This window comes from Streptomyces sp. NPDC013455, assembly GCF_040632975.1.
In the GTDB taxonomy this organism is placed as follows: Bacteria; Actinomycetota; Actinomycetes; order Streptomycetales; family Streptomycetaceae; genus Streptomyces.
This window is the reverse complement of record NZ_JBEYCX010000005.1, coordinates 56,097-168,369: the sequence shown is the minus strand read 5'-3', so window position 1 is coordinate 168,369 and position 112,273 is coordinate 56,097. Positions and strand designations below refer to the sequence as shown.

Here is a 112,273-nt window from a genome sequence, read left to right as displayed (position 1 = left end):
AAAGTGGCAGCCTCTTGCCCGCCTGTTCACACTGAAATCGGCGGTTCGTGATCAGAAACATGGCGGACCGTGTCGGCGATCCGCACGTCGTCAGGAGATCCCATGGTGGAGCAGTCCTCCGAGGTTCCCATATCCGGGCCGGACGAACCTGCCGTCACCATGCGCGGAACCGGACCGGCCGGGACGGAGACCGAGCGGAAACTCGCACAAGCGCTGGCCGAGGTCACGGGTGCCGACCGCGTTCCGGTCGACAGTCACTTCTTCACCGATCTCGGTGCCAATTCCCTGGTGATGGCCCAGTTCTGCGCACGGCTGCGGAAAGCACCGGACCTGCCGTCGCCCTCCATCCGGGACATCTACCGGTACCCCACGATCCGCAGCCTGACGGCCGCGCTCGCGCAGGCCGCAGCCGCTGCCGCCCCCGCCGTCACTCCGTCTACGGCATCTACGGCATCTCCCGCCTCGTCCGCCGCCCCCGGCTCCTCAGCCTCCACGGACGCGGCCGGCTCCGCGACGCTTCGGGAGGCCGCCGGCCCGTCGGCTGCGGTGGCGCCCGTGAGCCGGCGGAACCAGCTCCTGTGCGGAGCGTTCCAGCTGCTGATCTTCCTGGGATATTCCCTCGCCTCCGGATTCCTCACGGCCGAAGGCTACGAGTGGGTCGCCGCCGCCTCCGGCCTGGTCGGCATCTATCTGCGGTCACTGTTGTTCGGGGGCGTCGGATTCGTCGCTCTGTGCGCGTTCCCGGTGCTCGCGAAGTGGCTGCTCATCGGCCGGTGGAAACCCGGTGAATTCCCCGTATGGGGACTGAGGTACCTGCGCTTCTGGCTCGTGAAGGTGCTCCTCCACGCCAATCCCATGGTCTTCCTCGCCGGAACTCCGCTCTACGTGCTCTACCTGCGGGCCCTCGGCGCGCGGATCGGCAAGGGGGTCACGATCCTGACCCGCACCGTCCCGGTCTGCACCGACCTGCTGACCATCGGCGCCGGCACGGTGATCCGCAAGGACGCGTACCTGCTGGGCTACCGGGCCTGGGCGGGCCGCATCCAGACGGGCCGGGTCACGCTCGGCCGGGACGTGTTCATCGGCGAGAAGACCGTCCTGGACATCGACACCTCGATGGGCGACGGCACGCAGCTGGGCCACTCCTCGGCCCTGCACCGCGGCCAGGCCATTCCGGACGGGGAGCACTGGCACGGTTCACCGGCGGAACCCACACCCGTCGACTACCTCCGGGTCGAACCGGCCCGGTGCGGCACCGTGCGCCGGGCCTGGTTCGGGCTCGCCACCATCATCCAGCTGGTCTTCCTCTACCTCCCGCTCGCCGTCGGCGGGGTGTACATGCTGTTCACCGAGGTGCCGGCGATCGGCAAGCGACTCGACCCGCAGACGGCCGTGCTGACCCGGCCGGAACTGATACCCGACGCGCTGGCCGTCTCGCTCGCCCTGTTCTTCGGTTTCGTCGCCGCGGGCGGCGCCGCCCTGTACGCCGTGCCGCGTCTGCTGCGTCTGATCGTCCGGGCCGACCGGGTCTATCCGCTGTACGGAGTGCACTACACGCTGCACCGGCTGACGGCCCGCATGACGAACGTCAAGTTTTTCGCCTGGCTGTTCGGCGACAGCTCGTACATCGTGCACTACCTGCAGGCTCTCGGCTACGACCTGTCGAAGGTGGAGCAGACCGGCTCCAACTTCGGCACCGAAGTGCAGCACGAGACGCCTTTCCTGGTCACGGTCGGCAGCGGAACGATGGTCGCGGACGGACTCTCGCTGATGAACGCCGACTATTCCAGTACGTCCTTCCGGCTGTCCCGCGTGTCGATCGGGCCGCGCAACTTCCTGGGCAACAACATCGCCTACCCGGTCGGCGGCCGGACAGGGAACAACTGTCTGCTCGCGACCAAGGTGATGGTGCCCCTCGACGGCGAGATCCGTGAGGGGGTGGGGCTGCTCGGGTCGCCGTGCTTCGAGATCCCGCGCTCGGTGGACCGGGACGCGCGCTTCGACCACCTCCGCGAGGGCGCGGAACTGCGCAGTCATCTCGCCGCGAAGAACCGCTACAACCTGCTCTCGATGGCGTGGATGCTGTTCGTGCGCTGGCTGCACGTCTTCGTGCTGACGCTGCTCGCCCTCGTCTCCGTGGACCTGTACGGCCTGGTCGGCCACGTGGTCATCGGCGTCTTCCTGGCACTGATGCTCCTGTTCTCCACCGCGTACTACATCCTGGTGGAACGCTTCATGACGTCGTTCCGCGGGCTGCGCCCCCAGCTGTGCTCCATCTACGACCGGAACTTCTGGTTGCACGAACGGCTGTGGAAGGTCCCGATCCACTACCTGAACGTGTACAACGGCACCCCCTTCAAGAGCCTCGCCTGGCGGATGCTGGGCGTGCGCATGGGCAAGCGGGTGTTCGACGACGGCTGTGTCGTGACCGAACGGACCCTCGCCGCCATCGGCGACGAGTGCACCCTCAACGCCGGCTGCAAGATCCAGTGCCACTCGCAGGAGGACGGCACCTTCAAGTCCGACCGGATCACGCTCGGCGCCCGCTGCACGCTGGGCGTCGGCGCCCACGTGCACTACGGCGTGACCATGGGCGACGGCTCGGTGCTGGCAGCCGACTCCTTCCTGATGAAGGGCGAGGAGATCCCCCCGGACGCGCACTGGGGCGGCAATCCGGCCATGGACATGCCCGAGACCTGGAGCCGGTCCGACGGCACCGGGCGGGCCGGGGAAACGACCGGCGTCACCGCGGCAGCCACGAGTTGAGGAAGGCCATCCGATGGGAACGCACGTGGAAGCGGACCGGCAGTTCTGGAGCCGTGTGCTGGGCGCCGGCGGCGGCACCGCCGTGCCGCGGTGGGCCCGGGAGCCCGTCGCGGGCGCGCGCGAGCAGGAGGCGGTGGTCCCGGACGACGTGGCGGCCGCGGTGCGCGCCCTGGTGCGCCGCTCCGGTGTGCCGGTCAGCGCGGTGCTGCTGGCGGCGCACGCCAAGGTGCTGGCCGCGCTGTCCGGTGAGCCGGAGGTGGTGACGGGTTACACCGCCGGGGTGCGCGGCGAGCCGCTGCCGTGCCGCCTGACCGTCGCGCCGGGCTCCTGGCGGGCGCTGGTGTCGGCCGCCGAGCGCGCCGAGGCGGAGGTGCTGGCCCACCGGGAGTTCCCGGTGGCGGAGCTGGCGCGGGAGCTGGGCACGGCCGAGCCGGCGTACGAGGTCGTGTTCGGGCCCACGGGCGCCGCGGAGGCCCGCACCGACGACGGCGTCCTGCACGTGCGCTGGAGCGAGCGGGGCGGACGGCTGGTGCTGCGCCTGCGATACCGCACGGACGTGCTGGACGCCGACAGCGCGGCCCGGATCGGCGGCTACCACCTGAGGGCGCTCGCTCTGCTGGCGGCCGGTCCGGACGACGACCACACCCAGCGGAGCCTGCTGTCGGCCGAGGAGACGCGCGAGCAGCTCGAGGGACTGGCGGGACCGCACCGGCCGCTGCCGGACGCACGCGCGCACGAGCTCTTCGAGCGGCGGGTACGGGCGCATCCGCAGGCGGTGGCCGCGGTGCACGGCCCGCGCGAGTGGACGTACGGAGAGCTCAACGCGCGCGCCAACCGGTTGGCGAGGGCCCTGCTGGCCCGCGGGGTGGGCCGGGAGGACGTGGTCGCCGTCGTCACCGAACGCGACCTCGACTGGCTGGCGGCGACGCTGGCCGTGTTCAAGGCGGGCGGCGCCTACCTGCCGATCGAGCCGCACTTCCCGGCGGGACGTATCGCGGCGACGCTGACCCGGGCCGGGTGCCGGCTGGTCCTCACCGAGTCCGGCAGCACCGGGAACCTGGACGAGGCGCTGGCCACCGTGGAGGGTGCCGAGAAGCTGCTGGTGGAGACGGCGTACGCGGAACCGCACGACGACGGTGACCTCGGCGTGCGGGTCGACCCCGGTCAGCTGGCCTACATCTACTTCACCTCCGGCTCCACCGGTGAGCCGAAGGGCGCGATGTGCGAGCACGCGGGCCTGCTCAACCACCTGTACGCCAAGATCGACGACCTGGGGATCGGCGAGGGGTCGGTGGTGGCGCAGACGGCGCCGCAGTGCTTCGACATCTCGCTGTGGCAGCTGGTGTCCGCGCTGCTGGTCGGCGGGCGCACCCTGCTGGTCGGCCAGGACGTGGTCGTGGACGTGGAGCGGTTCCTCGACACGCTGGTGGAGGGCCGGGTCGCCGTGGCCCAGGTGGTGCCCTCCTATCTGGAGGTCGTGGTCTCCTGCCTGGAACGGCGTCCCCGCCGGCTGCCGGACCTGCGGTGTGTGTCGGTGACGGGCGAGGCGCTGAAGCGGGAGCTGGTGCAGCGCTGGTTCGCGGTGCAGCCGGGGATCAAGCTGCTCAACGCCTACGGACTGACGGAGACCTCGGACGACACCAACCACGAACTCCTGGACGGCGTGCCCGACCGCGTCCTGCTGGGGCGTGCGGTCAACAACGTGCGCGTCCACGTCGTGGACGAGCGTCTGTCGCTGGTGCCGCTCGGAGCTCCGGGGCTGATCGCGTTCTCCGGGATCTGTGTGGGCCGGGGGTACGTCAACGATCCCGAGCGGACCCGCGAGGCGTACCGGACGAATCCGTTCCGGCCCGGTGAGCGGCTCTACCTGGGCGGTGACTGGGGGCGCTGGCACCCCGGCGGCAAGCTGGAGTTCCTCGGCCGCCGGGACAGCCAGGTCAAGATCCGCGGCTTCCGCATCGAGATCGGTGAGATCGAGAACACGCTGCTGCGGGTGGACGGCGTGCGCGACGGTGCGGTGGTCGTCGTGGACCGGGGCGGCGGGAACACGCATCTCATCGCCTTCCACACCGGCAGGCGCCATGAGCCGGACGTGCTGCGCGAGGCGCTCGCGGCGGCGCTGCCCGCCTACATGGTCCCGTCCGCCTTCCACTGGCGGGACAGGCTCCCGCTCACCGCCAACGGCAAGATCGACCGGAAGGCCCTGACCGCACAGGCCGAGCAGGCCGCACAGGCCGAGCAGGCCGCACAGGCCGAGCAGGCCGCACAGGCCGAACAGGCGGGGCGGGCCGAGGAGACGGCACGGGCCGGACAGACGGCGCGGGCCGCCGCGCCGGGCGGAGCGGGAGCGGCGGACGCGCTCAGCCCGGCCGAACGGCGGCTGGCGGCCGTCTGGGCCGAGCTGCTGGGCGTGCCCGAGCACCGGATCGGCCGGAAGGACCACTTCTTCGACTCCGGCGGCACCTCGCTGTCGGCCGTCAAGCTCAGCATCGCGCTCGACCGCGCGGTGTCCCTGAAGGACATCACCCGGCACCCCGTCCTCGCCGACCTGGCCGCCCTCCTCGACGGTCCCACCCGGCAGCGGCCGGAACTGCTCCAGCCCCTGTCGGCCACGGACGACACCCCGGACTCCGCCCTGATCTGCTTCCCCTACGCGGGCGGCAACGCGGTCAACTTCCGCCCGCTGGCCAACGCGCTGGCGGGCAGCGGCCCGGCGGTCCTCGCGGTGGACCTGCCCGGTCACGACCTGGCCGCCCACCGTGAGCCGTTCGCGTCGATCGCGGAGGTGGCCGCGCAGGTCGCCGACGAGATCGCCGCGCGCGGTCTCACGCGGGTCATGCTGTGGGGCCACTCGTCGGGCGCCGCACCGGCGCTGGAGACGGCCCGGACTCTGCTGGAGCGGGGCGTGCGGGTGGCACGGGTGTTCCTCGGCGCGCAGCTGCCGGGCACCGCCGCCGGCCGCGGCAGGGCCATCGAGGAACTGACGAGCCTGAGCGACGCGGAGATCGCCGCACAGCTCACCTCGGACGGCGGCTACACGGAGCTCGCCGAACTCGACGAACAGCACGCCGAGCACATCGGTGCGGCCTACCGCCACGACTGTGTGTCCGCCCACCGCCATCTGCGGGCGGCCCTGCTGGCCCCGCCGCCGGTGAAGCTGGCCGCGCCGGTCACGGTGGTCGTCGCCGCGGACGACCCGCACACGGCCGGCTACGCCGAGCACCACCGCGACTGGCTGCTGCTGGCCGAGCACGTGGATCTGCACGAGCTGGCCGACGGGGGCCACTACTTCCTCCGCACCCGCCCGGCCGAGACGGCGCGGGCCGTCCTGACCGCGGCCGTCCCCCTGGCCTCCACCTGAGCCCCGTACCCCACCGACGGGCGACCGAAAGGAACCGAGATGCCGTCCTCATCCCTGGCAGCACCGCTCGATGTCGAGCTGCGGCCGGACAGACCCGCGATGCTGCGCGTCGAGCCGCCGGATGACGCCGCGCGCTGGGCGGCGGAGTACCGGCAGGCGCTGCGCGCACAGGTCACCGAACACGGGGCGCTGCTCGTCCGCGGTCTCGGCCTGGGCGACGGGGACCAGGCCGGTGCCGTCTTCGCGTCGCTGGCCGGCGCGCTGGTGCCGGAGCGGGAGGCCTTCGCCCCTCGTGAGGCCCTCGGCCGGGGGCTGTACTCGTCCACGCCCTGGCCGGACAACCAGCCGATGTGCATGCACCACGAGCTGAGCTACCTGCTGGAGGTGCCCGGCCTGCTGCTGTTCGCGTGTCTGACCGAGCCCGAGCAGGGCGGGGCGACGGCGGTGGCCGACGCCGAGCAGGTCCTCAAGGCCCTGCCCGCCGAGGTGACGGAACGGTTCGAGCGCGACGGCTGGCTGCTGGCCCGCACCTACAACGACGAGATCGGGGCGTCGCTGGCGGAGTCCTTCGGCACCGACGACCGCGCCGCGATCGAGGACTACTGCCGTGCCCACGCCATCGAGTACACCTGGCACCCCGACGGTTCCCTGCACACGGAGCAGCGCCGCGGAGCCGTGGTACGGCACCCGGTCACCGGGCGGCGCTGCTGGTTCAACCAGATCGCCTTCCTCAACGAGTGGACGCTGGCCCCGGAGGTCCGCGAGTACCTGGTGGACGAGTACGGCGAGGACGGCCTGCCGTTCAACACGCGCTACGGCGACGGCAGCCCGATCGGCGAGGACGTCGTCCAGGTCATCAACGCCACCTACGAGGAGCACACCCGGCGCGAGCCCTGGCGGGCCGGTGACCTGCTGCTCGTGGACAACATCCGCACCGCGCACAGCAGGGAGCCCTTCACCGGGGAGCGGCGGGTGCTGGTGGGCATGGCGGAGCCGCTGCGGCCGGCCGACGGCGGTCCGGCCCGGGAGGCGAGCCGGCGATGACCCACATGGTGTCCACCGCCCCGCAGCCGTCCCCGCCCCGCCCGGCGCCGGCGCCCACCTTCGCGGTGATCTCCGGCAAGCAGGTGCAGGAGGCGCTCGGCGGGCGGGAGAAGGAACTCGTGGAGCTGGTCGAGGCCACCTACCGTCTGCACGGTGCCGGGGACTCGGTCAACCCGCCGTCGTACTTCCTGAGGTTCCCCGACCGCCCGACGGCGCGGATCATCGCCCTGCCCGCCTCGCTCGGCGGCTCGGTCCGGGTGGACGGCATGAAGTGGGTCTCCAGCTTCCCCGGCAACGTGCGGACCGGGCTTCCCCGGGCCTCCGCGGTGCTGATCCTCAACGACCACGACACGGGTTACCCCTTCGCCTGTCTGGAGAGCTCGGTCATCAGCGCGACCAGGACGGCGGCGTCCGCGGCTCTGGCGGCCGACTGGCTCAGCCGCGGCCGGACCCGCCCGAGCCGGGTCGGGTTCTTCGGCACGGGCCTGATCGCCCGTTACGTCCACGCCTTCCTGGCCGGCACCGGCTGGACCTTCGACGCCATCGGTGTGCACGACGTGTCCGCCGACAGCGCCGCCGGTTTCCGCGGCTACCTGCGGCGCTCCGGCGCCACCGGGCGGATCACCGTCCACGACGGCGCCGAGGAGCTGATCGGCTCCAGCGACCTCGTGGTGTTCGCCACCGTCGCGGGCCGGCCGCACGTCACGGCACCCGGCTGGTTCGCCCACAACCCGCTGGTCCTGCACGTGTCGCTGCGCGACCTCGGTCCCGAGGTCCTGCTCGCCTCGGCCAACTTCGTCGACGACGTCGAGCACTGCCTCCAGGCGGACACCTCACCCCACCTGGTCGAGCAGTACACCGGCAACCGTGACTTCCTCAACGGCACCCTCCACGACGTGATGCTCGGACGGGCCGCCGCACCCCACGACCGCCCGGTGATCTTCTCGCCCTTCGGCCTCGGCGTCCTCGACCTGGCCGTCGGCTCGTACGTCTACGACCAAGTGGCCCGGGCGGGCGAGCTCCGCCTCATAGACGACTTCTTCCACGACCTGCGCCGGTACGGCTGAGGCCGTCGCCCTCGGCCCTGGCACCAGGAGGCCTGCCGTGCCCGTCATCTCCGCTCCTCACGCCTTCAACGAAGGAAGTCTCTTCATCGACCTGGAGGCGATCTTCGGATGCCGTCTCTTCCTCAAGTGCGAGGGCTTCAACTTCGCCGGTTCCATCAAGCTGAAGGCCGCGAACGAGATGGTGGAGAGCGCCGAGCGGGACGGAACCCTGAAGCCGGATTCCATCCTCGTCGAGTCCTCGTCCGGCAACCTGGGCGTCGCGCTCAGCATGATCGCCGCGAGCAAGGGCTACCGGTTCCTGTGCGTGACCGACTCCCGGTGCAACCTGTCGACCAGACTGCTGATGGAGGCCCTCGGCAGCCAGGTGCACATCGTGGCCGACCTCGACTCCAACGGCGGTTTCCTGGGCACGCGCATCGAGTACGTCCGTGAGCTGTGCGCCTCGGACGACCGGTACGTGTGGCTCAGCCAGTACACCAACGCGGGCAACTGGCGGGCGCACTACCGTACGACCGCGCCGGAGATCGCCGCCCACTTCCCGCGGCTGGACGTGCTGTTCATCGGGACGGGCACCGCCGGCACCCTGATGGGCTGCGCGCGCTACTTCCGCGAGTGGAAGCGGCCGGTGCGGATCGTCGCCGTGGACAGTGTGGGATCGGTGGCCTTCGGCGGCGAGCCGGGCCGCCGGATGATCCCGGGCCTGGGCATGAGCATGCGTCCGCCGCTGCTCGACGAGTCGCTCGTGGACGAGGTGATCCGGGTGGAGGAGGCGGACACCATCCGCACCTGTCACCGCATGGCCCGGCGGGGCTTCCTGTTCGGCGGGTCCACGGGGACGGTGGTCAGCGCCGCGACCGACTGGCTGGCGCGGCACGGCTCACGGGACGTCACCGCGGTCGCCATCGCACCCGATCTCGGGGAGCGCTACCTCGACACCATCTACCAGACCAACTGGTTGCAGGACCTGTACGGCGACCAGCTGCTCGACTCGGGCGAGCTGAACACGGGCTGCTGGGACGAGAACTCCACGTCCCGGGCGCCGGGCCGCCGCCGCAGGTCGTAGCGAACGTATCCGCGCCCCCCGGCGTCACAGTGGTGACCTGGTCGAAGGAGGCCACCATGATCGCTGGACCCGCCCGTGCCCGTATCCTGCCCGCCGCCGTGCTGACGGGCGCGGTGCTGTGCCTCACCACCGCGTGCGGCAACGGCGGCACACCGTCCGCCGAGACCGCCGAGGGCATGGCACCCAAGAACGGAGCTGTGCGTTCCGCGCCGGCCTGGCAGGAACCCCCCGCCTACGCCTACACCCTGACCTCGACCTCCGGAATACTGGCGGGCACCTTCCGGATCGAGGTCCGCGAGGGCAAGGTGACGAAGGTGGCCGGGCTGGACGAGGACAGCCGCCGGCAGGCACGGGACGTGGGCGACCGGGTACCCACGATGGGCGGCCTGCTGGAGAAGCTGGAACAGGCGCGCGGTGACCACGCGGAGATCGCGGAGGCGACGTACGCGGCCGACGGGCATCCGGTGCGGATCTCGCTGGACTGGAGCAGGAACGCGGTCGACGACGAGGCTCTCTACGTCGTCAGCGCCTACGAACCGGCCGGCGCCGGCCGGGCCGACTCGCCGGCGCCCGGCCCGCGGCAGTGAAGGGGCGCTGAAATGGGATCGGTCACTCCGGGTGGGTGACCGCGTCCTTCTGCAGCTGGACCGCCGCCAGCAGGCTCAGTCTCGGCTCCGCCCGGCGCAGTGCCTTCAGTGCCTCGATCGAGGAGACGTCCCCGGCGAAACCGACGGTGGCCAGGCGGGCACGGACCCAGTCGGCACGCACCTGGGACTCCGTGGCGGCGGCCGTGGACTCCACGAGCGCGGCGGCGCGTTCCAGGCCCGGGCGCTCCTCGGGCGCGGCCTCGGCCAGCGCCTGCCGCAGTGCCGCTGTGACCAGGTCCGCGTCCCGGATGAGCAGTATGGAGTCGGTTTTCCTGGTCAGTCCCGTGATCGCTTTCATGATGATCACTATGGCCGCCGCGTTCCGTGCCGCCAAGCGACTTGAGCAGGCTCAGAGCCTCCGCCCGGCGCCGGGCCCGATGCTCGCCCGGGGACGGGCGGGGGTGAGGTGGTACACCGCCGTCCGCTCGGCGCGCGGGAGGAGCAGGCCGCGCAGTTCGTCCGCCGCGCGCTCGACGAGGTGGCCGTCGCGGGCCGCCCGGACGGTCTCCAGGATGAAGGCGACCCGGGTGGAGTCCTCGGTGACGCGGGTGCGGTGGGCGTCGCGGTGGTTCCAGTGGCGGGTCAGGATGCCGGTGGAGTCCGCGTAGACGATCTCCCCCGGCTTGGGGTGCTCGGTGCTGCCGGGTTCGCCGAGCGGGGTGAACTCCTCGCTGCCGTCGGCGCGGCGGATCTCGACGTCGCCGGTGACCTGGTCGAGGTCGAAGGCGCCGGCGGGCAGGCCGTGCCGGACGGAGACGGCGTTGTAGGAGTCGACGGCCGGGTTGATGCGCGGCAGCGTGCCCTTCTTCGCGAGGCGGCGGCCGAGGGCGTCGACGCTGGGGCGGATGCGGCGGGGGTTGGTGCCGAAGGAGCGGTAGGCAGTGTGCCAGGCCTCGATGCGCGGGTCGGTCTCGTCGGCGGGCTGCCAGGTGCCGTCGGCGAGCCGCCGTTCGAGGTGCTCCAGCGCGGCGCTGGTGTCCGGCCAGGGCTCGCGGCCGCGCAGGCCGGTGGCGGTCACCAGGGCGATGAGGGTGTCGGGAAAGGCGTCGGCGACGTCGGGGGCGAGGCGGAAGGCAGTCATGGGCTCGGGTCCGTTTTCTGCGTCGGCGGGAGGGGGGTCCGGCTGCCGGGGGGCGGAGCGGTGGACGGGGCACGGCTGCCGGGGGGCGGAGCGGTGGGCGGGGCACGGCTGCCGGGGGGGCGTAGCGGTGGGCGGGGTCAGGGCTGCCAGGGGCCCATGCGGTCCAGTCGGCGCAGCTGCTGGCGTGCGGTCGGCACGTCCAGGTCCCGGCCGCGTGCGGTGAGCCGGCCGGCGACCGCGGCACGGTGCTCCTCGGGCTTGTGGTCGTCGTACTTGAACTTGGCCCGCACGTCGGTGACCTCCAGCCGCAGGCCGCGGATACCGGGCAGCATGCGGCCGTAGGGCGGCTGGTCGACGGCGACGGGGGCGTGGTCGCCGTCGGGCTGGAAGTGCGCGAGCTGGCGGCGCAGCAGTTCGGCCTTGGCCCCGGGGTCGTCGATGATGTGGGCGCGGCAGGTGAACTGGACGGCCGTGTAATAGCTGGTGGGGACGCCGTCGGCGGGCGGGGTGCCGGGCTTGGACCGCCAGGGGCCGGGGACGAAGGCGTAGTCGCCGAAGACGGTGAACAGGACGTGGGGGTCGTTCTCGATCGCGTGCCAGACCGGGTTGGGGCGGGCGAGGTGGACGAGCAGGTGGCCCGCGTCGGTGGTGAAGTGGGTGGGGACGGCGACCGGCGGGTGGCCGGGCGCGCCGTTGACGCAGAGCTGGCCGAAGTCGTGTCCGTCGGCGATCCAGGACTGCCATTCGGCTTCGTCCAGGCAGGCGTCCCAGGGCTGGATGAACATGCGCTGCTCCTCGGATGAGTGGCGGAGGCGGTGCGGAGGGGTTGCGATGACGGCGGGAGGCGGGCTCAGGTGAGGGCGAGCAGGCTGACGGCGACGGCGGCGGCGCCCAGCCCGAGGAGCTGGCCGCGGTGGACCCGCTCGGCGAGGACACCGCGGGCGAGCAGGACGGTGCCGGCCGGGTAGAGGGCGGTGATCACGGCGACGACGGCGAGGTCGCCACCGCGGGCGGCGAGCAGGAAGAGCAGGTTCGCCACCGAGTCCAGCACACCGGCGGTGGCCGACAGCGCGTAGGCGGGCTTCTCGGGCCCGAGCCGGCGGTACATCAGCCCGGCCGCGGCCAGGGTCACGGCCGAGGAGACCGCCCTGCCGATGATCAGCGGGGCGACGCCACTGTCGTCGGGCGCCTGGTGCAGGCAGACCAGCTGGAGGGCGATGGCGGCGCCCGCGCCGAAGGCCAGCAGCAGCGCGGTGCGCGACGGTCGCGCCTCCCCCGCACCGTGTCCGGCGCTGACCAGCACCACCGCCGCCAGCGCGAGCGGGAGCCCCACGAGTCCGGCCGGGCCGAGGCGCTCGCCCTGGAGCAGGCCCACGCCCACCGGCAGGACGGCGGACACCAGCGCGGTGACCGGTGAGAGCACGTTCATCGGGCCGATCGCCAGGGTGCGGTAGAGCATGGCGAACGCGGCGGCGGAGGCGACGCCGGACGCGGCACCCCAGGCCGCCGCACCGGCGTCGAAGGAAGCGCCGAGGAAGGGCCACAGCAGCAGTTCGACCGCGAGCGAGGCGGGCGCCGCGATCAACACGGTGCGCAGCACGTGGGCCTTGCGGGCACCGAGGCCGCCGAGGAAGTCGGCACAGCCGTAGGCCAGAGAGCTGCCCAGAGCCAGCAGCAGAGCGATCACTGTTTCATCCCTTGACTACCAATGGAACGACCACACCGTACAACGAAACGACCAGGTTGGGTCAACCGAATGACCGTGCGGTACATTCCAGTGGTCCGCGCACGAGGATGGTGATCGAATGGCCGAGACCGAGGCAGCCCTGCGCACGCTCGCCCACAACGTCCGGGCGGCCCGCACCCGGGCCGGCCTGTCGCTGGACGAGCTGAGCCGGCGCGCCCAGGTCAGCAAGGGAGCCCTGGTGGGACTGGAGCGGGCACAGGGGAACCCGAACTTCGCCACCCTGGTACGGCTGGCCGACACCCTCGGCCTCTCGGTCTCCGCGCTCATGGAGGGCGGGTCCGAGGGCCGCGTCCGCGTCGTGTCGGCCGACGCCCTGGACCCGCTGTGGACCGGCCCGCGGGGCAGCGAGGCCCGGCTCATGCTGACGACCTCGGGACCGGCTCCGGTCGAGGTCTGGCGCTGGACGCTCCAGCCCGGCGAGGAGTACCCCAGCCATCCCCACCAGGCCGGCGTCGTGGAGACCGTCAGTGTCACCTCGGGCCGGATGACCCTGGTGGTCGACGGCACGGAGCACACCGTCGAGGCCGGGCAGACCGCCGCGTTCGACGGGGACGCGCCCCACACCTACCGCGGCGCCGGCACCGAGGCCTGCCACCTGGTCATGACCGTCCACCTCCCGCCGGGCCCCGGCACCACGGCCTGACCCACCACCTCCCGGCACGCGGCCGCCGCGCGACGAGCGGGCAGGGCCGGGGCCGGGGCCGGGCCGCCCATGAACGTCCCGGCGGATGCACTGGCGAAGTCCGGGGTTGAGAGACTCCAGCCATGGGATCTTGGGGAACCTTGGGGCCGGCGCTGTTGTCTCTCGCAGGCGTCGCGCTCGGCGCGGGGGGATCGCTGTTCGGCCAGTACCTCGTGTCACGAACGAGCGCCCGACAGCTCGACGTGCAGGAAGCGGCCGCGCACCGCGCCGAACTGAAAGCAGCGGTCCTCAAGTTCCTGAGCATCGCTGCGCAGGTGGAGAAGGCCGCGCTCGCACCCCCGGGCGGTGACGGCACCCCGGACCGGGACGAGCTCGGCCGGCTGGTCGACGGCCTCTGGCTCGCGCAGGCGGAGATCGACCTCGCTGCCAGGCGCGAGCCCTTGCGGGGCGCTGCCTACCGATATGCGTTCGGCCTGGCCGAGGCGGCCCGAGGCGCGACGGCCGACTCCTCGGCACTGCGTGGGCCGCAGGCCGCTTTCATGGACGCCGCGTACGACGACATGTGGCCCGGTCAGCGACGGACCGACGGGGAGCCCCGAGCGCCTCGGTGAGACGATCCCGTGGGGGCCGCCGGGGCTAATCCACACCCGGCGGTACCCGCGTGGCCTGGTGGTAGTACATCCGCCAGCCTGCGGCGCCCTCGCCCTTGCGCCAGATCGAGCTGTGCCGGGTCCTGCGGTCACCGAGCATGGTCTCGAAGGTCAGATGCACCAGGCCCGGCGCGAGCAGCACGCCCGACATCTCCGACGGCTCGTAGACGGGAGCGTCCACCGAACTGCCCGCGACGTCGGGGAGTCTTTCCAGCATGGTCGCGTACGTCCACCGCCGGCCCGACCCGCCGACCTCCACGAACTCGGGGTCGAGGAGCCGGGCGGCGTGTTCCCGCGAGGCACGGACGCGCGGGTCCATGAGCATCAGCTCCCCCGCGATCGCCTCGTCCACGTCGTCTGTCTCGTGATCCATGGGGGAATGGTCGCCGACTCCACCGGTGGCAGCGCAACCGAATTCGGGTGCCGGGCCGCCGACCCGCCCGCCGAGACGCGTCCGGGCCGAGGGCACCCGCGCCCTCACGGACGCAGGATCAGCCGGATCGGGTTGCCCTCCTTCCTCTCCAGTCGCGCGACCGCCTCGGCGGCCTGGCTGAGCGGCAGGACTCCGCTGATGGAGCCCGAGAAGTCGAGGCGGCCCGCCTGGACGAGCCGCAGCAGCTGCGCCAGCGCCACCGGCATGTCCGAGCCGTAGTGGCCGAGGACCCGCTGCTGGAGGTAGCTGAAGCGGGTGCCGTCGGGGATGGTGAGCGGCTGGTCGGTCAGGCCGACCAGGACCAGTCGCCCCTTGGGGGCGAGGACGGACACCGCCTGTCCGCGGACGGCCGGCACGCCCGCGAAGTCGAAGGCCGCGGCGAGACCCGCGCCGCCGGTCGCCGCCGCCACGGCCTCGCGCAGACCCGGATCGGCGGAGTCGAGCGCGAAGTCGGCTCCGGCGGCCAGGGCGCGCTCGCGGGCGACGGGGTTCGGGTCGACGGCGACGACCGGGCACGCGCCGATGGCCCGCAGCATCTGCACGGCGTGCACGCCGAGCCCGCCCACGCCCCACACGCCGACCGCCTCCGCGGCCCGTACGGCACCGGTCTCGGTGATGGCGCCCCACGGCGTGGACACCGCGTCGGGAATGATCGCGCCCTGCTCGAAGGGGATGGAGTCGGGCAGCGGGATCAGGGCGTCCGCCGCGGACAGCGCGTACTCGGCCCAGCCGCCGTCGTAGTCGACGCCCCGCGTGTACGTCCGCCCGTCGCGGGTCTCACCGGCGTACAGCACCACCCGCTGTCCGGGGGTCCACGTGGTCACGCCCGCGCCGGTCTCGGCGATCGTGCCGGAGACCTCGTGGCCGAGCGTGACGGTGTCGTCCCGCAGGAGCAGCGGGGTGAGCGTGCCGTCGATGAGGTGCACGTCGGACAGGCAGACCCCCGCCGCCTCCACCTTGACCAGCACCTCGCCCGGGCCCGGCTGGGGCCTCGGCACCTGCTCCAGACGCAGCGTACGGCTCGGCACGTGCAGGCGGGCGGCAAGCATCCGCTCCATGACATGGCCTCCTTCGGGCGACGACCCTGCCCCTATCGCAGGTCGACTTGCATTGACCGTACACCTATCGCATGTCCGGTTGCTTTAGTCTGGGTCGATGTCCGGTCCGCAGTCCGCCGAGCCCGCCGTACCGCCCCTGCGCCGCCGTGGGGAGCGGATGCGGCGCGCGGTGCTCGGCACCGTGGTCGACCTGCTGTCGAAGGAGGGTCTGGCCGGTACGACGGTCGCCGCGGTCGCCCGCGCGGCCGGGGTGCACGAGACGTCGGTCTACCGGCGGTGGCGGACCCGGGAGAACCTGATCCTGGACGCGCTGACCATGGAACTGGACGCCGCGCTGCCGATTCCCGACACCGGTCTCGTCCGGGAGGACCTGCTGGCCTTCTTCGGCTCCCTGGTCCGGCTGCTCGGCTCGGCGCAGGGGCGGGCGCTGCTGCGGCTGAGTGTGGAGCGGGACGTGAGCCTGGAGGACCGGCGCGGGCCCTACTGGAGCGACCGCCTGGAACGCGCCAAGGTCATGGTCCGGCGGGGCGTGGAGCGCGGTGAGCTGGCCGCGGACACCGACCCCGGCCTGGTGATCGAGGCCCTCACCGGCCCCCTCTTCGTCCGCGTGCTGCTCAGCGGGGCTCCGCTCGACGAGACACTCGTGACGGGTCTGGTCGACCTGGCGCTGGAGGGATCCCGGCCGCGGCCGGATTGACGGGAGCCGCGGCCGACGAGGCCGAGGGGCCGGCAAGGCCGGGAGGATTCGACAGAGGCCGGGTGACCGGCGAGGCCGGGGCCGGCGAGGCCGGGGATGCCTGATGGTCGGCAAGGCCGGGGCGGCGACGGCGCGTCCGGCGGCGCGGACTTGGGAGGGGTCGGGCCGGTCTCCGCCCGTAGGCTCCGGCACTCGCCAGAACGGGCCGCGAGAACGCGTCTCGGGCCCGTTCTTGAGGGTCCGTCAGAAACGGCCCCCGGTCAGGCGGGTGAGCGGCCCCCTGGTCCGGCGCTCGGCCCGGCGGCCCAGGACGTACGACGCCGCCGTCAGGGCGGTGAGGCCCGCCCCCGCGCCGGCGGCGGCCAGCTTGCGGTGGGCGAGCGCCACCCAGGCCGTCTTGGCCGTGGTGGCCACATGGCCCGAGGCCGTGATCAGCGCCCGGCGGCCGGACTCGACGCCCCGGGCCGCCGTGCGGGTGGCCGTGCCCGTCACCTCGGCCATCCGCTCGGTGCCCGTCTTGGCCGCCGACACCGCGTCGTCGGAGGCCGCCACGGCCTTCTTGGCCGCACGGCCGGCCGGTGCCGTCGCCTTCTCCGCCGTACGCCGGGCCTTGGATGAGGTGTCCTGGTCCGCTGCGGTCTTGCGACTCGTCTCGCTGTTCGGTTCGGTCATGGGGTTCGCGTTGCCCGTCACCGTCCGGACAAACGTGCCGCCGTCCCGTGCCCCGCCGGGACGCGTTCCAGGACCCCGCCCGCGAAGACGTCGTACAACGGCAGTGTCTCCAGGTGGACACAGCCGATGTGGCAGTCGCACACGGCCGGGTCCAGCTCCGTCCAGGCGGCGGCGTCCGCGTCGTCGTAGGTGTGGCCCTCGGCGGCGTTCACCCACAGGCAGACGTGGTCGGGCAGGTCGGCGCGGAGCCGGCGGGCGTGGTCGAGGTGGCCGGGCAGGCAGACGGAGCGGTGCGGCGTGCACCGCTGCGAGGAGGGAACGCCGAACTGCGTTGGTTGAAGCCGGAGTTCCACGGCCACGACCGCTGTCCGGCCGACTCGGGGGCGCGCCCGGCGCGACCACGACGAGGGCAAAAACAAAGGCAAGGAGGTCGACCCACTCCTTGCCACTCTCAACTTATAGCGCACCGGGGGGCTTGCGGCAAGGCCCCCGTCGTCCCGCAGAATCGTCGGCCTCAAGCCGGAAGCTGTGGAAACAGGTGATTGACGAAGTGCGTGTGCTGTTGTTGTCGTATGGGTCGCGCGGCGACGTCGAACCGATGGCCGGCCTCGCGTGGGCGCTGCGGGAACGCGGCGCGGAGGTAAGGGTGTGCGCGCCGCCGGACCAGGAGTTCGCGGAGCTGCTGGCGGGTGTCGGGGTGCCGCACGTGCCGTTCGGCCGGTCGGTGCGGGCGCTGGTGACCGGGGCCGCGCCGCCGGCCAGGAGCGCGCCCGCGGTCGCGGCCGAGCTGGTGGCCGAGCACTTCGGGACGGCCGCCGCGGCGGCCGAGGGGTGCGACGCGGTGGTGGCGAGCGGTCTGCTGCCGGCCGGTGTGCGCTCGGTGGCCGAGAAGCTGGGCATCCACTACGTCTGCGCGCTCTTCCAGCCGTGGGTGCTGCCGTCGCCGAACTACCCTCCGGGGCCGCGGCCGGGCCCGCCGTTCCCGCCGGGTGTGACCGACAACCGGGTGCTGTGGGACCTGGACGCCGAGAAGGTCGACGCGCTGTACGGCGCGGCGCTCAACACCCACCGGGCGTCGATCGGTCTGCCGCCGGTGAGCAACGTACGCGACCACACCCTGACCGACGCGCCGTGGCTGGCGGCGGACCCGGTCCTGGCGCCGGGGAAGGAACTGACGGGGCACGACGTGGTGCAGACCGGCGCGTGGGTCCTGCCGGACGAACGCCCGCTGCCGGACGACCTGGTGGCGTTCCTCGACGCCGGCGAACCGCCGGTGTACGTGGGCTTCGGCAGCATGCCCCTGCGGACCTCGCCGGACGCGGCCCGGGTGGCCGTCGAGGCGGTGCGCGGGCGGGGACGGCGCGTGCTGGTCTCCCGCGGCTGGGCCGGGCTGCACCCGGCCGACGACCGGGACGACTGCTTCGCCGTCGGCGAGGTCAACCACCAGGCGCTGTTCCGCCGGGTGGCCGCCGTGGTGCACCACGGCGGCGCGGGCACCACGACGACGGCCGCGCGGGCCGGCGCGCCGCAGGTGGTGGTCCCGCAGATCGTGGACCAGCCGTACTGGGCCGGCCGGGTGGCCGGGCTGGGCATCGGCGTGGCGCACGACGGGCCCGTCCCGACGGTCGCGTCCCTGTCGGCCGCGCTCGCGACGGCGCTGGCTCCCGAGACCCGCCGGCGGGCCCGGGCCGTGGCCGGCGCGATGCGCTCCGACGGGGCGTCGGTGGCCGCGCAGCGCCTGATCGACACGGTCGGCCACGACAGGCCGCGCCCCTCCGCCTGACGCCGGCGACCACCGAGCCGCCCGGCCGCACCCACCACACCCGCATGGAGCTGATCACCCTGAACCCCCTGACCACCAGCGTCTTCGACCTTCCCGACCGGCTTTCCGCCAAGGCCGACCCGGCGCTGATCGGCGAGGACGAGCGGCACTTCGCGGCGATCGCCGTGTGCCTGGAGCAGTCGATCGCCGAGGTGTCCGGCCGCCTCGACGCCGAGCGCAGGGCGCCCGGCGGCCTGGGGAGGCAGGCGATGGACCGGGACGCGGAGATCCACCGGCTGACCGCCCGGCTGCGCGCGCTGCGGCGCCACGGCCTGGACCTGTGCCTGGGCCGCATGGTCGGCGCGGACGGCTCCCCTCCCGTGTACGTCGGGCGGCTCGGCCTGACGGACAGCACGGGCCGCCGGCTGCTGGTCGACTGGCGCTCCCCCGCCGCCGAACCGTTCTTCGGCGCCACGCACGCCAACCCGATGGGTCTGGCGAGCCGCCGCAGGTACCGCTGGTCCGGTGGCCGGATCGGCGACTACTGGGACGAGGTGTTCACCGCGGAGGGGCTCGCCGGGCATGCCGCGCTCGACGACCAGTCCGCCTTCATCGCCGGCCTGGGCGGCCACCGGTCGCCGCGGATGCGTGACGTCCTCGCCACCATCCAGGCCGACCAGGACGCCGTCATCCGGGCGGGGTCCCGCGGTGCTCTGGTCGTGGACGGCGGTCCGGGCACGGGCAAGACCGTGGTCGCCCTGCACCGCGCCGCCTACCTGCTGTACTCCGACCCCCGGCTCGGACACCGCCGGGGCGGCGTGCTGTTCGTCGGTCCGCACCGGCCGTACCTGGACTACGTCTCCGATGTGCTGCCCGGCCTCGGGGAGGAGGGCGTGCGGACCTGCACCCTGCGGGACCTCGTCGCCGAGGGTGCCGCAGCGCCGGCCGAGGCCGATCCGGACGTGGCCCGCCTGAAGTCGTCCGTGGAGATGGTGAAGGCGGTCGAGAGGGCGGTCGCGTTCTACGAGGAGCCGCCCGCGGAGGGCATGACGGTCACCACCCACTGGTCCGACATACGGCTGGAGGCCGACGACTGGGCGGTGGCGTTCGAGGCGGCGGAGCCCGGCACTCCGCACAACGAGGCGCGGGAACAGGTCTGGGAGGAGCTGCTCACGATCCTGGAGGACAAGCACGACGGCGACGCCCCGCCGGAGCTGCTGCGCAGGTCGCTGACGCGTGACAGGGAGCTGCGCGCGGCCTTCGACCGGGCGTGGCCGCTGCTGGAGGCGGCCGACCTCGTCGCAGACCTGTGGTCGGTGCCGGCCTATCTGCGGTTGTGCGCCCCGTGGCTCAGCCGGGAGGAGGTGCGGCTGCTCCAGCGCGCGGACGCCCGGTCGTGGACGGTGTCCGACCTGCCGGTCCTGGACGCGGCACGGCAGCGGCTCGGCGACCCGGAGGCGGCACGGCGCGAGCGGCGGCGCGCGGCCGTCCTCTCCGCCCAGCGCGAGCGCATGACGCAGGTGGTCGACAACCTGATCGACGCCGTGGCGGACTCCGGCGCCGACGGTGACGACGGCGAGGGTTTGGTGCGGATGCTCCGCGGCGCGGACGCCCAGGTCAGCCTGGTGGACGAGGCGGAGGTGCCCACCCGCGATCCGGACCTGCTCGCCGGCCCGTTCGCGCACGTCATCGTGGACGAGGCACAGGAACTGACCGACGCCGAGTGGCAGATGCTGCTGCTCAGATGCCCGTCGCGGAGTTTCACCATCGTCGGGGACCGGGCCCAGGCCCGGCGCGGGTTCCCGGAGTCGTGGCGGGAGCGGCTGGAGCGGGTGGGGTTCGACCGGATCGGGTCGGCCTCGCTGACCGTCAACTACCGTACGCCGCAGGAGATCATGACGGAGGCCGAGCCGGTCATCCGGGCCGTGCTCCCGGACGCCAACGTGCCGGTCTCCATCCGCCGCGACGGCGTCCCCGTCGTCCACGGGTCCGCCGGGGATCTGGAGCCGGTCCTCGACGGCTGGCTCGCCGCGCACGACGAGGGGACCGCCTGCGTGATCGGCGCCCCCGCGTTCCGGGAGCGGCCGCGCGTGCGGTCGCTGACCCCGGAGCTGTCGAAGGGGCTCGAGTTCGACCTGGTCGTCCTCGTCGACCCGGAGCAGTTCGGCGAGGGCGTCGCGGGAGCGGTGGACCGCTACGTCGCGATGACGCGGGCGACCCGCCGGCTGGTGGTGCTGACGAGTCCACCCGCGGTTCAGCGGCGCGCCTGAATCTCCGCCCCGGGGCGCCCGGGGCGGAGCGCTCAGGATGCGCAGGCCGGTACGCCGTCGAGCCAGGCCGGGCCCTGGATGTAGATGTTGGTGACCCAGGCGTGGTAGTCGGGCAGGTAGGACCAGGCGTCGTTGGTGTAGCCCTCGGCCGTGACGACCTCGGCGTGCTTCTGGCAGGCGACGCGGATGGTCGTCGGGCCGGGGAAGGCGTAGACGCGGGCCGCCCGGGTGGAGGGCTGCGCCTTGGTCCAGACGCCGGTGCCCCAGGTGCGGAAGAGGGGGCCCTCGACGGTTCCGGTGTTGACGCGGACGGCTCCGAAGTAGTCGCCGCCGAGGCGGACGTCACTGACCATCAGCCTGGTGCCGGACTGCCGGGCCTCCACCATCTTGCCGGCGCCGAGGTAGATGGCGATGTGGTGCAGGTCCCAGGAGGTGCCGTAGGCGAGCAGGTCGCCGGGGCGCAGCGGGGCGAGCCCGTCCGCCGCGGTGAACCGGCCGGCGGCGCGGTGGGTGTAGTACTGGGCGCTCGCGTCGCCGTTGAGGATGTCGGCGCCGGCGGCCTGCGCGTAGGCGTGGCGGACCAGGCCGGAGCAGTCGAAGCCGAGGCGTTCGGGGTCGTGTTCGCTGGCCGGGTCGGTCGGGTCCACCTGGCCGTAGGTGGGGCCGGGCCGGGGGCCGTGGCCGCCACCCCAGGTGTACCAGGTCCCGGCCGCGACCTGGGCGCAGGCGGCGTCGACGGCCCGTTCGGCCGCCGCGGACGCGCCCGGGGCGAGGACGGCGCAACCGCCGTCGGCCGCCGTGGCGGGCCGGGAGAGCGGGTCGGCGGCGATCGCCGACGTCGTGAGGAAGAGTGCTGTCAGCACGGCGATGAGCGTGCCGATGGCGCCGGTTCGCCGGAACATACCGGGACCCCCGTTTCCTGGTCTGGTCGTTCGATGGGCGTTGGGTGGTTGTTGGGTGGTTGTTGGGTGGCCGCCGGGCGGTCGTGCGGTGGCCGTCGGGCCGTGGTCCGGTGGCCCTCGGGTCGTGGACCGGTGGCCGTCGGGCAGTCGTCCGGCGGGCAGCGAGGTGGTGCGCCCACAGCCTGCCCGGCCGGGGCGGTGCCCGTCCCGGGTGCCGCGCGGACCTTTCCGACGGGCAACGGGAAACACCCGGGAAACCCCGGCCGGCCTGGGCAGCCGCTCAGCGTCCCGGGCAGCCGGAGGCGGCGGGGACGGCCTCGCCGGGCAGCAGGGCGCTGCGGGCCGCCGGGCCCAGGTGCCGGTACAGGCGGCAGATCTCCGCCAGCCGGGTCCGGGCGTCCAGGTTCCACAGGCGGACCGTGCCGTCGTTGCCGCTGCTCGCCACCGTCCGCCCGCCGGGTGCGAAGGCCACGCCCCAGACCGCGTTGGTGTGCCCGCCGAGGGCGGCCCACAGTCTCCGCCGGGGTACGTCCCACAGCCGTACCGTCCGGTCGTTGCCGCTGCTGGCGAGCAGCCCTCCGTCCGGTGAGAAGGCCAGGCCGCGCACCGAGCCGGTGTGTCCGGTCAGCGAGTCGAGCAGCCTGCGCCGCGCCACGTCCCACAGGCGTACGGTGCCGTCGTTGCCGCAACTGGCCAGTGTGCGGCCGTCGGGGCTGAAGGCGACGGCCCGGACCGCTCCGGTGTGTCCGGTCAGCGTGGCCAGCAGGCGGTGCGTGCGCGCGTCCCACAGGCGCACCGTCAGGTCGTCGCCGGCGCTGGCGAGCGTGCGCCCGTCGGGGCTGAAGGCGACGTCGTTGACGTAGTCGGTGTGGCCGGTGAGGACGGCCCGCGTGCGGCGGCGGGGGACGTCCCACAGGCGCAGGGTGCCGTCGGAGCCGGCGGAGGCGAGGGCGCGGCCGTCCGGCGCGAACGCCACCGCGAAGACGGCTCCGCGGTGACCGGTCAGCACGCTGCGCGGGCGGCGGGCCGCGGGGTCCCACAGCACGACGGTGCCGTCGGAGCCGGCGGAGGCGAGGGCGCGGCCGTCCGGTGCGAACGCCACGGTGGTGACGCTTCCGCCCTGTCCGCGCAGCGTCGTGGGCGTGCCGCGCCGGGCCGGGTCCCACAGGCGCACGGTGTGGTCCGCGTCGGCGGTGGCCAGCAGCCGGCCGTCCGGGCGGTAGGTGACGGCGGAGACCTCCGTGAACGGGCGTGCGGCCAGTGTCCGGGCGCTGAGGTCCCACAGGACGACGGACTGGTCGAATCCGCCGGTGGCGAGCAGGGTGCCGGTGGTGTCGACCGCCACGGCCATCACGTAGTCGGTGTGTCCGGTGAGGGTCGTGACGAGCCGCCCGCCGCGGACGTCCCAGAGCCTGGTCGTGCCGTCGCCGCTCGCGGTGACCACGGTGGTGCCGTCGGGGGTGTAGGCCACGGCGTTGACGTCGTCGCCGTGCCCGGTGAGCGCGGCCGTGACCCGGCGGCCGGCGACGTCCCACAGCCGGACCGTCCGGTCCACTCCCCCGCTGGCGAGGCCACGGCCGTCGGGGGCGAACGCCAGGGCGAGCACCTCGTCGGTGTGGCCGCGCAGGACGGCCACCTGCCGGGCCCGGCCCGGGTCCCACAGCCGCACGGTCCGGTCCGCGCCGGCCGAGGCGAGCGTCGCGCCGTCCGGAGCGAACGCGAGGGCGTCGAGCTGGCCGGAGTGGCCGGTGAGGCGGGCCGTCCGGCGGGGGGCTCCGGCCGTGTCCCAGAGCTGGACGGTGCCGTCGGCGGCGGCGACGGCGAGGGTGCGGCCGTGGGGTGCGAAGGCGACGGCGCGGGCCCCGCGGGTGTCCGTCCCCGGCAGGAGGGTGGCGGGGGCGGCACCGCCCGGGCGCCACAGCCGTACCGGCCCCGCGGTCGACGTGACGGCGAGGGTGCGGCCGTCCGGGCTGAAGGCGAGGGCGCGGATCCGCCCGGGGACGGTGAGGGTCGCCGCCGTCCGGTGGTCGGCCGGCCGCCGCAGCCGGACCGTGCCGTCCGAGCCGGCGGTCGCCAGCAGGCGGCCGCGGGGGGCGAAGGCGACCGCGTTGACCGGTCCGCGGTGTCCGCCGAGCCGGGCCGCGAAGGGTCCGGCCTGGGTGCTCAGCAGCGCCCCGCGGGCCGTGGCGGTCGGTTCCGTGCGGTACGCCTCCGCGGCGAGCAGCATGGACGCCTCGGGGTGGCCACCGGCCAGCAGGGTGGACCGCACGGCGAGGGCCTCGGAACGGGCGTGGCGTTCCTCGGCGAGCGCGTCGGTGCGCTGCCGGTAGGCGAGGCCGCCGGCGGCCAGCGCGCAGCCGAGCAGGACGACGAGGGTGGTCACCATCGCCTTGCGCAGCCGTACCTGACGCCGTGCCTGGCGCTGCCCGGCCTCCTCCTCCGCCTGGCTGGCCCGCAGGAACGCCTCCTCGGCGGGGCCGAGCGGGCCGAGGCCGTCCGTTTCCTCGGCCCAGGAGCGTACGGCGTCCAGACGCGTGCCGCGGTAGAGCGCCGACGGGTCGCGGCCCTCGCGTTCCCACGCGGCCGCGGCGTGGGCGAGCCGCTGGCGGAGCAGCAGGCCGGCCCGGTCGGCGTCGATCCAGGCCCGCAGCCGGGGCCAGCTGTGCAGCAGGGCCTCGTGGGTGATCTCGACGCCGTCGCTGTCGACGGTGACGAGCCGGGCCCGGACGAAGACGTCGAGCGCGGTGTCGGCGCCCTCGGCGTCGGCCTGCTGCGCCATGAGCTCGGTACGGCCGACCCGGCGCCGGGTGGCTCCGGCGCCGTCGGAGACCTGGACGAGCCGGGCCAGGATGCGCCGGATGGTCTGCTGCTCGGCGGGGTACAGCCGGGCGAAGGCGTCCTCGGCGGTGCGTGCCACCGCGCCCTGGATGCCGCCGGTGCGCTCGTAGCCGGCGACGGTCAGCGTGCCCGCCTCCCGGTGGCGCCAGGTGGCCAGCAGCGCGTGGGAGACGAGGGGCAGCGCGCCGGAGGGCACGCCCTGCGCGCCGGGCTCGCCGGTCAGGCCGGCGTCCCGCAACAGCAGTGGGACCAGGCCGGGTTCGAGGGTGACCCCGGCGAGTTCGGCCGGGCGGGTGATGGATGCGGACAGCTCCGCCGTGGTCATCGGCGGCAGGACGTACAGGCCGTCGGTGAAGACGGGGGCGAGTTCGGGCAGGTCGAGACATCGGCCGGAGAAGTCGGCGCGCAGACCGAGGACGACCACGGCGGCGTCGTGGGAGGACGCGGGTGGCGGTGCGGCCAGCGCGCACAGCACGCGGGCGAACCGGCGTCGTTCGGTCTCGTCGGAGCAGAGGGTGAACAGTTCCTCGAACTGGTCGACCAGCAGGACGAGCCGGGGCGGCGGTGGCGGCCGGTGCCCGGCCGGGGTCGTGTCCGTGCGGGTCCGGACGGCGGCCAGCAGGGCTTCGGGGTGCTCGACGAGCCGGGCGACGGTCAGGTCCAGGTCGCCGCCGGGGGTCTTGGCCACGCGTTCCAGCAGCTCGTCCAGCGGACGGGCGGTCGGGGTGAGCGTGACGATCGGCCAGCGGTCGGCGCCGGCCGCCGGGAAGCCGCCGGGCCGCCGGAGGGCGGGTACCAGACCGGCGCTGAGCAGTGAGGACTTGCCCGCGCCCGAGGGGGCGACGAGCAGCAGCGGCCCCGCGCCGATGCGGCCGAAGACACGCTCCACGAGTGCGGCGGTGGCCCGTTCCCGGCCGAAGAAACGGTCGGCGTCCTGCGTGGTGAAGGCCGACAGGCCCGGGTAGGGGCAGCCGGGGCCGGTGGCATCGCCGCCGTCGCCGGGTTCGGCCGGGCGCGGTGCCGTGACCAGGCGCAGCAGGGCGCCCTCCGCGCGCAGGATCTGGTCGCAGCGGCGGGCCACGTCGACGGTGGCCCGTTTCGCACCGGTCTCGATCTTGCTGAGATACCCCTTGCTGTAGTGGGTCTGTCTGGCCAGGTCGGCCAGTGACAGTCCGCGTTGTTGCCTCAGTCGTCGTAGCTGGGTGGGGAAGGACGGTGTGGTCGGCACCGGCCGTTCCCCGTCGGTCTCATTCCGGTTGCCGGTGTCGGCACCCTGTCGCGGCTCCCCCAAGGCGGTCCCCCATGGCGAGTGTGCCCAGGCCGTGAGACGGCGGGAGCTCAGGTTACTGCCGGGGTGTGACAGGTGGCCCAGCCATGCGTGCGGAGTGACCGAAAACCAGCTTCCGGAACCGCGGTTGCGGTTCCGGAAGCTGCCCCCGTGTGGTCCCTCGCCCGGCCCGGGTGGGGTCACGGCCGGGCGAGGGGTGCGGACCAGCCGCCCGTGGCGGAGCCGCGTCGGGGCCGGCGGGTCGTGTTCACACCCTGAGCGTTGCGGCCACGGCCCGCCGCGGTCGACGGGTTTCCCGTCGCCTCCCGCCCGCCGCCGGGGGAAACCGTGCCTGACCGGCGCGGACGCGGCACGGCGGGCAACCCGGGCCGAACGCCGTCCGAGGGTGGTGCGGGGCCGCCGAGTGGCACACCCCCGCCGGGGGACGGAGAATTTTTGTGGTCCTGGCCGGCCCGGTGCACCCGTGTGCGGGAGGATGGCATGACCGATCCGCGAGCGATCGTCCGCCAGGCACGCGAAGGTCCCGTGCCGGCGAACTGGCGGGTCTTCACCAAGAGGCGCGGGAAGGTGTCCGGCTTCCTGCACCGGACCTCGCACGATCCGGACCCGCTGCTGGTCATCACCCCCGACGCCGTCATCGAGTACGTCGACGAGCACAAGCCGGTGACGGTCGTCGAGTTCGGCGAGCTGAGCGAGATCGACCTGAGGATGACCGGGCAGAGTTTCTCCGACAGTTCCCGGGTGAGTCTGAGCGTGTGGCTCGACCTCCGGTTCCGCGACGGCGGCTCACGAGGGTGGCGGTCCGTGTCCTTCGCGGACGACCTGCACGTGATCCAGGGCTTCATCGAGGCGTACGGCGCCCACAAGGCGGCCCGGGGGCGGTGACGCCCCGTGCCGGGGGCGTCGGGCGGCCCCGGGGCAGGTCCCGGAGGTTCAGTCCCGGGCCCCCAGCCGCTCCCGCAACTCCCGGTTCTCCTGCTCCAGTCGCGCGATGTGCTGGTACACGTTCTCCAGCGCGCCCTCGATCTCGTCCTGCGTGAACCGGGGAGTGATGTGCTGGGGGCAGTTCCAGGCCAGGCCCTCGACCCGTACGACCAGCAGCCACTCCTCGTGCCCCTCGGTGCGCACGCCGTCCGACCGGTCCCGCACCCCCTTGAATTCGCCAGGGTCCTTGATTTCGGCCCGACCGAACACTTTCAGCCGCGTCCGGCGTGCGTAATCCATGAAGAACAGGGACACCCGGTCATTGCCACGAATGTTTCCGGCCGTAATGTACTGTCGATTGCCGCGCACATCGAGGAAGGCGAGCGTCTCCCCGTCGAGGACGTGCACGAAGCCCGGCGGTCCACCCCGGAACTGGATGTACGGCCAGCCGGTCTCACTCACCGTGCCGAGGTAGAACCCGTCGCGGGCGCCGATGAACGCGGCTTCCTCGGGCCCCAGGCGATCGGCATGCCCGGTGTGTCCGGCGAGCATCCGCTGCATGTACAGCGCGCTGCCTCGTTCCTCCTGGACGCGTCGGACGTTTTCGGTGAAGGCCACGTGGGCGAATCGGCTCATGCGGCGCCGCCTCCATTCCAAGAAATACAAGCTCGGCGAGCGGAAAGAGCAGTAAGCGACAGCTTAGTTCAGAGATCTCGGCGCCATGAGCCCGTTCCGGCCCGCCGGGGGCTTCCGCACCGGCGAAATTCCGTCAGGCTGTCGACAATTGGCCGAGATACCCCCTGCTCCCCCGCTCCGCCGCCCCCCTGAAGCGGGGAGCCCGGCGCCGCGGTGACCGCGGGGCCGGGCCCGGACCTGCGCGCCGGGGAGGCGTCACCCGTGCTGCGACAGGTCGATCGCCCGGTCGACGTCGGCGGGCCGCAGGACGCGCAGGATGCCTTCGAGCAGGTAGTAGTCGGCGTAGGGCAGCGAGATCTCGATCCCGTCCTCGGCCGGGCGGTTGCGGGTGCAGCGGGCCACGACGGCCTCGGCGCGGGCCGAGTTCCGGGTCAGGCAGGTCTCCGCGAGCGCGGTGAGCACCCGCAGTGCCGTGTCCCGGTAGGTGGACCTGCCGGTCGCCGCGTGCAGGTCGAGCAGACCGCAGGCCATGACCGCGCCGGCGGAGGCGTCCTTGATGTCGTAGGGCTGTTGGGGCGCCCGGTAGTCCCAGACCGGGACGTGGTCGGGGCCGAGCGCCCCGATGGCGTAGTCGGCGAGTTTCCGCGCGGTGTCCCGGAACCGCTCGTCGCCGGTCCTGCGGTACATCGTGGTGAAGCCGTAGATGCCCCACGCCTGGCCGCGCGACCAGCAGGAGGCCGCGCTGTAGCCCTGCACCGTGGCCGGGCCGACCGGCGCGCCGGTCTCCGGGTCGAAGTCGTAGACGTGCGGGGTGGATCCGTCGGGGCGGGGGAAGACGCGCTGCGCGGTCTTCGCGTGCTCGACGGCGATGTCCAGGTACCGGTCGTCCCCGGTCTGCCGGCTCGCGAACGCCAGCAGGTCGAGGTTCATCATCGTGTCGATGATGACCCGGCCCGCGTTCGCGGGGTCGCTCAGCGCGCCCCACGCCCGGATGAACCTGCCGCGCGGGTTGTACCGCTGGATCAGGGAGTCCGCCGCGCGTATCGCGCCCGCCCGCCAGACGTCGTCGCCGGTCAGGCGCCAGGCGGTGACCCAGGAGGGGTAGAAGAGGAAACCGAGGTCGTGGGTGCTCGTGTCGTACTGGCGCGGGGCCAGGTTCCGGGCCGACTCGACCGCCCGGTCGCGGAAGGTGTCGTCCCCGCTGTGGAGCCAGGCCATCCACAGGGTGCCGGGCCAGAAGCCGCCCACCCAGTCCCCGGTGCGGGAGTAGGTCCACTTCTCGAATCTCGTGCCGACCGGGAAGCCCGTCACGCCCGGCGCGGTGTCACGGACCTTCTCCACCGCGTAGTCCGCCGCCGCGCGCAGTGTCCGCAGGGCCTTCTGCCGGTCCGTCACACCCGCCGCCGGAACGGCGGAGGCACCTACGGCCGCCGCACCGGCCGCCGTGGCCAGCAGCGTACGCCGGGAAACGCTCATGCTCGCCCTCCAACTCCACTGCCTGGAACAGAAGTCGGCCGAGCTTTGCACAGGGTCCGGACCCATGTACACCCATGTGAGCTTTGTTCATGACCATGAACACCAAGGCCGGTGTCGAGCCTCGCGGTCTTCGTCCGGATGCCCGGTGAGGGGCCGTCCGGGGGCCGGGTTATTCGGTCGAACGACCGGCCGCGCGCTGCTACTTTGCGGCCGTGCATCTCTTCTCACGTGCGTGGAGCGCGTTGCGCGGGGCCGTCGCCGGACTCTCCGACGAGGACTTCGCGCGGCCGTCCGGGTGCAGCGGCTGGCTCGTCCGGGACCTGGTGTGCCACCTGGTCATCGACGCCCAGGACGTGCTGATCACGCTCGTGACGCCCGCCGAGGCGGAGCCCACCCGGGACGCGGTGACCTACTGGAACGTCACCCGCACCCCGCCGACCGGCGAGGACCCGCTGGACGCGCTGACCGTCCGGCTCGCCGCCGCGTACGAGGAGCCGCGGCTGCTGAAGTTCCACCTCGACGACGTCGGTTCGGCCGCCGGGCGCGCTGCGGAGCTGGCCGATCCGGCCCTGCGGGTGAGTACACAGGACCAGGTACTCACCGTGGCCGACTACCTCTCGGCGTACGTGTGGGAGTGGACCCTGCACCACCTGGACCTGATCGCGCACCTTCCGGGCGCGGAACCGCCCCCCGCCGACGGCCTCGCCCGGTCGCGCGCGATGCTGGAGGAGATGGCCGGGGCGGCCTTCCCCGCCGCATGGTCCGACCAGGACGTGCTGCGGGTGGGTACGGGACGACGCGCCCCGACCGACGCCGAGAAGGCCGAACTCGGCCCGCTGGCCGCAGAGATCCCCTTCGTCATCGGGTGATCGGGCGGCGGGACCGGCCGGCGGCGCGGCCGAGGCGGGCGCGGGCGGCACGTGGCGGAGGCGGGAGGGGGCGGCAGCGCGGCCGAGGCGCGCAGGGGCGGTGCGCGGGTGCGGCGCGCACGGGCCGTGAGCGGGTGCGGCGCGCACGGGCGGTGAGCGGGTGCGGCGCGCGCGGGCCGGCGGGGCCGGGTCACCTGGGGGCGTCGCCCTTCATCCGGCCGGCCCCCGTGGGTGGCAGGCCGGGTAGAACGGCGACAGGCCGGAGTGCGGCAGGCGGTCCGTCGGCCGGTACCCGGTGCCGTCCTGGTCCGTGCCGTAGGCGCCGCCGTCGGAGCGGAGACCGGTGTCCTCGTCGCCGAGGCGCGCCACGAACGCGTAGGTGCCGTCGCCGGAGTAGGTGTACGCCGTCACGTCGGGGTGACTGTCGTGGTCGTGGTCGGCGACGACGATGTCCTTCGTCGCCCCCAGATGGAGGGGCACGACCCGCCGGCCACGGCCGGTGTTGGAGAAGGGACCCAGCCGCAGTTCGGCGACGCGCGGCGGGACCGGATCGTCGCCGCGCTGCTCCTGCCCGGCGACGACGAGCAGGTCGCTCCAGCCGTCCCGGTCGAAGTCCGCCACGGCGGCGCGCACATAGGGCTGCCGGCCCGCCGTGCGGTCGGCCAGCTCCCTGGTCGTGACCGTCTCCTGACGAGCCGTCCCGACGCCGAACGTGATGGTCAGCAGGGCACCGCGGTGGGACGGATCGGCGACGCGGTCGGGGTGGCCGTCGTTGTTCACGTCGGCGATCAGGTCCCCCTGCCCCGTCAGGCAGGCGGTGACCGCGGGGGGCCCGGTCGGGCGCAGCGGGGGCCGGCCCAGGGAGTCCTCGCAGCCGGCGAGGAGGAGGAACCCGGCCGGTATCCAGGCCGCGCGGGCGAGCCGTCTCGCTCTGGAACGTCCGCCGGGCACCGCCATGGCCGGAGATCGTAGTCGGCGGGCGGAACCGACCGGACACCGGGCCGCGAACCCTCTCCCGCCCGCGCCGTCGGCACCGGCCACGTGGGGCCCGGCCTCGTCGGCACCGACCACGTCGGGATGCCCGCACCGGTGGTTCGTCGGGGCGGACGGCGGCCGGACGGCCCCCGTGGAAACCCGGCAGAGCGGTGATAACAGGTTGACTCACCCGTATCATCCAGGTGTCGCCCGTCAGGAGCGGAGGAGAAATGCCGGAAAGCGCCGGACCCGTCACCGAGTTGGCTTCCCAGTACGTGAGCCAGGTGACCCACGACCTCGAGCACAACCTCAAGGAGCAGGAACGCGTCACGGCGGAGATCGCCGCTCTGCAGGAGCAGTTGGCCACGCTGCAGCACGACCACGCCATCCTGCTGAACATGCAGCAGGCGCTCGGTGTGTCCGCACCGGGGGCGGGCACGGTCGTACCGTCCCCCCGGAAGAAGAGCGGGGACGCGCGGCGCAAGGCGGCGAAGAAGCCGGCGGCCCGGCAGGCGACTTCCCGGCCGGCCCAGCCCACGCTGGTGGAACTCGTCCGCGGGTACCTGGCCGAGCAGAGCGAGCCGCGGTCCGCCGCCGAGGTCACCGAGGCGCTGGGCCGGGCGCATCCCGGGCGCGGGATCCAGACCAAGGTCGTCCGCACCACGCTGGAGAACCTCGTGGCCCGGAACGGCGCCCGGCGCACCAAGCAGGGCCCGTCCGTCTTCTACACCGTGCGGGACGAGCCGACGCGGACCCCGGCGGACACCCCGGCGGCGGACACCCCTGCGGCGGAGGCCGGCACCGCCGGCTGACGTCCGGCAGCGGGTCCGGTACGGGCGTCCTCAGACGGGCGGCCGGCCGGTGGCGTCGAAGCTGGCGAAGTAGGCGGCGGCCATGTCCTCGTCGGCGTGGCCCTGCGCGGCGGCGCGCTCCAGGCGCCGGGCGCTGGCGGCCGCCACGTCCAGACGCACGCCGTGCTCTTCGCCGGCCCGGACGATGAGCCCGGCGTCCTTCACGGCCGTTGCCACGGCGAACTGGGGCGGGGTCAGCCGGCCGTCGAGGACGAGTCCGGACTTGGCCCGCAGGTACCCCATGTCCAGCGGGCCGCCCGCGATCACGTCGAAGAAGCTCTCCGGGTCCACGCCGAGCGCCTGTGCCAGGGCCAGGACCTCCCCGGTCGCGGCGGTGGCCGCGATGACCCAGCTGTTGGCTACCAGCTTCAGGCGGGTCGCGGTGCCGGCCGCGCCGTCGTCGCCGGTCCACACGGTGCGGGCGCCGATCGCGTCGAACACCGGGGTCACGGCGCCCCGGTGCGCGTCCGACCCCGCGGCGAGGACGACGAGCCGGCCGGTCTCGGCGGGCTCCCGGGTGCCGAGCACGGGAGCGTCGAAGAAGACGAGGCCGTGGTCGCGGGCGAAGGCGGCCAGGTCGCCGACGGCCTCGGTCCCGGCGGTGGTCGACTGCGCCCAGGCGGTACCGGGGCGCAGTCCGGGAGCGGCCTCGCGCATGACGTCCAGGACGGCCGGGCCGTCGTAGAGCATGGTCAGGACGACATCGGCGCCCTCGACGGCCTCGGCGGGCGTGCCCGCGATGCGCGCGCCGTCGGCGGCGAGCGGTTCGGCCTTGGCGCGGGTGCGGTTCCAGGCACGGACGTCGTGTCCGGCCCGCAGGAGACTGCGGGCCATCGCGGCGCCCATGATGCCGGTGCCCAGGACGCTCACGGTGAGTTCGTCGGTCATGACGTCATTCCTTCCTGTCCCTGTGGAGCGCTACGCACCATGATCGGGGTACGCCCCGAACCGTCAGGGGCGGGGACGCACTCTTCACGCGCGGTCCACACCGTCCGCCCCGGCGTCCGGAGCCACGGGTGCGCCCGGTACGGGATGCTGCCCGGGCCACTGCGGAGGCACCGGGGCGCCCGGTACGGGGTGCTGCCCCGGCCACTGCGGAGGCAAGGGAGCGCCCGCGGCCGGATGTTGTCCCGGCCACTGCGGCGGCAGCGGCGCGCCCGGGGCCGGGTGTCCCGGCCACTGCGCCGGGACGGGGGCGCCGTAGGCGTACGGAAAGGGCAGGGGGACGGCCGGCGGGTGCACCGGTGCCGGGGCCGGGGCCGTGCGGTCCAGCCGGCGGCGGCGCAGCCACCACGCCACGGCCGCCGTGTACAGCACGATGCTCGCGACGTCGAGCGCGACGAGCTGCCAGTCGGCGTCCGCCGCGGTCTCCTCGCTGTCGAGCCCGCCGACGACGGCGGCGGACACCCCGAAGGCGAAGAGGTTGTTGACGGTGTGCAGGGCGATGGACGCCTCCAGTCCGCCCGTGCGCCAGGTCAGCCAGCCCGCGGCCGCCCCGAACACCACCAGGTCGGCGAATCCCCAGGGCGTGCCCCAGCCGTGGGCGGCCGCGAACAGGACGGCCTGGGGCAGGAGCGCGGCCCAGGGCGAACGCAGGAACGCCCCGGCGGTCTGCGTGAGCCAGCCCCGGAAGACGTACTCCTCGGCGGCCGCCTGCAACGGCACCAGCACGAGGAGCATGGCCAGGGCCCGCCCGAAGGCCGCCCCTCCCACCCACTGGCCCTCCGGCTCGCCGTCCGCGGGCAGTAGCAGCATGCCGCCCATCGCCAGGGCCAGGATCGGCAGGGCGGTCAGCAGGCACAGCAGCAGCCAGCGCCATCTCAGCCGGCCGGTGACGGAGGAGAGCGAGCCGGCCGGACGGCCGCCGATCCAGCGCGCGGCCAGCAGCACGACCGGTATACCGGCCGCGAGGGTGAGCAGGTCCAGGGCCGTGCCCGTGACGGGGCCGAACTCGGGCCAGCCGTCGTCGTCCTCCGGGTATCCCAGGGCCACGCCCAGAGCCGTGGAGAGGATCATGAGGACGATCAGGGTGATCATGTACGCCACGGCCACGACGAGGGTGCCGAGCAGGGGGCGCCACCACCGGTAGAGCGGTGCGAGGCGGGCCAGGCGGTGGTACGGGAGCGGCTCGGCGAGCTGTGGCTGTGGCTGTGGCTGTGGCTGTGTCATACCGTCAGCCTGTCAAAGAGATCCGCGCGCGCCATCGGCCTGCGGCAGGACCGGTGTCTCTATCTCTGGTTGGGGATCGGCCTCCCCCTCGGGTGCGGTGCCTGCCGCGCGGGCCGGCCTCTACGCTCGTCGCCGACATGGAGACGACACGAAACTGGCTGCTGCCCCTGCTGCTGGCGGGCGGGCAAGGCGCCCTGCTGTGGCCCGGCGTGGGCCCGGACCCCTCCCCCGGGCCGCTCGCCCTCCTCTGCGTGCTGTGCGCGCTCGCCGTGGACGCGGCCGCGCTGGGGCAGCGCCGGACGGCACCGCTGCGCGCGCTCGCCGGCACCCTGGGTGCCGACGTCGTCGGCGGACTCGCCTGGTCGGACGGCTATCTCGGCTTCGGTTCGCTGATCGCGCTGTACTCCGTCGCGGTCCGCTGCCCCGTGCCGGTGACGGTGCGGGCGCTGGTTCCCGCCGTGGGCGTGCAGTGGCTGGTGGCCGCCGTGGAGGAGGACCTGCGGGCCGGGCTGCCGGCCGAGATGGCGATCTCGCTCACGGCCTGTGTGCTGTGCGCGGGACTCGGAGAGGCGCGGCGCCAGTGGCTGGCCGGGCGGCTGAGCGCGGCCCGGCGGCTGGCCGGGGCGGAGGACGCCCGCCGGCTCGCGGGGGACCACGAGCGGCGGCGACTGGCCCGGGAACTGCACGACGTGAGTGCCCATCACCTCACCTCGGTCGTGGTGACCGTCGACGCCGCGCGCAGGCTGCAAAGCAGCCGGCCCGACCTGGCCGCGGAGGCGCTGGCGTTCGCCGAGCGCACCGGCACCGAGACCCTGACGGCGCTGCAACGGCTCGTGGGTGTGCTGCGGGCCGCCGACCACCCGGACCAGCGGCCGATGAGCGGGCGGATCGAGGAACTGGTCGCGGGGTTCGGCCGGCTGGGCCGTCCGGTCACCGCGCGGATCCCGGACGATCTGGCCGGACCGGCGGCCGAGGCGATCCACGGCATCGTCCGCGAGGCCCTCACCAACGCGTTGCGGTACGCGCCCGGTGCCGCCGCCCGGGTGCTGGTCCGGCGGGCCGGCGGCCTGCTCGAACTGACCGTGGAGAACGCGCCGCCGCGCGCCGGTGCGGCACCCGGCGCCGGGAGTCTCGGCGCGGGGCGCGGCATCGCCGGGATGCGGGAACGGGCGGCCTCGGCCGGTGGCCGGCTGACCGCCGGGCCCACCCGGGAGGGCGGCTGGCGGGTCCGTGCGACGCTGCCGGACGGCGAGCCGCGGCAGCGGGACGAGGACGGCCGGCGGCGTGACGTCCTGCGCGAGCAGCGGCTCGCCGACCCCGCCCTGACACTGGCCGCGACGGTCCTGCCCGTCTCCTTCGCGCTGGCGCTCTCGGAGGACTGGCCGGCCGACGGCCGGCGGGCGGCGCTGCCGGCGCTGCTGGTCGTCTGCGGGGTGCTGGTGCTGCACGCGCTGCCGCTGCTGTGGCGCCGGCGCGCCCCGCGGACCGTCCTCCTCGCCGCTTCGGCGACGGCGTGGCTGGGGCCGGTGGCCACCGCGGCGGTGCCGCTGCCGTCGCAGGTGGCGGAACTCCTCGTCGGCGGGACGCTGGTGGAGACGATGGCCGTGTACGCGGTCGCCGCCTTCGGGCAGGGGCCCGCGCGCACCTGGCCGGGGCCGGTGGCGGCGACGCTCGGGGCCGCCGCCGTGGTGACGGCCACGTCGTGCGCGGACGGTTCGGTGGCGGGCGAGCCGACGAGCGTGGGCGAGTGCGTCCTGCTGGCGTTCTTCCTGTCCGTCCTGCTGGCCCCGGTGTTCGCCGCCGTGTGGGGCGCCGGTCTCCTCGTACGGCGCCGCCGGCTGCGGGCCGTGGCGTACGACGACTTCGCGCTGGCCAGCTCGGTGTGGCAGGCGGGGCAGGCCGCGGAGGCCGAACGGCGGCGGCTGGCGCTGACGTTGCGCGATGCCGTACTGGCGCACACGAGTGCCCTGGTCGGTGCCGCCCGGCGGGGCGAACTGGCCCAGGTGGCCGACGCGGCGCGGGCGGCGCTGGCCGCGATGCGGGAGATGCTGCACAGCCTCGGCGGCGCCGACGGGGACGGTGCGGGGCCCGGGGGGCGGCTCGCTCCGTCGCCGACCGCCGCCGACCTCGACGCGCTGTGCCGCGCGCTGCGGTCCCGGGGCCGCGAGGTGCGGTTGCGGGGCCTGCCGCGGGCCGCCCGGGGTCTGCCGCCGTCCGTGCAGGTCTCGGTGTACCGGATCGTGGAGGCGGCGCTCGGCGCGGGCGATCAGGGGCGGGCGCGGGTCACGCTGCGGCGGCGCCGCGGCCGGGTGCGCATCACGGTGACGGGTGTGCGGCTCGCCGTCGTGGGTCCGGTCGCCGAGCGGCTGCGGGTGCAGGTGACCGCCGGTGAGGGGCGGATCGCGTGTGAACCAGCCGGTACGCTACGGGTGTCGTTGCCGGCCGGATCCGCACCGGCCCCCGTCCAGGAGGTGTCCCCGTCGCCGTTCGCGTGATCGTCGTCGACGACCAGGCCGTGGTCCGGGCCGGATTCGCCGCCATCGTGGGCGCCGAGCCCGATCTGACGGTGGTGGCGGAGGCCGCCGACGGGGCGTCGGCGGTGTCGCTCGCCGCCGACGGGAGCGCCGATGTGGTCCTGATGGACATCCGGATGCCGGGCATGGACGGGCTCACCGCGACCCGGCTGATCACCGCTGCGGCGGGCGGTCCGCGGGTCCTGGTGCTCACCACGTTCGACCTCGACGAGTACGTGTACGAGGCGCTGCGTGCCGGGGCGTCCGGGTTCCTGCTGAAGGACGCCCGGCCCGAGGAAATGCTGTCCGCGATCCGGGTCGTCGCGGCCGGCGACGGCATCCTGGCGCCCGCCGTGACCCGCCGGCTCATCGACACCTTCGCCCGCAGCGCCCCGCCCCCGCCCGCGGCCGCCGGGATCCTCGACCGGATCACCCTGCGGGAGCGGGAGGTGTTGCTGAAGATCGCCTCCGGGCTGAGCAACGCCGAGATCGGCGCCGAACTCGGCGTCACCACCGGCACGGTCAAGAGCCATGTGAACGCCCTGCTGTCCAAACTGGGCCTGCGCGACCGGGTCCAGGCCACGATCCTCGCCTACGAGAGCGGCCTGATCAGCCCGCGCGGGGCCGGGCGGACCTGACGCCCCCCGCCCGGCCGCGCCCGGCCGCGCTCCAAGCGCCGAAGTCGATGTCCGTTGCCCGCCGGTGTCGGCGACGGCCGTCGGCTGGGATGGGGTCATGACTTCACGAGGAAACCTGAACGGCAGGACGGCACTGGTCACCGGCGGCAGCCGGGGCATCGGAGCGGCGACGGCACGGCGCCTGGCCCGCGAGGGCGCGGACGTGGCCGTGACCTATGTGCGGGGCAAGGAGGCGGCCGAGGACGTCGTACGGGACATCGAGGCGCTGGGACGGCGGGCGGTGGCCCTGCGCGCCGACTCCGCGGACCCGCAGGAGGCGGCGGACGCGGTGCGGCGCGCGGCGGAGGCGCTGGGCGGGCTGGACGTCCTGGTGGGCAACGCGGCGGTCGGGGTCGTGCAGCCGCTGGAGAGCCTGTCCCTCGCGGACGTGGACCGGGTCCTCGCCGTGAACGTGCGCGGTGTGTTCCTGGCCGCGCAGTCCGCGGCCGCGCTCATGGCGCCCGGCGGGCGGATCATCACCATCGGCAGTTGTGTCACCGCGCGGGTGCCGGGGCCCGGGGCCACCCTGTACGCGATGACCAAGTCGGCCGTCGTCGGGCTGACGAAGGCGCTGGCCCGCGAGCTGGCCGGGCGCGGCATCACGGCGAACGTCGTGCACCCGGGCCCGACCGACACGGACATGAATCCGGCGGACGGACCCCACGCGTCCGGGCAGGCGGCCATGACCGCCTTCGGGCGCTTCGGTACGGCCGAGGAGGTCGCGTCCGCGGTGGCGTTCCTGGCCGGACCGGAGGCGGCGTACGTGACGGGCGCGGAGTTCTCGGTCGACGGCGGCTACGGGGCCTGACGGGGCCGGGGCGGAGCGTGCGCGTCAGGGCTCTTCGAGCCGGCGCACGTCCTCCTCGTCCCACGTCCGGGTGTCGCGCGGCTGGGTGTACGGCTCGGACCGCGGCGGATGGCCGCCGGCGATGGCCCGCTGCCGTACGGTCTCCGCGTCGAACTCCAGGCCCAGCAGGATCGCCAGGTTGGTGATCCACAGCCAGACCAGGAAGACGATGACGCCGGCCATCGTGCCGTACGTCTTGTTGTAGGAGGCGAAGTTGGCGACGTAGAACGCGAAGCCGGCGGAGGCGGCCATCCAGATCAGCAGGGCGAGGAGACTGCCGGGGGTGATCCAGGTGAAGCCCTTCACCTTGGCGTTGGGGGTCGCCCAGTACAGGATCGCGATCATGACGGTGACGAGCAGGACCAGCACCGGCCATTTCGCGATCGACCACACGGTGAGCGCCGTGTCGCCGAGCCCGACCGCCTCTCCGGCGCGGCGGGCCAGACCGCCGGTGAAGACCACGATGAGCGAGCTGGCCACGGCGAGGATCATCAGGACCAGTGTGACGCCGACGCGCACCGGGAGGATCTTCCACACCGGGCGGCCCTCGGGCATGTCGTAGACGGCGTTGGCGGCGCGGATGAAGGCCGCCACGTAGCCGGACGCCGACCACACGGCCAGCACGATGCCGGCCAGCGCCACGATCGAGCCGACACCGGCACCGTTCTGGAGCTGCTGAACCGACCGGGTGATGATGTCCCGGGCCGGGCCGGGTGCCAGGTCGCGCAGGTTGGCCAGCACCTTGTCGGTGACCGACCGTCCGGCGACGGCCAGCAGGGAGACCAGCACCAGCAGGGCCGGGAACAGGGACAGGACGGCGTAGTAGGTGAGGGCCGCGGCGCGGTCGCTCAGCTCGTCGTCCTTGAACTCGCGCAGCGAGCCCTTCAGCACCGCGCGCCAAGCCTGCCTGGGCAGCTTCGAGGGCGTGTCGGGCGCCCGCCGCTCGACGTCCTCGGCCGGCCCCGCCTCGTCCGGCGCCGGGATCCGCGGCTCCGGGGTCTCATCGTGGACTTGCCGGTGGTGCCGCCGTGGTAGGTGCAGTTTCGCCATACCGGCCGGGTATCCCGCCGCGCCGCGCTCAAGCCCCGGCCCGCCGGTTCCGGATTCAGCCCGCGCTCCGCAGCCGCTCGCGTTCCCTCCCGCCCGCGGGTCCGTACGCCGCTCGCGGTCCCTCCCACCCGCGGCCCACACCCCTTCGCGGCCCCTCCCGTCCTCGACCCGTACGCCGCTCGCGGCCCGCGGTCAGCCGCGGCCTCCGCTGAAGTTGCCCCACCGGGGTCCGATCTGCTTCCACTCCTCGTCCCACTCGGCCATGCGCCGCCGGATGAGCCGCTTGCGGACCCCCCAGCCCGCGCCCCAGACCGCGGCGCCGGCCAGCGGCCCGACGAGCGCGCCGGTCAGGGCCGACTGGACGTCGGCCGACGCTCCGCTGACGGGGGCGGGTACGACCCGGTCGTCCTGGTTCGCCCACACCGTCACCCGGGTACCGGCGGGGGCGCCGGGGAGGACCTTGGCCCGGTCGGCGTGCACCGAGCCGTCGCCGTCCGTCCAGCGCACGGCGGCCCACACCCGCCCGTCGTCGTAACCGGTGCCGGCCGGCGGGGTCCGCGCCGAGTCCTCGGTGAGTACGGCGGAGACGGTGTGCACCTGGGCCAGCCGCGCCTCGAAGGCCGCCGCCGAGGCGCGGGCCGCCAGAACACCCGCCAGGACGCCGGCGACCAGGGCCAGTACCCAGGCGGCCAGGACGGTCCATGCCTCGACGACGTCGCTGTGCCGCCTGAGCGGGTTGGGCCGCCACCGCCACAGCCGTACCCGGTTGACCGTCGTGGGAGGTGTCCGGGTCATCGTCACCGCCTCCTCTCGCACACCCGCGGCCGGAGTCGGGACGGTCCCCCCTGCGGACGGCCGCCCCCGGTCACCGAACGGCGTCACCACTCCATCGTGCACCTGTCGGGGCCGGTCGTCCGGTCGGACCAGGGTCTTCCGTTCGGATCCCGGGTGGGTCCGAACGGCAGGCCCTCGCTAGTCGGGGGTCAGCGGGAGGTCGTCGGTGTAGGCGTTGACGGGCTGCGCGACGGGTCTGGCGTCCCTGGCGTCGAGCCCCGCCTCGGCGGTCCGCGTGCCGAGGGCGCCCCGCGGGTGCCAGGTGCCGGTCACCGCCAGCCAGGTGTTCGGCGGCGGCGCCCCGGTGCCGTGGACGCGTACCTTGACCGTCTGCGAGTCCGCCGCGCAGCAGGAGAAGACGATGCGGGTGAGGTACCAGCCGTCGCCGTCGCCGGCCGGGGTGACGAAGCCGGTCAGCCGGACGGTGCGGTTCCTGATGGCGCGTCTGCGGTCCTGCTGGACGCGCCTGGTGAAGTCGGTGAGGGTCAGCGGCAGCGGTGTGGTGGCGGGCAGCGGGGCGAACCCGTGCTGCGCGGTGACCGGCTTGTCGTTCGCGCGGGCCGCGGTGTAGGCGCCGAGCGCCGGCGGGGCGAAGAAGAGCAGGCTGAGCGCCGGCAGGAACAGCAGCCAGGCGATGGCCGGGGTGCCGGAGTGGTCGTGACCGTGGGTGTCCTGCGCGTGGCCGGGTGCCCAAGCGTGTTCCCGGCCGGCACCGGCGGTGTGGTCGGGCCCCCGCTCAGGTGTGTGGCCGGCGCCGTGCGCGTGGGGCCGGCGCCCGTCGCGGGTGACCGCTGACGCCAGGCCGAGCAGCAGCAGGACGATCCCGGACGCGATCAGCGGCGGGCGCAGTCCGGCCTTGACGTAGCGCAGATAGGTGTCGGTGAGCAGTGTCGCGTGCAGCAGGCCCGCGCCGGTCACCGTCAGCAGGAGGGTCTGGACCGGTCGTTTCACAGCAGCGCGCCTCCGGTCAGGACGCTCGCGGCGACCGCCACGACGGTGGTCGCCGCCGAGAACCGCCAGGCGAAGGCACGCCCGAAGGTGCCCGCCTGCAGGGCGATCAGCTTCACGTCGACCATCGGGCCGACCACCAGGAAGGTGAGCCGGGCGGTCGGCGAGAAGCCGGTGAGGGAGGCCGCCACGAACGCGTCGGCCTCCGAGCAGACGGCCAGCAGCACCGCGAGGCCCGCCAGGAAGAGCACCGACAGCCAGGGCGAGCCGGAGAAGGCGTCGAGCACGGAGCCCGGCACGGCGACGTTGAAGGTGGCGGCGGCCATCGCGCCGAGGACGAGGAAGCCGCCGGCGTGCAGGAAGTCGTGCTGGAAGCCGAGCCGGAACTCGCTCCAGCGGCTGTGGCCGTGCTGGTGGCCGGTGTGCCGGTGGCGCAGGAGGGGGCGCAGCCACTCCTCCTTGCCGAGCCAGAGCCACAGCCAGCCCATCACGGCCGCCGTGGCGAGGGAGGCGAGCAGCCGGGCGGCGACCATCGCGGGGCTGCCCGGGAAGGCGACGGCGGTGGCCGTGAGCACGACGGGGTTGATCGCCGGCGCGGAGAGCAGGAAGGCGAACGCGGCGGCCGGGGTCACGCCCCGGCGGATCAGGCTGCTCGCCACCGGGACGGAGGCGCACTCGCAGCCGGGCAGGACCGCACCGGCGACACCGGCGACCGGTACCGCGAGAGCCGGCCGCCCGGGCAGCACCCGGGTGAACAGGTCGGCCGGCACGAAGGCGTTGATCGCGCCGGACAGGGCGGTCCCGAGGAGCAGGAAGGGCAGCGCCTGGACGGTGATGGCCAGGCAGACGGTGCGCCAGGCCTGGACGGCCGGCTGGTGCGGCCACTGGGTGCCGGTCAGCAGGAGCAGGGCCGTGACGCCGGCGGTCAGGGCGAGAGCGGTGCCGAGGGTCCGGGGCCGGACGCGGCGCAACGGTGGGGCGGCGGGTAGGACCGCGGTGCTCTCCGCTACACCAACCAGTTCATCCGTTTTTTTCATAATCACTCCGGATGTCGGTGTCTGGGCGACGATAAGCGAGGGGGGCGGTCCGGTGGCGCGTACACGCCGCCATGCCGGCGACCGGAGGGAACAATGCGCCCCATCGGTGGCTCTTCTCACAATCCGGGCCGAATCGGGGCCCGAGGTGACGGCTGCCACGTCACCGGACGCGTTTTGTGTCTACGTTCGTGACCCATGTCGTCCCACGTCTCGCGTACCGCACGAAGCAAGGCCGGGGCCCTGGTGGTCTCGGCGGCAGCCCTCCTCGGCACCGGCCTCCTGCACCCGGCCCCGGCGGCGGCCGCCGGCCCGGCGCCGTCCGGGACCCCGGCGCGCGCCACGGCGGCGGTGCTCGACCTCGACGGCACGAGCCGCACGCCGGCGATCCACGGCGAGGACGAGGCGTACGACACCGCCAGCATCGTCAAGGTCGACATCCTGGCGGCCCTGCTGCTCCGGGCGCAGGACGAGGGGCGGCAGCTCACCGAACGGGAACGCGAGCGCGCGGAGCCGATGATCCGGCGCAGCGACAACGCGGCGGCCAACGCCCTGTGGCGGCAGATCGGCCGGGCCCCGGGGCTGGCGGCGGCCAACAAGCGCCTGGGACTCACGTCGACGAAGGGTGGTCCCGGCGCGAAGTGGGGGCTGACCCGGACGACCGCGAGCGACCAGATACGGCTGCTGCGGGCCGTGTTCGACACCGGCGGCACGGCACGCGAGGGGTCGGGCGGACTGTCCGCGACGTCGCGCGCCTACATCCGCACCCTGATGCGCCAGGTCGTACCCGAGCAGACCTGGGGCGTCTCCGCGATCGGCGGGGCCGGCTCCGGGCCGGCGCTGAAGAACGGCTGGCTCCAGCGCAACACCACGGGCCGGTGGGACGTGAACAGCGTCGGCCAGGTCACGGTCGAGGGGCACCGGTATCTCGTCGCGGTGCTCTCGGACGGCAGCGCGTCGATGGGCGACGGCGTGTCCCTGGTGGAGCGGACGGCGCGCGCGGCCGTACGGTGAGGGCTCCGTCCGGCGGGTGAGCCGGACCGGGCCAGTGGTTCAAACCAATCCCCCGGCCCCTGTGACACGCCTGTGACAGTCGGCGGACGGGCCCGTGAAGTCCGGCAAGCAATCTGGTGGAACAAGGGCAAACCGCCCTAAACGGACAACTCCCCCAGCCGTTTCGCCGGAGGAACACCATGAGCGCCACTCTCGCCCCGTCGCCCACCGAAGCCCCCGCCCCCGCGCTGGCTCCGCGCGAGCGGGAGACGCTCCGGCACATCGCCGCCGGCCGGACCTACCTGCAGACCGCCCGCCACATGGGACTGTCGACGCACACCGTCGACGCCTACCTGCGCCGCATCCGGGCCAAGCTCAACATCAGCAACACGGCGGAGCTCACCCGGATGGCGATCGCCCTGGGCCTGTGACCCCGGGGCCCGCCGGCACCCGGGCCACCGCCGGCCGTGCCCGGCGGGCATCGCGGCGGGGCGCCGGGACGAACCGGGCTCGCGCGACCGCGACCACGGAAGGCGAGACGGACACGAACCATTGGCATGCGACCGCGGCCACGGAACGCGAGACGGACACGAAACCATTGGCGGGCACCCGCCCGCACCCGTCCCACGCCGCCGCCGGTCCCGGTCCCGGGGCGGCCGCGGGGTGGTGGGAGGATGCCCGGGTGGAGCCGATCTTGCATGGGGCGGGCCGCCTGCTCGGGACCCGACTGTCCGACCCGGCCGACCTGGGCGGCAGCAGCCGCAGCACGGTCCTGCGCTGCCGGACCACGGCCGGCGGCACGGTGATCGTGAAGGCGTACGGCCGCGATCCGGTGGCGCTGCGCTGCTTCGCCTCCGAGGCCGCCGCGCTCTCCCTCGGTCTGGCGGGCCCGGAGCTGCTGGGCGTGGACCCAAAGGCGCCGCTGCTGGTGATGGAGGACCTGGGCGAGGCGCCGACCCTGGCCGACGTGCTGCTCGGCGACGATCCCAAGGCGGCGCGGGAGGGCCTGACGGCCTGGGCCCGGACGCTCGGCCGCCTGGCCGCCGAGGCGGCCGGCAGGCGTGCCGACTTCGCGCGGCTGACCGCCCGGTTCGGCCGGGGCACGCCGTCCTGGTCGGACGACCCGTGGACCGGGCGGAACGCCTCCGCGCTGCCGCCGCTGCTCGAACAGGCCGGCATCGCCGTCCCGCCGGGGCTGACGGAGGAGCTGGCCCGGATCGGCACGGCGGGCGGTGACCGGTACCCGGCGTTCACCCCCGGGGACACCTGCCCCGACAACACCCTGCTGACCACCGGCGGGCTGCGCCTGATCGACTTCGAGGCGGCCACCTACCAGTCGGTCTTCCTGACGGCCGCCTACTGCCGGATGCCCTTCTCCACCTGCTGGTGCGTCTTCCGGCTGCCGTCCGAGCCGGCGGAGGAGGCCGAGCGGGCCTATCGCACCGAGGTCGTGCACGCCTGCCCGGAACTGGCCGAGGACGCGGTGTGGGAGGCCGGGATGTCCCGGGCCATCGCGGTCTGGACGGTCGACGCGACCGTGCGCCTGCTGGGCCGCGCCGGTGAGGACCGGCCGATGCACCCTACCCGGCGCCCGGTTCCCACGGTGCGCGGGCTGCTGCGGCACCGCTGGGAGACGGCGAGCGCGCTGACCGGGTTCCCCGCGTTCACCCGGACCATGGAGCTCCTGCTGCGCGGGCCGGCCCGCACCTGGCAGTCGGCGCCGCTGCCGCGGTACCCGGCCTTCCGAGGCTGAGCGGGTCCGGCCGGAAACCCCGGCCGGGGCTTTTCGCCCGGCGTGGAAGGGGCACGCGGTCGGAGTACGACTTCCGACCGGAGGGGTGGTACCACGATGGCCGAGTACGAACGTTCCCGCACGATGCCCGCACAGCCCGAGCACGTCTTCGACCAGGCGGCCAACGTCTCCCAGCTCGACGCATGGCTCCCGCAGGCCCTGCACGTGGACGTCGAGGACCCGCCCGCCGTGACCGTGCACGAGGACAGCTCCGGGCAGGACATGCCCGCCCTGCTGCGCTCCGAGCCGGACCAGATGCGTCTGGAGTGGGGCACCCGCGAACAGGGCAGCTACGCGGGCTGGCTCCAGGTGGCGGGCATCGGCAGCGGCGCCAGCGAGGTGACCGTGCACCTGTCCTTCTTCGACGAGGGGCACGACCCGGGCGAGCAGGCGGTCTGCTACGCCCTGGACGACAGCCTGATGCGGCTGGAGGAGCAGGTGCGCATGAGGACCGAGAACGCGGCGGGCTGACCTGCCGCCGCCGCGCCGGCTGCCGGCCCCCGGCGCGGCGGCGGCAGCGACGCCAGGGGGCGCCGGCGCCATGCCCCGGCGGCCCCCGGCATGTGATCTCCGACCGCTGCGATGGCCTCCCCGGCGCTCATACGTCGCTCAGACGGTGGTCAGCACATGGTCAGCACCTGGGGTGACAGCTGCTTGATCATGGTGTTGGTCCAGCGGATCTGGCGCAGGGTCCGCGGGTGGCAGTCGCTCGCCAGCGCGAGCAGCCGGGGATCGTGGCCGGCCTGCCCGGCCTGGGCGAGCATCTCCCAGTGCACGGAGTTGCGGGTGGCGGCCAGGTGCAGGTCCAGCAGGTCGTGCAGGAGCAGCGCCCCCGGTTCCGGACGGCGGCCTACCGCTTCCGCGGCCTTGGCCCGCAGGGTGGCGAGGAGGCCCGGCGTGGGGTCGTCGGGCGGGCCGGACAGGTCGAGTCCGTAGTGGTGGCCGGTGTCGGCGAGCCGCGCGCTGTGCTCGTGCGACCAGCGGGCCAGGTCGGTGGCCACATGGTGGATCTCGTGCTCGGCGCGGTGGCGCTCGGCGGTGGCCATGAGGGCCTTCTCCAGCTCCCGTTCGTCGTGGTGCAGGGTGCGCAGGGTGAGGGCGAGGGCGTTCATCGGGCGCCTCCCACGGGGGTGCCGGTGCGGTGCCGCGCGGCCGGTGTGCCGCGTTCGACGAGCGTGACGCGGGCCGCGCAGGTCTTGAACAGGGGCTGCTTGGACACGGGGTCCCAGTCGGTGACGGTGCCCTCGTTGGCGGCCCGGCCGGGGCCGTCGCCGGCCGGCCGGTGTCCGGCGGGGGTGTCCCAGTAGCCGTAGTGGAAGGGCAGGAACACCACTCCGTCCCGCATCGGCGTGATCCGCAGCCGGGCCCGTACCGAGCCGCGCGGGGTGCCGACCTCGACCAGGTCGCCGGGGTGCAGGTCCAGGGCGGCGGCCTCGAGACCGGAGAGCTCGGCCCACACCTCGGGAGCGGCGGCGTTCAGTTCGGGGGCGCGGCCGGTCTTGGTGCGGGTGTGGAAGTGGTGGACGGTACGGCCGGTGATCATCTGGAGCGGGAAGCCGGCGGAGGCGTCCTCCTGCGGGGGCCGGTACTCGGCCGCCTTGAGGACCGCCTTGCCGTCCGGGTTGAGCGACCGGTACTCGGCGGGTTCGTCGACCGCCCCGGTGACGAGGTCTTTGCCGTAGCTCTCGCACGTGTCGGGGTGGGCGAAGGAGATGCCCTCGGTGTACAGCCGGGCGGTGCCGTCGGGGGCGTCGGCCGTGCAGGGCCACTGGATGCCGGTGCCGGCGCGCAGCCGGTCGTAGCTCAGCCCGGTGTAGTCGCAGGGCCGGCCGGCGCTGCACCGCTGCCAGGCCGCGAAGGCCGACTCGGGGTCGTGCCAGGTGATCAGCGGGCCTCCGGACCGGTCGCGGAAGTCCATGCGGCGCGCGAAGTCCAGGAAGATGTCCAGGTCGGCGCGGGCCTCGCCGGGCGGTTCGACGGCCTTGTCGGACAGGTGCACGGTGCGGTCGGCGTTGGTGAGGGTGCCGGTCTTCTCGCCCCAGGTGGCCGCGGGCAGCACCACGTCGGCGAGCTGGGCGGTCTCCGTCGCGAAGAGGTCCTGAACGACGACGAAGAGCCGTTCCTGGCCGAGGATGGAGCGGATCCGGTCGAGCTCGGGCAGGGACACGGCCGGGTTGGTCCCGGTGATCCACAGCATCCGGACCGCGCCCTGCTCGGCGTACCGGAAGATCTGCATCGCGTGCGTCGGCGGCGCGTAGTGCGGGATGCGCTCCGGCGGGACGTTCCACAGCTCGGCCAGCTCGGCGACGTGCCGGTCGTTCTGCCAGTTGCGGAAGCCGGGCAGGTCGCCGTCGGCGCCGCACTCGCGGGTGTTCTCCGCACTGGGCTGGCCGTTCATCTGGAGCAGGCCGCGGCCGGGGCTGCCGAGCATGCCCCGGATCAGGTGGAGGTTGTTGACCTGGACGGCGGCCGCGGTCGCCTGGTGGGACTGGTAGAAGCCCTGGAGGACGGTGGAGGTGAGCCGCTCGGCACCGCCGATGATCTCCGCGGCCCGCTCGATGCCGGGGGCCGGGACGTCGCAGATCCGGGAGGCCCAGCGGGCCGTGCACGGTTCCACCCTGGCCGCCAGCTCCTCGAAGCCGACCGTGTGCGCGTCGACGTAGGCACGGTCCACCCGACCGGTGCGGATGATCTCGTGGAGGAGGGCGTTGAGGAGGGCAACGTTGGTGCCGGGACGCGGGGCGAGGTGGACGGTGGCCTTGCGCGCCACGGGTGTGGTGCGCGGGTCGACGCAGACGAGCGCGGGCGGGTCGCCGCCGGCGAGCCGGTCGAGGACGCGCGCCCACAGCACCGTCTGGGTCTCCGCCATGTTGTGTCCGAACAGGGCGAGCGCGTCGCAGTGGTCGATGTCCTCGTACGAGCCGGGCTGCCCGTCGCAGCCGAAGCTCTCCTTCAGCGCCTCGGCGGCGGTCGCCGTGCACAGCCGGGTGTTGCCGTCGAGGTGGTTGGTGCCGATGCCGGCCCGGGCCAGCACGGCGAGCGTGTAGTACTCCTCCAGGAAGAGCTGGCCGGTGGTGTAGAAGCCGATGGAGCCGGGGCCGCGCTCGTCCAGCAGGTGGCGGGTGCGGGACGTGATCCGGTCCATGGCCGTGTCCCAGTCGCAGGACACCAGCCGGCCGTTCTCCCGGACGAGCGGCCTGGTCAGCCGGTCCGGGGAGTTGTTCGCCTGCCAGCCGTAGAGGTCCTTGGGGCCGAGCCGGCCGTGGTTGACCCGGTCGGTGGCGCGCCCGCGGACGCCGACGATGCGTCCGCCCCGCACGGCGATGTCCATGGCGTCGCCGTTGGAGTGCAGCAGCGAGGCGGACTGCACCCAGCGCTCCACGTCCGCCTCGGTGAGGCCGGGGGCGAGGTGCAGGTCGGTGCGGACCGGCCAGGGGGTCCCGCGGTCATAGGGGGTGCGGGTGCCCCAGGGATCGCCGATGCGGTCGTCGTCGCTCACGATCACACCTCCGGGTGTCGCCTCGGTCGCCGCGCGAGTACCCCGGCGGGGGCCGCCTCTCCCCCGCGTGTGCCCGCTGCGGACGTGGGGGCCGGGCGCGGGAGGTGATCGTCGGGGGCCGGGGACGGAGCGCGGCCGTGGCCCGAAGGGTGAGCGGCGGGAGAACGACCGGTCGGACGGCGAGGGCTTCCCCGGGGGGACGGGGGATCCCTCGCGTGCGGAACGGGAGCCCACGCGTACAACCCTTCCGTCCCGGTGGGAGTCTTCACGTGCGGAACGCACGTTCCCGAAGCGTTCGTTCGTCCGTCACAGCCACGACTTCCAGAGGATTCCATGCCGTTCACCACCCCAGGCCCCCGCGCACTCCGGCAGACCGCCGGTGCGATCGGCGCCGTCGCCCTGATCGCGCTGGGCGCGGCCCCCGCTTCCGCCGACGAAGCCGGAACCGGTCTCGTGCTGGGCACCGTCGCGCCGGTCGACGGCGTCAAGCCGGGCGGCGAGTTCACGGTGCCGGCCACCTTCACCAACACGGGCTCCTCGGCGCTCGACAAGGTCTGGATGTCGTACTCGGTCACCCGCGGGCTCAGCCACAGCGATATGCCGTCCAACTGCCGTCGCTACGACGTCTCCTCGTTCGACGAGGCGCCGAGCACCTCCGACCTGGTCTGCGAGTTCGACCAGCAGGTCGAGCCCGGCGTGGTGTACGCCCCCGAGCGGCCGGCGAAGCTGAAGGCCCTCGACCACGCGCTCCGCGACGAGCTGCGGGTGGTCGTCGACGCCCACGACCCGGCCCCGACGGAGGGCGCCTCGGACCCGGTGCAGGGCACGGGCCCCGCGGTGAAGCTGGCCGAGCGGCCCGACGCGACGCCGGCCGCCCCGGGTTCGGCGAAGCACGACGGCTGGGACGCGGCCGACACCACGGTCACGGCCGACAACACCGCCGACTTCCAGGTGACCGGCGCCCGGTTGCGGGGCCGTGTGGGCGAGACGGTCGACGTCGAGGTGAAGTTCACCAACGCCGGGCCCGGCTGGGTGCTCCGGAAGCTGGACACGCCCGCGACCCGCGTACTGATCGACTTCCCGGCCGGCACGTCGGTGACCAAGGCCGCCGGCTTCTGCAAGAAGGCCGGCGAGGGCAGCTACGACTGCGGGACCGCGCAGCGCTGGGTGGACGAGGGCCGTGGCGGGAGCTACGCGTTCAAGGTGCGGATCGACAAGGAGGTGTCCGGGGCCGAGGGTTCCGTGACGCTCGCGGGTGAGCCCCGTCCGTTCGACCCCGACAAGGCGAACGACACCGCCGCTCTCACCCTGGAGGTGACGGACGGCGGTTCGGCCGGCGGCGGTGACGCGGACGGGGGCGGCTCGACGGCCTCCACCGGCGGCACGTCGAGCACCGGCGGTTCCGGTTCCACGGCGGGCGGCTCGTCGACGGGCGGCACGTCCGGCTCGGCGTCGGCGGCCGGCACGACCGGCGGTGCCGCGTCGTCCTCGGCGTCGGGGTCGACGGGATCCACGGGCGGCGAGATGGCGAGCACCGGCTCGGACGCGGTGCTGCCCGTCACGGCCGCCGCGGCCGGAGCCGTACTCGTCGGCGCGGGCGCGATCGTGGCGGTACGGCGCCGGTCCGCCCGGCAGCGCTGACCGGACGCGGGGACACCGGCCGGCCCGCCCGGCAGCGCCGAGCAGGCACGGGGGCACCGGCCGGGAACCGGGGCGCCTCCGGCCCGCCCGGCCGCCGGCCGGAGTCCGGACCGGCCGGAACCGGCCGGAACCGGTCGGCACCGGTCAGTACCCGGACCCCAGGCTGCGGGTCGAGTAGGCGCACTCCGTGTAGATGTAGCCGGACCTGAGCCTGGCGGTGTCCGACGCCGGGGTGGCGCTGCCGGTGCCGTTCGACTTGTGCACGAAGTACGTGGTGCCGACCGGGAGGCTGATGGTGCGCTGCGGGTAGTGCCTGCCGCTGTCGCTGCACGGCTTGAAGCCGGAGTACAGCGTGTCGGAGAGCGAGTACGCCTTGCAGCCGCCGCAGCCCTTGAGGGTGAGCCTGCCGGTCACGGGACCGGTGTACAGGACGGTGACGTCGTGCGGGCTGTCGTTCTTGACGGTGACGGAGATGTTCCCGCCGGAGGCCGTGGTGGGCAGTTTCCGGCCGGCCGCGGGCAGGGTCTGGGCGACCTCGGCGGCTATGGCGATCTTCTCGGCGCGGGCCCGGTTCCGGTGGCGCTTGTGATCGGCGGCGAACCGCTCCATGGTCTTCTGCGCCGCCTCGAAGTCGCCGTCCTCGTACTGGTCGACGCCGCAGGCGTACTGCCCCGTGTCACCGCTCCGGCCGGCCCGGCTCGCGGCCTTGCCGAGCCGGCCGCCGGGGTCACCGGCCGACCTGGACAGGTCGCCGATCCGGGTGCCGAGGCCGCGCAGCCGCTCGACGGCCGCGCAGGGTTCGTCCCCGTCGACGGCCTTCTCCGCCTTCTTCACCGCCGCGTCGACGGCGGGCGCCACCCTGGCCGCCGCCCCCGATCGCGGGAAGGTGTCCAGCAGATCGCCGAAGCGGCTCACCCAGTCCACGTCGCCGGTGCCGAGGTGCTGTGCGCCGCACTCGTACAGGGCGGTCGCGAGCCGGTCGTCGGGCCAGCGGGCCAGTGAGCCCAGCGGCTCCTCCGGCATGGTGTCGGGCACGGTGCGCAGGTACGTCAGCGGTTCCACGGCGTCGCAGTACTCCCGGTGGCCGAAGGCGGCGCCGACCGTCGTGTAGTACGTCCGCAGGCTGGCCGGGACCTTGCCGGCCGCGCGGGAACCGGCGTGGTGCAGGGCGATGTCGCGGTAGACCTCCAGCGCCTCCCGATAGTCCGACTTCGCGGTCGCGAACGACTGTCGGCCACTGTCGGCCACCAGGTCGTCGGCCTCCTCCAGGCGCCCGAGGAGGGCCTCCTCCACGGCCTCGTCGTGGGCGTCCTCGTACCAGAGGGCACCGCCGGCCGGCACGGCGAGCAGCAGGAGGCCCAGCAGCAGGGCGAGGGGCGTGCCGCCCGGCCGGGCCGACCGGGTGCGCCGCCCGGCGAGCCCGCCGTGCAGGGCCGCCGCGAGCAGCAGGACGGCGTAGCCGGCGACCGCGACGCCGGGGACGCCGTCGGCGTCCGCGGGCAGCGCGAAGAGCAGGAACAGACCGGTCGCGACCCAGCAGGCGGCCGTCGGGAACCAGCGCCGCAGCAGCGCGTAGCCGAGTCCGAGACCGCTCAGGTTCAGCAGGGCGACCGCGACGGCCCGCCAGGCGTCCGGCGGGCCGGGCGGAGTGGACGGCACGGGGGGCGGCCCCGGCGGCATGGGCGGGACGGGCGGCCCCGCGAATCTGTGATCCGGACCGTACGGACCTTCGGACATGACGGCTCCCCCCGGTCAACTGCGCCCGCATGTCTGCGGGTTCGCAGTGTACGGGCGCGGGCGCGGACCCGATAGACACCCGAACGTCCATCCATACCTACACAATCCTTATTTGCCTCATGCCCCATTTGTCCGATTATCCTGGGCGATCGTGCCGGGCCCCGCCGAGCGGCCCGTGGAACACGACGAGGGACAACGAGGGACAACGAGAGACGACGAGAGACGACGAGAGACGAGGAACGGGAGGCGACGGACGGCATGCGCGACGCACGGTGGTGGCGGGTCCTGGTGTCCGCCGGACGCGCCAACGGCGCGGAGGCCGCGCGGGCCACCGCGGCCGCCGGGCTGACCTGGCAGACCTGCACGTTGCTCCTGCACACACCTGATCCGTACGCGGGGGCCGTCGCGGCGCTGCTCATCGTCGAGACCACGGTGGTGCGCACGGTCTCCGCCGCCCTGCGGTACGGAGCGGGATGCCTGCTCGGTGTCCTGGTCGCCGTACCCGGCGCCCTGTACGCCCGCCCCGGCATGGCGGGTCTGGTCCTCGTCGTCTTCGCCTCGGTGCTGCTCGTGCGGCGCGGGTTCCTCGGCCATCACGGTGTGCACGTGCCGACCACCGCGCTGATCACGTTCGCCCTGGTGCGCGGCCGTCACTCCGGTGAACTGGCCTCCCACCTGGCGGAGATCGTGCTGGGCATCGCGTTCGGGCTCGCGTGCAGCGCCCTGCTGTTCCCCGCCGTACGCGTCCGGTCCGCCGAGCGGGCGCTGGAGGAGCTGCGTATGCGGGTCGCCCGGGACCTGGACGGCCTGGCCGACGCGGTCGAGCGGCACGTCCGGCCCCGGGACGTGCTCGGACCCGCCTGGCAGCAGGACCTCGACGCGGCGCTGGAGCGGGCCGGCGCGGCCGTGGACGAGGCACACGAGAGCGTGCGCTGGAACCCCCGGCCGACGGCCCGGCGGCGGCGCTGGCACCTGGACCGGCGGGTGCTGCGCACCCTGACCGACGTCGCGCAGGACCTGGCCGCCACCGGCCGGCTGCTCGACACGCATCCCGAGGCCGCCGGCGCGTCCCGGCCCCGCGCCGCCTTCGCCCAGCCCTACGCGCGGCTGCTGCGGACGACCGCGCTGTGCGCCTACTCCTGCCGGGGCGGCCGGCCGCACCCGGCCCTGCCCGCCGCCCGCCGGGCCCTGTCCCGCCTGGACACCCCCCGCTGCGGCCCGCCGGCCGACAGCCCCGGCACGGACGTCACGGCCGCCGCCCCCGAAGGCGGTCGCCTGGTCCGGCATCTGGACTCGGCGCTGTCGCGCCTGTCCGCGCCGGCGCCCGCCCCGGCCCGCCGGACCCGGCGGGCACCCACTCCGATACGGCCCTCCCTGCGACGATGACCTCCCACCGCACCCGCACCCGCACCGACACACACACCGGCACCGGGCACACCCCCGGCACGGCCGCCGACGCCCCCGCCACCCGTACGGCCGCCGACGCGCGCCGCCCCGCCCCTGCCCCGCGCGACCGGCTCGCCTGCTCCCGCGTGCTGCCGGCGGCGGCGCCCGTGGCGCTGATGGCGGTCGTCGCGGTCACGGATCTGCTCACCCCGGACTGGCTGCACGTCTCTCCGGTGATGGCCGCCGTGCCCGTCCTGGCCTCGGTACTGCTCCCGCTGTGGGCCACGGCCTCCCTCGCCTGTGCCGCACTCGTCCTGACCGCCCTGCTCCAGGCGGACGCGGGGCAGTACGGACAACCCGACTCCGACGTCGTGCTGTTCAGCCTGTTCGTGGTCGGCCTGACCTCGCTGGCCGCCTGCTCCCTGCGCGGCCGCCGGGAGCGCCAGCTGCGCCAGGTCCGCACCGTCGCCGAGACGGCCCAGCGGGCCCTGATGCACCCGCTGCCGCCCCGGATCGGCTCACTGGCCCTGCGCGGCGTGTACCTGCCGGCCGAGTCCGAGGCGCGGATCGGCGGCGACTTCTACGAGGCGCTCCGGACCCCGTACGGCACCCGCGTCCTCGTCGGCGACGTCCGGGGCAAGGGCCTGCCGGCCGTCGGCGCCTCCGCCGCCCTGCTCGGCGCGTTCCGCGAACTGGCCCACCAGGAGCCGTCGTTGACGCAGGTCGCCGAGCGGCTGGACGAACGCGCCCGGCGGCAGATCGCCGCCGTGGACGGCATCCTGGAGGGCGAGCCGGCGGACGGCGGGGCGTCCGGGACGCTGTTCGCGGAGCGGTTCGCGACCGCGCTCCTCATGGAGTTCCCGCCCCACGCACCCGTGGCCCGCGTCGTGCACTGCGGACACCCCGAGCCGTTCCTGGTCCACGCGGGCCGGGTGCACGGCCTGTTCCCCCGCCGGCCCGGCGCCCCGCTCGGTCTCGGCGACCTGCTCGACGTGGCCCCGGCCGCACAGACCGTGCCGTTCGGGCCGGGTGACCGCCTGCTGCTGTACACGGACGGGTTCATCGAGGCCCGCGACCGCCGCGGCCGGTTCCTCGACCTGACCGCCCACGTCGAGGCCCACGCCGGCCGGCCGCTGGAGGCGATGGTGACCTGCCTGCGCCGGGACCTCGTCCGCCATGTGCACGGCGACCTCGGCGACGACGCCGCGCTGGTGGCCCTGGAACGGCTGCCCGGACCGCCCGACGAGCCGTGACGCCGGGGACACCGGCGCGTCCGCCCGGGAGCCGGCCCCGCCCCCGGACGCTCGCCCCTCCCCTGTCCGGGCCAACGACGGTGCGCCGGAGAGGCGGGCGGGCGCGCCGGGTGTGACCGTGGGAGAGCGAACCGCGACGGACGGTGACCGACGGTGACGAGGAGACGGCATGGCAGACGGAGTCGGGGCGGGCTGTGCGCAGCTGAGCGCCGTGGCGGACGCCGTGCTGTACGAGGGGTATCTGCTCTACCCCTACCGCCGGTCGTCGGCGAAGAACCGGGTGCGCTGGCAGTTCGGGGTGCTGCTGCCCCGCGACTGGGTGGAGCGCGACGGGCCGGTCGTGCCGGGGATCTCCGGCTCCGCCGACTCCTGGTACCAGCAGACCGAGTGCCTGCTGCGGGTCCGGCACGCCGACGCCGCCGTACGAGTGCGCGTGCGCTGGCTCCAGCTCCAGTACAAGCAGGTGGAGGCGGCCGACGAGGACGGGCACCACCCCGTCGAGTCGCTGCGGACTCCCGACGGGGTCGCCCACCTGTCCTTCGAGGAGGCGGTGCCGCGCGAGACCGAGCTGGTACTGCCGCTCGCGGAGCTGCTGCGGGGCGGCCGGACGGCCACCGTGGGGGCACCGGCCGGAGCGGAGTACGAGCCGCTGCCCGCGGAGGCCGGGCGGACGGTGCGGCGGCGCCGCGAGGTGCGCGCCGTGACGACGGTCGTCGCCGAGCCGGTGGCCCCCCGGCTGTACCGGCTGCGGGTGCGTACCGAGAACGCCGGTGAGGCACCGGATCCCCGGGCGCCGCGCGCCGCGGTGCTGGGACAGGCGCTGCTGGCCACCCACACCCTCCTGACCGCGGAGGCGGCCGAGTTCGTCTCGCTCGTCGATCCGCCCGCCGCCCTCGCGGAGCACGCGCGCGCCTGCCGCAACGCGTTCACCTTCCCCGTGCTCGGCGGTCCGCCGCCGGAGTCCGGGAGCACCGACGGGCTGACCGGCCCGCTGCTGCTCTCCGCGCCGATCATCCTGCCGGATCACCCGCAGGTGGCGCCGGAGAGCCCGGGCGACCTGCACGACGCGGCGGAGATCGACGAGATCCTCACGCTGCGCACCATGCTGCTGACCGACGAGGAGAAGGCCGAGGCCCGGGCCACCGATCCGCGGGCCGCGCGGATCCTGGACCGGGTGGAGACCATGCCACGGGAGGTGTTCGCCCGGCTGCACGGCGCCATCCGCTCCCTGAACCCCGTGCCCGCGCCAGTCCCCGCCCCCGCTCCGGGCCCCGCGCCGGCCTCGGCACCCACCCTGACTCCGGCCCCTGCCCCGGCTCCGGCCCACGCCCCGGCTCCCCCCGCCGGGCGGCCCGCCTGGTGGCAGGAGGGCGGCGACGACGGCCTGTCCCCGGCGACGGACACCGTGCTCGTGGGCGGGGTGCCCGTCGGCGGCGGCTCCCGGGTGCGGCTGTGTCCGCGCGGCCGGGGCGCCGACGCCCAGGACATGTTCCTGGACGGCCGGACGGCGCAGGTGGCCGGGGTCTTCCACGACGTGGACGGCAGCGTCCACCTGGCCGTCACCGTCGACGACGACCCCGCCGCCGACCTGCACGGCTGGTACGGCCGGTTCCACTACTTCCGGCCCGACGAGGTCGCACCGCTCGGCCCGCCCGAACCGCCGGGTCCGGCCCAACCACCCCGGCCGCAGTCCCCGCGGCCCGCGCGTCCGGCCGACCGGCCGGAGGAGGGACGGTTCGATGGATGCCCTTGAGGTGCTGGCACACGACCACCGCATGGTCGAGCAGTTGTTCCGCGACTACGGCGCGGCGGCCTCCCACCGGCAGCGGCGCGGCGTGGCCGAGCTGCTGGTCCGCGAGCTGTCCAGGCACGCGGCTCTGGAGGAGATGCTCGTCTACCCGCTGGCCAGGAAGGCGCTCCCGGACGGCGACCGGGAGGTGGACGAACACCTGAGCGACCACATGGCGGTGAAGAAGACCCTCCTCGAACTCGACCGGCTCGGTGAGGGCGACCCGCGCGCCGACGACCTGGTGGACCGGCTGCGCCGGGAGGTGGAGGAGCACATCCGCGAGGAGGAGGCCGTCATGATGCCCCGGCTGCGCGAGGCCCTCTCCCAGCAGGACCTGGACGAGCTGGGCCGGGCGATCGGCCGGGCGAAGCAGGGAGCGCCGACCCGTCCGCACCCCAACGCCCCCGCGAAACCCCCCGCCCTGGCCCTGGCGGCCCCGCTGGCCGCGGCCTACGACCGACTCCGAGACCGACTCCAGCGGAGGCCGACGACATGACCACACAGAGCGGCACCACCGAAGTGAGCCGTGAACCCGACCGGTCGGAAGCCCGCGGCAAGGGCTTCGACGAGATCTACATCCTCTGGATCTCGGAAGGCATGAGCTGCGACGGGGACACCGTCTCGCTGACCGCCGCCGGGCAGCCGTCCATCGAGGACGTGGTGCTCGGCCTCATCCCGGGTCTGCCGAAGGTGAACCTGGTCAACAAGGTGCTCTCCCCGAGCCTGGGCGGCGAGGACTTCCTGGCGCCCTACCGGGCGGCGCTGCGCGGCGAGCTGTCCCCGTTCATCCTCGTCATCGAGGGCTCCATCCCGAACCAGAACATCATCGAGGGCGACGGCTACTGGACCTCGTTCGGCAACGACCCGGCAACCGGGCAGCCGCAGACGCTGAACTGGTGGATCGACCAGCTCGCGCCGAAGGCCTGGGCGGTGGTGGCGGCCGGGACGTGCGCGGCGTACGGCGGCATCCACGCGATGGCCGGCAACCCGACCGGCTGCATGGGCCTCGCCGACTACCTCGGCTGGGACTTCAGGTCGCAGGGCGCCCTGCCGGTGGTGAACGTGCCCGGCTGCCCCATCCAGCCGGAGAACTTCATGGAGACCCTGGTCTGGGTGCTCTACCACGCCGCCGGGGCCGCGCCACCGCCTCCGCTGGACCACATGCTGCGTCCGCAGTGGCTGTTCGGCAAGACCGTGCACGAGGGCTGCGACCGGGCCGCGTACTACGAGCAGGCCGACTTCGCGAGGGACTACAGCTCACCCAAGTGCCTGGTGAAGACCGGGTGCTGGGGGCCGGTGGTGAACTGCAACGTGCCCAAGCGGGGCTGGATGGCAGGGATCGGCGGCTGCCCGAACGTCGGCGGCATCTGCATCGGCTGCACCATGCCCGGGTTCCCGGACGCGTTCATGCCGTTCATGGACGAGCCGACCGGCGGCACCCTGTCGTCGATGCTGATCAAGCCGTACGGCGCCGTCATCCGCCGGCTGCGCGGGCTGACCAGCGTCGCGGTCAACCGCGAACCCAAGTGGCACCACAACGGCCCGGAACTGACCACCGGCTACGACCCGTACTGGCGTGCCTGAGCGGCACTCCCGGCGACCCGTGCGTACGACGAACGAGGGGCAGGAAACGACATGACGACCACCGAGGACCCACGCCGGGTCTCGGCGCGCAAGCCCGCGCAGATCGTGGACATGTCCTGGGACCCGATCACCCGCATCATCGGCAACCTCGGCATCTACACGAAGATCGACTTCGCCAACCAGGAAGTGGTGGAGTGCCACAGCACCTCCTCGCTCTTCCGTGGCTACTCGGTCTTCATGAAGGGCAAGGACCCGCGCGACGCCGGGTTCATCACCTCGCGGATCTGCGGCATCTGCGGCGACAACCACACCACGTGCTCGAACTACGCCCAGCAGATGGCGTACGGCGTCAAGCCGCCGAAGCTGGCCGAGCACATCACCAACCTCGGCGAGGCCGCCGAGTACATGTTCGACCACACGATCTTCCAGGACAACCTGGTGTTCGTGGACTTCTGCGAGGCGATGGTCAAGGCCACCAACCCCTCGGTCCTCGCACGCGCCCAGCGCACGGACGCGCCGCGCGGCGACATCCACGGCTACCGGACCATCGCCGACATCATGCAGGCCTTCAACCCCTTCGAGGGCGAGGTCTACAAGGAGGCGCTGAAGGTCAGCCGGGTCACCCGGGAGATGTTCTGCCTGATGGAGGGGCGGCACGTGCACCCCTCCACGCTCTACCCGGGCGGCGTCGGCACGATGCCGCAGCCGAACACCTTCACCGACTACCTCAGCCGCCTGATGCGGGTCATCGACTTCATCAAGAAGGCGGTGGCCATGAACGACGACGTCTTCGACTTCTTCTACGAGGCCCTGCCCGGCTACGAGGAGGTCGGCAGGCGCCGCATCATGCTGGGCTGCTGGGGCGCCTGGCAGAACCCGGACGTCGTCGACTACCGGTACGCGACGATGAACGAGTGGGGCCGGGCGATGTACGTGACCCCCGGCATCATCGTCGACGGCAAGCTGGTCACCAACGACCTGATCGACATCAACCTCGGTCTGCGCGTCATGCTGGGCAGCTCCTACTACGAGGACTGGGTGAACGAGGAGCCGTTCGTCACCCACGACCCGCTCGGCAACCCCGTCGACATGCGCCACCCGTGGAACCAGACGACCGTCCCGGTGCCGCAGAAGCGGGACTTCGACGGCAACTACAGCTGGGTGATGAGCCCGCGCTGGTACCACCCCGAGACCGGGCAGCACCTCGCTCTGGACACCGGCGGCGGGCCGCTCGCCCGGCTCTGGTCGACCGCGCTGAGCGGCCTGGTCGACACCCCGTACGTCAAGGCCACCGGCAGCAGCGTGCGCATCTCCCTGCCCCGGGGCGAGGCGTTGCCGGAGACGACGCTGGAGTGGCACATCCCGAAGTGGAGCAACACCATCGAACGGGACCGCGCCCGGCCGTACTTCGTCGCCTACGCCGCCGCCATGGCCCTGCAGTTCCTGGAGGAGGCGATGGAGATGCTGCGGGCCGGTGAGACGAAGGTCTTCCAGGACTTCGAGGTGCCGGACGAGGCGATCGGCTGCGGCTTCCACGAGGCGGTGCGCGGCGTGCTCTCCCACCACCTGGTGATCCGGGACAAGAAGATCGCCAACTACCACCCGTACCCGCCCACCCCGTGGAACGCCAGCCCCCGCGACATCTACGGCACCCCGGGGCCGTACGAGGACGCCGTCCAGGGGCAGCCGATCTTCGAGGAGAACGGCCCCGACGACTTCAAGGGGGTCGACATCATGCGTACCGTGCGCAGTTTCGACCCCTGTCTGCCGTGCGGGGTGCACATGTACATGGGCAAGGGGAAGACGCTGACGACGGTGCACTCGCCGACGTACGGGGCGAACCATGGCTGAGGCCGGGCGGCTGGCCGACCCGGACGTGGAGGGGCGGCTGGCGCGGCTCGACGAGCTGCTGGCCCGTCTGGAGACCGCTCCCGGACCGATGGGTGCCACGGCCGTGGAGGCGGTACGGGTGCTCACCGAGGTCTACGGCGAGGCACTGGCCCGGGTGCTGGACCTGGCCGGGCAGCCGCTGGTCGCCGGGCTGGCCGAGGACGAGCTGCTGGGGCACCTGCTGGTGCTGCACCAGCTGCACCCGGAGCCGGCGCAGCGGCGGGCCGAGCGCGCGGTGGACCGGCTCCGCCCGGCGGTGCGCGACCGGGGCGGCGACATCGAGCTGGTCGGTGTGGAGGGGCAGGTGGCCCGGGTCCGGGTGAGCGAGGCGCGCGGCTGCGGGAGCGGCTGCGGTGGCGGTCCGACGGTCGCGGACGCGGTACGGGAGGCGGTGCTGGCCGCCGCACCGGAGCTGACGGCGGTCGAACCGCTGCCGGCGCCGACGGCCCCGGCCTTCGTGCCGCTGGACTCCCTGCTGGTGCGGGAGGAGCGGTGAGCGCGGGCGGCGCACTGGCCCGGGTCATCCGCTCCACCGCCGGCCGGGACGGCCCCGAGCGGTGCGACCTGTGCGCGGAACCCGTCCCGGCCGAACACCGCCATCTGTACGCCACCGAGCGCGAGGAGCTGCTGTGCGCCTGCGGCGCGTGCGCGGTGCTGTTCACCGGGGACGGCGCGGGCGGTGGGCGGTACCTGCCGGTGCCGCGCCGGCGGGTACGCCTGGAGCCGGTGGACACCGGGCCGCTCGGGGTGCCGGTGGGGCTGGTCTTCTTCGTGCCGCGTGCCGACGGCACGGTCACGGCGCAGGGGCCCAGTCCGGCCGGTGCGATGCGCTGGGAGGTCGACGCCGAGCGCTGGGCCGGGATGTGCGCCGCCTGTCCACCGCTGGCGACCATGGCGCCCGAGGTGGAGGCTCTGTTGGTGAACACCGTGCGCGGCCTCGACCACCACTGGATCGTGCCGGTGGACGACTGTTTCCGGATGGTCGCGCTGGTCCGCCGGGAGTGGCGCGGCCTGGCCGGTGGCGGCCGGGTGTGGCCGGCCGTCGAGCGGTTCTTCGCGGAGCTGACCGAACGCTCGTGAGGACCTGAGAGGAGAACGACGATGGGCACCATCCGAGTGGGCCGCCCCCAGGTGAGACCCGACACGCCCTGCCACGTGCCCGGCCTGCACCAGGGCAACAGGGGCCCGGGCGAGCGCCAGACCGGACACCACAAGGACGGCACCTCCGACGCGCGCCGTTCCACCGGGATCCACTGGAAGCGGCACGACGCCATCATGAAGATCATGCCGAACATCTCGCCGGGGTGATCCGGATGAGCGAGCGGAAGGGCACCGGGATGAAGCTGAAGCGAGCGGGAGCGAAGGCCGCGGCCGTGGCGGCGGGAGTCCGCGCCGGCCGGGCGGCGGCCGGGACGCGGACCGGGTGGACGGCTCGGCGCGTGCTGGTCGCCGAGGCCGCCGTCGTCGGTGGGCTGGTGCTCACGATGCTCGTCCGGGAGCTCCCGGGCATCCGGCGCGAGGTGCGCATCTGGCGCATGATCAACCTGCGCTCCGGCGCCCGGCGCCCGCGCTGAGACGGCCGTGCACGAACTGTCGGTCGCGACCGCGATCGTGGAGCACGCACAGGAGATCGCCCGCGCGGACGGCGCCGACGGCGTGTCGTCGGTGACCGTCCGGGTCGGTGAGCTGGCCGGTGTGGTCCCGGACGCGCTGCACTTCGCCTTCGAGGTGGCCCGCGAGGGCACGGCGCTCGCCGGGGCCCGGCTCGTCGTGGAGCAGGTGCCCGCGCGCGCCTGGTGCGGCGGGTGTGCCGAGGAGTTCGCGGTCGGCATGCCCCCGTTCTTCTGGTGCCCGCGCTGCGACCGGCCCTCGCGGGAGCTGCGCGGCGGACGCGAGCTGGAGATCACGGGGGTGGAGCCGGTCCCGGCCCCCGCCTGACGGCGGGGGCCGGGGGCGGTTTCAGCAGATGCGGGGCAGCTGCTCGCCCAGCGGCAGGTCCAGTACCCGGGTGCCGCCGAGGCCGGTGGCGACGACGACCATGCCCGGGTGGTCCGCGACGCACTCGCCGATGAGGGTGGCGCCCGCGCCCCGCGGGTGCGCGCGCATGGCCGCGAGGACGGCTTCGGCGTGCTCCGGGGGGACGAAGGCCACGAGCCGGCCCTCGTTGGCGACGTACAGGGGGTCCAGGCCGAGGAAGCCGCAGGCGTTCGCGACCTCCTCCGGGACGGGCAGGGCCCGCTCGTGCAGCCGTACGCCGGTGCCGGAGGCGCGGGCGATCTCGTTCAGGGACGCGCCGAGGCCGCCCCGGGTGGGGTCGCGCAGCACGTGGATGTCCGGGGTGACCGCCAGCATGGCCGCCACCAGGTCCGCCAGGGGCGCGGTGTCGGAGGTGATCTCCACACCGAACTCCAGGCCCTCGCGCACGCTCATGACCGCCACCCCGTGCAGGCCGATGGGGCCGCTGACGATGACGGCGTCGCCCGGCCGGGCGCGCTGGGGGCGGATGTCGACGCCGGCGGGGACGAGGCCGACACCGGCGGTGGTGACGTAGACGCCGTCGCCGTGCCCGGACTCGACGACCTTGGTGTCGCCGGTGGCGACGGTGACGCCCGCCGCCTCGGCCGCCGCCCCGACGGCGCGGGCGATCCGGGCGACGACGTCCAGTGCCACGCCCTCCTCCAGGACGAACGCCGTGGCGAGGTGGGTGGGCCGGGCGCCGCTCATCGCGAGGTCGTTGACGGTGCCGTTGACGGCGAGGTCACCGACGCTGCCGCCGGGGAAGAACAGCGGGCGTACCACGTAGGAGTCGGTGGAGAAGGCCACCCGGACGCCGCCGAGGTCGAGGACGGCGGAGTCGGTGAGCGCGGCCAGGGTGGGGTTGCCGTAGGCGGGTGCGAAGACCTGTTCCATCAGCTCCGCCGACAGGGCGCCGCCCCCGCCGTGGCCCATGACGACGACCGGCTGGTCGCGCAGGGGTGCGGGGCAGGTCCAGTTCGCCGGATCGACGGGCGCCGCACCGGTGGTGAAGAGGTCAGCCAACGGGGTTCATCTCCTCCTGCGGGACGCGCGGTCCCTCGGATGCCGCCGGGGTGTTCATCCGGCGGTACAGGTAGTAGGCCGCGCAGGCGCCCTCGCTGGAGACCATGGTGGCGCCGAGCGGGGTGCGCGGGGTGCAACTCGTGCCGAACGCGGCGCACTCGGTGGGTTTGATCAGCCCTTGCAGGACCTCGCCGGCGCGGCACGCGGCCGGTTCCTCGGTGCGGATGCCGGTGACGTCGAAGCGGTGCTCGGCGTCGTAGGCGCGGAAGGCGTCGGTCAGCCGCCAGCCGCTGTCCGGGATGCGGCCGATGCCCCGCCAGTTGCGGTCGGTGACCTCGAAGACCTCCTCGATCATGCGGACCGCGGCCGGGTTCCCCCGCGGGCGCACCGCGCGGGTGTAGGCGTTCTCCACCCGGTGCTCGCCGCGCTCCAGCTGGTGCACGGCGCGGCGGATGCCTTCGAGGATGTCGAGCGGTTCGAAGCCGGTGACGACGATGGGGACGCGGTGCCGCTCGGCGAGGTCCGGGTATTCGGCGGTGCCCATGACGCTGCACACGTGCCCGGCGGCGAGGAAGCCGCGCACCCGGCACTCGGGGGCGGTCATGATGGCGTCGATCGCCGGCGGGACGCGGACGTGGGACACCAGCAGGCTGAAGTTGGCCAGGCCGAGGCGGCGGGCCTGGTGGACGGCCATGGCGTTGGCGGGGGCGGTCGTCTCGAAGCCGATGGCGAAGAACACGACCTGCCGGTCGGGGTGTCGTCGGGCGAGCTCCAGCGCGTCCAGCGGCGAGTAGACGACCCGGACGTCACCGCCCTCGCCCTTGACCCGGAAAAGGTCCCGGTCGGTGCCGGGCACCCGCAGCATGTCCCCGAAGGAACAGAAGATCACCCCGGGGCGCGCGGCGATCGCCAGGGCCTTGTCGATGACGTCGAGGGGTGTCACGCACACCGGACAGCCCGGGCCGTGGATCAGTTCGACCTCTTCCGGCAGGAGCTGGTCGATGCCGTGGCGGATGATCGAGTGGGTCTGGCCGCCGCAGACCTCCATCAGGGCCCAGGGACGGGTGGCCGTGGCGCGGATCTCGTCCAGCAGCCGGCGTGCCAGCTCCGGGTCGTTGAACTCGTCGATGTACTTCACCGGGCCTCACTCCCGCTCTCCTGCCGCGCCGCCTGCTCCCAGGCGTCGCCGAACTCCTCCTCCAGCAGCCCCAGCCGGCCGAACAGCTCCAGGGACGCGCGTGCCGACTCCTCGTCCAGGCGCTGGAGCGCGAAGCCGACGTGGACGATGACGTACTCCCCGACCCGGATGTCGGGCAGGTACTCCAGGCACGCCTGTTTGCGGACGCCGCCGAAGTCGATCAGGCCGGTGAGCGGGTCGGCGCGGTGGTCGATGGACACGACCTTGCCGGGCACTGCCAGACACATGGGTCACTCCGTCTCGTGGTGGACTGCTGTTCCGGCGACCATCAGCTGGCCGAGCGCCAGACCGCCGTCGTTGGGGGGGACTTCGCCGTGCCGGAGGACCGTGAAGCCGGCCCCGGCGAGCAGTGCGGCGGTCTCCTCCTCCAGCAGGGCGTTGGCGAAGACGCCACCGGTGAGGGCGACGGTGGTGAGGCCGGTTGCCGCTCGGGCCCGGCGGCAGACCCGTGCCACTGTCCGGGCCAGGCCCCGGTGGAAGCGGGCGGCCATGACCGGCACGGGGGTGTGGCGGGCCCGGTCGTCCAGCAGGGCGCGCAGGGCGGGTGCCGGGTTCATCTCCCACCCGGTGGCAGGGCCGCGCAGGGCGGGTGCCGGGTTCATCTCCCACCCGGTGGCAGGGCCGCGCCGGCCCGGACGCCGGCCGGGCGGGGCTGCGGGCAGTGCGGTGAGGCCGAAGGGGTAGGCGACCGCGTCCGCGTCCCTCGCCGCCGTCGCCGCCGCCTCCAGCTCCAGCGCCGCCTGTGCCTCGTACCCGGCGCGCTGGCAGACCCCCACCAGGGACGACACCGCGTCGAAGAGCCGGCCCATGCTGGAGGTCGGCACACAGCCCAGCTGGCGTGTCAGCTGCCGGCGCAGCACCGTCAGTTCGGCCTGGGTGCACGCCTCGACGCTGGGCAGGCCCGGCTCCCAGGGGAGTCCCGCCGCCCACAGCCGGGCCAGTGCCAGCCGGCAGGGGTTGGCCACGCCGGTGTCACCGCCGGGCAGGGGGGCGGGGGTGAGGCGGGCGAGGCGCTGGTAGCCGGCGTAGTCGGCGAGCAGGATCTCGCCGCCCCACACCGTGCCGTCGTCGCCGTACCCGGTGCCGTCGAAGGCGACGCCGATCACGGGTGTGCGCCCGTCGAGGCCGTGTTCGGCCATGGCCGCCGCGATGTGGGCGTGGTGGTGCTGGACCGGCACCGGTCCGGGCAGGCCGAGCCGGGCGGCGCGGGCGCGGGCCCGGCGCGTCGAGTGGTAGCCGGGGTGGCGGTCGGCCGCCGACCGGCGGGGGGTGACGCCGGTGAGGAGGGTGAGGTGCCGCTCGGCCCGCTCGGCGGCTTCGAGGGCGGCCAGGTCGCCCATGTCGCCGATGTGCGGTCCGAACCAGGCGTGCTCGCCCTCGCCCAGGCAGAGGGTGTTCTTCAGGTCGCCGCCGACCGCGAGCGTGGGGCGTACCGGCAGCGGCAGGCGCAGGGGGCGGGGGACGTAGCCGCGCGAGCGCCGCAGGACCTGCTCCGTGCCGTCGGGGCGGACGCGCAGCAGGGAGTCGTCGCACGGCGAGGCGATGGGCCGGTCGTGGCTGAGCCAGGCGTCGGCGAGTCCGGCCAGCCGGGTCAGCGCCTCGGCGTCGTCGGTGACGATGGGCTCGCCGGAGCGGTTGCCGCTGGTCATGACCAGCGCCCGGGGTCCGGGGGGATCGCCGGGCAGTCCGAACAGCAGGGTGTGCACGGGGGTGTAGGGCAGCAGCACGCCGACGTGCGGGCTCCCCGGGCAGACCTCGGGGGCGAGGCGCGGACCGTCCGCCCGGTCGCGTCTGCGCAGCAGGACGATGGGCCGCCGGGCACTGGTGAGCGCGGCCCGCTCGGCGTCGGAGAGCACGGCGACGCGTTCCGCCGTGCCGAGGTCGGCGCACATCACGGCGAACGCCTTGCCGCCCCGCTCCTTGCGGCGGCGCAGCCGGGCGACGGCCCGGGCGTCGGTCGCGTCGCAGGCCAGGTGGTAGCCGCCGACGCCCTTGACGGCGACGATCCGCCCGTCCGCCAGGAGCGCGCGGGCCGTCGCCAGGGCGTCCGCGTCGCGGGCCGGGCGGACGTCCGTACCCGCGGCCGGGACCAGGGTGAGGCGCGGTCCGCAGTCGGGGCAGGCGACGGGCTGGGCGTGGAAGCGCCGGTCGGCCGGGTCGCCGTACTCGCGCGCGCAGGCGGGGCACATCGGGAAGCCGGCCATGGTGGTGACCGCCCGGTCGTACGGCATCCCGGTGGCGATGGTGAAGCGGGGGCCGCAGTGGGTGCAGGTGACGAAGGGGTGCCGGTGCCGGCGGTCGCCGGGATCGGCGAGTTCGCGCAGGCAGTCGGCGCAGGTCGCGGTGTCGGGCGGGAGGTGGGTGCGGCCCGGGGACCGCTCGGTGGAGCGGATGGCGAAGGGTTCGGCGGCGCCGGTCGCGGGGATGTCCTCGCAGCCGACGCCGGTCACGGTCGCCAGTGGGGGCGGCTGCCGGGTCAACCGGCCGGTGAACCGGTCGACTTCGTCCGGCGGGCCCTCCACCTCGATGAGCACGCCGTCCGCCGTGTTGCCGACGAACCCGGCCAGCGCGAAGGTGCCGGCCAGCCGGTGCACGTACGGCCGGAAGCCGACGCCCTGCACCGTGCCGCGCACGGTGATCCGGCGGCGGACCGGGCCGGTGGCGGGCGCGGTCACGCGACGGGGGCGGAGGCGGGGTGGTGGGTGTGCGGGTGCGGGGCGAGCGGCGGGCGGTGCGGCGGGGCACCGTCGCGGGCGGCGAGCGCGTGGTCGAGCAGGGTGGTGACGCCGGCGCCGGTGCGGGCGCAGGACCGTACGATCTCCACGCCCGGGTTGACCCGGTGCACGTTCTCGTGGAACAGGCTCTCGTCGAAGCCGGCCGGTCCGGCGAGGTCGGTCTTGGTGACGACGACCAGGTGGGCGGAGCCGAACGCGGTCGGGTACTTCAGCGGCTTGTCCTCGCCCTCGGTGACGGCCATCAGCACGATCCGCAGGGTCTCCCCGAGGTCGTAGGAGGCCGGGCAGACCAGGTTGCCGACGTTCTCCACGAACAGCACGGAGATGTCCGGCGGCAGCCAGTCCGTCAGCTTGGCGCGGACCTGCCGGGCCTCCAGGTGGCACAGTCCGTCGGTGAGCAGCTGCCGCACGGGCGCGCCGGACCGGGCCAGCCGGACGGCGTCGTTCTCGGTGGCCAGGTCGGCGGTGAGCGCGGCCGCCGGCACGCCCTGCCGCACCGCGTGGGCCAGTACCCGGGCGAGGAGTTCGGTCTTGCCGCTGCCCGGGCTGGACAGCAGGTTGACCAGGGTCACGCCCCTCTCCGCGAGGTCGGCGCGCAGGCTCGCCGCCAGGCCGTCGTTCTTCGCCAGTACGGCCTGCTGGACGTCGGACCGGCACATGGGCGCAGCTCCTCGGGATCGGCGGCGGAACCGGGCCGCGCTTGCGCGGCCCGGGGTCTCACCGATCTTCGGCCGCCCCGCCGCGGAGGCCGGGCAGCGCAGCCGCGCGCGGGTGTCCGGATTCCACCGGGCGGCCCAACGGCGGTACCGGGACGGCCGGATCCGCCAGCAGGGCGGGGACGAGCGCGTGCAGCGCGTCCACGGCCCGGTCGACGGCCTCCCGGACCGGCGTGCTCAGCCCCGGCAGCAGGTCTTCCTCGCGGGCGGGCAGCCGGGCGGGCTCGCAGGCCAGGACGAGGACACGGGGCAGCGGCTCGTCGCCGAGGTGCGTGGCCAGCGCGAGCACCGTGGCCGGGTCCATGCCGTGGGCCTCCGGCGCGGCGGCGCCGTCGGGGGGTTCGGCTTCGAGCAGGGAGAGGGTGCCGGGGCGCCGGCCGCGCGGGGCGGCGTCGACGAGGACCGCGGTGGTGTGGCCGGCCAGCAGGTCGTAGGCGAGGTCGAGGCCGCGGATGCCGTAGTCGTGGACGCGTGCGCCGGGCGGCAGCGGACGGTGGGCGAGGGCGCGGATCACCTCGGGGCCGAACGCGTCGTCGCCGAGGAAGATGTTGCCGACGCCGGCCACCAGCAGCGGGGGCGTCACCGGGGGTCACCGGCGGGCACGGCGAGGGGCCGCGGCGAGCCGCTGGGGGTCTTGCGGACGAAGGCCGAGCGCAGGGCGTGGTAGGGGGCGCCGGGGTCGAAGAAGACGGCGTGCATCCGGGCCAGTTCGGCCTCGCGGTGGTGGGCGAGGGGCCGGTCGCGCTCGTCCGCGGCGCGGGCCGCCGCCTTGGCGGCGAGCCTTCGGTCCAGGTCCGGGTCGGCGGCGAGGCCGGCCGCGAGCCGCTCCACCTCGGCCGGGAAGTCCCCGGGCGCGGCCCGCACGAGCCGGTCCACGAGGCCGAGCCGCTCGGCGGACGCGGCGCTGACCGGCCGTGCCTCGGTCGTCAGCCGGTGGGCCTCGTCCGGGCCGACGCGGCGCGGCAGGGTGTACGTCCAGAACTCGGAGCCGTACAGGCCCATGCGCCGGTAGTGCGGGTTGAGGACGACGCCCGTGCGGCACCACACCTGGTCGGCGGCGAGGGCGAGCATGGCGCCGCCGGCCGCGGCGTTGCCTGCGAGCGCGGCCACCACGAGCCGGTCGGTGGTGCGCAGCACGGCCTCGACCAGGTCGTCCATGGCGTTGAGGTTGGCCCAGGACTCCTGGGCCGGGTCGGGGGCCGCCTCGATGACGTTGAGGTGGATGCCGTTGGAGAAGAAGTCGCGGGTCCCGCCGAGGACGAGGACGCGGGTGGGGCGGGTGAGCGCGTACTCGTAGGCGGCGAGCAGTCTGCGGCACTGGCCGGTGCTCATCGCGCCGCCCGGGAAGCAGAAGCCGAGGAAGCCCACGTCGCCGCGCTGCCGGTAGCGGATGTCGGTCCAGGTGCGCCGGCCGGCGGGGAGGTCGAGGGGGGCGGGGGCTTCCGGGAGCCGGAGGCCGGGCCGGCAGGAGGCCACCACCGACGCGGCCGGCCGGCGGAAGGGCGCCGGGTCGCCGGAGTTCTTGCGCGGCCGCAGTTCGGGGATCCACACGGCGCCGTCCCGGGTGGCCCGGCAGACGGCGCCCGCGCGCTGGGCCAGCAGGGTGCCGGGGCGGCCGCGGAGCCGGTCCTCGGGGTGGCCGCCGTGCAGGAAGACCTCGCGGCCGAGGAGTTCGTCGAGGACTCCCGGCTGGGAGTCCGCGCCGCGCAGTCTGCGCAGCACCGTCTCGGTGTCGTCCCGTTCCCAGTCGATCCGGCGCCGCTCCTGCCGGAAGAAGTCGCGCCGGACGACGGTGACCGAGTCGTCGGCCTGCGCGAGGGGCTTGTGGGAGCCTTCGGCGTAGCGCCGTACGGCCGTGAGGACGGCGGTGACGGCGGCGTCGGAGACCTCGTTGCGGTAGAGGTCGCTCTTGCCGACGGGCGGCACCGGGAACGGCTCGGCCGCCCAGATCGGGCCCGCGTCCATCGCCGCCTCGGCCTGGAGCACGGTCACGCCCCAGTGCGCCGCCCCCCGTTCGATGGCCCAGTCCAGCGAGGACGGGCCGCGGTCGCCCGGCGGGCCGGGGTGCACGATCAGGCAGGTGTGGCGCTGCCACACGTCCTCGGGCAGGGCCGTCCTGAGCATCGGCGCGACGATCAGGTCCGGCCGTAGCTCGTGCACGGCCGCGCGGACCGGGTCGGGGCCGTGGGCGGCGAGCACGACGTCGACCTGGTGGCCGAGGTCGGAGAGTTCGGCGTACACGCGCTGGCAGAGACTGTTGAACGCGCTGGCCACGAGCAGGATGTTCATGACACGGCATGCTCGTCGTTCGCCGGGGTGCCGGGAAGAACCGCCGCGGCGTTTCGCCGGCCGCGGCCGGGCCTCTTCCGCCATCCGGATCGCGTTGCGAGAGCCCGGCCCGGATGCGGGCCGCACCGGCGGTGTGCCGGAGGCCGTGGGCGACCGCGCCGGGTACCGGTGGGCGCCGCAGGCCGTGGGCGGTGTGCCGAAGGCTGTGGGCAGTGTGCCTGGTGCCGGTGGGCGCCGCGGGCCGTGGGCGGCCGGGCGGGCCGCCGGGCCGTGCGGGCTCAGGCCGCGAGGGGCCGTGCAGGCTCAGGCCGCCACGGGCCGTGCAGGCTCAGGCCGCCAGGGGCCGTGCAGGCTCAGGCCGCCAGGGGCCGTGCAGGCTCAGGCCGCCAGGGGGCGTGCAGGCTCAGGCCGCCAGGGGCCGTGCGGGAGGGAGGCGGTCGAGGAGCTGGGCGTGGTGCAGTTCGGCGACCGGGGCCAGCAGGTCGGGGTGGCGGAGCAGAGCCGCGGCGCGGCGGTCGCCCTCGTCGGGGGCGAGCAGCCGGCGGAACTCGACCGGCAGGGCCGCGTGGTGCTCGCTCTCGCCGAGCGCGGCGACGGCCACCGCGGCCAGCTCCGCGTCGACGAGGAGGGCGGCGGCCCAGCTGGCCACGACCTCGTCCACCCAGGTGCGCCAGGCCCACTCCTCGGCGGGGTGGCCGGCGTCCGGCTCCGCGCCGGTGATCCAGTCCAGGCGGGCCGTGCCGCCGGGGCCCGTCATGGTGACCAGGCCCGCGTCGATCTCGGTCGGGTAGCGCAGCCATGCGGCGACCGTCACCGCCTGCCGGGCCTGCGCCTCGCACAGCGCGGAGGCCAGCGCGCCACCGCACGGCGGGTAGGCCACCGTCAGCCAGCGGGCCGTCGCGGCGATCAGGGGGGACAGGTCAGTGAGCACAGCCGGGCCGTCCGAGGTGCGAAGGGGTACAGGAGCTCGACGCAACGGTAGCCCGGCACCGGGCACGCCCGGGAGGGGGTGCGAAACAGGTCATATGTGACCTGACCCACGCCGGGCCGTCACCCCGTGCGGCGCCGCGCTCGTGCGGGCCCGCTCGCCGCCTGCGGAGGGAGCCTGGGGCGCGGCGGCACGCGGGACCGGGCGGGCGCCAGCGCCGCGGCAGGTCAGGTACCGGGACCCGTGCTCCGGGGCGGGGTCCCCTCCCGCAGCCGTTGCTTGTCCGGCTTGCCGGAGGGGGTCAGGGGGATGTGGTCCACCCAGTGCACCACGGCGGGCCGGTGGGCCTGCGACAGGGCGTCGGCCACGAGCCGGCACGCCTCGGCGGCGATCCGGTCGCTGGGCTCGTGCCCCGCCGCCGGCATGAGGAAGGCGTGGATCTCCTCGCCGGTGACGGCGCTCTCGCGGCCGGCCACCGCCGCCTGGGCCACGGCCGGATGCCGGGACAGAGCGGCCTCGACGGGCCCGCAGTGGATGTTGTCGCCCGCCACGACGATCATGTCGTCGACCCGGTCGACCAGATACAGGTAGCCGTCCTCGTCGCGGTGGCCGACGTCCCCGGTGCGCAGCCAGCCGTCCCGCAGCACCTCGGCGTCCAGGTCGGGGCGGTGCCAGTAGCCGGCCATCATCGCCGGCGAGCGCGTCCACACCTCACCGCACCGGCCGGCGGGCACCTCCCGTCCCTCCCCGTCCCGCAGGGACAGCTCGACGCCGGGCACCGGCCGTCCGGCGGAGGCGAGCAGGTGCGGCCTGCCGTCCAGGGCGGCGGCGTGGTCGGCGGGAGAGAGCCGGGAGATCACCGCCGCCTCGTTCGTCCCGTAGCCCTGGCGGAAGTCCGCGCCGTACACGCGCAGGGCCTCTTCGAGCCGCCCGGGGAGGATGCGCGAGCTGCCGTACGACACGGAGACCAGCCCGGGGATCCCGTCGGCGGTGGCGGGGTGGTCGAGCAGCCGGTACAGCGTCGACGGCAGCAGATAGGTGGTCACCGGGGCCAGGCGGGCGCAGACCGCGGCGAACCCCGGCGGGTCGAAGGGGTCGAGGATCTCCGCCCTGCCCCCGGCGAGCAGGTGCTCCAGGCACCGCCCGCCGGCCCGCTGGGCCAGGGAGGTGACCGAGACGAACACCGGCTCGGCACCCTCGTGACGGCGGGTCCGGGCGGCGCGCGCCCGCAGGGCGGCGAAGGTGGACGCCACGCCTTTCGGCAGGCCGGTCGTGCCGCTCGTGTAGGTGACGCGGGCGATGTCCTCCTCCCGCGCGGCCACCGGCACCGGCTCGGCCGGCCGGCCGGCGGCCGACCGCAGCAGGTCGTCGAGGGTGATGCGGCGTGCTCCCGTGTCGGGGACGGGGGTGTCGGCCACCACCAGCTCCGGCCGGCAGTCGGCCAGGATGTGCGCCAGGTGGTGGGTGGCGGACTCGATCACCACGTGGGTCAGCCGCGCCCCGAGCACGTGGGCCGCCAGCCGGACCAGCAGCGTCTCGAGGCGGTTGCCGCTCACGCACGCCAACCCGGTCGCGCGCCCGACGCCCAGTTCCCGCAGCGCCCCGGCCAGCCGCCACACCTCGTCCAGAGCCTGTTCGAAGGTGAGCACGCGGCGCCCGGAGCCGAGGGCCGGCCGGCCGCTGTGGTCCTGGAAGGCCTCGACGAGATCGGTGACGTAGGCAGCGGGCACGAGGACTCCATCCCGGGACGGGCCGAGGCGGCGGCCGCGCCGCGCGGGGCCCGTCACGTCACACGCACCACACCATGCGGCCGCGGGCCCCGGACGGGCAAGCCGCCGACGGGGGGGGACGCACGGGTGCCCGCCGGACCGCGGGGCAAGCCGCCCGCGCGGTGAACCAAGGTGTCCGCCGGGCCGTGAAGCGGGCGGGCGCGCGTCGGCGGGCGGGCTGGGCCGGGAGGAGGACCGGGACGTGTCACACGGCCCTGACCAGGGCGTCCTGGGGGTAACCCCCGGCTGACGGTGGGGGCAGGCGTCGTGTGCCCCCGGTGGCTGGCAGGCTTCTTCGGGCGTACGGCCGTCACGAGAATTCCGGCATGACGATCTCTCCCGACGCCCCCGTGGCAACCCCCTCCGCCGCCGGCCCGGGCGCGCCGAGCCCCGGTGCCGGCAGCGACTTCGCCGTGCTGTCCCGGCGGGTGGCCGCGGCCGGCCTGCTCGAGCGGCGCCCCGGCTACTACGCGGTGCGGCTCGCTCTCGTGACCGGGTCGTACGCCGCCGTGTGGGGGGCCTTCCTCGCGCTCGGCGACACGTGGTGGCAACTGGCCGTCGCCGCCGTCCTCGCCCTGGTGTTCGGGCAGGTCGCCCTGGTGGCGCACGACCTGGCGCACGGACAGGTCTTCCGGCGCCGCCGGCACAGCGAGATCTGGGGACGCCTGTTCGGCAATCTCGGTGTCGGCATGAGCTACGGGTGGTGGATGAACAAGCACACCCGCCACCACGCCCACCCCAACCATGAGGAGCTGGACCCCGACGTCGCCCCCGACATCCTGGTGTGGTCGGCCGGACAGGCCCGCGCCAGCCGGGGCCCGGCCCGCCTCATCGGCGGTCACCAGGCGGCGCTGTTCTTCCCGTTGCTGACCCTGGAGGCCTTCAACCTGCACGTCGCCGGCCTGCGGGCGCTGCGGGCACCGTTTCTGAAGAACCGGCTGCTGGAGGGCACCCTGCTCCTGCTGCACATCGCCGTGGTGTTCGCCGCCCCGTTCCTGGCGCTCTCCCCCGGCAGGGCGGTGGCGTTCCTCGCGGTGAACCAGTGCCTGTTCGGTGTCTACCTGGGCTGCACCTTCGCCCCGAACCACAAGGGGATGCCGACCCTTACCGGTGACGAGCAGCTCGATTTCCTGCGGCGCCAGGTGCTGACCTCACGCAACGTGCGGGGCGGCCGGCTCACCGACCTGCTGCTGGGCGGGCTCAACCACCAGATCGAGCACCACCTGTTCCCGAGCATGCCCGCGGTGCACCTGCGCCGGGCCCGGGTGATCGTGCGGCAGTACTGCGCCGAGATCGGAGTGCCTTACCACGAGACCGGGCTGATCCGGTCCTACCGCGAGGCCCTGACGCACCTGCACCGCGTGGGCGAGCCGATCAGGCAGCGGCGCAGGGCGTGAGGGAGGACCGGACCGGCGGAAGCGGGGCGGCCCGGCCGGTTCTTCAGCTCGTGGGTGTCGAAGTCCGGCGCGGCAGCTTCCAGTTGGGGCGCGGGAAGTGGCAGGTGTAGCCGTTCGGGTAGCGTTCCAGGTAGTCCTGGTGCTCGGGTTCGGCCTCCCAGAAGTCGCCCACGGGCTCGACCTCGGTGACCACCTTGCCCGGCCACAGCCCGCTCGCCTCGACGTCCGCGATGGTGTCCAGGGCGACGCGGTGCTGTTCCTCGTCGGTGTAGAAGATGGCGGACCGGTAGCTGCGCCCGATGTCGTTGCCCTGGCGGTCCCTGGTGGTCGGGTCGTGGATCTGAAAGAAGAACTCCAGGATGTCGCGGTAGCTCGTGACCCCGGGATCGAAGAGGATCTCGATGGCTTCGGCGTGGTCGCCGTGGTCGCGGTAGGTGGCGTTCGGCGTGTCGCCGCCGCTGTACCCGACGCGGGTGGACAGTACGCCCGGCTGCTTGCGGATCAGGTCCTGCATGCCCCAGAAACAACCGCCCGCCAGTACGGCCCGCTCGTTCTCCGATGTCATCGGTTGCTCCCTCACCCTCGGGCCGCTGTCCGGCACGGTCCTCGACGTACGGTTCTCACGTCCGTCCAGCTTATTACTCCGCGCGAGCGGGCATCGAACGGGTCCGGTGCGCACGAGCAGGCACCGGGCGGGCATCGAACGGGTCCGGTGCGCACGAGCAGGCACCGGGCGGGCATCGAACGGGTCCCGTGCGCGCGAGCGCACCGGGCGGGCATCGAACGCGTGCGGCGTCGGGCGGGTCCGGCGGCCCGCCGGCCAAGCTCCCCGGCACCGCGGTCTTGACTCGTGAGGCGGCACTGGCGATTCTCATGGCGCACGGTTTACGCAGACATGACAAATTGGATGCGCGCGTGTCCCGGGGCCCGACCCCGCCGGCCGGTCGCGCATCCCGCCGACCGAGGGACGTGGGCCGTGGCCGTGACCAGCCGCCCGTACCGCCGACGCACAGACGTCACCGTGGTCTCGCTGCTCCTGCTCGTCCTGGCCGTCGTGCTCGGGCCCACCCCGAGTTCGGCGGCCGGGGACGAGTGGTGGGTGCCGGACGCACGGCCGGCGCCGGACTCCCGGATCGACGTCACCGGTGAGCCGTTCACGGGCACCGATGCCCGCGGCGAGGTGCGGGGATTCGTCGACGCGCACGACCACCTGTTCTCGAACGAAGCCTTCGGCGGGCGCCTCATCTGCGGCAAGGTCTTCTCCGAGGCCGGCATCGCCGACGCGCTCAAGGACTGCCCCGAGCACTACCCGGACGGCTCGCTGGCCGTCTTCGACTTCATCACCAAGGGCGGTGACGGCAGGCACGACCCGGTCGGCTGGCCGACGTTCGCCAACTGGCCCGCGCACGACTCGCTGACCCACCAGCAGAACTACTACGCCTGGGTGGAGCGGGCCTGGCGCGGCGGCCAGCGGGTGCTCGTCAACGACCTCGTCACCAACGGCGTGATCTGCTCGGTGTACTTCTTCAAGGACCGCCCCTGCGACGAGATGACGTCCATCCGGCTGCAGGCGAAGCTGACGTACGACCTCCAGGCCTACATCGACAGGATGTACGGCGGCGCCGGCAAGGGCTGGTTCCGTGTCGTCACCGACAGCGCGCAGGCCCGCGAGGTCGTCCGGCAGGGCAAGCTGGCGGTCGTCCTGGGCGTGGAGACCTCCGAACCCTTCGGCTGCAAGCAGGTCCTGGACGTCGCGCAGTGCGACCGCAAGGACATCGACGCCGGCCTGGACGAGCTGTACGCGCTGGGCGTGCGCAGCATGTTCCTCTGCCACAAGTTCGACAACGCGCTGTGCGGGGTGCGCTTCGACTCCGGCGGCCTCGGAACGGCCATCAACGTCGGGCAGTTCCTGTCGACCGGCACCTTCTGGAAGACCGAGAAGTGCACGGGCCCGCAGCACGACAACCCCATCGGCTCGGCCGCGGCGCCCGGGGCCGAGGCCAGGCTCCCGGCGGGCGTGCGCGTCCCGTCGTACGACGCGGACGCCCGGTGCAACGTCCGCGGGCTCACCGAGCTCGGCGAGTACGCCGTGCGGGGCATGATGAAACGCAAGATGATGCTGGAGATCGACCACATGAGCGTCAAGGCCGTCGGCCGCGCGCTCGACATCTTCGAGGCGGACTCCTACCCCGGTGTGATCTCCTCGCACAGCTGGATGGACCTGAACTGGACCGAGCGGGTCTACGGCCTCGGCGGCTTCATCGCCCAGTACATGCACGGCTCCGAGGGGTTCGTGGCCGAGGCGCACCGGACCGCGGCGCTGCGCGACAAGTACGACGTCGGCTACGGCTTCGGCACGGACATGAACGGTGTCGGCGGCTGGCCCGGCCCCCGGGGCGCGGACACGCCGAACAAGGTCACCTACCCCTTCCGCAGCGTGGACGGCGGTTCCCTCATCGACCGGCAGACCACCGGCGACCGCACCTGGGACCTGAACACCGACGGAGCCGCGCACTACGGCCTCGTCCCGGACTGGATCGAGGACATCAGGCTCGTCGGGGGCCAGGGGGTGGTGAACGACCTCTTCCGGGGCGCCGAGTCCTACCTCGACAGCTGGGGGGCGACCGAGCGTCACCGGGCGGGGGACGACCTCGCCGCGGGGGCCCCGGCCGCGGCCTCCTCGACGGAGTGGAACCCCTTCGTCGGTTACGCGGCCGGCCGCGCCGTCGACGGCACCCGGGACACCCGCTGGGCCAGCGGCTGGAGCGACGACCAGTGGCTGCGCATCGACCTGGGCTCGACCCACCGCGTCGCGCGGGTCACGCTCGACTGGGAGCGCGCGTACGGGAAGTCGTACGGCATCCAGCTCTCGGCTGACGGGGTGGACTGGCGGACGGTGTGGGCCACCACGACGGGTGACGGCGGGCTCGACACGGCCCGGTTCGCCGGCACCCCGGCGCGCTACGTCCGCGTCCAGGGGACGGAGCGGGGCACGCGGTGGGGGTACTCGCTGTACGAGGTCGGCGTGTACGGCGACTGACGAACGGGCCCGGTGGTGCCCCCCGTGGACACGGGGGGCACCACCGGGCCCGGGGGGCGCCGGGGACCTACTCGGTGATCTTCAGCAGCTTGTTGGGCGTTCCGCCGCCGGGGTTGGTGATCTTGTCGCTGGTGGCGCCGCCGGTCAGTGCGGCGGCGACCTGAGCGGGAGTGGCGTCCGGGTGCCCGGCGAGGTAGACGGCGGCCGCTCCGGTGACGTGGGGCGTGGCCATGGAGGTGCCGGAGATCGTCTTGGTCCCCTGGTCGCTGTCGTTCCAGTCGGAGGTGATGTCCGAACCCGGCGCGTAAAGGTCCACGATTTTCCCGAAGTTGGAGAAGTCCGACTGGGCGTCGTCCTTGGTGCTGGAGGCGACCGTGAGGGCTTCGGGGACGCGGGCCGGTGAACCCTGCCCGGCGTCGACCGACTCGTTCCCGGCCGCGACCGCGAAAGTGACGCCCGAGGCGATGGCCTTCCTGACCGCCTCGTCGAGAGCCGGGTCGGCGCCACCGCCGAGGCTCATGTTGGCCACCGAGGGACCCTGGTGGTTCCTGGTCACCCAGTCGATGCCGGCGACGACCTGCTCGGTGGTCCCGGATCCGTTGTCGTCGAGGACTCTGACCGCGACGATCTTGGCTTTCTTGGCCACGCCGTGGGCGGTGCCGGCGATGGTGCCCGCGACGTGGGTGCCGTGGCCGTTGCCGTCGTCGGCCTTGTCGTCGTTGTCGACGGCGTCGAACCCGGAGACGGCGCGGCCTTCGAAGTCCTCGTGGCTGACGCGGACGCCGGTGTCGATGACGTACGCGGTGACCCCTTCCCCGGCCTTGTCCGGGTAGGTGTACGTGCCGTCGCCCGCGGTGTCGCCCTGGTCGATGCGGTCCAGGCCCCACGAGGGCGGGTTCTCCTGGCGGGAGTCGATGTGGAACTTCTTGTTCTGCACGACGGTGGCCACCGCCGGGTCCGCGGCGAGGCGCCTGGCCTCCGTCTCGGTGAGGCTGTCGGCGGAGAAGCCGTTCACCGCCGACCCGTAGGTCCGGCTGATCGCGCCGCCGTACTCGGCGGCCAGCTCCTTCTTCTCGGCCGAGGACGTCTTCTCGTCCAGCAGGACGATGTAGCTGCCGGCCACGGCTCCTTCGGCGTTCAGACCGAAGACCGTGCCTTCCGCCGGCTGTCCCGCCCGGGCGACGGGCGACACGTACAGCGCGGTGCCGATGACGGTTACGGTGGCCGCGATCGCGGTGGCGGTCCTGGCCTTGCCCATGCGTTGGTGATGCGCCGACAAGAGGGTCTCCTCGTGGAGTGGGGGGATTCGCGTTCGAACGGCAGCGCTGCGCGTGCCCTGGAGACTGCCGACTTGTCGCGAGCAGATCAATCCCCTGACGTGCCCCTCAGGTCCCACTGATGATCGATCTCCACAGGATTCCCGCACATCCGAGGCAACCCGCGTGCAAACGCGCAGCCTCTCAGGCTGGTTGAATCGCCAAGGAATGATCACGGAAGAACCGTGCCGATTTCTTCACTACCTGCTCACCTGCGGTGGAGCGGCGCGCGCGGGCTCCGTGCAACCGCGTGGTGTGCGGGCGGCCCCCGCGGCTCGCCGGTGCGGGTGCGGGACGGTGGACCGGGCGTGCCCGGTCCACCGTCCCGGCCGGAAGGCCCGCCCCCCGTGACGGTCTTCCGGTCGTGTGCGAGCCGGTCAGAAGGTCCCGGCGTTGAGGGCCTTCTGGAGCGCGCGGGTGGTGTCCGCGTCCCACTCGCCGTCGGCCTTCGCGCCCAGGTGGCTCCGCAGGGCGGCGACCGTCCGGGGGCCGACGACGCCGTCCCCGGTCACCTTCAGGTACCGCTGCAACGCGGTGACGGTGAGCGGCCCGAAGGCTCCGTCCACCTCCAGTCCCGCCTTGCCCCGGCTGTTGAGGGTGCGCTGGAGCGCCGCACAGGTCGCCGGTCCGAACACGCCGTCGACCTCCAGCACTCCGGCGGCGACGACGGCCTTCGGCCGGATCGGCTGCTTGCGGCCGGCCAGGGCCGCCTTCATCATCGCCGCCGACTGCGGCCCGTACTCGCCGTCCGCGCGCAGACCGTGGTGGGCCTGGAAGGTCTTGACCGCCTTCTGGGTGGCCGGTCCGAAGTCGCCGTCCACGGTGAGCCCGGCCTTCTGCACGGTGTTCAGGTTCTTCTGCAGGGTCTTGACCGCCTGCCCCTTCGACCCCAGACGCAGGATGCCGTCGCCGGACGGCATCGGCGCGCCGCCTCCCCCGTAGGCGGGACGGCCGTAGCCCACGATGCAGGCGGAGGTGCGCCGCCTGCGGCGGAAGGCGTCGGAGGTGTTGCCCTCCAAGGTGGTGATGGTGCGGTTGGAGTGCACCGCCTCGACGATCCCGACGTGATCGATGGCACCGATGGACCGCGAGCCGGACCAGTCGAAGAACACGATGTCGCCGGGGCGGATCCCGCCGACGCCGTAGTGCCAGCGGCCCTTCTTCTGGAAGGCGCGGGCGTGGGCGGTGGTGAGGGCGAACTTCCCGCCGATCGCGGACAGGTTGTCGGAGTGGGCGGCCGCGTAGCTGACGGCCATGTCGCACCACGGGCCGGGGAAGCCGTACCACTTGGTGATCACGTTGCGGTTGGACCCGGGCGGGTGCTCGGTGGTGCCGAGCAGCTTGCGGGCGGCGGCGAGCATGCCGTGAACGTTGCCCATGTCAGAACTCCACGTCTTCGGGAAGGGCCTGGATGTCTCCGGTCACCGCGTCGTCGGGGTCCTGGCTGACGCCGGCCTGGTCGGGGTCGACGTCGAAGATCCCCGCGCCGCCCACCGGATAGGGCGGCATCTCAACGGGCTCGGTCATGAGCGCTCCTTCGCTTGCGAGTCGGATGTGCACGTCGGATGTGCACTGAGCCGGACGGTCCGGACGCGGCCGGCCGGCGCTGTGCGGCGTGCCGTGGCGGCGCCGCTGCACACCGAGTTCAGCCGCCGCGGAGTTGATTGACAGCCCTCCTACGTGCACGTAATCAATGAGCCGGACGCCACGCGCCGCCTGGCAGGTGGCCGGACCGGCCCCTAACGTGGGGGCGCGGCGCGGGTTGGCGGCGCCGGCGCGGTCAGGGGGGAGACAGGGGATGGGGCGTCCGGAGAACCCGCTCGATCCGGAGGCGGGACCGGTCCAGCGGTTCGCGGTCGCGTTGCGGGACCTGCGCGCGCGGGCCGGCGGGCCGACGTACCGGGCGATGGCGCAGCGGACGCCGTATTCGCCGGCGGCGCTCTCGCAGGCCGCCGCGGGGGAGCGCCTGCCGACGCGGGAGGTGACCCTGGCCTACGTCACGGCGTGCGGCGGGGACCCGGCCGAGTGGGAGAAGCGCCGGCAGGCCGTCGCCGACGAGCTGGCCGCCCTCCCCCGCGGGGACGAGGACGCGCAGGAGTCGCCGTACCGGGGACTGGCCCGGTTCGAGCCCGGTGACGCGGCGGTCTTCTTCGGCCGGGAGCGGCTCGTGGAGGACCTGTCGGAGCTGGTGCGCCGGCACCGGTGCGCGGTGGTGCTGGGGCCGTCGGGCAGCGGCAAGTCCTCCCTGCTGCGGGCCGGGCTGATACCCCGGCTGCGGCGGCCCGCCGACGCCGGGCTGCGCCTCGCCGCCCTCCGGATCGTCACGCCCGGCGCGCACCCCGCGCGCGGCCACGCGGACCGGCTGCGGCCGGCCGGGGGCCCCGGCGACACGCTGGTGGTGGTCGACCAGTTCGAGGAGGTGTTCACGCTCTGCACGGACCCGCGGGAGCGCGCCCGGTTCATCGACCTGCTGCTGGCGGCCCGCGAGCCGGGCAGCCGGCTGCGGGTGGTGCTGGGCGTGCGGGCCGACTTCTACGGCCGCTGTCTGGAACACCCCGCCCTCGCGCGGGTGTTACGGGACGCCGCGGTGCCGGTGCCGGCGATGGACCGCGAGGAGCTGCGCGAGGCGGTGGTCAGGCCGGCCACGGCACGCGGCCTCACCGTCGAGAGGGCGCTGACCGCCCGGCTGGTGGAGGAGGTGGCCGGCGAGCCGGGCGGCCTGCCCCTGCTGTCGCACGCGCTGCTGGAGACCTGGCGGCGGCGCTCCGGCCGCACCCTGACCCTGCGCGCCTACGAGGCGGCCGGCGGCGTACGCGGTGCCATCGCCCAGACGGCGGAGGACCTGTACGCCGGGCTCTCCGGAAGCCAGGCGTCCCTGGTCCGGCGGGTGCTGCTGCGCCTGATCGCGCCCGGCGACGGCACCGCCGACACCTGCCGGCCGGTGGAGCGCACCGAACTGCGCACCGGTCAACCGCAGTCGGCGGCCGCCGTCGACACGGTCCTCGAACGCCTGGCCAGAGCCCGCCTGATCACCCTCGACGGGGACACCGTCCACCTCGCCCACGAGGCCCTCATCACCGCCTGGCCACGGCTGCGGGGCTGGATCGAGGACGACCGGCACCGGCTGCGGATCCTGCGCCGGCTCACCCAGGCCGCCGACGCATGGCGGGAACTGGGCCGGGACCCGGGCGCGTTGTACCGGGGGACCCGGCTGGCCGAGGCGGCCGAGACCTTCGCCGCGGCCGACCACTACCGCGAACTGACCCCGGTCGAACGGGAGTTCCTGGACGCCAGTACCGCCCTGCGCGCTCGTGACCGGCTGCGGCTGCGGGGGCTGGCGGGCTCGGTGTCCGTGCTGCTGGTGCTGGCCCTGGTGGCCGGTGCCGTGGCCTGGCAGCAGCACCGTACGAGCGAGCGCCAGCACCTCGCCGCCACCGCCCGCCGCGCGGCCACCGCGGCCGCCGGTCTGCGGAGCACCGACCCGAGGACGGCGCTGCGGCTGAGTGTCGCCGCCTGGCGGCTCAGCCGGACCCCGGAGACGCGGTCGGCCCTCATCGGCGCCCTCGCCCAGCACGACCTGCCCACGTTCTCCCTGCCCGCCGGTGCGGACGACGACCTGCTCGGCCCGGACGGGCGGACCCTCGTCAGCCTCGGCGACGGCGGGATCGTCCGCCGGGACCTGCGCACCCGCCGGGTGATCGACCGCATCCGGCTGCCCCGCGCGGCGCGGGAGTCCGCGGCCCCCGGTGACCTCAGCCCCGACGGGCGCTACCTGGCCGTGCCGGTGCCGGAGGAGGACATGCGGCTGCGTCTGTGGGACATCCGGGCCGCCCGGTACCACGGCGGGACCGTGGGCCCCTCCGGCACCGTCCGCCCCCTGCCCCCGGGCCCCGCTCCGGGCGACGGGACGCCGGGCGACGGGACGCCGGGCGGCATGGACGGGCCCGCTCCCCGGCCGGGGGAGGCGCTGCCGTTCCCGCGCGCGGCGTCCTGGTACGGGTTCGGCTCCGGCGGGCGCGCCCTGCTCTTCGTCACCGGCGGGCGGCTGGAGGTGTGGGGCGCCGACAGCGGGCGGCGCCTGTTCACGTGGTCCTCCCCCGCGGTGGGTTCGTCCGACGGCGGCGACACCAGCCCGGACAACCGGCTGGTGGCCCTGTGCACGCCGGAGGGGGTCGCCGTCTGGGACATGCGGGCCGAGCGCCGCATCGACACGGCCTGGCCGAAGCGGCTCCCCTGCCGGCCGGAGTCCGGGCTTCGGTTCTCACCGGACGGACGCACGCTGGCGCTGATGGACGCGACCGCCGTGCGGCGGATCGCGGTCGGCACCGGCCGCCGGCTGCCACCGCTCGAACACACGGCGCCGCGCGGCTACGAGTTCAGCGCCGACGGCAGGCTGGTGGCCACGCTGGGCGGCGACGACATCCTGCTGTGGCGGCTGGACCACCCCGGGGCCCCCGTCCTGCGCCATCCGCTCACCGGCACCCGGCCGGACGACCTCCGCTTCGACACCGCCGCCCGCGTCCTGCGCTACACCACCGACGAGCCGGACGGACGGACCGTCGTCCACGGCCTCGACATCGGCGCCACGCTGGCGGCCCGCTGGGGCGCGCGTGCGGTGGCCGAGGCGGCGCTCAGCGCGGACGGCTCGGTGCTGGCCGTCCTGGACGGCCGTACCCGAGGGGGATCCGGTCCGCGGATCCACGACGGGCGCACCGGACGGCTGCGGTACCGGATCGCCGCCGCCGGGCCGCCCCCGGCCGCCGGCACCGCCGTGGGCAGCGACCCACCGGTGCTGTCCCTGAGCGCCGACGGCACTCGCCTCGCCTTCGGCTCGGGTCCGGCCGGCCCCCTGGGCGAGCCGACACGCGTCACGGTCTGGGACACCGCCCGCAACCGGAAGCTCACCGAGATCGAGCCGTACCACGGCGACGGCCACCTCACCGGACTGGTTCTCGGCCCCGACGGCCGTGAACTGCTGACCACCGGTGACACCGACGACTCGGTGACCGTCTGGAGCGCCGACGACGGCGGCAGGCTCGGGACCGTCCGCCGCCACGGCTCGGGGGACGGGGGCGGTGGCGTCGACCACATCAGCGCCCTCTCCGCCGACGGCAGTGTCCTGCTGACCGCCGCCGGCACGCTGCTTTCGACCGACGGCCGCGACCGGCCACGGGCGACGATGGACTGCTCGTGCGTCGGCGCCCTGAGCCCCGACGGCAGCCGGGCCGCCTTCGCGGACACCGAGGGAGGCATCACCTTGTGGGACGCGGAGCGCGCCACGTCGCTGGGTGTGCTGTCCGGCGGCTTCTACACGAGCGCCACGGGGACGCAGGAGGAGCCGACCGCGCTGGTCTTCTCCCCCGACGGCGGCACGCTGGCCGCGGCCGGCTCGCTGGGCACCGTGCGGTTGTGGGACGTCACCTCCCGCCAGCGACTGGGCACCGACGTCCCCACCGCCGGCGACGCCATCCTCGACCTCACCTTCACGGCCGACGGCAACACCCTGTACGCCGCGGGCGCCTACGTCCCCGTCCAGCACGTCGACCTCGACCCGCTGCACCTCTCCGACACGGTGTGCCGGCGCGCCGGAGGCGGGCTGTCACGTGCGCAGTGGCGGATGTACCTGGCGGACGTGCCGTACCGCGAGGTGTGCTGAGCGGGTGCCCGCGTCGGCGGGGGCGGCGGAACCGGCGGGGGCCACTGGGCGGCGCGGAAGGCGGCGGGGTGTGCGGCGCCGGCTCCCGCAACCCGGTCCGCGAGCACTGCTTCGTCCCGGCCGTCAGCGCCGTCGCCCTACCGAGGTCAGCCGTCGTGGTCCCTCTCGATCGCGGGCACGCAGTGCGTGATGACCACCGGCATCAGGCCCACGACTGACGCTCGGGCAAGAGCAAAGCGTCACGGCGGCGGCGTGGTGAGTCTGGCGGCCACGGCGTCGAGAACCCAGTCCAGGCCGGTCGCGAAGGATGTCTCGGCGTTCACGTCCGTGCCGTCGTACACGGCCTTGGCCAGTGCCGGGAAGCGGCCCGTGGCCAGCATTCTTGTCACATGCGGGCCGTGGGCGCGCTGCCAGTCGTGCTTGGACAGGCCCGTGGCGCGCTCGGCCCGCAGGTTCGTGATCTCGCGCCTGATCGCGCCGGTGATGTAGGCGCTGACCGTCTCCACGGCCCGCATGACGGTGTCGATGTCGGTGAGGCCGACCAGGGCGGCCAGCGTGGTCTCGGTCACGGCGAGGCCGTTCGGGCCCAGGGCCGGACGGCGGCCGAGCAGGTCGGCCAGCCATTCGTGACGAAGGGCTGCCTGCCTGGTGCGGTGGGCGAGGCCACGCAGCGCCTCCCGCCAGTCACCGGGCTGTTCCTCGGGGAGGATTTCGGCCTGGACCTCGTCCACCATGAGGTCGAACAGCTCCTCCTTGGTGGAGATGTATCCGTACAGTCGCATCGGGCCGGCGTTCAGCCGGGCGGCGACCTTGCGCAGCGACACCGCCTCCAGCCCGCCCTCGTCGGCCAGGGCGATGGCGGCGGCGACGATCCGCTCCCGGTCGAGCGGCACGGGGCGACTCGGAGGCTCCGGCCGGTCCCACACAGTCATGGTCACATCGTACTGTTGCGATACACCGTATTGCTTCAATACGGTGTATCGATGAGACATCGCATCGCCGTGGTCGGGGCCGGTCCCGGCGGCCTCACCTTCGCCCGCGTCCTGCACCGCCACCATTGCCCCGTCACCATCCTCGAACGCGATCGCGCCCCCGATGCCCGCCCCCCGGGCGGCGCGCTGGACATGCACGAAGGGCTGGGCCAACTCGCGCTGGACAAGGCAGGGCTGCTGGAGGAGTTCCACAAGCTGTCCCGTCCCGAGGGGCAGGCCATGCGCATCCTGGACACGGCCGGGACCGTCCTGCGCGACTGGCGGCCCCGTCCGGATGAGCGGGCCAATCCCGAGATCGACCGCGGGCAACTCCGTGACATGCTGCTCGGCCCTCTCGACGTCCAGTGGGGACGGGGCGTGACACAGGTGGTGCCGGGGACCCGGGACGGCGTACTGGTCCATTTCGCGGACGGGCGACAGGAGACGTTCGACCTCGTGGTCGGCGCGGACGGCGCCTGGTCCCGGACCCGCCCGGCAGTATCGCCGGTGACGCCGCACTACACCGGCGTCACCACGGTCGAAACCTCCCTCGACGACGTCGACACCCGCCACCCCGACCTCGCCCGACTGGTCGGCGACGGTTCCGTGGCTGTGTACGGCGTGAACCGAAAGCTCGTCGCCCAGCGCAACAGCGGCGGCCACGTCAAGGTGTACGCCCAGTTCCGCGCGCCGCTGGACTGGCACGCGAACCTGGACCTCGCCAACGTCGAGGCCGTGCGATCGAGCCTGCTGGCTCTGTTCGACGGCTGGACCGCTCCCGTCCTCGACCTCCTCCGTCGCGGCACCGCTTTCGTCCACCGCCCCCTCTACGTCCTGCCCGTGTCCCACACCTGGACCCATGTCCCCGGGGTGACGCTACTGGGCGACGCCGCCCACCTGATGCCCCCACTGGGGGCGGGCGCGAACCTCGCGATGCTGGAGGGCGCCGAGCTCGCCGAGTCCATCGCCACCGCCACCGCCCCTGGGGATCCGGATGAGGCCGTCCGCGCCTTCGAGGAACGGATGTGGGAACGGGCCGGCAGGTGGGCGAAGATCACGACGGCCGGTCTGGAACGACTCGTGAGCCCGGACCCCGCCGAAGCCCTCGCCCTCTTCGACCAAGTCCAGCCATCCTGACTGCCCGGCGCGAGAGCACCAGCACCAACAGCTCGGCATGGCTTCAGGGGGCAGTTCGGCACCGCAGCAGTCCCTTCCGGCAAGACCGACGATCTCCGGGAACGCCGGCCCCATTCATGTGCCACGCCTGGAGCGCGGCATCACCCGGCCCGCGTCGACGGAGACCAGCGCCCGGAACCCGTCGTTCTCCAGACTTCGACGTGTTCCTTGAGACAGTCCAGCGGTATGGCTCTCCCATCAGTGACGGCGGGCACAGCCCCGCCCTCACACCGGTTTCGAAACACCCCCACGGCTCAAGGAACCGTGTACTCCAGAGGCTTGGTTTCCGCGCCGGAGCGCTCAGCTCCTGCTCAGGGTGCGGCCGAGAAGGGGCAGCAGACGGTCCCAGTGAAGCTGCAGTGCGGCGGGGTCGAAGGCATCGGTGTCAGACATGGTGAAGCCGTGGACGGTGCCGGGATAGATCTCGGAGGTGTAGGCGACACCCGCCGCGTCCAGGGCCTTGTTGAGCTCGCCGAGGGCCTCGGGCGTCAAGTCGCTCTCGGCATGACCGAAGTGGACCTCGGCGGTGAGCTTGGAAAGGCTGTCGGGTCCATCGGCTCCCACCGGGCCGTGGAATGCCGCGAGGGCGGCGATCTGGCCGGGGTGGGCCGCGGCGGTGCGCGTGGCCAGAAGGCCACCGATGCAATAGCCGGTCACCGCGACCGGTCCGGCGCTGACCTCGGGGTGGGCAGTGAGGAACCTGAGATAGGCGTCAGCGTCTCGCAGGACACGGTCGGCGGTGTGCGCCTCGATCAAGGGCATCAGCTGGGCGAAGACCGCGGGCCGGGCCTCGTCTCCGATGTGCTCGGGAAGTTCGATCACCGGTGCCGGGCCGTGCCGGTAGAAGAGGTTGGGGACGAGCACGTAGTACCCGTGCCCGGCCAGTTCGCGGGCCATTTCTCGCAGCACGGGCCGGATGCCGAAGCCGTCCGCGTACATCAGCACCCCTGGGTGCTGCTCGCCGTGGCCGGGGAAGGCGGCAAAAGCATCGGCCTGGCCGTCCGCGGTGGGAATCTGCAGCGTCTGTGTGGGCATGGATTCTCCTGTCGTGAGTTGATGTCTAGAGCCTGTGATCAACACGACGGAGGCGGAGCCCGCGCGGCAGCGCGAAATCCTCGATCGAACAGCGGGCCCGCACTGGCCCGTACGGCGCTCAGAAGGGCACCGGGTCACCAATCCGTGTGTGGCGCGATGCCGTCCCGGTAGTCATGTGCGCAACATAGCCCACCCAACGAAGCCGCCGCCAACACCGCCCCGCCACAGGGCGGTTCACACGAATGATCTCGGCCAACTCATCCTGCCCCTGGACCAGGTCGCCGAGGGCTACCGGGCGGTGGACGAGCGCCGCGCGGTCAAAGCCCTCCTGGAGCTCCGACCGCGCGGCCGCGGGGGGCTACTGCCCGATCGGGTTGAGGTAGGTGCCCGGGTGGGTGGCGCCGTCCTGCTTCAGGATCTGGCCGCCGAACGGCCAGTTCAGGGTGAAGTGCTTCGTCTCGTTCGGCGGGGTGACCAGGAACTTCGCGGGGACGAACTTCTCCTTCTGCGGCGTGGACGCGGCCACGGGGAGCAGATTGATGCTGAAGTCCGCCGTGTCCCCCTGCCCCAGGGTGATCTCCGTGGGCTTCTTGGAGGAGCGCACCAGGGACCAGGTGCCGTCGGTCCCCTGGGCGCCCACCATGTCGACACCGGCGAAGCCGGACAGGGTGCAGGTGCGGTCGCTCTTGTTGGTGAACCAGATGAACGCCTGCGTCTGCTTCCCGGTCCGCCCCATCTCCGGCTTCGCGTCGTCCCCGGTGGCGAAACCGGCCTTCAGGTCGTCGGTGTGGCAACGCGGCGGCGCGGCCTTGGCAGTGGCGGCCGAGGCCGGGACGGCGGCGACGGCGGTGCCGGCGGCGACAATCGCCGCAAGGGCCACGGTGGTCATTTTGGTCTTCATGACGTGTTTGGTTCCCCTCGAATACGACTCGGTGCGCGAGGTCAGTGCGCACCCACGCATCTGGAGACGCTCGATGTCCGGCGGCGGTTCGGTGCGCCGGGCAACCTTTTCCGCCGCGGTCGGCTCCTGCCGGCTTCTGTGTGGCGCTCCCAAGGAAGCCATCCTGACTGGGAACCCTTCGAGCGCTCGTTCCCCGGCCCCCTTGACCCGGACCGCATCCACCGGGAAGGCCCCTCGTCCCCGCAGCCGTTGCCCTTGAGACCACCGACGTCCCCCTGGTCGGCCAGATCGCCGCAGGCGCACCGATCCTCGCCGCAGGTCCCGCGCCACACCCCGCAGCGCCTCCCCTTCAGCGATCACTGCTTGCAGGTCGTAACCCATCCCAACGCCCCCAGATCGAAGGCCCCATCTTGTCCCAGACGGCGAACGCGCACCCGCGCGGCACTCCCTCGCAGGACCATCACACCCCCAGCGGGTTCTCGCCGGAACACCGTCCAGATCCCTCGAACCCGCTGGTTTCAAGTGCGGGGCGACAGCATGACCCCGCCGGCAGCGGCGGTGCGGGATGGAGGGGGCCCGGCACCCGGGCCCCCTCCACGTAGCAGGGCAGGAGCGGCTTTGTGGGGCGGGGACGTCAGCCGCGGGTGATGTTCTCGGCCTGGGGGCCCTTCTGGCCCTGGGTGACGTCGAATGTGACGTGCTCGCCCTCGACCAGCTCCCGGTACCCGTTGCCGGCGATGTTGGAGTAGTGAGCGAAGACGTCCGGTCCGCCGCCGTCCTGGGCGATGAAACCGAAGCCCTTCTCGGAGTTGAACCACTTCACGGTGCCACTGGCCATACTGCGTCCTTCGATCTCGCCGGGGGTACCGGCCGTATTTGAGTAGCGGGATCTTCCGCGGGAAGACACCCGGCTCCCTTCTACCCCTACCTGGCTTGTGTCATACGATCATCCGCCCACAAGTCGTACTCGGTCTGGGCCGGCGGCGGCGTGGCCGCGAGCCGAGACCCAGTGGTTGCGAGTGGCGAGCTGGCACCCCAGGAGCGGGGGCACGTCCACATGGCGAAGACCGTGCTGGAGAACGCCGGCCTCAGCCTGCGTGGGCGCAGGAGCGCGACCGGCGAACCGAGCGCGCACCGCCGCGCTTCCGCCGGCGCGGCGTGTGCACGGCACCGCCGGTGTCTTCCGTGCCCTGCTCGCTGCTCACGGCGCCTCCTGGTCCGGCTCGGCGCAATGAGCCGGGGTGCGGGTACCGGTCAGCTGGGTGATACCGACGCGGACACCGGCCGTGAGGAGCCGGTGGCATACGCGGACCACATCCGGACCGAAGACCCGGAGACCAAGCGCGATCTCGAACGTCCGGCCGTGCGGCCCGGGTGGGTGGTTCCGCCGTCCGGGCGAGGCGTCCGCGTCAGGCCGGTCGTTGCGTCGGTTCACGGCGGCGGACCGCCGCGGCGGGCGGGCGTTCCCTGAGGGCGCCGTAGGCGATGAAGTACGCGGGCAGGCGGCGCAGCCAGGGTGAGCCGGTGACCAGGCCGGCCAGGCGCCGGGCCCGCTCGGCGCCGCCCAGGGGCGGCCGGCCGCCGAGGACCGGTTCGATGAAGCGGGCGTGCGCCGCCCGCTGGAGCGTCTGTGTGGCGACCGTGGTGGGGCGGCGCCGGCGCTGCACCGCGCGTACGTCGCGCAGGCCCACGGTCCCGCGGCGCAGCGGCTCGGCCAGGTGGCGGGCGGCGGCCACGGCGTCCTGCACGGCGAGGTTGATCCCGATGCCGAAGACCGGGGACATGGCGTGCGCGGCGTCGCCGACGCACAGCAGACCGGGGCGGTGCCAGCGGCGCAGGCGGTCCAGGTGGACGTCGAGGAGCTTGACGTCGTCCCAGGACCGCAGGGCGTGCGTGCGGTCGGCGATCCAGGGGACGGCGGCGCCGAACTCGGCCAGGAAGCTCTCCAGACCGGCCGCGCGGCGCTGCGTGTCGGTGCCCTTGGGGATGAGCGCGGCGCACTGCCAGTAGTCGCCGCGGTCGATCATCGCGGTCAGGAAGCCGTCCCCGGCGCCGCCGACCAGCCCGGAGGGGTCGCCCGCCCGCCGCGGCAGCCGGAACCACCAGGCGTCCATCGGGCAGGCGAAGCGGTGCAGGCCCAGTTCCGGCAGCGAGCGGGCCAGTGAACCGCGGCCGTCACACGCCACGGTGAGGACGGCGCGGAGTTCGCCGGTGCGGCCGTCGGAGGTGCGGTAGCGCACCCCGGTCACCCGCCCGGACTCGACCAGGAAGCCGGTCGCCTCGGTGTTCATCCGCAGTTCGAAGGACGGCTCGCGCCGGGCCTCGTCGGCGAGCAGGTCCAGCAGGTCCCACTGGGGGACCATCGCCACGTAGTTGTAGGGGCCGGGCAGCACCGAGAGGTCTCCGACCGTGACGGCCTCGCGCCCCCTGCCGACGGGCAGCTGGACGGTGCGGACCCGGCGCTGCGGCAGCCGGGCGAAGCGCTCGGCCAGACCGAGGTCGTCCAGCAGCGCCAGGGTCGACGGGTGGACGGTGTCGCCCCGGAAGTCGCGCAGGAAGTCGGCGTGTTTCTCCAGGACCGTGACCGCGATCCCGGCCCGCGCCAGCAGCAGCGCGAGCACCATGCCCGCGGGGCCGCCTCCCACGACACAGCAGGTGGTCTTCTCCATGACGTGCTGCCCTTCTCCCGAGCAGTAATTCATCAACTGATGAATACCATACCGCGTCCGGCCGTCGTCCGATACGGCCGCGCGGGACGCGAGGGCGGTCGTCGGCGCGTCGTCCCGTACGGCGGCGCGGGACGCGCCCCGCGACCGGTGGCGTGTGCGGGAACACCGACCCCGTGACCGGTGGCGTGTGCGGGAACACCGACCCCGTGACCGGTGGCGTGTGCGGGAACACCGGTCCCGCGACCGGTGGCGTGTGCGGGAACACCGACCCCGTGACCGGTGGCGTGTGCGGGGTACCCGGCCGGTGCCCTGCGCCCACGGCACGGGCGTACCTCGGCACTTCGTGCGGAAGGGACGGGTCTCATGCGGCACGACGAGATGATCGGAAAGGTGCAGGCGCTGGCCCAGCTGCCCGACCGGGGCACGGCCGAGCGGGCCGCGCACGCGGTCGTGAGCACGCTGTCGGAGCGGCTGCCGTCCGGGCTGGCCCGGCACGTGGCCGCCCAGTTGCCGCCGGACATGGCGGCCGCGATGCGGGAGGCGCTCGACGCGTCCGCCGTCCACGACTCCGGCACGGCGAGCGAGCGGTTCGGGCTGACCGCCTTCGCCGGACGCATCGCCGCCCGGGCCGGCACCGACGAGGACACGGCCCTGCGGGACGCGGCCGCCGTGCTGGAGGTACTGGACGCCGCCCTCGCCCCGGAGCTGACGGAGCGCATGGCCGGGGCGCTGCCCGCGGACATCCGCGAACTGCTGCCGGTGGGCCGCGCGACCCAGGACACGTAGCGCGGCGTGCCGCTCCGACCGTTTGTCCTCGCCTACGCCCAGGGCGGCACGCTCCCCGAGCCCGAGCGGGGCGAACCCGGAAAGGCGGGCGTCCGCCACGGCCCAGGCGGCGGGGCGTCCGCGGCGCTCAGCGGCGGCCCGCCCGCGTCCGCCGGCGATGCCGGGGGCGCCGGGCAGCCGGGCGCCGCAGCACCCACCGGTCCTCGACCTGGTCCAGCCCGTACAGCACGAGGCTGAGGACCGGGAGCAACAGGAGCGCGACGGTGATCACTGGAGGTTCCCCCTCCCTGCCGACGACGTCGTGGCGAGTGCCCCAGTCCCCTCGCCTCGACCCGCCCCGCGTGTGAATGTCCTGTGACCGCACGGCGCGGCGCGGACACGGGCCGTACGCCGGTCGTCCGGCGCGCCCCGCACAGCGCCGGGGTGACATCGCCGCCCCCCTCCTGGGCAGGTCTGCCGCTCAGCGCAGCGCGGCGGCGACGAGCCCGTGGAGCTCTTCCTCCCGGACCGCGCCGCCGTGCACCAGGCGGTCGAAGACCAGCCCGTCCACGCAGCTCAGCAAGGTCACCGTACGGTCCTCCGGATCCGCCACCCCCTGTGCGGCGAGGAACGCGCGCACGATCCGCCGCCCCTGGTTCTCGCGCGGCACGAGGATCTCGCGCAGTTCGGGGTGGTGCGCGCTCTCGACGGCGCAGGCGTAGCGCGCCAGGGACCGCCGCCGGCCCTCCCCGGTGAGCCGCAGTCCGACCAGCCCGGCGATGCCCGCGACCAGCTCGCCGGCCGTCCGGGGCACCGGCGTCCGCGCGCCGGCCTCCTCCAGCTCGGCCTGGTCGAGCGCCACCAGGCGCCGCACCAGTGCGGTGAGCAGGGCCTGCCGGGTGCGGTAGTACGCGGACGTGGTGCCGGGCGGCAGTCCCGCCGCCCGGTCCACGGCGCGGTGCGTCAGCCCCCGCATGCCGGCGTCGGCGAGCACGGCGATCGCCGTGTCGGCGAGGAGAGTACGTCGGTCTGTGGCCACCACCTCTTTCTACACCCCGCCTTCTACATCTGTAGAGAACGGGGTGTACGTTGCTTCTACAGATGTAGAAGACTTTGGACGGAGGAGCCGGCATGCGGGGTACGGCGGTGGTGGTCGGGGGCGGCATCGGCGGGCTGGCGGCGGCCCTGGGGCTGCGCCGGATCGGCTGGGAGGTACGGGTCGTGGAGCGCGCCGCCGTCCTGGCCGACGCGGGCGCGGGCATCTCCCTGCACGCCAACGGGCTGCGCGCGCTGGACGCCGTCGGTGCGGGCGCGGCGGTCCGCGCGGCGGCCCGACCGCAGTACACCGGAGGCACCCGCACCCCCTCGGGCCGGTGGCTGTCCCGGATGGACGGCACCGTGCTGGAACGGCGGCTGGGCACCCCCATCGTCGGCATCCCGCGCGCGGAGCTGCACCGCCTGCTGCGCGCGGCGCTGCCCGCCGAGTGCCTGCTCACCGGCGTCACCGTGGACACGCTCGACCTGTCCGCGGCGGACCGGGCACGCGTGCCCGTCGGGGACGGCGCCCTGGACGCGGACCTGGTCGTCGCGGCGGACGGGGTGCACAGCAGGCTGCGCGGGCTGCTGTTCCCGGACCACCCCGGCCCGGTGTACGCCGGGTCGACGGTGCTGCGGGCCATCACCGAGGGCCCGCTGGAGACGGGCACCGACTTCGCGCTGACGTGGGGCGAGGGGGCGGAGTTCGGGCACATCGCGTTCGCCGACGGCCGGGCCGAGTGGCACGCGGTGCTCACCGCGCCGGCCGGGGTCCGCCACACCGACCCGCTCGCCGTGCTGCGCCGCCGCTTCGCCGACTGGCACGAGCCGGTCCGCGCGCTGCTGGCCGCCACCCGGCCGGAGGCGGTGCTGCACCACGACATCCACGAACTGCTCACGCCCCTGCCGTCGTTCGTGGCGGGACGGGTGGCGCTGCTGGGCGACGCGGCACACGCCATGACCCCACACCTCGGCCAGGGCGCCTGCCAGGCCCTGGAGGACGCCGCCACCCTGGCGGCCGCGCTGGCCGGGGAGTCCTCGGTCGGCGCGGCGCTGGCCCGGTACGACGCCGAGCGCCGCCCCCGGGCCCAGGCGGTCGCCCGCGCCGCCCGGCAGGCCGGCCGGATGGGCCAGGGGCTGTCCCACCCGCTGGCCGTCGCCCTGCGCAACACCGGGCTGCGGCTCGCCCCGTCCCGGGCCACGATGGGAGCGATCCTGCGCCACGCCGACTGGGCACCGCCGAGCCTGGTGTGACGGGGACTGGCCACCATCGGACCGGACCTGGTGTGACGGGGACCGGCCACCATCGGACCGGACCTGGTGTGACGGCAGGGGCGCCGCCGAGCCTGGGTGACCCGAGGGCGGCGCCGAGCCCGGTGTGACGGGGACCGGGCACCGCCGGGCGTGCTGTGGCGGACGGGGCCGCCGCCCAGCCTCGCTGGAACGGGAACGGGAACGGGAACGGGCACGGGAACGGGAACGGGCACGGGCAGCGGCCGCCCGGCCCGGCGTGACACGTGCGGGGGCTCCATCGTGCTTGGGCGGCGGCCGTCCGTGACGGCGGTGCAGGCGAACGGGTGGCATGAAGGGTGCCTGTGGTGGCACCCGGGGCGCCGTGCGTGGGATACGAGTGACCTGGCGGGACCTGCGGCGCGACCTGGCGGCCGCGGCGCGGGCGGCACGGCGGGCCTGGGCGGGGCCGTGCCGGGAACGGGACCTGGCCGTCCAGGCGGTCAAGGCGGCGCTGGCCGCGTGGGTGGCCTGGGCGGTGGCGGGCTGGTGGCTGCGGGCGCCGGTGGCGTTCGTGGCGCCGTGGGTGGCGGTGGTACTGGTCGAGTCGACCGTGTACCGGTCGATCGCGCACGGTCTCCAGCAGCTCGGGGCGATCGCGGCCGGCACCGTCGCGGCCACCGCCGTCGGATTGGTGCTGCACAGCACGGTGGCCGCGATGGCGGTCGTGCTCCCGCTCGCGATGCTGCTGGGCCAGTGGCGGCGCCTGGGCAGCCAGGGCATCTACGCGGCGACCGGCGCCCTGTTCGTTCTCACGGGCGGGTCCGTCAGCGTGGCCACCTCCGCCGCCCGGCTCACCGAGGCCCTGTTCGGAGCGGTGGTCGGCATCGCCGTCAACGCGCTGGTCCGGCCGCCGCTGTACCTGCACGACACCCGTGCCGTGCTGCGGGACGCGACCGAGGAGGCGCACGACATCCTGCGGGCCGTGGCCGACGGGCTGGCCGGGGGACGCTGGGACACCGAGGAGGCCGGTGCCTGGCACGAGCGGGCCCTGCGGCTGCACCGGCTGGTGGACCGGGCCCGCTCCGCGGTCGAGTGGGGCCGGGAGAGCCTGCGCGCCAACCCGCGCCGCCGCCGTACCGGCGCCCCGCTGTCCGGCAAGGGGTACGACGACGCGATCGTGGTGCTGGACTACGCGGCCGTGCACACCGCGGGCGTGACCCGCACGGTGCTGGAGGCGGCCGCCGAGGACCGCTCGGCGCCCCGGCCGCATCCCGGACTCGCCCGGCGGTACGCGGAGTTCCTCCGCCGGACCGCCCGCGCGCTGCGGCTCTACAGCCACAGCCGGTTCGGCGACGACCGCGAGGACGAGCTGCGCGCGGCCGTCGAGGACCTGCGCGGCACGCTCGCGGAACTCCGCAGGGACCTGGCCCGCTCCACGACCGACGATCCCGACGAGGTCGCCACCTACGGCGCCCTGCTCGCGCAGGCCCACCGGCTGGCCGACCAGCTGGTGGCCTCCGGCACCTGAGCGGGCCCGTCCCGCAGCGGGCATGCTGTCACGCGGCGGCGCCGGCCACGGCCGCGCCGGCGCCCGCCAGGAGCGGCAGTGCCGGCGCCCGCCAGGACCGGCGGTTGCGCGAGCCCGGCCACCAGCCGCCGCGCCCGACACCGCGGCGGCGGCGACGGGCGCGCCATAGGGGAGGGCGTCGGCGTCGTCATGCCGTGAAGCTGCCGCGATCTCCGGCCGGCGGCGCCCGAGTGGCCGTACTCCTCAGGTGTGCTTCGTGTCCTCGGGCTCCCGGACGCCGAAGAGGGCGGGCCCCACGGTGAGAACGCCGTCGGTCAACGGCCGGCAGCGCACTCCCCCGCCGCCGCGCAGCGCCCGCTGGGCGCCGGGGCCGAGGGTGGTGTCCATCCAGGCGCAGGGCCGGGCGGCGCTGCGCACCTCCAGCTCCACCGGTCCGGCACCGCAGTCGAGGAAGACCGTCCTGCCGACGCAGGCGTCGATGTCGATCCCGCGCAGCAGGACGTTGCGCCGGGTCCGCAGCAGGTCGGCGGCGTACGGACCCGACGGCGGCAGCCGCTCGGCCGCCATGAGGGTGATCGACGCGTTGCGGTGGGCGGGGTGGTTGAAGTACCGGTCCCCCACGATGCCGAGGCCCGCCCGGACCTCGGCCGTCGTCACCAGGTCGCCGGGCGGCAGTTCGGGCAGGCCGTCGCCCGGCCGGCCCGCGAGCCGGTGCACCGGGGAGACCAGCAGCTGGAGAATCTCGACGTGCGGCACACCCCGAGCCTAGGCCGGCCGTCCCGGACGCCCGGTCCCGAGGTACGGCGACGGCGCGGTCGTGCTGCCCGGCTGCCGTGGGTGCCGCCCCGGAAGGCCGCGTGCGCCGGTGCCCCTCTTCCGGCAGGAGCCGGTCACCGACGCCGCCCGCGGCGGCTCAGTGGTCCGGCTGCCATTCGACCATCAGGATCGTGGCGTCGTCCCGGAGCCGGCTGTCCCGGGAGTCCAGCAGCGAGTGGATCAGGCGTCTGAGCGTCTCCGGCGCGATCTCCCCGGTGGCGCTGGCCCGGATGACGTAGTCCGCGAACCGTTCGAGGCCGAGCAGCCTGCCGTCGGCCATCCGGGCCTCGATGACCCCGTCGGTGTAGAGCAGGACGCGGTCCCCGGGCTGGAGCCGTGTCTCGTGCACCCGGCGGTCCCGCGAGGACAGCAGGGAGCGCAGCCCCATCGGCGGGTCGGCCTCGCGGGCCAGGGCGTCGACGACCAGCCGCTGGTCGCGGATGAGCAGCGGCGTGGGATGGCCGCAGTTGCTCCATTGCAGGACGCCGGTGGAGAAGTCGAGCTGGGCGAGGATCCCGGTGCAGAACTGGTCCGGCAGCCATTGGGTGAGCGCCTGGTCCACGGAGTCCACGAGGGAGCGCAGGTCGGCGTCGGTGCGCCGGGCGTTGCGGCAGGCCGCCAGGGCGACCGCGCTGGTCAGCCCGGACAGCAGGTTGTGGCCCATGGCGTCCAGCACCACGGCGTGCAGGTGGTCGGCGGTGAGGGCGTGGTCGAAGGCGTCGCCGCCGATGTCGTAGGCGGGTTCGAGGACGGCCGTGGAGACGACGCGCCCGTTGCCGATGGTGCGCGGCGGCAGGAAGGCACGCAGCATCTCGGCGGGCAACTGCATCGGAGCGGTGCGGGTCCGCCGTACGAAGGTTTCCTTGTACGCCCTCTTCGAGGTGGTCATCATGGCGAGGAGGGCCGCCAGTGCCCGGCCCTGGCGCAGGGACGACGCGGTGAGCGTCTGGGCGTGGACGGCGAGGACACCGAGCCGTTCGGCACCGTCCAGCAGCGGGAACCAGGCGGTCATCCCGTCCCGGTCCGACTCCTCCACGCGCAGGGACTGGGTGCGGTAGCACCAGCCGGCGAGCGAGGCGTCGATGAGCAGGCTCGCGGTCACGTCGGTGAGCGGCACGAGGTGGCGCTGCTGGAGATCGGCGAGGTAGACCACGGCGTGCCGCAGGCCCAGCGCCTTCGCGCAGCGCGCGACGAACGTCGCCAGGTCCAGCGTGCAGTTGGCGGGGTCGGCGAGGAAGTCCTCCAGCGTCGTCCCGCCCGGCTCCGCCGTCATCTGACCCTCACCACCCTGGGACCTGTCGTCACCCCAGCAGTCTCCCCTCGCACCCCGCGCCGCGCAGTACCGGTGCACCCGCCCGGGTCGGACGGCCCCCGCCCGGACCGGACGGAGCGCTCGCGGAGGCAGTCGAGCGGGCTCTCCGCATCCGCCGGTGTCCACCGGGCCGGGCGGTGCGTACCGGGCGTCGCGGCGGACGTTCGGAAAGTCTTCGAAGGGTGTTCGCCCACGGAGGCCGCGCCACAAGACTCGTCCGTGCCGGCCGAGGACCGCATCAGCTCGCCACCCCATGGGTGTGAGGCAGCATCCGCCCCCGCACGCGAGGAGCACAGCGACCATGCGCGGACGGCCTGCGCGCCGGACCCGGAAGCCGACGGGTGCCGGCGCCGGTCCTCACGCCAGCTGGTCCAGGAAAGCGCGGAGTTCGGCGTTGAAGCGGGCCGGGTTCTCCATGTTCGGGTAGTGGGCCGTGCCCGGTACCTCGGCGGTACGCGCGCCCGGGACGAGGTCCACCAGGCGGGCGGCCATGGCGAGGCTGTCCGCGGAGTCCAGGGCGCCGTTGAGGGCGAGCAGCGGGACCTCGATGCCCGGCACGCGCTCCCAGGTCTGCGTGACGGGCACGTGGTGGTCGGGCTCGTCCGGCGTGTGCTTGCCCAGGGTGCCCAGGCCCATCTCGCGCAGGGCGCGCACGGTGCCGGGGTCGAGGTCGGCCACCTCGCGGTGCGGACCGGCGGCGACCCGCACGAACGCGTCGGCCCAGCCGGCCAGGTCCGCGCGGGCCAGGGCCCGCTGCTGCTCGGCCACCACTTCCAGCACCCACGGGTCCTCGAAGACGGGTTCGCTGGTGCCGACGCCGCTGACGACGAGCGCGCGGACGAGTTCGGGGTGTTCCAGTGCGCAGTCGACCGCGATGCCCCCGCCCATGGACAGACCGACGAGCACGGCGGGTGCGGCGTCGAGCCCCCGCAGCAGCGCGGCGAGGTCGTCGGCCTGCCGGAAGGGCGCGGTGGCGTTGTCGGAGGCGCCGTGGCCGCGGGCGTCCCACGCGATGACCCGGTGGGTCGGTGCGAAGGCCCGGATCTGCTCCTCCCACATGCGGTGGTCGGTGAAGCCGCCGTGCAGGAGGACGAGGGGCGCACCGGAGCCCGCCTCGCGGTAGGCGAGACAGCCGTCGGCGGTCGGGAAGGAGCGGACGGGCGTGGACGCCAAGTCGAGAGTCATGACAACTAAGGTGTCATTATTTGGCGAAGTTGGCAACCAGGGTGTCATCCTGGTCCCATGGACGACGATCGCACCTCCCCCGACACCTCCGAGGACGAGCTGGCCGAACGCCTCACCGAGGTGTTCGACCTGGTCGGGCCGCTCTACCGGCGGGTGCAGCGCAAGGTGGAGGAGGCCGCGCCGATCGAGGGCCTGTCGGTCGGCGTGCGCGCGGTGCTCGATCTGCTGCGCGCCCGGGGCGCCCTGACGGTGCCCCAGATGGGCCGGACCCTGGCTCTCAGCCGGCAGTTCGTCCAGCGCATGGTGAACGACGCGGCCCGCCAGGGCCTGGTCGAGGCCACACCGAACCCCGCACACCGCCGGTCCTCGCTGATCCGGCTCACCGGCCCGGGCCGGGCGGCCATCGGCGCCGTACGGGCCCGCGAGCACGAGCTGCTGCGCCGCGTGGACGGCGAGCTGACCATGGCGGACGTCGACACGTGCCTGCGGGTGCTCGGCGCGATGCACACGCTCTTCGCCGATGTGGACGTGGACTGAGGGACGACCGGGACACCGCCCGTCAGCCGGTGGCCAGTTCCTTCAGCCGGGTCTGGGAACCGTCGAAGCGGTCGTGGTCACCGACCGTCGGGCCGGTTGAGGTGTACTGCCACATCGTGTACGCCGGCCAGCCCGCCGGGAGGGGCCCGACCGTCGCGGCGTAACGGGCGATCCACAGCGGGTTGGTGGCGCCGAAGCCGGCGTGGTTGCCGGTGCAGTCGGCCCACCAGCTGGTGGCCGTGTAGATGACCGCGTCCCGGCCGGTGCGGGACTTGTAGCGGTCCAGGAAGTCGCGGATCCAGCTGACCATGCCGCTCGGGGACTTGCCGTAGCAGGCGTCGCCGTACGGGTTCCACTCGATGTCGAGGGCGCCGGGCAGGGTCTTGCCGTCCTTCGACCAGCCGCCGCCGTGGTCCACGAAGTAGTCGGCCTGGGCGGCGCCGCCGGCCGTGTCCGGGGTGGCGAAGTGGTAGGCGCCGCGGACCATGCCGACGGCGTACGAGCCGTCGTACTGCTGGGTGAAGGAGGGGTTGGTGTAGTACGTCCCCTCGGTGGCCTTCGTGTAGGCCCACTGGACGCCGCTGTCCCAGAGGGCCGGCCAGTCGACGGAGCCCTGGTGGCTGGAGACGTCCACGCCTTCGATCTGGGAGGCACGGTCGGCCGGGGGCAGCGCGCCGGTGGTGCCGTCATGGGACAGCACGCCGACGCCCATGTAGGCGCTGCCGCGCGGGGGTACGCCCCCGGTCGGGTCGGAGACGGCCCGGGGGCTGGACAGAAGCAGCAGGAGGCCGGCGAGGGCGCCACTGAGGCACAGGCGGGACCGGCCGCGGAAGTCGGATAGACGCACGGATCCATCTGACCCGGGGCCGGGTCGTCCCGCACCCCGGGTACCGCCCAACGAAGCAGTCCGCGGCCGGTGTCTCGCCCATGCGGGTGTCCGTCAGCCCTCGATGCGGTGCAGGTTCCAGAAGGAGGTGAGGTCCGTGCTCGTGGCGGCCTGGGCCGCTGCCTTGAACTCGGCCGTGGTGGACACGCCGTACCAGTGCGCGGTCGCGTACTCCTTCAGCAGCCTGGCCATGGCGGTGTCACCGAGGACGCGCCGCAGGTCGTGCAGGGCGCACTTGCCGTAGCCGTAGACGACGGTGGAGTACCGGGAGGGGTGCGCGTCCCAGTACGCCATGGAGTTGGTGATCCGCTCGGCGCCGGAGGCCCAGGAGACGCCGCTCCAGCAGGCGCCGCCGGTCTTGCCGAGGGCGAGGTCGGTGGCGTAGTCGGTGAACGACTCGTCCAGCCAGGGGGCGGTGTACTCGTCGTCGCCGACGATGCCGTACCACCACTGGTGGGCGATCTCGTGGGTGAGCGCGGTGGTGCTGACCACGGCGAGGACGAACCCGGGGTACTCCATGCCGCCGAACCAGTAGTCGTTGTCGATGACCGCGTCCAGTTCGCCGTACGGGTAGGCGCCGAACCGGGAGGCGTGGGCGTCGACCGCGGCCCTCGCGGTGCCGAGCATCGACCGGGCGCTGGAGGAGCTGACCCCCGAGACGGAGTACACGTTCACCGGGACACCGGCCGCCGAGGTGCCGGAGATCCTGGTGAAGGGTCCGGCGGCCCAGGCGAAGTCGCGGACCTTGGTGGCAGTGGCCGTGGTGACCGTACGGCCGCTGCGGCCGGGCGTGTCGGTGGAGGTGCCGGTGGCCGGGACGAGCAGGGTGCTCGGGTGGTCGAGGCCGACCGTGAAGTCGGCGGCCAGGGAGTAGAAGGACTCGCCGTTGTCGGTGTACGGGTCCAGGTGCCAGCCCGCGCCGTCGCGGACGGCGAGGACCGGCAGGGCGTTGCCGAGGAAGCTGAACGCTCCGTCGTGGCCGAAGCGGTCGGCGCCGCTGGGCACCGTGATGCCGAGGTCGAAGCCGATGGTGGCGCTCCGGCCCCGGGCGAGCGGGGCCGGCAGATCGATCTTCAGTGCGGTGCAGCCGACGGAGAGGGCGCCGGCCGTGCCGCCGGTGACGTTGCCGACCCTGATCGGCATCGCGTCGCAGCCGCCGTGGTGGTTGTCCCACAGCCGCAGGTAGACCTCGCCGAGCGGGGTGGCGGAGGCGTTGGTGAAGGTCACGCTCTCGTGCCCGGTCCAGACGGTGCCGCTGGTGTCGCTCGTGAGGTTCACGGTGTACGCGGGCGCGGCCGGGGTGCGGGCGGCCGCCGCGGACGCCGGGGCGCTGCCGCCGGAGGTGTCGGCGGCGATGCCGTCCCGGACGGTACCGGTCCGGAGGCAGCCGCCGTCGCCCACCACCTGGGCCGGGGCGCAGGCGGCGGCCACGGGCCCCGGGGCGGTCCGGGCGGCGGCGGGGGTGCAGGGGAGGAAGAGGGCGGCCAGCACGGCGACGGTGACGGCACCGGCGTGCAGGGCCTTGTGGGGGGTCGGTCTCACACGCTGCTCCTTTGCGCCCGGCCGTGGTCCGGCCGGCTCGATGCCCGCCCGCCCCCGCCGGGGTGCGCCGGGGGCGGGCGTGGACGGGGTCCGCGCGATCGGTGTGCCGGGCGTCAGCCGGCGTGGAGCGACATGAACACGGCTCGCAGACGCGTGTCGTCCGGGCCGGGCCAGCCACTGGCGACATGACCGACCGCGTCCGCCGGGGCCGGCGGCGCCTCCTCCGCGACCGGCCGCAGCACCCGGTGCACGTGCAGGGTGGTGCCGTGGGGCGCGGGCAGGCGGGTGCCGTCCCCGTCGTCGGACGGCGCCGGGCGGAAGCCGTCCGGGTCGAAGGGGGCACCGGTGTACGAGCGGGTGACCTCGTGGTCGGGGGTGTCGGAGATGCTCTGGGCCATCGCCTGCGCCCTGCCCGCGATCAGCGACAGCAACTCGGCGACCAGCACGGGGTCGTGGCAGCCGTCGTACGCCCAGCGCTTGCCGAGCACGCCGTGCTCCATGGTGCCGACGAGAGCGTGCTCGGCACCCTCCAGCGGCGCTCCCCGGTAGGTGAGCGGCACGAGGTAGGCCGTCCGCTCCGGGCCGCCGGTGTCGGTGACCACCAGGAACTCGATGCCCACCTCGCCCTCCGGGTCGTCCAGCCGGAAACCGCCGGACCGCTCCAGCACCGGGGCCGCGCCGCCGCGGTACCACGGCCGCGTGGGCAGCCACTGGGTGAGCAGTTCGACCTTGGTCGGCTTGATGGTGGTGCGGTGGATGATCGCCATACCGGTGGGCCTCTCCCGTTGTGCTCTTGCCTTCCTGGCAGCTTTTCATATGACTGCGCGTCGGACCTGCTGGCCGGGGAGTGCCGACGGCCGCTACGGGAGAGGACTCAGACCGTGAGCGCGGGGCTCAACGCCGCCCAGGGGTTGGGCGGTTCGCCCGTCACCGGCCCGCACACCGCCGCACCCCGCTCGTGCGCGGTGCGCACGGCGAGCGGGACGAGGGCTTCCGGAACGCCGTAGACCAGGTGGCAGAACCGGTCGGCCGGGTGCCGGACGGCCCAGGGCGGACGGGTGAACGCCGAGACGTACGTGGTCCAGTGCCCCTCGAAGGTGACCGTCAGGTCGGCGAGGCGCGCGTAGCCGGGGGCCGGGTGGACGCCCGGGTTCAGGACGACGGTCCCGGCGCCGGCCCGCCGCAGCTCCCGGACCAGCCGGCGGCAGCCGGACAGCCCCTCGGCGGTCGCGGTGACCCGGTCCAGGAAGCAGCCGTCGGCCGCGTACCAGTCCTGGTGCCGGCGCACCTCCTCGGTGATCCGGGCCCGGTCGCGGACGCCGTAGTCGGTGTCGACGTAACCGAGCAGGCGGGCGCCGGCCGCGCGCAGGGCGCGGGCGGCGGCCGCGAAGGCGGGGTCGGGTGCCGTGCCGGGCCCGCTCGCCGGGTTGAGGACGACCGCGTAGGTTCGGGCCGCCGCCCCGATGAGCCGGTGCCAGGCGCCGGGGTCCTCCGCCGGGTGCACGTAGAGCGGGACCAGCAGGCTCACGGCACCGGCTCCGCCGTGGCCGCCCACAGCGCGCCGAGGGCGTCGTCCAGGGTGTGCACCGGCCGCCAGCCCAGCGCCCGTGCCGCGGCGTCGATGTCCGAGCACTGCCAGGACACCTGCGCCGAGCGCGCCGAACCGCCCGGACTCTCCGCCAGCGTTCCCCGGAATCCCGCCCGACGGGCCAGCCCGTGCGCCAGCTCCCGCACCGGAACGGCCGTTCCGCCGCCGACGTTGAGGACCGGCGGCAGCGGGGCGGCGGCGGTGACGGCCGACTCCACCGCGCGGGCCACATCGCGTACGTCGACGAAGTCCCGGTGGGCGGAGAGGTCCCCGAGGCGCACTACCGCCTCCGCGTCCCGGCCGGCCGAGCGGAGCAGCGCGGCCAGCCGGCCGGGCAGGCTCGCCGCGGGCGCGCCGGGGCCGACCGGATTGCCGACCCGCAGCACCACCGCCTCCAGCGCGGCGGAGGTCACCGCGACCGTGCCCGCCAGTTTGGTCGCTCCGTACGGTGTGACCGGGCAGGCCGGTGCCGACTCGGTGACCGGCACCCCCGGGGTGCCCGGCCCGTACTCGGCGGCCGAGCCGAGGTGCACCAGGCGGGCCGTCGGGGCCGTCTCGCGCAGCGCCGCGCACAGGGCGGCGGGGCCGCGGGCGTTGACCTCGGCCAGCGTCACCGCGTCGCCGCCGGTGGCGCCCGCGCAGTTGACCACGGCGTCGGGGGCCGCCGCCGCCAGCGTCTTGGCGATGCTCTCCGGCCGGTCGGCCGCGAGGTCGAGGCGGTACTCGGCGCGGGCGGAGCGGCCGGCGGCGAGGACCTGCGCGCCCGGCAGGTCGCGCAGCCGCTCGGCCACATGACGGCCCAGGTACCCGGTGCCGCCGAGGACGAGAATGCGCATGCTTTTCTCAGGCTCCCTTGAGCAGCAGGGACTTGCGGGTGGTGAACTCGGCGTTGGCCCGGTCGTAGTCGTCGGGGCGGCCGATGTCCAGCCAGTATCCGTCGAAGTCGTAGGCGTGCGGGGGGTTCTGTGCCTTCAGCAGGTCGAGGACGAGTTCGTCGAAGCCGAGCGGCAGGCCCGGCGTGTAGCCCTCCAGCGTCGCCCGGCTGAGCCCGTACACGCCCATGGAGACGCGGTAGTCCATGCTGGGCTTCTCGGTGAACGCGACGACCTTGCTCGCGTCGGTGGTCAGGACACCGAAGTCGATGTGCACCTTGCGGGCGTAGGTGGCGATGGTGAGCGGCGCGCCCGAGGAGCGGTGGTGGCGCAGCACGTCGGCGTAGTCGAGGTCGGTGAGGATGTCGCCGTTCATCACGAGGAACGTCTCGGGCAGCCGGTCCCGCAGGTTGAGCAGCGGGCCCATCGTGCCGAGCGGGCTCTCCTCCGTGGCGTAGTCGACGCTCATGCCCCACTGGGAACCGTCGCCGACGTAGGCGCGGATGATCTCGCCGAGGTGGCCGATCGCGATGGTGCAGCGGGTGAAGCCCGCGGCCGACAGCTGGCGCAGCACGATCTCCAGGATTGCGTGCTGGTCGCCGATCGGGACGAGCGGCTTGGGCAGCGCGGTGGTGTACGGCCGCAGCCGGACGCCCTTGCCTCCCGCCAGGATCACTGCGTGCATGGGGCTCCTCCTTCGTTGGGTGGGGGCCGTGCCGGACGGGTCAGATGTTGTAGATGCCGGTCTTGTAGCGGGCCAGGTTGGCCGGGTCACGGAAGAAGTCCACCGTGGCGGCCAGGCCCTGTTCCAGGGTGTGGGCGGGCTGCCAGCCGGTGGCCCCGGCGAGCCGGGTGGCGTCGGCGACCAGGCGCATCACCTCCGAGGCGGCCGGCCGGATGCGCGCGGGGTCCGCGCGGACGTCCAGGGCGGTGTCCATGACCTTGCCGATCAGGGCGACCAGGTCGCCGACGGAGATCTCGCCGCCGGTGCCGGCGTTGAAGGTGCGCCCGACGACCTTCTCGGCGGGCGCGGTGCCGACGGCGAGGAACGCCTGCGCGGTGTCCTTGACGAACGTGAAGTCCCGGGTGGGGCGCAGGTCGCCGAGGGTGATGGTGCGCTCCCCCGCGGCGACCTGGCCGATGACGGTCGGGATGACCGCGCGCATCGACTGGCGCGGGCCGAAGGTGTTGAACGGCCGCAGGGTGACGACCGGGGTGCCGAAGCTGGCGTGGTAGCTGTCGGCGAGCCGGTCCCCGCCGGCCTTGGAAGCCGCGTACGGGGACTGGGTGTTGATGGGGTGGTCCTCGGTGATGGGCACGGTCCGCGCGGTGCCGTAGGTCTCGCTGGTGGAGGTGTGCACCAGCCGGGGCGTGCCCAGGGCCCGCACCGCCTCCAGCACGTTGAGGGTGCCGGTGACGTTGGTCTCCACGTAACTGTGGGGCGCCTGGTAGGAGTACGGGATCGCGATCAGGGCGGCGAGGTGGTAGGCGACGTCCGCGCCGTCGAGCAGGGCGCGGACCGAGCCGGGGTCGCGGACGTCGCCGAGGACGATCTCCACCTGGTCCAGGACGTCCGGGGCGAGCGTCTCCAGCCAGCCGTAGGAGGAGAAGGAGTTGTACTGGGCCATGGCTCTGACCCGGTGCCCGGAGGCGACCAGGGCCTCGGTGAGGTGGGAGCCGATGAAGCCCTCGGCCCCGGTGACGGCGGCGAGCGGTGCGGAGGTCAACGTGAGTGTCCTTCCGGTGGGTTGGTCGAGCGGGGACGGCATCAGGCGTGCCGGGCGGGCCGGCCGAGCAGGCGCAGCGCGTACACCGCCAGGGCCGTCGCGGCGGCGCCGCAGCACAGCGGCAGGGCGGCGGGGCCCGGTGGCAGCCGGAGCAGCGGGACGGCGCCGGCGACCGCGGCGGCGGCCAGGCAGATCACGGCCGGCGGCCAGGCGACCGAGAACGCCTGGAGGAGCAGCGCGGTCCACAGGGTGGCCGCGAGGAGCAGCAGCGGGACCGGGTCCGCGCCGGTCAGGTGGGCGGCGGGGAGCAGCGGCAGGAGGTAGGCGAGCAGACAGCCGCCGAGGACGGCGGCGGAGCGCAGCAGGAAGGCGGCGGGGGTGGCGGTGGCGCGCAGGGCGGCGACGGACAGCCCCCGGTAGCGGTACAGCAGCCACTCGGCCGGGCCCATGCTGACCGTCAGCGCGATCACCGCGTACGGCTCGCGCCGCCCCTCCAGCAGCACCAGCACGCCCGCGGCCAGCCCGAACAGGCCGTACGGCAGGGACCACAGCAGCCGGGGCCGGGTGGCGCCGGCTGCCGCCGGGGCGGCGAGGGCCCCGCGCAGGGCGTGGCCGGCGCCGGCGAGGGTGGCCAGCAGTGCCAGCAGCGGCAGTCCGGTCCGCAGCACGGCGCCCGGTTCCCACCAGGGCAGCGCCGCGGCGCCCGCGATCAGCGGGGTGAGCCCGGCGAACAGCAGCCACTCGCGGGCCATGACCAGCAGCACCCCGGCCGCCGCCAGGTACAGCGACTGGGCCGCGACCGCGGGCAGCACCGGGCCTTGGGGGGCGAGCGGGGCGGCGACGGCGGTGGCGAGGAGCGCGCCCAGCGGCGCACCGGTCAGCAGGGTGCGGGCGGCCTCCCGGCGGCCGGTCGCCATCCGCAGGTGCGCGCGGTGGCCGAGCCCCTGGCCCCACGCCCAGGAGGCGAGGCCGGCGACGATCAGCGCGGCGGCGTGCCGGCCCGGGTGCCACAGGGGTGCGGTGAGCAGGTAGGCGAGGCCGGGCAGGGCGAACAGCACCCCGCGCAGCAGGGAGCGGACGGTGTCGGGGCGCCAGGGGTCGGCCGCCGGGGCGGGCTCGGGGAAGGTGCGGGGCACCTGCGCGTAGAGCGCGGTGGCGAGGGAGAAGAGGTCCGGGTGTCCGTACCGTTCGGTGATCTGTTCGGCCGTGAGCCCCTCGGCCTCCAGCAGGGCGGCCACCTCGTAGGGGTGGACGGCGGGTCCGATGCGGTCGGCGAGGTCGGCGGCCAGCCGGCTCACCGCCTCCGGGTCGGGGCCGCCGCCCGGCAGCCGCAGGGTCAGGGTGCGGTCGTCGCGGCGGGCGGGCGTACCGGCCAGCCGCAGGGCGAGGGTGTCCTGTTCGGTGCCCCCCGGTTCGAGCGCCATGGGTCCGCTCATCCGGCCAGGCTCCCCGCGGCGATCCGCAGGCCCTGCCCGGACGCGGCCGGTGCGGTGGACGGCCGGGTGTGCGTGGGCAGTTCGAGGTAGATCGAGCGGAAGGTGTCGATGGTCTGGCGGAGCGTGAACTGCTCGATCACGCGCAGCCGGGCCGCCTCCCCCATCGCCCGGCGCCGCTCGGCGTCGGCGAGCAGTTCCAGCGCGGCCGCCGCCATGCGGGCCGGGTCGCGCGGCGGGACGACGAGGCCGGTGTCGCCGACGGCCTCCCGTACGCCGCCGACGTCGGTGGAGACGGTCGCCCGGCCGCAGGACATGGCCTCGATGAGGGTGAACGGGAAGCCCTCGCTGATGCTGGAGAGCATGACGACGTTCCCGGCCGCGTAGGCGTCCTTGATGTCGTCGACCCGGCCCTCGAAGGTGACGGCGCCGGCGTGCCCGAGTTCGGCGGCGAGGGCCGCGCAGCGCTCCCGGTACGCCTCTCCGCCGCGGGGGGTGCCGCCGAAGAGCCGCAGCCGGGCCTCGGGTATCTCCTCGCGGACCAGGGCGAAGGCGCGGATGAGGGTCTCCAGGTCCTTGATGGGGTCGACGCGGCCGGCCCAGCTCAGGGTGGGGACGCCCGGTTCGGGTCCGGCGGGCGGGAAGGCGGCCGGGTCCACGCCGTTGTAGACGGTGCGGATGGCCCCGGGGTCGGCGCCGCCCTGCTCCTCCCACAGCCGGTTGTAGCGGTTGCCGGGGGTGATCAGTGCGGCCCGCCGGTAGCTCTCCTCGGCCAGCAGCCGGAAGAAGCCGAGGACGACGGCCTTCACCGGCCAGCGGTAGGGGGCGGTGCGGTAGCCGAGGTAACGTTCCCTCAGATACACGCCGTGCTCGGTGAGGAGCAGCGGTACCTCGTAGCGCTCCAGTCCGGCGAGGCCGGGCAGTACGGCGACCCCGCCGCTGACCGCGTGGGCCACGCCGTGCCGGGGCGGGGGCGTGGCGAGCGGGCGCAGGGCGTGTTCCAGCAGCGCGGTCGCGGTGACCGCGTCGTGCAGGGTGGGCCGGGCCTCCCGGACGGCCAGCCCGGGGCGGTTCCACACCCCGGCGAGGATGGCGACGGCCCGGTCGCCGCGCAGGAACGGGCTCAGCGTGCCGTCGGCGGCGGCCCGGGCCATCGTGTACAGCGCGGGCGGGAAGTGCTCCTCGGCGTGCGGGTCGAGCAGCGCGGTGAGGAACCGCTCGTAGCCGGCGGCGAGCCGGTTCAGGGCCCGGCCCCGGGGCGGGCGGCCCTCGGGCGGTGCTCCCCACATGGGTACGGAGAGCACGCCGCGGACGTGGGCGGGCAGGTCCCATACGACGGGTTCGCGTCCGGTGCCGGTGACGGCGATGACGTCGAAGTCGAAGTCGGGCATGCCCTGGACGAGTTGGTCGCACCAGACGCTGACGCCGCCATGGCTGTGCGGGTAGGTGCCTTCGGTGAGCAGGGTGACGTGCGCCGCGCCGGTCCGGCGCGCGCCGTGCTGAACGTGCATCGATGGGGCTCCACGGCCGAGGTGTGGGGTGGTCGCGCGGGTCCCGGCCGCCGCTGGACGGCCGGGACCCGTGGTCGGTGCGCGGTCAGCTGTCCGGGGTGTACGGAACCTGCCGGGTCACACCCGCCGGCGTCGTGGTGCGCGGGGCCGGGGCGGTGGCGGCCGCGGTGCGCTCGGTGCCCGCGGCGGGCGCGGCGGCGGCCGCGGACGGGAGGGTGAAGGTGAGCGCGTTGCCCGAGGAGGCGGTCCAGCCGGACCGCGCGCCCGCGTAGGCCGTGCCGAAGGCGGTGCCGGCGGTGGTGGTGCCGGCGGGCAGGGTCGCGGGGACGGCGGTGCCGTCCGGGCCCTGCACGGTGACGGTGTCACCGATGCGGTAGGCGGTGACCTGGCCGGCCTCGACGGCGCTCTGCCAGGCGGCACGGCGCCGGAGTTCGACGCCGATGTCCTTCATCCGCAGGTTCACCACGGGGGTGTCGTCCGCGAAGAGGGCGCCGTAGCCGTCCAGGACGCCGTCCAGGACAGGGTAGGCGATGCGGTCCTCGGCGAGGTTGGACTGGTGGATGAAGTGCGGCTTGGGATCGTTGGACAGCACGTGCCCGAGGGCGATCCGGGTCTCCAGCGGCACGATGTAGTCGCCGTAGCCGCTCGCGGTGTCCAGCGGGGCCGGCAGACAGGTGGTGGTCGCGGGGTTGTCCTCGCAGATGCCGCTGCCGCCCTGGGCGCGGCTGGTGTAGAGCCAGTTGTACTCGTCGACCTGCTCGGCCGCCTTGCCCGCGTTGTAGAAGACGTTCATCGGGTAGCGGGCGACCGTGGTGGCGGGACCGACCGTGCGCTGCCGGGGATCGCGGGAGTTGTCGGAGGCGAGCCAGGTGACGCCGTTGTCGGCGAGGGCGAGCGCGAGGTTGGGGTTGTCCGTGGGCTGCTGCGGCAGGAGCTTCAGTCCGGAGTGCTCACCGGTGACCAGTTCGTCGTCGTCCAGCGGGAGCCCGGCGGCCCGGCCCCAGGCGCGGTTGGTGGCGATCTCGTAGTCGATGGTGCTGCGGCTGACCCATTTGGTGCCGCCGTCGCTGCCGGTGGCGCAGGTCCACGGTACGGCGGTGACGTTCTGCTCGCAGCCGAGGAAGGCGTGCGTGTAGGTGTGGTTGACCCAGCGGAACCGGTTCCGGTCGGCGATCAGCTTGTCGGCGAGGTGGTCCGCACCGTTGTTGTCCTCGCGCTGGTCGACGCTGCCGGCGCCGTTGTAGACCAGGTCGAGGGTGAAGCGGTGGCTGCTCTGCCAGGCGGTGGCGTGGTCGACGTCCGCCGCGGTCATCCGGATCGGGCTGGGCGTGCCCGCGCCGTTCGTGCAGTCGACGTCACCGGGGGTGCAGTTGAGCTGGGTGTCCCAGCGGTCGTCGGCGGCGAACACGTCGTCCACGTGGACGGCGAAGTAGTTGCGGGAGGCACCGAGGTGCACTCCGCCGGTCATCCACTCCACGATGCCGCGGGCCAGCAGCCGGAACTGCTGCTGGTACTGGTTGTAGACGAAGGTGACGACCAGTTCGCGCCGCCCGTCGTGCCGGTACTCGCCGACGAGCGAGCCCTGCTTGGTGGTGCCCGGTATGGGGGCCTGGACGTAGGGGGTGAAGTCGGCGCCGGGGGCCGGGGTGGCGAGGTAGGCATAACTCTCGCCCACGGTGGGCGAGTTGTCCTCGAACGGCACCGCGCCGTTCAGGTATCCGAAGGGGCCGGCCCGTCCCGCGGCGGTGACCTGGGCCCCGACGCCGTCGACGCTGCCCGAGTAGCCGCCGTAGGCGGGGACCTGCAGGCCCGCCTGGGGGCGGGCGTAGGTGTAGGCGTCGACCTGCGGGATCGCGTACGTCTTCTCGTAGGCGGCGAGCGCGCTCATCTCCGCGCTGCCGGCCGCGAACGGGTTGTCGTTGGGCAGGACGACGGCCTGGAACCTGGCGCGCGGCCGGCCGTCGACGGTGTCGGCGAGGAAGGCGGCGTCGATGGTGGGCCGGTCGGAGCGTGTGAGGTCGACCGTGGTGTACGGAGTTCCGGCGGTGTCGAGTTCGGCGGCGATGGCGTCGGTGGCCGGACCACCGTCGCTCACCACCAGGACTCTGAGGTCGATGCGCGGCGCGGTGGCGTCGGCCTGGGCCGGGCCGGCCTCCAGGGCGAGCGCGGCTATGAGCGCGCCCACCGTCAGCGCGGTGGTGCGGATGGTCCGCTTCATGCGGTGAAGTCCCCTCCCCGGGCAGGGGTGAGCACGGCTCCCGTGGAGCGGACGCACCCCCTTGCGTGACGCCGGCGTCCCCCTCAGAAGCCGGCCGTCGACGCATCCGTCGCGTCACATGGTGATGGCTGTGTGTAGCTTTTGTGGTCGACTTACGAAACCTGACGGAAAAGTGCAGGTGTCCGACCGGTCCCGAGGCAACCTGATCGACCTTTTCCGCGTCGTCGCCGCGTGGGGTCCGCGGTGACGCGCCGGCTCCGGCTGGCTGGTCCGGCCCTTGCACGACGCACCGGCGGACCGCGGTGGTCCGCCGGGCGAGGTGTCGGGATCCGTTCGGCGCGGGGCTGCGGCCGGAGGCCGATTCACGTCGCCCGGGCCGCGGAACCGGGGAGTCCGTCAGGCGCAGAGCACCCGCGTCTCGGGGGTGTAGACGGGCCCGCCGCTGATGTTGGTGCTGTCGCTGAACTCGGCGTAGAAGTACGAGTAGAAGCCGATGTTGCCGTTGCAGCCGGAGTCGGCGGCGACCTGGAGGGTCAGCGTGACGGTACGGCTCTGGCCGGGCGGGATGGTGGCGCCGTAGTTTCCGCCGAGGTTGTTCGGGCCGGTGCCGGAACAGGGGGTGCTGCCGCTCGCGGTGGCCAGGCTGCACCCGGTGAAGCTGTACTTCAGGTCCGGACGCTGGGTGGTCAGCCAGGTCGGGTCGATGGTCTGGTACACGAACCAGATGTCGTAGGTCTTGTTGTTGGTGATGGTCATCGAAAGCTGCACCTGGCCGCCGGGGGTGGTGGTGGCGGTGTCGGTGGCGAAGGTCAGACCGGCCGGCGCGGGGTCGGCGCTGGCGTTCGGCGCGAGGCCGAAGACGGCGAGGACGAAGGCGAGGGCGGCGGTGAGACCGAGGCGTCTCAGCAGAGGTGATCGCATGGCCCGGGAGGCTAGGCACGGGTCCGGCGCGGCGTCTGCCCCACCGCACCGGGCGCGGACCCGGATCGGCCGAAAGTGTTCGCCGTGTGAAGAACTTGCGGGGATGTCGTGACGGCGCGTCACCGGCCGTATACGCGCACGCGGGAAGCGGTTGACAGCAGGGGGCGGCGGGGCCCGTAGGACCGGTGGGGCGGCGGACGGTATTGGCGCGTACGAGACGTCCTCCCGCCGACGGAATCGTGGGCACCGTTTGTGGCGGAGGCTCGTTCTCGGCCAAAGGGCTTCTTCCGGCCGGGCGTTCGGCGGCCGGGTGTGACCCACGCCCCGCACCGGGGCCGCACCGGCGTGCGCGGCGGCCCGGCGGTGGACCGGGCCGGCCGCCTCCCCGGCGCCCGGTGGGCATGCACGGCGGTTCGGCGGGTATCCGCGCTGCGACTTCGTACACCGGCGACGATCAAGGAGGCGGAGCGCATGCTCATGGCACACCCCGTGGTACTGGAGGACCTCATCGCACAGTACGAGGCCCTCACCCTGCTGGGGGCCGAGGAGAGCACCCCGCAGGCACGGCAGCGGCTCGCGGACATCTCCTACACGCTGTGCGTGGCGACCGGGACCCGGGACGTCGACATGGCTCTGATCGCCGCCCGGCACCGCCTCTCCGGGGCCCGTCCGGAGGACGACTCCCTGCTCCAGGCGGCCGTTCCGGCGGAGCAGCCGGCCGGGGCCTGAACGGCCCGGACCGCGGGGGCCGTTGCCGGGCCCTCCCCCTGAACTCGTTGCATCCCGCTTCTGGCCGGCGACACCTACCGGACGGTATACAGACCCAGTCGAACGCGCGAGGGCCGCTCACCGGTACCGCACTCGCGCGGTGCAGCGGTCTCAGGGGGAGGATCCATGGCGAACGGCAGGCGGGCGGCGGGCGGGGCGGGAGGCCGGCGGCGGACCGCCGTGCTCGGGGCGGCACTGAGCGGCT

Annotated in this window: 98 protein-coding genes and 1 pseudogene (1 of these 99 running past the window's edge); 43 read left to right on the top strand and 56 right to left on the bottom strand. The window is 74.1% G+C overall.

What is annotated here, in order from left to right:
- The first annotated feature begins 102 nt into the window (after positions 1-102).
- Genes ABZ576_RS11165 through ABZ576_RS11140 form a run of 6 tightly spaced genes read left to right on the top strand, consistent with a single transcriptional unit; the run spans position 103 to position 9,888 of the window.
- Positions 103-2,766 carry a Pls/PosA family non-ribosomal peptide synthetase gene (locus tag ABZ576_RS11165; RefSeq protein ID WP_360738780.1) on the top strand — a complete coding sequence of 888 codons (2,664 nt, stop codon included), beginning with the start codon at positions 103-105 and terminating at the stop codon, positions 2,764-2,766.
- Positions 2,767-2,779: 13 nt separating this feature from the next.
- A complete protein-coding gene (locus tag ABZ576_RS11160) occupies positions 2,780-6,127 on the top strand; it encodes an amino acid adenylation domain-containing protein (RefSeq protein WP_360738778.1) in 3,348 nt (1,115 codons plus the stop codon).
- A gap of 39 nt (positions 6,128-6,166) precedes the next feature.
- On the top strand, positions 6,167-7,171 hold the full coding sequence (locus ABZ576_RS11155) for a TauD/TfdA family dioxygenase (protein ID WP_360738775.1): 1,005 nt from the start codon (positions 6,167-6,169) through the stop codon (positions 7,169-7,171).
- Positions 7,168-8,238 carry a 2,3-diaminopropionate biosynthesis protein SbnB gene (gene sbnB / locus ABZ576_RS11150; RefSeq protein WP_360738773.1) on the top strand — a complete coding sequence of 357 codons (1,071 nt, stop codon included), beginning with the start codon at positions 7,168-7,170 and terminating at the stop codon, positions 8,236-8,238. Before ABZ576_RS11155 ends, sbnB begins: the two co-directional genes overlap by 4 nt.
- A 37-nt stretch (positions 8,239-8,275) precedes the next feature.
- Positions 8,276-9,301: a 2,3-diaminopropionate biosynthesis protein SbnA gene (gene sbnA, locus ABZ576_RS11145; protein WP_360738770.1), complete on the top strand. Its 1,026-nt coding sequence runs from the start codon at positions 8,276-8,278 to the stop codon at positions 9,299-9,301.
- 56 nt (positions 9,302-9,357) lie between these two features.
- Positions 9,358-9,888: a DUF6174 domain-containing protein gene (locus tag ABZ576_RS11140; RefSeq protein WP_360738768.1), complete on the top strand. Its 531-nt coding sequence runs from the start codon at positions 9,358-9,360 to the stop codon at positions 9,886-9,888.
- A 22-nt stretch (positions 9,889-9,910) separates the two neighbouring features.
- Here ABZ576_RS11140 and ABZ576_RS11135 read toward each other — a convergent pair whose 3' ends face one another.
- From ABZ576_RS11135 to ABZ576_RS11120, 4 genes are all read right to left on the bottom strand, one after another.
- Positions 9,911-10,246 carry a hypothetical protein gene (locus tag ABZ576_RS11135; protein ID WP_360738766.1) on the bottom strand — a complete coding sequence of 112 codons (336 nt, stop codon included), beginning with the start codon at positions 10,244-10,246 and terminating at the stop codon, positions 9,911-9,913.
- Positions 10,247-10,297: 51 nt separating this feature from the next.
- Positions 10,298-11,029, bottom strand: coding sequence for a phenylalanine--tRNA ligase beta subunit-related protein (locus tag ABZ576_RS11130; protein ID WP_360738763.1), 732 nt, complete (start codon positions 11,027-11,029; stop codon positions 10,298-10,300).
- A 137-nt stretch (positions 11,030-11,166) separates the two neighbouring features.
- On the bottom strand, positions 11,167-11,814 hold the full coding sequence (locus ABZ576_RS11125) for an FMN-binding negative transcriptional regulator (RefSeq protein WP_360738760.1): 648 nt from the start codon (positions 11,812-11,814) through the stop codon (positions 11,167-11,169).
- Positions 11,815-11,879: 65 nt separating this feature from the next.
- On the bottom strand, positions 11,880-12,716 hold the full coding sequence (locus ABZ576_RS11120; protein WP_360738758.1) for an EamA family transporter: 837 nt from the start codon (positions 12,714-12,716) through the stop codon (positions 11,880-11,882).
- Between the two features lie 118 nt (positions 12,717-12,834).
- Between ABZ576_RS11120 and ABZ576_RS11115 the strand changes: the two genes are divergently transcribed.
- The gene (locus tag ABZ576_RS11115; RefSeq protein WP_360738755.1) at positions 12,835-13,419 is read left to right on the top strand and encodes an XRE family transcriptional regulator; all 585 of its coding nucleotides are present in this window, start codon (positions 12,835-12,837) and stop codon (positions 13,417-13,419) included.
- Between the two features lie 122 nt (positions 13,420-13,541).
- Positions 13,542-14,030: a hypothetical protein gene (locus tag ABZ576_RS11110; protein ID WP_360738752.1), complete on the top strand. Its 489-nt coding sequence runs from the start codon at positions 13,542-13,544 to the stop codon at positions 14,028-14,030.
- Between the two features lie 25 nt (positions 14,031-14,055).
- Here the strand turns inward: ABZ576_RS11110 and ABZ576_RS11105 are convergent, their stop codons facing one another.
- Positions 14,056-14,442 carry a DUF4440 domain-containing protein gene (locus ABZ576_RS11105; protein ID WP_360738750.1) on the bottom strand — a complete coding sequence of 129 codons (387 nt, stop codon included), beginning with the start codon at positions 14,440-14,442 and terminating at the stop codon, positions 14,056-14,058.
- Positions 14,443-14,546: 104 nt separating this feature from the next.
- Positions 14,547-15,560: a zinc-binding dehydrogenase gene (locus ABZ576_RS11100; protein ID WP_360738747.1), complete on the bottom strand. Its 1,014-nt coding sequence runs from the start codon at positions 15,558-15,560 to the stop codon at positions 14,547-14,549.
- Positions 15,561-15,657: 97 nt separating this feature from the next.
- On the opposite strand from ABZ576_RS11100, the gene ABZ576_RS11095 reads away from it, so the two are divergent.
- On the top strand, positions 15,658-16,257 hold the full coding sequence (locus tag ABZ576_RS11095; RefSeq protein WP_360738745.1) for a TetR-like C-terminal domain-containing protein: 600 nt from the start codon (positions 15,658-15,660) through the stop codon (positions 16,255-16,257).
- A 243-nt stretch (positions 16,258-16,500) separates the two neighbouring features.
- Here ABZ576_RS11095 and ABZ576_RS11090 read toward each other — a convergent pair whose 3' ends face one another.
- Complete coding sequence (locus ABZ576_RS11090; protein ID WP_360738742.1) at positions 16,501-16,929, bottom strand: hypothetical protein; 429 nt, start codon at positions 16,927-16,929, stop codon at positions 16,501-16,503.
- Between the two features lie 17 nt (positions 16,930-16,946).
- Positions 16,947-17,198 (bottom strand): annotated as a pseudogene (locus ABZ576_RS11085) (radical SAM protein); the annotation flags it as partial.
- 329 nt (positions 17,199-17,527) lie between these two features.
- Here ABZ576_RS11085 and ABZ576_RS11080 point away from each other — a divergent pair.
- Positions 17,528-18,712, top strand: a complete 1,185-nt coding sequence (locus ABZ576_RS11080) for a glycosyltransferase (protein ID WP_360738739.1) — start codon at positions 17,528-17,530, stop codon at positions 18,710-18,712.
- A gap of 59 nt (positions 18,713-18,771) precedes the next feature.
- Positions 18,772-20,961 (top strand): RNA polymerase recycling motor ATPase HelR, encoded by a 2,190-nt coding sequence (gene helR / locus ABZ576_RS11075; protein WP_360739145.1) that lies wholly within the window; start codon positions 18,772-18,774, stop codon positions 20,959-20,961.
- Positions 20,962-20,993: 32 nt separating this feature from the next.
- Here helR and ABZ576_RS11070 read toward each other — a convergent pair whose 3' ends face one another.
- Positions 20,994-21,863 (bottom strand): NlpC/P60 family protein, encoded by an 870-nt coding sequence (locus tag ABZ576_RS11070; RefSeq protein WP_360738736.1) that lies wholly within the window; start codon positions 21,861-21,863, stop codon positions 20,994-20,996.
- 280 nt (positions 21,864-22,143) lie between these two features.
- Positions 22,144-25,929, bottom strand: coding sequence for a helix-turn-helix domain-containing protein (locus tag ABZ576_RS11065; protein ID WP_360738734.1), 3,786 nt, complete (start codon positions 25,927-25,929; stop codon positions 22,144-22,146).
- A 540-nt stretch (positions 25,930-26,469) separates the two neighbouring features.
- On the opposite strand from ABZ576_RS11065, the gene ABZ576_RS11060 reads away from it, so the two are divergent.
- Positions 26,470-26,874: a hypothetical protein gene (locus tag ABZ576_RS11060; protein WP_360738732.1), complete on the top strand. Its 405-nt coding sequence runs from the start codon at positions 26,470-26,472 to the stop codon at positions 26,872-26,874.
- 48 nt (positions 26,875-26,922) lie between these two features.
- Here ABZ576_RS11060 and ABZ576_RS11055 read toward each other — a convergent pair whose 3' ends face one another.
- Together ABZ576_RS11055 and ABZ576_RS11050 are read right to left on the bottom strand one after the other, a co-directional pair.
- Positions 26,923-27,549 (bottom strand): pyridoxamine 5'-phosphate oxidase family protein, encoded by a 627-nt coding sequence (locus ABZ576_RS11055; RefSeq protein WP_360738729.1) that lies wholly within the window; start codon positions 27,547-27,549, stop codon positions 26,923-26,925.
- 255 nt (positions 27,550-27,804) lie between these two features.
- A complete protein-coding gene (locus tag ABZ576_RS11050) occupies positions 27,805-29,025 on the bottom strand; it encodes a glycoside hydrolase family 88 protein (RefSeq protein WP_360738727.1) in 1,221 nt (406 codons plus the stop codon).
- 212 nt (positions 29,026-29,237) lie between these two features.
- On the opposite strand from ABZ576_RS11050, the gene ABZ576_RS11045 reads away from it, so the two are divergent.
- Positions 29,238-29,894 carry a maleylpyruvate isomerase N-terminal domain-containing protein gene (locus ABZ576_RS11045; protein WP_360738724.1) on the top strand — a complete coding sequence of 219 codons (657 nt, stop codon included), beginning with the start codon at positions 29,238-29,240 and terminating at the stop codon, positions 29,892-29,894.
- 210 nt (positions 29,895-30,104) lie between these two features.
- Here ABZ576_RS11045 and ABZ576_RS11040 read toward each other — a convergent pair whose 3' ends face one another.
- The gene (locus tag ABZ576_RS11040; protein WP_360738721.1) at positions 30,105-30,851 is read right to left on the bottom strand and encodes a VCBS repeat-containing protein; all 747 of its coding nucleotides are present in this window, start codon (positions 30,849-30,851) and stop codon (positions 30,105-30,107) included.
- A 248-nt stretch (positions 30,852-31,099) separates the two neighbouring features.
- Between ABZ576_RS11040 and ABZ576_RS11035 the strand changes: the two genes are divergently transcribed.
- Positions 31,100-31,681, top strand: coding sequence for a hypothetical protein (locus ABZ576_RS11035; protein WP_360738718.1), 582 nt, complete (start codon positions 31,100-31,102; stop codon positions 31,679-31,681).
- 30 nt (positions 31,682-31,711) lie between these two features.
- On the opposite strand, the gene ABZ576_RS11030 is transcribed toward ABZ576_RS11035, so the two are convergent.
- Complete coding sequence (locus ABZ576_RS11030; protein WP_360738715.1) at positions 31,712-32,608, bottom strand: NAD(P)-dependent oxidoreductase; 897 nt, start codon at positions 32,606-32,608, stop codon at positions 31,712-31,714.
- Between the two features lie 84 nt (positions 32,609-32,692).
- The gene (locus tag ABZ576_RS11025; protein WP_360738713.1) at positions 32,693-33,889 is read right to left on the bottom strand and encodes a CPBP family glutamic-type intramembrane protease; all 1,197 of its coding nucleotides are present in this window, start codon (positions 33,887-33,889) and stop codon (positions 32,693-32,695) included.
- Positions 33,890-34,026: 137 nt separating this feature from the next.
- Between ABZ576_RS11025 and ABZ576_RS11020 the strand changes: the two genes are divergently transcribed.
- The 3 genes from ABZ576_RS11020 to ABZ576_RS11010 all read left to right on the top strand — a co-directional run bounded on the left by ABZ576_RS11020 (position 34,027) and on the right by ABZ576_RS11010 (position 37,887).
- Complete coding sequence (locus tag ABZ576_RS11020; protein WP_360738710.1) at positions 34,027-36,384, top strand: histidine kinase; 2,358 nt, start codon at positions 34,027-34,029, stop codon at positions 36,382-36,384.
- Positions 36,381-37,040, top strand: coding sequence for a response regulator transcription factor (locus ABZ576_RS11015; RefSeq protein ID WP_360738707.1), 660 nt, complete (start codon positions 36,381-36,383; stop codon positions 37,038-37,040). The genes ABZ576_RS11020 and ABZ576_RS11015 overlap by 4 nt, the downstream gene beginning before the upstream one ends.
- Positions 37,041-37,137: 97 nt before the next feature.
- Positions 37,138-37,887 carry a 3-oxoacyl-ACP reductase family protein gene (locus ABZ576_RS11010; RefSeq protein ID WP_360738704.1) on the top strand — a complete coding sequence of 250 codons (750 nt, stop codon included), beginning with the start codon at positions 37,138-37,140 and terminating at the stop codon, positions 37,885-37,887.
- Positions 37,888-37,911: 24 nt separating this feature from the next.
- Here the strand turns inward: ABZ576_RS11010 and ABZ576_RS11005 are convergent, their stop codons facing one another.
- From ABZ576_RS11005 to ABZ576_RS10990, 4 genes are all read right to left on the bottom strand, one after another.
- Positions 37,912-38,976, bottom strand: a complete 1,065-nt coding sequence (locus ABZ576_RS11005) for a YihY/virulence factor BrkB family protein (RefSeq protein WP_360738701.1) — start codon at positions 38,974-38,976, stop codon at positions 37,912-37,914.
- Positions 38,977-39,168: 192 nt separating this feature from the next.
- On the bottom strand, positions 39,169-39,771 hold the full coding sequence (locus ABZ576_RS11000) for a hypothetical protein (RefSeq protein ID WP_360738698.1): 603 nt from the start codon (positions 39,769-39,771) through the stop codon (positions 39,169-39,171).
- Positions 39,772-39,948: 177 nt separating this feature from the next.
- Entirely contained in the window at positions 39,949-40,761 is an 813-nt protein-coding gene (locus ABZ576_RS10995) for a TIGR03943 family protein (protein ID WP_360738695.1), read from the bottom strand.
- The gene (locus tag ABZ576_RS10990; protein ID WP_360738692.1) at positions 40,758-41,795 is read right to left on the bottom strand and encodes a permease; all 1,038 of its coding nucleotides are present in this window, start codon (positions 41,793-41,795) and stop codon (positions 40,758-40,760) included. Before ABZ576_RS10990 ends, ABZ576_RS10995 begins: the two co-directional genes overlap by 4 nt.
- A 195-nt stretch (positions 41,796-41,990) precedes the next feature.
- On the opposite strand from ABZ576_RS10990, the gene ABZ576_RS10985 reads away from it, so the two are divergent.
- From ABZ576_RS10985 to ABZ576_RS10970, 4 genes are all read left to right on the top strand, one after another.
- Positions 41,991-42,806, top strand: coding sequence for a serine hydrolase (locus ABZ576_RS10985; RefSeq protein ID WP_360738689.1), 816 nt, complete (start codon positions 41,991-41,993; stop codon positions 42,804-42,806).
- A 179-nt stretch (positions 42,807-42,985) separates the two neighbouring features.
- The gene (locus tag ABZ576_RS10980) at positions 42,986-43,216 is read left to right on the top strand and encodes a helix-turn-helix transcriptional regulator (RefSeq protein WP_360738686.1); all 231 of its coding nucleotides are present in this window, start codon (positions 42,986-42,988) and stop codon (positions 43,214-43,216) included.
- A 251-nt stretch (positions 43,217-43,467) separates the two neighbouring features.
- The gene (locus ABZ576_RS10975; protein WP_360738683.1) at positions 43,468-44,538 is read left to right on the top strand and encodes a hypothetical protein; all 1,071 of its coding nucleotides are present in this window, start codon (positions 43,468-43,470) and stop codon (positions 44,536-44,538) included.
- Positions 44,539-44,634: 96 nt separating this feature from the next.
- Positions 44,635-45,048 (top strand): SRPBCC family protein, encoded by a 414-nt coding sequence (locus ABZ576_RS10970; RefSeq protein WP_360738680.1) that lies wholly within the window; start codon positions 44,635-44,637, stop codon positions 45,046-45,048.
- Positions 45,049-45,197: 149 nt separating this feature from the next.
- On the opposite strand, the gene ABZ576_RS10965 is transcribed toward ABZ576_RS10970, so the two are convergent.
- Positions 45,198-45,689 (bottom strand): hypothetical protein, encoded by a 492-nt coding sequence (locus ABZ576_RS10965; protein WP_360738677.1) that lies wholly within the window; start codon positions 45,687-45,689, stop codon positions 45,198-45,200.
- Positions 45,686-48,079: a nitrate reductase gene (locus tag ABZ576_RS10960; protein WP_360739143.1), complete on the bottom strand. Its 2,394-nt coding sequence runs from the start codon at positions 48,077-48,079 to the stop codon at positions 45,686-45,688. Before ABZ576_RS10960 ends, ABZ576_RS10965 begins: the two co-directional genes overlap by 4 nt.
- Before the next feature lie 330 nt (positions 48,080-48,409).
- Here ABZ576_RS10960 and ABZ576_RS10955 point away from each other — a divergent pair, with 330 nt between their 5' ends.
- Positions 48,410-49,717, top strand: coding sequence for a hypothetical protein (locus ABZ576_RS10955; RefSeq protein ID WP_360738674.1), 1,308 nt, complete (start codon positions 48,410-48,412; stop codon positions 49,715-49,717).
- 144 nt (positions 49,718-49,861) lie between these two features.
- On the opposite strand, the gene ABZ576_RS10950 is transcribed toward ABZ576_RS10955, so the two are convergent.
- Entirely contained in the window at positions 49,862-51,397 is a 1,536-nt protein-coding gene (locus tag ABZ576_RS10950) for a hypothetical protein (RefSeq protein ID WP_360739141.1), read from the bottom strand.
- A gap of 315 nt (positions 51,398-51,712) precedes the next feature.
- On the opposite strand from ABZ576_RS10950, the gene ABZ576_RS10945 reads away from it, so the two are divergent.
- The 11 genes from ABZ576_RS10945 (at position 51,713) to hypA (ending at position 61,294) form a co-directional block, all read left to right on the top strand.
- A complete protein-coding gene (locus ABZ576_RS10945) occupies positions 51,713-52,840 on the top strand; it encodes an FUSC family protein (RefSeq protein ID WP_360738671.1) in 1,128 nt (375 codons plus the stop codon).
- Entirely contained in the window at positions 52,837-54,093 is a 1,257-nt protein-coding gene (locus tag ABZ576_RS10940; RefSeq protein ID WP_360738669.1) for a PP2C family protein-serine/threonine phosphatase, read from the top strand. The genes ABZ576_RS10945 and ABZ576_RS10940 overlap by 4 nt, the downstream gene beginning before the upstream one ends.
- Positions 54,094-54,262: 169 nt before the next feature.
- Complete coding sequence (locus ABZ576_RS10935; protein WP_360738666.1) at positions 54,263-55,846, top strand: hypothetical protein; 1,584 nt, start codon at positions 54,263-54,265, stop codon at positions 55,844-55,846.
- Entirely contained in the window at positions 55,833-56,378 is a 546-nt protein-coding gene (locus tag ABZ576_RS10930; protein ID WP_360738664.1) for a hemerythrin domain-containing protein, read from the top strand. The genes ABZ576_RS10935 and ABZ576_RS10930 overlap by 14 nt, the downstream gene beginning before the upstream one ends.
- On the top strand, positions 56,375-57,466 hold the full coding sequence (locus tag ABZ576_RS10925) for a hydrogenase expression protein HypE (RefSeq protein WP_360738662.1): 1,092 nt from the start codon (positions 56,375-56,377) through the stop codon (positions 57,464-57,466). Before ABZ576_RS10930 ends, ABZ576_RS10925 begins: the two co-directional genes overlap by 4 nt.
- Before the next feature lie 51 nt (positions 57,467-57,517).
- Positions 57,518-59,317: a nickel-dependent hydrogenase large subunit gene (locus ABZ576_RS10920; RefSeq protein WP_360738659.1), complete on the top strand. Its 1,800-nt coding sequence runs from the start codon at positions 57,518-57,520 to the stop codon at positions 59,315-59,317.
- Positions 59,310-59,852, top strand: a complete 543-nt coding sequence (locus tag ABZ576_RS10915) for a NifU family protein (protein ID WP_360738656.1) — start codon at positions 59,310-59,312, stop codon at positions 59,850-59,852. Before ABZ576_RS10920 ends, ABZ576_RS10915 begins: the two co-directional genes overlap by 8 nt.
- On the top strand, positions 59,849-60,436 hold the full coding sequence (locus tag ABZ576_RS10910; RefSeq protein WP_360738654.1) for a DUF5947 family protein: 588 nt from the start codon (positions 59,849-59,851) through the stop codon (positions 60,434-60,436). The genes ABZ576_RS10915 and ABZ576_RS10910 overlap by 4 nt, the downstream gene beginning before the upstream one ends.
- A 21-nt stretch (positions 60,437-60,457) precedes the next feature.
- Positions 60,458-60,664: a hypothetical protein gene (locus ABZ576_RS10905; RefSeq protein ID WP_360738651.1), complete on the top strand. Its 207-nt coding sequence runs from the start codon at positions 60,458-60,460 to the stop codon at positions 60,662-60,664.
- A 5-nt stretch (positions 60,665-60,669) separates the two neighbouring features.
- A complete protein-coding gene (locus tag ABZ576_RS10900; RefSeq protein ID WP_360738649.1) occupies positions 60,670-60,930 on the top strand; it encodes a hypothetical protein in 261 nt (86 codons plus the stop codon).
- Positions 60,931-60,937: 7 nt separating this feature from the next.
- The gene (gene hypA, locus ABZ576_RS10895) at positions 60,938-61,294 is read left to right on the top strand and encodes a hydrogenase maturation nickel metallochaperone HypA (RefSeq protein ID WP_360738646.1); all 357 of its coding nucleotides are present in this window, start codon (positions 60,938-60,940) and stop codon (positions 61,292-61,294) included.
- 21 nt (positions 61,295-61,315) lie between these two features.
- On the opposite strand, the gene hypE is transcribed toward hypA, so the two are convergent.
- The 9 genes from hypE to ABZ576_RS10850 form a co-directional block, all read right to left on the bottom strand.
- Positions 61,316-62,395 (bottom strand): hydrogenase expression/formation protein HypE, encoded by a 1,080-nt coding sequence (hypE, locus tag ABZ576_RS10890; RefSeq protein WP_360738643.1) that lies wholly within the window; start codon positions 62,393-62,395, stop codon positions 61,316-61,318.
- Entirely contained in the window at positions 62,388-63,533 is a 1,146-nt protein-coding gene (gene hypD / locus ABZ576_RS10885) for a hydrogenase formation protein HypD (protein ID WP_360738641.1), read from the bottom strand. Before hypD ends, hypE begins: the two co-directional genes overlap by 8 nt.
- The gene (locus ABZ576_RS10880; RefSeq protein WP_360738638.1) at positions 63,530-63,820 is read right to left on the bottom strand and encodes a HypC/HybG/HupF family hydrogenase formation chaperone; all 291 of its coding nucleotides are present in this window, start codon (positions 63,818-63,820) and stop codon (positions 63,530-63,532) included. Before ABZ576_RS10880 ends, hypD begins: the two co-directional genes overlap by 4 nt.
- Before the next feature lie 3 nt (positions 63,821-63,823).
- Entirely contained in the window at positions 63,824-66,268 is a 2,445-nt protein-coding gene (gene hypF, locus ABZ576_RS10875) for a carbamoyltransferase HypF (protein ID WP_360738636.1), read from the bottom strand.
- On the bottom strand, positions 66,265-66,987 hold the full coding sequence (gene hypB, locus ABZ576_RS10870; protein ID WP_360738633.1) for a hydrogenase nickel incorporation protein HypB: 723 nt from the start codon (positions 66,985-66,987) through the stop codon (positions 66,265-66,267). Before hypB ends, hypF begins: the two co-directional genes overlap by 4 nt.
- A 58-nt stretch (positions 66,988-67,045) precedes the next feature.
- Positions 67,046-67,627, bottom strand: a complete 582-nt coding sequence (locus ABZ576_RS10865) for a hydrogenase maturation protease (RefSeq protein ID WP_360738631.1) — start codon at positions 67,625-67,627, stop codon at positions 67,046-67,048.
- Positions 67,624-69,333, bottom strand: a complete 1,710-nt coding sequence (locus tag ABZ576_RS10860; protein ID WP_360738628.1) for a hydrogenase maturation protein — start codon at positions 69,331-69,333, stop codon at positions 67,624-67,626. Before ABZ576_RS10860 ends, ABZ576_RS10865 begins: the two co-directional genes overlap by 4 nt.
- Positions 69,334-69,736: 403 nt before the next feature.
- Positions 69,737-70,264, bottom strand: coding sequence for a hypothetical protein (locus ABZ576_RS10855; protein WP_360738626.1), 528 nt, complete (start codon positions 70,262-70,264; stop codon positions 69,737-69,739).
- 224 nt (positions 70,265-70,488) lie between these two features.
- On the bottom strand, positions 70,489-71,991 hold the full coding sequence (locus ABZ576_RS10850) for an AMP-binding protein (protein WP_360738623.1): 1,503 nt from the start codon (positions 71,989-71,991) through the stop codon (positions 70,489-70,491).
- 365 nt (positions 71,992-72,356) lie between these two features.
- Here ABZ576_RS10850 and ABZ576_RS10845 point away from each other — a divergent pair, with 365 nt between their 5' ends.
- Positions 72,357-73,427 carry an acyl-CoA desaturase gene (locus ABZ576_RS10845; RefSeq protein ID WP_360738620.1) on the top strand — a complete coding sequence of 357 codons (1,071 nt, stop codon included), beginning with the start codon at positions 72,357-72,359 and terminating at the stop codon, positions 73,425-73,427.
- A 43-nt stretch (positions 73,428-73,470) separates the two neighbouring features.
- Here ABZ576_RS10845 and msrA read toward each other — a convergent pair whose 3' ends face one another.
- Entirely contained in the window at positions 73,471-73,992 is a 522-nt protein-coding gene (msrA, locus tag ABZ576_RS10840) for a peptide-methionine (S)-S-oxide reductase MsrA (RefSeq protein ID WP_360738617.1), read from the bottom strand.
- Positions 73,993-74,409: 417 nt separating this feature from the next.
- On the opposite strand from msrA, the gene ABZ576_RS10835 reads away from it, so the two are divergent.
- Positions 74,410-76,467 (top strand): discoidin domain-containing protein, encoded by a 2,058-nt coding sequence (locus tag ABZ576_RS10835; RefSeq protein ID WP_360739140.1) that lies wholly within the window; start codon positions 74,410-74,412, stop codon positions 76,465-76,467.
- Between the two features lie 67 nt (positions 76,468-76,534).
- Here the strand turns inward: ABZ576_RS10835 and ABZ576_RS10830 are convergent, their stop codons facing one another.
- The 3 genes from ABZ576_RS10830 to ABZ576_RS10820 all read right to left on the bottom strand — a co-directional run bounded on the left by ABZ576_RS10830 (position 76,535) and on the right by ABZ576_RS10820 (position 79,310).
- Complete coding sequence (locus ABZ576_RS10830; RefSeq protein ID WP_360738615.1) at positions 76,535-77,725, bottom strand: S8 family peptidase; 1,191 nt, start codon at positions 77,723-77,725, stop codon at positions 76,535-76,537.
- A 435-nt stretch (positions 77,726-78,160) separates the two neighbouring features.
- Positions 78,161-79,162: a peptidoglycan-binding protein gene (locus ABZ576_RS10825; RefSeq protein WP_360738613.1), complete on the bottom strand. Its 1,002-nt coding sequence runs from the start codon at positions 79,160-79,162 to the stop codon at positions 78,161-78,163.
- 1 nt (position 79,163) lies between these two features.
- Entirely contained in the window at positions 79,164-79,310 is a 147-nt protein-coding gene (locus tag ABZ576_RS10820) for a hypothetical protein (RefSeq protein ID WP_360738610.1), read from the bottom strand.
- Between the two features lie 271 nt (positions 79,311-79,581).
- On the opposite strand from ABZ576_RS10820, the gene ABZ576_RS10815 reads away from it, so the two are divergent.
- Positions 79,582-83,439, top strand: coding sequence for a hypothetical protein (locus tag ABZ576_RS10815; protein ID WP_360738607.1), 3,858 nt, complete (start codon positions 79,582-79,584; stop codon positions 83,437-83,439).
- Between the two features lie 239 nt (positions 83,440-83,678).
- Here the strand turns inward: ABZ576_RS10815 and ABZ576_RS10810 are convergent, their stop codons facing one another.
- Positions 83,679-84,371 carry a TetR/AcrR family transcriptional regulator C-terminal domain-containing protein gene (locus ABZ576_RS10810; protein ID WP_360738604.1) on the bottom strand — a complete coding sequence of 231 codons (693 nt, stop codon included), beginning with the start codon at positions 84,369-84,371 and terminating at the stop codon, positions 83,679-83,681.
- 51 nt (positions 84,372-84,422) lie between these two features.
- On the opposite strand from ABZ576_RS10810, the gene ABZ576_RS10805 reads away from it, so the two are divergent.
- On the top strand, positions 84,423-85,547 hold the full coding sequence (locus tag ABZ576_RS10805; RefSeq protein ID WP_360738602.1) for an NAD(P)/FAD-dependent oxidoreductase: 1,125 nt from the start codon (positions 84,423-84,425) through the stop codon (positions 85,545-85,547).
- A 339-nt stretch (positions 85,548-85,886) separates the two neighbouring features.
- Here ABZ576_RS10805 and ABZ576_RS10800 read toward each other — a convergent pair whose 3' ends face one another.
- The 4 genes from ABZ576_RS10800 to ABZ576_RS10785 all read right to left on the bottom strand — a co-directional run bounded on the left by ABZ576_RS10800 (position 85,887) and on the right by ABZ576_RS10785 (position 90,191).
- Entirely contained in the window at positions 85,887-86,621 is a 735-nt protein-coding gene (locus ABZ576_RS10800; RefSeq protein WP_360738600.1) for a dienelactone hydrolase family protein, read from the bottom strand.
- Between the two features lie 358 nt (positions 86,622-86,979).
- Positions 86,980-87,522, bottom strand: a complete 543-nt coding sequence (locus tag ABZ576_RS10795) for a DUF4232 domain-containing protein (protein ID WP_360738598.1) — start codon at positions 87,520-87,522, stop codon at positions 86,980-86,982.
- A 634-nt stretch (positions 87,523-88,156) separates the two neighbouring features.
- Positions 88,157-88,360 (bottom strand): cold-shock protein, encoded by a 204-nt coding sequence (locus tag ABZ576_RS10790; protein ID WP_360738596.1) that lies wholly within the window; start codon positions 88,358-88,360, stop codon positions 88,157-88,159.
- Positions 88,361-88,931: 571 nt separating this feature from the next.
- A complete protein-coding gene (locus ABZ576_RS10785; RefSeq protein WP_360738593.1) occupies positions 88,932-90,191 on the bottom strand; it encodes an FAD-dependent oxidoreductase in 1,260 nt (419 codons plus the stop codon).
- A 363-nt stretch (positions 90,192-90,554) separates the two neighbouring features.
- On the opposite strand from ABZ576_RS10785, the gene ABZ576_RS10780 reads away from it, so the two are divergent.
- On the top strand, positions 90,555-90,977 hold the full coding sequence (locus ABZ576_RS10780; protein WP_360738590.1) for a DUF2267 domain-containing protein: 423 nt from the start codon (positions 90,555-90,557) through the stop codon (positions 90,975-90,977).
- A gap of 127 nt (positions 90,978-91,104) precedes the next feature.
- Here the strand turns inward: ABZ576_RS10780 and ABZ576_RS10775 are convergent, their stop codons facing one another.
- Together ABZ576_RS10775 and ABZ576_RS10770 are read right to left on the bottom strand one after the other, a co-directional pair.
- Complete coding sequence (locus ABZ576_RS10775; RefSeq protein WP_360738588.1) at positions 91,105-91,248, bottom strand: hypothetical protein; 144 nt, start codon at positions 91,246-91,248, stop codon at positions 91,105-91,107.
- Positions 91,249-91,437: 189 nt separating this feature from the next.
- Positions 91,438-91,995 carry a TetR family transcriptional regulator C-terminal domain-containing protein gene (locus ABZ576_RS10770; protein ID WP_360738586.1) on the bottom strand — a complete coding sequence of 186 codons (558 nt, stop codon included), beginning with the start codon at positions 91,993-91,995 and terminating at the stop codon, positions 91,438-91,440.
- Positions 91,996-92,087: 92 nt separating this feature from the next.
- Here ABZ576_RS10770 and ABZ576_RS10765 point away from each other — a divergent pair, with 92 nt between their 5' ends.
- Both ABZ576_RS10765 and ABZ576_RS10760 read left to right on the top strand, forming a co-directional pair.
- On the top strand, positions 92,088-93,245 hold the full coding sequence (locus ABZ576_RS10765; RefSeq protein ID WP_360738584.1) for an FAD-dependent monooxygenase: 1,158 nt from the start codon (positions 92,088-92,090) through the stop codon (positions 93,243-93,245).
- A 403-nt stretch (positions 93,246-93,648) separates the two neighbouring features.
- A complete protein-coding gene (locus tag ABZ576_RS10760) occupies positions 93,649-94,752 on the top strand; it encodes an aromatic acid exporter family protein (protein ID WP_360739138.1) in 1,104 nt (367 codons plus the stop codon).
- A 243-nt stretch (positions 94,753-94,995) separates the two neighbouring features.
- Here the strand turns inward: ABZ576_RS10760 and ABZ576_RS10755 are convergent, their stop codons facing one another.
- From ABZ576_RS10755 to ABZ576_RS10745, 3 genes are all read right to left on the bottom strand, one after another.
- Complete coding sequence (locus ABZ576_RS10755; RefSeq protein WP_360738581.1) at positions 94,996-95,508, bottom strand: molybdenum cofactor biosysynthesis protein; 513 nt, start codon at positions 95,506-95,508, stop codon at positions 94,996-94,998.
- Between the two features lie 157 nt (positions 95,509-95,665).
- Positions 95,666-96,841, bottom strand: a complete 1,176-nt coding sequence (locus ABZ576_RS10750; protein WP_360738578.1) for a PP2C family protein-serine/threonine phosphatase — start codon at positions 96,839-96,841, stop codon at positions 95,666-95,668.
- Between the two features lie 396 nt (positions 96,842-97,237).
- A complete protein-coding gene (locus tag ABZ576_RS10745; protein ID WP_360738576.1) occupies positions 97,238-98,065 on the bottom strand; it encodes an alpha/beta fold hydrolase in 828 nt (275 codons plus the stop codon).
- 57 nt (positions 98,066-98,122) lie between these two features.
- On the opposite strand from ABZ576_RS10745, the gene ABZ576_RS10740 reads away from it, so the two are divergent.
- The gene (locus ABZ576_RS10740) at positions 98,123-98,602 is read left to right on the top strand and encodes a MarR family transcriptional regulator (protein ID WP_360738573.1); all 480 of its coding nucleotides are present in this window, start codon (positions 98,123-98,125) and stop codon (positions 98,600-98,602) included.
- 22 nt (positions 98,603-98,624) lie between these two features.
- On the opposite strand, the gene ABZ576_RS10735 is transcribed toward ABZ576_RS10740, so the two are convergent.
- The 11 genes from ABZ576_RS10735 to ABZ576_RS10685 all read right to left on the bottom strand — a co-directional run bounded on the left by ABZ576_RS10735 (position 98,625) and on the right by ABZ576_RS10685 (position 111,300).
- Positions 98,625-99,386: a lysozyme gene (locus ABZ576_RS10735; RefSeq protein WP_360739136.1), complete on the bottom strand. Its 762-nt coding sequence runs from the start codon at positions 99,384-99,386 to the stop codon at positions 98,625-98,627.
- Positions 99,387-99,542: 156 nt separating this feature from the next.
- Complete coding sequence (locus ABZ576_RS10730; protein ID WP_360738570.1) at positions 99,543-101,030, bottom strand: M1 family metallopeptidase; 1,488 nt, start codon at positions 101,028-101,030, stop codon at positions 99,543-99,545.
- A 113-nt stretch (positions 101,031-101,143) separates the two neighbouring features.
- Positions 101,144-101,797, bottom strand: a complete 654-nt coding sequence (locus ABZ576_RS10725) for a 1,4-alpha-glucan branching protein (RefSeq protein WP_360738568.1) — start codon at positions 101,795-101,797, stop codon at positions 101,144-101,146.
- A 107-nt stretch (positions 101,798-101,904) separates the two neighbouring features.
- Positions 101,905-102,558, bottom strand: coding sequence for a spherulation-specific family 4 protein (locus ABZ576_RS10720; protein WP_360738566.1), 654 nt, complete (start codon positions 102,556-102,558; stop codon positions 101,905-101,907).
- Positions 102,555-103,454: an NAD(P)-dependent oxidoreductase gene (locus tag ABZ576_RS10715; protein WP_360738564.1), complete on the bottom strand. Its 900-nt coding sequence runs from the start codon at positions 103,452-103,454 to the stop codon at positions 102,555-102,557. The genes ABZ576_RS10720 and ABZ576_RS10715 overlap by 4 nt, the downstream gene beginning before the upstream one ends.
- 7 nt (positions 103,455-103,461) lie before the next feature.
- The gene (locus tag ABZ576_RS10710; protein ID WP_360738562.1) at positions 103,462-104,175 is read right to left on the bottom strand and encodes a sugar phosphate nucleotidyltransferase; all 714 of its coding nucleotides are present in this window, start codon (positions 104,173-104,175) and stop codon (positions 103,462-103,464) included.
- A gap of 40 nt (positions 104,176-104,215) precedes the next feature.
- A complete protein-coding gene (locus ABZ576_RS10705; protein ID WP_360738560.1) occupies positions 104,216-105,217 on the bottom strand; it encodes a GDP-mannose 4,6-dehydratase in 1,002 nt (333 codons plus the stop codon).
- A 41-nt stretch (positions 105,218-105,258) separates the two neighbouring features.
- Positions 105,259-106,653: a hypothetical protein gene (locus tag ABZ576_RS10700; protein WP_360738557.1), complete on the bottom strand. Its 1,395-nt coding sequence runs from the start codon at positions 106,651-106,653 to the stop codon at positions 105,259-105,261.
- Positions 106,650-108,161, bottom strand: a complete 1,512-nt coding sequence (gene pelF / locus ABZ576_RS10695) for a GT4 family glycosyltransferase PelF (protein WP_360738554.1) — start codon at positions 108,159-108,161, stop codon at positions 106,650-106,652. The genes ABZ576_RS10700 and pelF overlap by 4 nt, the downstream gene beginning before the upstream one ends.
- Before the next feature lie 85 nt (positions 108,162-108,246).
- Complete coding sequence (locus tag ABZ576_RS10690) at positions 108,247-110,379, bottom strand: hypothetical protein (RefSeq protein ID WP_360738551.1); 2,133 nt, start codon at positions 110,377-110,379, stop codon at positions 108,247-108,249.
- Positions 110,380-110,775: 396 nt separating this feature from the next.
- Positions 110,776-111,300, bottom strand: coding sequence for a hypothetical protein (locus tag ABZ576_RS10685; protein ID WP_360738549.1), 525 nt, complete (start codon positions 111,298-111,300; stop codon positions 110,776-110,778).
- A gap of 471 nt (positions 111,301-111,771) precedes the next feature.
- Between ABZ576_RS10685 and ABZ576_RS10680 the strand changes: the two genes are divergently transcribed.
- Positions 111,772-112,029 (top strand): DUF5133 domain-containing protein, encoded by a 258-nt coding sequence (locus ABZ576_RS10680; RefSeq protein ID WP_360738547.1) that lies wholly within the window; start codon positions 111,772-111,774, stop codon positions 112,027-112,029.
- A gap of 165 nt (positions 112,030-112,194) precedes the next feature.
- Positions 112,195-112,273: the beginning of an SGNH/GDSL hydrolase family protein gene (locus tag ABZ576_RS10675; RefSeq protein ID WP_360738544.1), read on the top strand. The gene runs 839 nt beyond the window's last position; 79 of the gene's 918 nt are visible here — the first part of the coding sequence; the start codon lies at positions 112,195-112,197; its stop codon lies off the right edge, out of view.

Excerpts from the sequence above, each read along its gene's own strand:
- ABZ576_RS11165 (WP_360738780.1), top strand. The coding sequence starts at position 103 with ATGGTGGAGCAGTCCTCCGAGGTTCCCATATCCGGGCCGGACGAACCT.
- ABZ576_RS11160 (WP_360738778.1), top strand. The coding sequence starts at position 2,780 with ATGGGAACGCACGTGGAAGCGGACCGGCAGTTCTGGAGCCGTGTGCTG.
- ABZ576_RS11155 (WP_360738775.1), top strand. The coding sequence starts at position 6,167 with ATGCCGTCCTCATCCCTGGCAGCACCGCTCGATGTCGAGCTGCGGCCG.
- sbnB (WP_360738773.1), top strand. The coding sequence starts at position 7,168 with ATGACCCACATGGTGTCCACCGCCCCGCAGCCGTCCCCGCCCCGCCCG.
- ABZ576_RS11140 (WP_360738768.1), top strand. The coding sequence starts at position 9,358 with ATGATCGCTGGACCCGCCCGTGCCCGTATCCTGCCCGCCGCCGTGCTG.
- ABZ576_RS11135 (WP_360738766.1), bottom strand. The coding sequence starts at position 10,246 with ATGAAAGCGATCACGGGACTGACCAGGAAAACCGACTCCATACTGCTC.
- ABZ576_RS11130 (WP_360738763.1), bottom strand. The coding sequence starts at position 11,029 with ATGACTGCCTTCCGCCTCGCCCCCGACGTCGCCGACGCCTTTCCCGAC.
- ABZ576_RS11125 (WP_360738760.1), bottom strand. The coding sequence starts at position 11,814 with ATGTTCATCCAGCCCTGGGACGCCTGCCTGGACGAAGCCGAATGGCAG.
- ABZ576_RS11115 (WP_360738755.1), top strand. The coding sequence starts at position 12,835 with ATGGCCGAGACCGAGGCAGCCCTGCGCACGCTCGCCCACAACGTCCGG.
- ABZ576_RS11110 (WP_360738752.1), top strand. The coding sequence starts at position 13,542 with ATGGGATCTTGGGGAACCTTGGGGCCGGCGCTGTTGTCTCTCGCAGGC.
- ABZ576_RS11105 (WP_360738750.1), bottom strand. The coding sequence starts at position 14,442 with ATGGATCACGAGACAGACGACGTGGACGAGGCGATCGCGGGGGAGCTG.
- ABZ576_RS11100 (WP_360738747.1), bottom strand. The coding sequence starts at position 15,560 with ATGGAGCGGATGCTTGCCGCCCGCCTGCACGTGCCGAGCCGTACGCTG.
- ABZ576_RS11095 (WP_360738745.1), top strand. The coding sequence starts at position 15,658 with ATGTCCGGTCCGCAGTCCGCCGAGCCCGCCGTACCGCCCCTGCGCCGC.
- ABZ576_RS11090 (WP_360738742.1), bottom strand. The coding sequence starts at position 16,929 with ATGACCGAACCGAACAGCGAGACGAGTCGCAAGACCGCAGCGGACCAG.
- ABZ576_RS11080 (WP_360738739.1), top strand. The coding sequence starts at position 17,528 with ATGGCCGGCCTCGCGTGGGCGCTGCGGGAACGCGGCGCGGAGGTAAGG.
- ABZ576_RS11070 (WP_360738736.1), bottom strand. The coding sequence starts at position 21,863 with ATGTTCCGGCGAACCGGCGCCATCGGCACGCTCATCGCCGTGCTGACA.
- ABZ576_RS11060 (WP_360738732.1), top strand. The coding sequence starts at position 26,470 with ATGACCGATCCGCGAGCGATCGTCCGCCAGGCACGCGAAGGTCCCGTG.
- ABZ576_RS11055 (WP_360738729.1), bottom strand. The coding sequence starts at position 27,549 with ATGAGCCGATTCGCCCACGTGGCCTTCACCGAAAACGTCCGACGCGTC.
- ABZ576_RS11050 (WP_360738727.1), bottom strand. The coding sequence starts at position 29,025 with ATGAGCGTTTCCCGGCGTACGCTGCTGGCCACGGCGGCCGGTGCGGCG.
- ABZ576_RS11040 (WP_360738721.1), bottom strand. The coding sequence starts at position 30,851 with ATGGCGGTGCCCGGCGGACGTTCCAGAGCGAGACGGCTCGCCCGCGCG.
- ABZ576_RS11035 (WP_360738718.1), top strand. The coding sequence starts at position 31,100 with ATGCCGGAAAGCGCCGGACCCGTCACCGAGTTGGCTTCCCAGTACGTG.
- ABZ576_RS11030 (WP_360738715.1), bottom strand. The coding sequence starts at position 32,608 with ATGACCGACGAACTCACCGTGAGCGTCCTGGGCACCGGCATCATGGGC.
- ABZ576_RS11025 (WP_360738713.1), bottom strand. The coding sequence starts at position 33,889 with ATGACACAGCCACAGCCACAGCCACAGCCACAGCTCGCCGAGCCGCTC.
- ABZ576_RS11020 (WP_360738710.1), top strand. The coding sequence starts at position 34,027 with ATGGAGACGACACGAAACTGGCTGCTGCCCCTGCTGCTGGCGGGCGGG.
- ABZ576_RS11010 (WP_360738704.1), top strand. The coding sequence starts at position 37,138 with ATGACTTCACGAGGAAACCTGAACGGCAGGACGGCACTGGTCACCGGC.
- ABZ576_RS11005 (WP_360738701.1), bottom strand. The coding sequence starts at position 38,976 with ATGGCGAAACTGCACCTACCACGGCGGCACCACCGGCAAGTCCACGAT.
- ABZ576_RS11000 (WP_360738698.1), bottom strand. The coding sequence starts at position 39,771 with ATGACCCGGACACCTCCCACGACGGTCAACCGGGTACGGCTGTGGCGG.
- ABZ576_RS10990 (WP_360738692.1), bottom strand. The coding sequence starts at position 41,795 with ATGAAAAAAACGGATGAACTGGTTGGTGTAGCGGAGAGCACCGCGGTC.
- ABZ576_RS10985 (WP_360738689.1), top strand. The coding sequence starts at position 41,991 with ATGTCGTCCCACGTCTCGCGTACCGCACGAAGCAAGGCCGGGGCCCTG.
- ABZ576_RS10980 (WP_360738686.1), top strand. The coding sequence starts at position 42,986 with ATGAGCGCCACTCTCGCCCCGTCGCCCACCGAAGCCCCCGCCCCCGCG.
- ABZ576_RS10970 (WP_360738680.1), top strand. The coding sequence starts at position 44,635 with ATGGCCGAGTACGAACGTTCCCGCACGATGCCCGCACAGCCCGAGCAC.
- ABZ576_RS10965 (WP_360738677.1), bottom strand. The coding sequence starts at position 45,689 with ATGAACGCCCTCGCCCTCACCCTGCGCACCCTGCACCACGACGAACGG.
- ABZ576_RS10955 (WP_360738674.1), top strand. The coding sequence starts at position 48,410 with ATGCCGTTCACCACCCCAGGCCCCCGCGCACTCCGGCAGACCGCCGGT.
- ABZ576_RS10950 (WP_360739141.1), bottom strand. The coding sequence starts at position 51,397 with ATGCCGCCGGGGCCGCCCCCCGTGCCGTCCACTCCGCCCGGCCCGCCG.
- ABZ576_RS10945 (WP_360738671.1), top strand. The coding sequence starts at position 51,713 with ATGCGCGACGCACGGTGGTGGCGGGTCCTGGTGTCCGCCGGACGCGCC.
- ABZ576_RS10940 (WP_360738669.1), top strand. The coding sequence starts at position 52,837 with ATGACCTCCCACCGCACCCGCACCCGCACCGACACACACACCGGCACC.
- ABZ576_RS10935 (WP_360738666.1), top strand. The coding sequence starts at position 54,263 with ATGGCAGACGGAGTCGGGGCGGGCTGTGCGCAGCTGAGCGCCGTGGCG.
- ABZ576_RS10930 (WP_360738664.1), top strand. The coding sequence starts at position 55,833 with ATGGATGCCCTTGAGGTGCTGGCACACGACCACCGCATGGTCGAGCAG.
- ABZ576_RS10925 (WP_360738662.1), top strand. The coding sequence starts at position 56,375 with ATGACCACACAGAGCGGCACCACCGAAGTGAGCCGTGAACCCGACCGG.
- ABZ576_RS10920 (WP_360738659.1), top strand. The coding sequence starts at position 57,518 with ATGACGACCACCGAGGACCCACGCCGGGTCTCGGCGCGCAAGCCCGCG.
- ABZ576_RS10915 (WP_360738656.1), top strand. The coding sequence starts at position 59,310 with ATGGCTGAGGCCGGGCGGCTGGCCGACCCGGACGTGGAGGGGCGGCTG.
- ABZ576_RS10905 (WP_360738651.1), top strand. The coding sequence starts at position 60,458 with ATGGGCACCATCCGAGTGGGCCGCCCCCAGGTGAGACCCGACACGCCC.
- ABZ576_RS10900 (WP_360738649.1), top strand. The coding sequence starts at position 60,670 with ATGAGCGAGCGGAAGGGCACCGGGATGAAGCTGAAGCGAGCGGGAGCG.
- ABZ576_RS10880 (WP_360738638.1), bottom strand. The coding sequence starts at position 63,820 with ATGTGTCTGGCAGTGCCCGGCAAGGTCGTGTCCATCGACCACCGCGCC.
- hypB (WP_360738633.1), bottom strand. The coding sequence starts at position 66,987 with ATGTGCCGGTCCGACGTCCAGCAGGCCGTACTGGCGAAGAACGACGGC.
- ABZ576_RS10860 (WP_360738628.1), bottom strand. The coding sequence starts at position 69,333 with ATGAACATCCTGCTCGTGGCCAGCGCGTTCAACAGTCTCTGCCAGCGC.
- ABZ576_RS10845 (WP_360738620.1), top strand. The coding sequence starts at position 72,357 with ATGACGATCTCTCCCGACGCCCCCGTGGCAACCCCCTCCGCCGCCGGC.
- msrA (WP_360738617.1), bottom strand. The coding sequence starts at position 73,992 with ATGACATCGGAGAACGAGCGGGCCGTACTGGCGGGCGGTTGTTTCTGG.
- ABZ576_RS10830 (WP_360738615.1), bottom strand. The coding sequence starts at position 77,725 with ATGGGCAAGGCCAGGACCGCCACCGCGATCGCGGCCACCGTAACCGTC.
- ABZ576_RS10825 (WP_360738613.1), bottom strand. The coding sequence starts at position 79,162 with ATGGGCAACGTTCACGGCATGCTCGCCGCCGCCCGCAAGCTGCTCGGC.
- ABZ576_RS10820 (WP_360738610.1), bottom strand. The coding sequence starts at position 79,310 with ATGACCGAGCCCGTTGAGATGCCGCCCTATCCGGTGGGCGGCGCGGGG.
- ABZ576_RS10815 (WP_360738607.1), top strand. The coding sequence starts at position 79,582 with ATGGGGCGTCCGGAGAACCCGCTCGATCCGGAGGCGGGACCGGTCCAG.
- ABZ576_RS10810 (WP_360738604.1), bottom strand. The coding sequence starts at position 84,371 with ATGACTGTGTGGGACCGGCCGGAGCCTCCGAGTCGCCCCGTGCCGCTC.
- ABZ576_RS10805 (WP_360738602.1), top strand. The coding sequence starts at position 84,423 with ATGAGACATCGCATCGCCGTGGTCGGGGCCGGTCCCGGCGGCCTCACC.
- ABZ576_RS10800 (WP_360738600.1), bottom strand. The coding sequence starts at position 86,621 with ATGCCCACACAGACGCTGCAGATTCCCACCGCGGACGGCCAGGCCGAT.
- ABZ576_RS10795 (WP_360738598.1), bottom strand. The coding sequence starts at position 87,522 with ATGAAGACCAAAATGACCACCGTGGCCCTTGCGGCGATTGTCGCCGCC.
- ABZ576_RS10790 (WP_360738596.1), bottom strand. The coding sequence starts at position 88,360 with ATGGCCAGTGGCACCGTGAAGTGGTTCAACTCCGAGAAGGGCTTCGGT.
- ABZ576_RS10785 (WP_360738593.1), bottom strand. The coding sequence starts at position 90,191 with ATGGAGAAGACCACCTGCTGTGTCGTGGGAGGCGGCCCCGCGGGCATG.
- ABZ576_RS10780 (WP_360738590.1), top strand. The coding sequence starts at position 90,555 with ATGCGGCACGACGAGATGATCGGAAAGGTGCAGGCGCTGGCCCAGCTG.
- ABZ576_RS10765 (WP_360738584.1), top strand. The coding sequence starts at position 92,088 with ATGCGGGGTACGGCGGTGGTGGTCGGGGGCGGCATCGGCGGGCTGGCG.
- ABZ576_RS10750 (WP_360738578.1), bottom strand. The coding sequence starts at position 96,841 with ATGACGGCGGAGCCGGGCGGGACGACGCTGGAGGACTTCCTCGCCGAC.
- ABZ576_RS10745 (WP_360738576.1), bottom strand. The coding sequence starts at position 98,065 with ATGACTCTCGACTTGGCGTCCACGCCCGTCCGCTCCTTCCCGACCGCC.
- ABZ576_RS10740 (WP_360738573.1), top strand. The coding sequence starts at position 98,123 with ATGGACGACGATCGCACCTCCCCCGACACCTCCGAGGACGAGCTGGCC.
- ABZ576_RS10725 (WP_360738568.1), bottom strand. The coding sequence starts at position 101,797 with ATGGCGATCATCCACCGCACCACCATCAAGCCGACCAAGGTCGAACTG.
- ABZ576_RS10715 (WP_360738564.1), bottom strand. The coding sequence starts at position 103,454 with ATGCGCATTCTCGTCCTCGGCGGCACCGGGTACCTGGGCCGTCATGTG.
- ABZ576_RS10710 (WP_360738562.1), bottom strand. The coding sequence starts at position 104,175 with ATGCACGCAGTGATCCTGGCGGGAGGCAAGGGCGTCCGGCTGCGGCCG.
- ABZ576_RS10700 (WP_360738557.1), bottom strand. The coding sequence starts at position 106,653 with ATGAGCGGACCCATGGCGCTCGAACCGGGGGGCACCGAACAGGACACC.
- pelF (WP_360738554.1), bottom strand. The coding sequence starts at position 108,161 with ATGCACGTTCAGCACGGCGCGCGCCGGACCGGCGCGGCGCACGTCACC.
- ABZ576_RS10690 (WP_360738551.1), bottom strand. The coding sequence starts at position 110,379 with ATGAAGCGGACCATCCGCACCACCGCGCTGACGGTGGGCGCGCTCATA.
- ABZ576_RS10685 (WP_360738549.1), bottom strand. The coding sequence starts at position 111,300 with ATGCGATCACCTCTGCTGAGACGCCTCGGTCTCACCGCCGCCCTCGCC.
- ABZ576_RS10680 (WP_360738547.1), top strand. The coding sequence starts at position 111,772 with ATGCTCATGGCACACCCCGTGGTACTGGAGGACCTCATCGCACAGTAC.